Source organism: Halorientalis regularis (assembly GCF_023698535.1).
GTDB lineage: Archaea > Halobacteriota > Halobacteria > Halobacteriales > Haloarculaceae > Halorientalis > Halorientalis regularis.
Genome location: NZ_JALJCL010000007.1, coordinates 1 through 110723, shown reverse-complemented (window position 1 = coordinate 110723; position 110723 = coordinate 1). Strand labels below are relative to the sequence as shown.

The 110723-nt window shown below is 65.7% G+C and carries 118 protein-coding genes, 2 tRNA genes, 2 rRNA genes and 2 pseudogenes (1 of these 124 running past the window's edge); 47 read left to right on the top strand and 77 right to left on the bottom strand.

Features of this window, described 5'->3' with window-relative positions:
- Window positions 1-732: the 3' portion of a glutamate-cysteine ligase family protein gene (locus MU521_RS10680; protein WP_092692366.1), read on the top strand. The gene continues 372 nt to the left of window position 1, outside the view; 732 of the gene's 1104 nt are visible here — the last part of the coding sequence; the start codon falls outside the window, past its left edge; its stop codon occupies window positions 730-732.
- A gap of 60 nt (window positions 733-792) precedes the next feature.
- The gene (locus MU521_RS10675; RefSeq protein WP_175452860.1) at window positions 793-948 is read left to right on the top strand and encodes a DUF8014 family protein; all 156 of its coding nucleotides are present in this window, start codon (window positions 793-795) and stop codon (window positions 946-948) included.
- On the opposite strand, the gene MU521_RS10670 is transcribed toward MU521_RS10675, so the two are convergent.
- Complete coding sequence (locus MU521_RS10670) at window positions 945-1679, bottom strand: GNAT family N-acetyltransferase (protein WP_092692368.1); 735 nt, start codon at window positions 1677-1679, stop codon at window positions 945-947. The two genes, MU521_RS10675 and MU521_RS10670, sit on opposite strands and share 4 nt — an antisense overlap.
- 166 nt (window positions 1680-1845) lie before the next feature.
- Between MU521_RS10670 and MU521_RS10665 the strand changes: the two genes are divergently transcribed.
- Entirely contained in the window at window positions 1846-3732 is a 1887-nt protein-coding gene (locus tag MU521_RS10665; RefSeq protein WP_092692370.1) for a PAS domain S-box protein, read from the top strand.
- A 30-nt stretch (window positions 3733-3762) separates the two neighbouring features.
- On the opposite strand, the gene MU521_RS10660 is transcribed toward MU521_RS10665, so the two are convergent.
- From MU521_RS10660 to MU521_RS10600, 13 genes are all read right to left on the bottom strand, one after another.
- Window positions 3763-4167 (bottom strand): DoxX family protein, encoded by a 405-nt coding sequence (locus MU521_RS10660; protein ID WP_092692372.1) that lies wholly within the window; start codon window positions 4165-4167, stop codon window positions 3763-3765.
- A gap of 86 nt (window positions 4168-4253) precedes the next feature.
- Entirely contained in the window at window positions 4254-4640 is a 387-nt protein-coding gene (locus tag MU521_RS10655) for a DUF8055 family protein (protein ID WP_092692375.1), read from the bottom strand.
- A gap of 21 nt (window positions 4641-4661) precedes the next feature.
- Window positions 4662-6329, bottom strand: coding sequence for an FAD-dependent monooxygenase (locus MU521_RS10650; RefSeq protein WP_092692377.1), 1668 nt, complete (start codon window positions 6327-6329; stop codon window positions 4662-4664).
- On the bottom strand, window positions 6322-7983 hold the full coding sequence (locus MU521_RS10645) for an electron transfer flavoprotein subunit alpha/FixB family protein (RefSeq protein WP_092692379.1): 1662 nt from the start codon (window positions 7981-7983) through the stop codon (window positions 6322-6324). Before MU521_RS10645 ends, MU521_RS10650 begins: the two co-directional genes overlap by 8 nt.
- Before the next feature lie 2 nt (window positions 7984-7985).
- Window positions 7986-8840: an electron transfer flavoprotein subunit beta/FixA family protein gene (locus tag MU521_RS10640; protein ID WP_092692381.1), complete on the bottom strand. Its 855-nt coding sequence runs from the start codon at window positions 8838-8840 to the stop codon at window positions 7986-7988.
- A gap of 171 nt (window positions 8841-9011) precedes the next feature.
- Window positions 9012-9341, bottom strand: coding sequence for a 4Fe-4S dicluster domain-containing protein (locus tag MU521_RS10635; protein WP_092692384.1), 330 nt, complete (start codon window positions 9339-9341; stop codon window positions 9012-9014).
- A gap of 52 nt (window positions 9342-9393) precedes the next feature.
- Window positions 9394-11109, bottom strand: a complete 1716-nt coding sequence (locus MU521_RS10630) for a glutamate--tRNA ligase (protein ID WP_092692386.1) — start codon at window positions 11107-11109, stop codon at window positions 9394-9396.
- 51 nt (window positions 11110-11160) lie between these two features.
- A complete protein-coding gene (locus tag MU521_RS10625) occupies window positions 11161-11886 on the bottom strand; it encodes an MBL fold metallo-hydrolase (RefSeq protein WP_092692389.1) in 726 nt (241 codons plus the stop codon).
- A 42-nt stretch (window positions 11887-11928) separates the two neighbouring features.
- Window positions 11929-12456, bottom strand: a complete 528-nt coding sequence (locus MU521_RS10620; protein ID WP_217630150.1) for a DUF8173 domain-containing protein — start codon at window positions 12454-12456, stop codon at window positions 11929-11931.
- Window positions 12457-12524: 68 nt separating this feature from the next.
- Window positions 12525-13796: a hypothetical protein gene (locus tag MU521_RS10615; RefSeq protein WP_092692392.1), complete on the bottom strand. Its 1272-nt coding sequence runs from the start codon at window positions 13794-13796 to the stop codon at window positions 12525-12527.
- 59 nt (window positions 13797-13855) lie between these two features.
- On the bottom strand, window positions 13856-14899 hold the full coding sequence (gene idsA3, locus MU521_RS10610; protein ID WP_092692394.1) for a geranylfarnesyl diphosphate synthase: 1044 nt from the start codon (window positions 14897-14899) through the stop codon (window positions 13856-13858).
- The gene (locus MU521_RS10605; RefSeq protein WP_092692397.1) at window positions 14896-16245 is read right to left on the bottom strand and encodes a ribonuclease J; all 1350 of its coding nucleotides are present in this window, start codon (window positions 16243-16245) and stop codon (window positions 14896-14898) included. Before MU521_RS10605 ends, idsA3 begins: the two co-directional genes overlap by 4 nt.
- Before the next feature lie 305 nt (window positions 16246-16550).
- Window positions 16551-17360 (bottom strand): SDR family oxidoreductase, encoded by an 810-nt coding sequence (locus MU521_RS10600; RefSeq protein ID WP_092692399.1) that lies wholly within the window; start codon window positions 17358-17360, stop codon window positions 16551-16553.
- Between the two features lie 141 nt (window positions 17361-17501).
- On the opposite strand from MU521_RS10600, the gene MU521_RS10595 reads away from it, so the two are divergent.
- Complete coding sequence (locus tag MU521_RS10595) at window positions 17502-18635, top strand: acyl-CoA dehydrogenase family protein (protein WP_092692675.1); 1134 nt, start codon at window positions 17502-17504, stop codon at window positions 18633-18635.
- Here MU521_RS10595 and MU521_RS10590 read toward each other — a convergent pair.
- From MU521_RS10590 to MU521_RS10510, 17 genes are all read right to left on the bottom strand, one after another.
- Window positions 18632-19876, bottom strand: a complete 1245-nt coding sequence (locus tag MU521_RS10590) for a hypothetical protein (RefSeq protein WP_092692402.1) — start codon at window positions 19874-19876, stop codon at window positions 18632-18634. The two genes, MU521_RS10595 and MU521_RS10590, sit on opposite strands and share 4 nt — an antisense overlap.
- A gap of 130 nt (window positions 19877-20006) precedes the next feature.
- Window positions 20007-20756: an isopentenyl phosphate kinase gene (locus MU521_RS10585; protein ID WP_092692404.1), complete on the bottom strand. Its 750-nt coding sequence runs from the start codon at window positions 20754-20756 to the stop codon at window positions 20007-20009.
- Entirely contained in the window at window positions 20753-21745 is a 993-nt protein-coding gene (gene mvk / locus MU521_RS10580; RefSeq protein WP_092692406.1) for a mevalonate kinase, read from the bottom strand. Before mvk ends, MU521_RS10585 begins: the two co-directional genes overlap by 4 nt.
- Window positions 21746-21784: 39 nt before the next feature.
- Entirely contained in the window at window positions 21785-22147 is a 363-nt protein-coding gene (locus MU521_RS10575) for a DUF5518 domain-containing protein (protein ID WP_092692677.1), read from the bottom strand.
- Between the two features lie 77 nt (window positions 22148-22224).
- On the bottom strand, window positions 22225-23037 hold the full coding sequence (rpsB, locus tag MU521_RS10570) for a 30S ribosomal protein S2 (protein WP_092692408.1): 813 nt from the start codon (window positions 23035-23037) through the stop codon (window positions 22225-22227).
- A complete protein-coding gene (gene eno, locus MU521_RS10565; protein WP_092692410.1) occupies window positions 23034-24284 on the bottom strand; it encodes a phosphopyruvate hydratase in 1251 nt (416 codons plus the stop codon). Before eno ends, rpsB begins: the two co-directional genes overlap by 4 nt.
- Window positions 24281-24457, bottom strand: a complete 177-nt coding sequence (locus MU521_RS10560; protein WP_092658968.1) for a DNA-directed RNA polymerase subunit K — start codon at window positions 24455-24457, stop codon at window positions 24281-24283. Before MU521_RS10560 ends, eno begins: the two co-directional genes overlap by 4 nt.
- A gap of 3 nt (window positions 24458-24460) precedes the next feature.
- Window positions 24461-24652: a DNA-directed RNA polymerase subunit N gene (locus MU521_RS10555; protein WP_092692413.1), complete on the bottom strand. Its 192-nt coding sequence runs from the start codon at window positions 24650-24652 to the stop codon at window positions 24461-24463.
- A gap of 12 nt (window positions 24653-24664) precedes the next feature.
- Window positions 24665-25063, bottom strand: coding sequence for a 30S ribosomal protein S9 (locus MU521_RS10550; protein ID WP_092692415.1), 399 nt, complete (start codon window positions 25061-25063; stop codon window positions 24665-24667).
- Window positions 25057-25494: a 50S ribosomal protein L13 gene (locus tag MU521_RS10545; protein ID WP_092692418.1), complete on the bottom strand. Its 438-nt coding sequence runs from the start codon at window positions 25492-25494 to the stop codon at window positions 25057-25059. Before MU521_RS10545 ends, MU521_RS10550 begins: the two co-directional genes overlap by 7 nt.
- A complete protein-coding gene (locus tag MU521_RS10540; protein ID WP_092658964.1) occupies window positions 25491-25841 on the bottom strand; it encodes a 50S ribosomal protein L18e in 351 nt (116 codons plus the stop codon). Before MU521_RS10540 ends, MU521_RS10545 begins: the two co-directional genes overlap by 4 nt.
- Before the next feature lie 167 nt (window positions 25842-26008).
- Window positions 26009-26093: transfer RNA gene (locus MU521_RS10535), tRNA-Leu, on the bottom strand.
- Between the two features lie 117 nt (window positions 26094-26210).
- A complete protein-coding gene (locus tag MU521_RS10530; RefSeq protein ID WP_092692419.1) occupies window positions 26211-26972 on the bottom strand; it encodes a DNA-directed RNA polymerase subunit D in 762 nt (253 codons plus the stop codon).
- A 3-nt stretch (window positions 26973-26975) separates the two neighbouring features.
- Window positions 26976-27368, bottom strand: a complete 393-nt coding sequence (locus tag MU521_RS10525; RefSeq protein ID WP_092692422.1) for a 30S ribosomal protein S11 — start codon at window positions 27366-27368, stop codon at window positions 26976-26978.
- Between the two features lies 1 nt (window position 27369).
- Window positions 27370-27888: a 30S ribosomal protein S4 gene (locus MU521_RS10520; RefSeq protein ID WP_092692425.1), complete on the bottom strand. Its 519-nt coding sequence runs from the start codon at window positions 27886-27888 to the stop codon at window positions 27370-27372.
- Window positions 27888-28421 carry a 30S ribosomal protein S13 gene (locus MU521_RS10515; protein WP_092692429.1) on the bottom strand — a complete coding sequence of 178 codons (534 nt, stop codon included), beginning with the start codon at window positions 28419-28421 and terminating at the stop codon, window positions 27888-27890. Before MU521_RS10515 ends, MU521_RS10520 begins: the two co-directional genes overlap by 1 nt.
- Before the next feature lie 20 nt (window positions 28422-28441).
- Window positions 28442-28526: transfer RNA gene (locus tag MU521_RS10510), tRNA-Ser, on the bottom strand.
- A gap of 282 nt (window positions 28527-28808) precedes the next feature.
- Here MU521_RS10510 and MU521_RS10505 point away from each other — a divergent pair.
- Window positions 28809-29624 carry a hypothetical protein gene (locus tag MU521_RS10505; RefSeq protein ID WP_092692432.1) on the top strand — a complete coding sequence of 272 codons (816 nt, stop codon included), beginning with the start codon at window positions 28809-28811 and terminating at the stop codon, window positions 29622-29624.
- Here MU521_RS10505 and moaA read toward each other — a convergent pair whose 3' ends face one another.
- On the bottom strand, window positions 29625-30653 hold the full coding sequence (moaA, locus tag MU521_RS10500; protein WP_092692435.1) for a GTP 3',8-cyclase MoaA: 1029 nt from the start codon (window positions 30651-30653) through the stop codon (window positions 29625-29627).
- Window positions 30654-30790: 137 nt separating this feature from the next.
- Between moaA and MU521_RS10495 the strand changes: the two genes are divergently transcribed.
- Window positions 30791-31891 carry an Mrp/NBP35 family ATP-binding protein gene (locus MU521_RS10495; protein ID WP_092692437.1) on the top strand — a complete coding sequence of 367 codons (1101 nt, stop codon included), beginning with the start codon at window positions 30791-30793 and terminating at the stop codon, window positions 31889-31891.
- 49 nt (window positions 31892-31940) lie between these two features.
- On the top strand, window positions 31941-32342 hold the full coding sequence (locus MU521_RS10490; RefSeq protein WP_092692439.1) for a hypothetical protein: 402 nt from the start codon (window positions 31941-31943) through the stop codon (window positions 32340-32342).
- On the opposite strand, the gene MU521_RS10485 is transcribed toward MU521_RS10490, so the two are convergent.
- Window positions 32339-32794, bottom strand: coding sequence for a DUF7960 family protein (locus tag MU521_RS10485; RefSeq protein WP_092692442.1), 456 nt, complete (start codon window positions 32792-32794; stop codon window positions 32339-32341). The genes MU521_RS10490 and MU521_RS10485 overlap by 4 nt on opposite strands.
- A 104-nt stretch (window positions 32795-32898) precedes the next feature.
- On the opposite strand from MU521_RS10485, the gene MU521_RS10480 reads away from it, so the two are divergent.
- Window positions 32899-33930, top strand: a complete 1032-nt coding sequence (locus tag MU521_RS10480) for a tyrosine--tRNA ligase (protein WP_092692445.1) — start codon at window positions 32899-32901, stop codon at window positions 33928-33930.
- Window positions 33931-33946: 16 nt separating this feature from the next.
- Here MU521_RS10480 and MU521_RS10475 read toward each other — a convergent pair whose 3' ends face one another.
- A complete protein-coding gene (locus MU521_RS10475; protein ID WP_092692448.1) occupies window positions 33947-34315 on the bottom strand; it encodes a P-II family nitrogen regulator in 369 nt (122 codons plus the stop codon).
- A 4-nt stretch (window positions 34316-34319) separates the two neighbouring features.
- Window positions 34320-34673, bottom strand: coding sequence for a winged helix-turn-helix transcriptional regulator (locus MU521_RS10470; protein ID WP_092692449.1), 354 nt, complete (start codon window positions 34671-34673; stop codon window positions 34320-34322).
- A gap of 139 nt (window positions 34674-34812) precedes the next feature.
- Here MU521_RS10470 and MU521_RS10465 point away from each other — a divergent pair, with 139 nt between their 5' ends.
- A complete protein-coding gene (locus MU521_RS10465) occupies window positions 34813-35232 on the top strand; it encodes a DoxX family protein (protein ID WP_092692452.1) in 420 nt (139 codons plus the stop codon).
- Window positions 35233-35283: 51 nt separating this feature from the next.
- Complete coding sequence (locus MU521_RS10460) at window positions 35284-35874, top strand: flavin reductase family protein (RefSeq protein WP_092692455.1); 591 nt, start codon at window positions 35284-35286, stop codon at window positions 35872-35874.
- Between the two features lie 7 nt (window positions 35875-35881).
- Here the strand turns inward: MU521_RS10460 and MU521_RS10455 are convergent, their stop codons facing one another.
- On the bottom strand, window positions 35882-36958 hold the full coding sequence (locus MU521_RS10455) for a phosphotransferase family protein (RefSeq protein ID WP_092692457.1): 1077 nt from the start codon (window positions 36956-36958) through the stop codon (window positions 35882-35884).
- Window positions 36959-37145: 187 nt separating this feature from the next.
- On the opposite strand from MU521_RS10455, the gene MU521_RS10450 reads away from it, so the two are divergent.
- On the top strand, window positions 37146-38366 hold the full coding sequence (locus tag MU521_RS10450) for an acyl-CoA dehydrogenase family protein (RefSeq protein ID WP_092692460.1): 1221 nt from the start codon (window positions 37146-37148) through the stop codon (window positions 38364-38366).
- Between the two features lie 42 nt (window positions 38367-38408).
- Entirely contained in the window at window positions 38409-40088 is a 1680-nt protein-coding gene (locus MU521_RS10445) for a rhomboid family intramembrane serine protease (RefSeq protein WP_092692462.1), read from the top strand.
- On the opposite strand, the gene MU521_RS10440 is transcribed toward MU521_RS10445, so the two are convergent.
- Entirely contained in the window at window positions 40085-40708 is a 624-nt protein-coding gene (locus tag MU521_RS10440; RefSeq protein WP_092692465.1) for an METTL5 family protein, read from the bottom strand. The two genes, MU521_RS10445 and MU521_RS10440, sit on opposite strands and share 4 nt — an antisense overlap.
- 217 nt (window positions 40709-40925) lie before the next feature.
- Here MU521_RS10440 and MU521_RS10435 point away from each other — a divergent pair, with 217 nt between their 5' ends.
- The gene (locus MU521_RS10435) at window positions 40926-41867 is read left to right on the top strand and encodes an alpha/beta hydrolase (protein ID WP_092692468.1); all 942 of its coding nucleotides are present in this window, start codon (window positions 40926-40928) and stop codon (window positions 41865-41867) included.
- A 165-nt stretch (window positions 41868-42032) separates the two neighbouring features.
- Here the strand turns inward: MU521_RS10435 and dph2 are convergent, their stop codons facing one another.
- Window positions 42033-43088, bottom strand: a complete 1056-nt coding sequence (dph2, locus tag MU521_RS10430) for a diphthamide biosynthesis enzyme Dph2 (protein WP_092692470.1) — start codon at window positions 43086-43088, stop codon at window positions 42033-42035.
- A 69-nt stretch (window positions 43089-43157) separates the two neighbouring features.
- Window positions 43158-44525 carry a hypothetical protein gene (locus MU521_RS10425; protein WP_092692473.1) on the bottom strand — a complete coding sequence of 456 codons (1368 nt, stop codon included), beginning with the start codon at window positions 44523-44525 and terminating at the stop codon, window positions 43158-43160.
- A gap of 240 nt (window positions 44526-44765) precedes the next feature.
- Here MU521_RS10425 and MU521_RS10420 point away from each other — a divergent pair, with 240 nt between their 5' ends.
- The 4 genes from MU521_RS10420 (at window position 44766) to MU521_RS10405 (ending at window position 48416) form a co-directional block, all read left to right on the top strand.
- Entirely contained in the window at window positions 44766-45161 is a 396-nt protein-coding gene (locus MU521_RS10420; protein ID WP_092692475.1) for a YlbF/YmcA family competence regulator, read from the top strand.
- A gap of 93 nt (window positions 45162-45254) precedes the next feature.
- Window positions 45255-46085: an MBL fold metallo-hydrolase gene (locus MU521_RS10415; protein WP_092692478.1), complete on the top strand. Its 831-nt coding sequence runs from the start codon at window positions 45255-45257 to the stop codon at window positions 46083-46085.
- A 111-nt stretch (window positions 46086-46196) separates the two neighbouring features.
- Window positions 46197-47477 (top strand): coiled-coil domain-containing protein, encoded by a 1281-nt coding sequence (locus tag MU521_RS10410; protein WP_092692481.1) that lies wholly within the window; start codon window positions 46197-46199, stop codon window positions 47475-47477.
- A 42-nt stretch (window positions 47478-47519) separates the two neighbouring features.
- Window positions 47520-48416, top strand: a complete 897-nt coding sequence (locus MU521_RS10405; RefSeq protein ID WP_092692484.1) for a phosphoribosyltransferase HisG-related protein — start codon at window positions 47520-47522, stop codon at window positions 48414-48416.
- Window positions 48417-48446: 30 nt separating this feature from the next.
- Here MU521_RS10405 and MU521_RS10400 read toward each other — a convergent pair whose 3' ends face one another.
- Window positions 48447-49097 (bottom strand): helix-turn-helix domain-containing protein, encoded by a 651-nt coding sequence (locus tag MU521_RS10400; RefSeq protein WP_175452861.1) that lies wholly within the window; start codon window positions 49095-49097, stop codon window positions 48447-48449.
- 361 nt (window positions 49098-49458) lie between these two features.
- Here MU521_RS10400 and MU521_RS10395 point away from each other — a divergent pair, with 361 nt between their 5' ends.
- Window positions 49459-50349, top strand: a complete 891-nt coding sequence (locus MU521_RS10395; protein WP_092692485.1) for a universal stress protein — start codon at window positions 49459-49461, stop codon at window positions 50347-50349.
- A 4-nt stretch (window positions 50350-50353) separates the two neighbouring features.
- Here MU521_RS10395 and MU521_RS10390 read toward each other — a convergent pair whose 3' ends face one another.
- Both MU521_RS10390 and MU521_RS10385 read right to left on the bottom strand, forming a co-directional pair.
- Window positions 50354-51640 (bottom strand): M20 family metallopeptidase, encoded by a 1287-nt coding sequence (locus MU521_RS10390; RefSeq protein ID WP_394327225.1) that lies wholly within the window; start codon window positions 51638-51640, stop codon window positions 50354-50356.
- Complete coding sequence (locus MU521_RS10385; RefSeq protein WP_092692491.1) at window positions 51637-51858, bottom strand: YgaP family membrane protein; 222 nt, start codon at window positions 51856-51858, stop codon at window positions 51637-51639. The genes MU521_RS10390 and MU521_RS10385 overlap by 4 nt, the downstream gene beginning before the upstream one ends.
- Before the next feature lie 190 nt (window positions 51859-52048).
- Between MU521_RS10385 and trxA the strand changes: the two genes are divergently transcribed.
- Window positions 52049-52453 (top strand): thioredoxin, encoded by a 405-nt coding sequence (trxA, locus tag MU521_RS10380; protein WP_092692494.1) that lies wholly within the window; start codon window positions 52049-52051, stop codon window positions 52451-52453.
- Window positions 52454-52555: 102 nt separating this feature from the next.
- On the opposite strand, the gene MU521_RS10375 is transcribed toward trxA, so the two are convergent.
- From MU521_RS10375 to MU521_RS10365, 3 genes are all read right to left on the bottom strand, one after another.
- The gene (locus tag MU521_RS10375) at window positions 52556-52960 is read right to left on the bottom strand and encodes a helix-turn-helix domain-containing protein (protein WP_092692497.1); all 405 of its coding nucleotides are present in this window, start codon (window positions 52958-52960) and stop codon (window positions 52556-52558) included.
- 101 nt (window positions 52961-53061) lie between these two features.
- Window positions 53062-53661 carry a DsrE/DsrF/DrsH-like family protein gene (locus tag MU521_RS10370; RefSeq protein ID WP_092692500.1) on the bottom strand — a complete coding sequence of 200 codons (600 nt, stop codon included), beginning with the start codon at window positions 53659-53661 and terminating at the stop codon, window positions 53062-53064.
- Window positions 53658-53915 (bottom strand): sulfurtransferase TusA family protein, encoded by a 258-nt coding sequence (locus MU521_RS10365; RefSeq protein ID WP_092692504.1) that lies wholly within the window; start codon window positions 53913-53915, stop codon window positions 53658-53660. The genes MU521_RS10370 and MU521_RS10365 overlap by 4 nt, the downstream gene beginning before the upstream one ends.
- Before the next feature lie 246 nt (window positions 53916-54161).
- Here MU521_RS10365 and MU521_RS10360 point away from each other — a divergent pair, with 246 nt between their 5' ends.
- The 6 genes from MU521_RS10360 (at window position 54162) to MU521_RS10340 (ending at window position 58232) form a co-directional block, all read left to right on the top strand.
- Window positions 54162-54635 carry a YeeE/YedE family protein gene (locus MU521_RS10360; protein WP_092692683.1) on the top strand — a complete coding sequence of 158 codons (474 nt, stop codon included), beginning with the start codon at window positions 54162-54164 and terminating at the stop codon, window positions 54633-54635.
- Window positions 54632-55090, top strand: a complete 459-nt coding sequence (locus tag MU521_RS10355) for a DUF6691 family protein (protein ID WP_092692506.1) — start codon at window positions 54632-54634, stop codon at window positions 55088-55090. Before MU521_RS10360 ends, MU521_RS10355 begins: the two co-directional genes overlap by 4 nt.
- A gap of 243 nt (window positions 55091-55333) precedes the next feature.
- A complete protein-coding gene (locus tag MU521_RS21820) occupies window positions 55334-55546 on the top strand; it encodes a DUF7512 family protein (RefSeq protein WP_432613033.1) in 213 nt (70 codons plus the stop codon).
- On the top strand, window positions 55543-56061 hold the full coding sequence (locus MU521_RS10350; RefSeq protein ID WP_092692509.1) for a TSUP family transporter: 519 nt from the start codon (window positions 55543-55545) through the stop codon (window positions 56059-56061). Before MU521_RS21820 ends, MU521_RS10350 begins: the two co-directional genes overlap by 4 nt.
- 170 nt (window positions 56062-56231) lie before the next feature.
- Window positions 56232-57425, top strand: a complete 1194-nt coding sequence (locus MU521_RS10345; RefSeq protein WP_092692512.1) for an MBL fold metallo-hydrolase — start codon at window positions 56232-56234, stop codon at window positions 57423-57425.
- A gap of 78 nt (window positions 57426-57503) precedes the next feature.
- Window positions 57504-58232: a DUF2270 domain-containing protein gene (locus MU521_RS10340; RefSeq protein ID WP_092692515.1), complete on the top strand. Its 729-nt coding sequence runs from the start codon at window positions 57504-57506 to the stop codon at window positions 58230-58232.
- 33 nt (window positions 58233-58265) lie between these two features.
- Here the strand turns inward: MU521_RS10340 and MU521_RS10335 are convergent, their stop codons facing one another.
- The 8 genes and pseudogenes from MU521_RS10335 to MU521_RS10305 form a co-directional block, all read right to left on the bottom strand.
- Window positions 58266-58658: a winged helix-turn-helix domain-containing protein gene (locus MU521_RS10335; protein WP_092692517.1), complete on the bottom strand. Its 393-nt coding sequence runs from the start codon at window positions 58656-58658 to the stop codon at window positions 58266-58268.
- Between the two features lie 103 nt (window positions 58659-58761).
- The gene (locus MU521_RS10330) at window positions 58762-59397 is read right to left on the bottom strand and encodes a helix-turn-helix domain-containing protein (RefSeq protein WP_092692520.1); all 636 of its coding nucleotides are present in this window, start codon (window positions 59395-59397) and stop codon (window positions 58762-58764) included.
- A gap of 41 nt (window positions 59398-59438) precedes the next feature.
- Window positions 59439-59795, bottom strand: coding sequence for a group I truncated hemoglobin (locus tag MU521_RS10325; protein WP_092692523.1), 357 nt, complete (start codon window positions 59793-59795; stop codon window positions 59439-59441).
- Window positions 59796-59878: 83 nt separating this feature from the next.
- Window positions 59879-61447: an ABC1 kinase family protein gene (locus tag MU521_RS10320; protein ID WP_092692526.1), complete on the bottom strand. Its 1569-nt coding sequence runs from the start codon at window positions 61445-61447 to the stop codon at window positions 59879-59881.
- A 136-nt stretch (window positions 61448-61583) separates the two neighbouring features.
- Window positions 61584-61811, bottom strand: coding sequence for a DUF7511 domain-containing protein (locus MU521_RS10315; RefSeq protein WP_092692529.1), 228 nt, complete (start codon window positions 61809-61811; stop codon window positions 61584-61586).
- Window positions 61812-61920: 109 nt separating this feature from the next.
- On the bottom strand, window positions 61921-62382 hold the full coding sequence (locus MU521_RS10310; RefSeq protein ID WP_092692532.1) for a pyridoxamine 5'-phosphate oxidase family protein: 462 nt from the start codon (window positions 62380-62382) through the stop codon (window positions 61921-61923).
- A gap of 119 nt (window positions 62383-62501) precedes the next feature.
- Window positions 62502-62573: pseudogene (locus MU521_RS21815) on the bottom strand (DUF7560 family zinc ribbon protein); the annotation flags it as partial.
- Window positions 62574-62729: 156 nt separating this feature from the next.
- Complete coding sequence (locus tag MU521_RS10305) at window positions 62730-63146, bottom strand: universal stress protein (protein ID WP_092692535.1); 417 nt, start codon at window positions 63144-63146, stop codon at window positions 62730-62732.
- Window positions 63147-63301: 155 nt separating this feature from the next.
- Between MU521_RS10305 and MU521_RS10300 the strand changes: the two genes are divergently transcribed.
- From MU521_RS10300 to rdfA, 4 genes are all read left to right on the top strand, one after another.
- Window positions 63302-63454, top strand: coding sequence for a DUF7560 family zinc ribbon protein (locus tag MU521_RS10300; protein ID WP_175452862.1), 153 nt, complete (start codon window positions 63302-63304; stop codon window positions 63452-63454).
- A gap of 509 nt (window positions 63455-63963) precedes the next feature.
- Window positions 63964-64347: a DUF5805 domain-containing protein gene (locus tag MU521_RS10295; RefSeq protein ID WP_092692538.1), complete on the top strand. Its 384-nt coding sequence runs from the start codon at window positions 63964-63966 to the stop codon at window positions 64345-64347.
- Window positions 64344-65381: a tyrosine-type recombinase/integrase gene (locus MU521_RS10290; RefSeq protein WP_092692541.1), complete on the top strand. Its 1038-nt coding sequence runs from the start codon at window positions 64344-64346 to the stop codon at window positions 65379-65381. Before MU521_RS10295 ends, MU521_RS10290 begins: the two co-directional genes overlap by 4 nt.
- Before the next feature lie 214 nt (window positions 65382-65595).
- A complete protein-coding gene (gene rdfA / locus MU521_RS10285; protein ID WP_349356959.1) occupies window positions 65596-66213 on the top strand; it encodes a rod-determining factor RdfA in 618 nt (205 codons plus the stop codon).
- Between the two features lie 175 nt (window positions 66214-66388).
- Here the strand turns inward: rdfA and MU521_RS10280 are convergent, their stop codons facing one another.
- The 3 genes from MU521_RS10280 to MU521_RS10270 form a co-directional block, all read right to left on the bottom strand.
- Window positions 66389-67558 carry an acyl-CoA dehydrogenase family protein gene (locus MU521_RS10280; protein ID WP_092692546.1) on the bottom strand — a complete coding sequence of 390 codons (1170 nt, stop codon included), beginning with the start codon at window positions 67556-67558 and terminating at the stop codon, window positions 66389-66391.
- Between the two features lie 63 nt (window positions 67559-67621).
- Complete coding sequence (locus tag MU521_RS10275; RefSeq protein ID WP_092692549.1) at window positions 67622-68635, bottom strand: alcohol dehydrogenase catalytic domain-containing protein; 1014 nt, start codon at window positions 68633-68635, stop codon at window positions 67622-67624.
- A gap of 111 nt (window positions 68636-68746) precedes the next feature.
- Window positions 68747-69991, bottom strand: a complete 1245-nt coding sequence (locus MU521_RS10270) for an MFS transporter (protein ID WP_092692686.1) — start codon at window positions 69989-69991, stop codon at window positions 68747-68749.
- 338 nt (window positions 69992-70329) lie between these two features.
- Here MU521_RS10270 and MU521_RS10265 point away from each other — a divergent pair, with 338 nt between their 5' ends.
- Together MU521_RS10265 and MU521_RS10260 are read left to right on the top strand one after the other, a co-directional pair.
- Entirely contained in the window at window positions 70330-71496 is a 1167-nt protein-coding gene (locus MU521_RS10265) for an MFS transporter (protein WP_175452864.1), read from the top strand.
- A gap of 25 nt (window positions 71497-71521) precedes the next feature.
- Complete coding sequence (locus MU521_RS10260) at window positions 71522-72262, top strand: SDR family NAD(P)-dependent oxidoreductase (protein ID WP_092692554.1); 741 nt, start codon at window positions 71522-71524, stop codon at window positions 72260-72262.
- A gap of 2 nt (window positions 72263-72264) precedes the next feature.
- Here MU521_RS10260 and MU521_RS10255 read toward each other — a convergent pair whose 3' ends face one another.
- Together MU521_RS10255 and MU521_RS10250 are read right to left on the bottom strand one after the other, a co-directional pair.
- A complete protein-coding gene (locus MU521_RS10255; protein ID WP_092692556.1) occupies window positions 72265-73992 on the bottom strand; it encodes an AMP-binding protein in 1728 nt (575 codons plus the stop codon).
- Window positions 73989-74645: an enoyl-CoA hydratase/isomerase family protein gene (locus tag MU521_RS10250; protein ID WP_092692558.1), complete on the bottom strand. Its 657-nt coding sequence runs from the start codon at window positions 74643-74645 to the stop codon at window positions 73989-73991. The genes MU521_RS10255 and MU521_RS10250 overlap by 4 nt, the downstream gene beginning before the upstream one ends.
- A gap of 118 nt (window positions 74646-74763) precedes the next feature.
- Here MU521_RS10250 and MU521_RS10245 point away from each other — a divergent pair.
- From MU521_RS10245 to MU521_RS10225, 5 genes and pseudogenes are all read left to right on the top strand, one after another.
- A pseudogene (locus MU521_RS10245) lies at window positions 74764-75933 on the top strand (3-hydroxyacyl-CoA dehydrogenase); the annotation flags it as partial.
- A 49-nt stretch (window positions 75934-75982) separates the two neighbouring features.
- Window positions 75983-76756, top strand: a complete 774-nt coding sequence (locus MU521_RS10240) for an SDR family NAD(P)-dependent oxidoreductase (protein ID WP_092692564.1) — start codon at window positions 75983-75985, stop codon at window positions 76754-76756.
- Between the two features lie 116 nt (window positions 76757-76872).
- Window positions 76873-78090, top strand: coding sequence for a CaiB/BaiF CoA transferase family protein (locus MU521_RS10235; protein ID WP_092692566.1), 1218 nt, complete (start codon window positions 76873-76875; stop codon window positions 78088-78090).
- A 62-nt stretch (window positions 78091-78152) separates the two neighbouring features.
- Window positions 78153-79337 (top strand): CaiB/BaiF CoA transferase family protein, encoded by a 1185-nt coding sequence (locus MU521_RS10230; protein WP_092692568.1) that lies wholly within the window; start codon window positions 78153-78155, stop codon window positions 79335-79337.
- A gap of 64 nt (window positions 79338-79401) precedes the next feature.
- Complete coding sequence (locus MU521_RS10225; RefSeq protein ID WP_092692570.1) at window positions 79402-80130, top strand: cyclase family protein; 729 nt, start codon at window positions 79402-79404, stop codon at window positions 80128-80130.
- Window positions 80131-80156: 26 nt separating this feature from the next.
- Here the strand turns inward: MU521_RS10225 and MU521_RS10220 are convergent, their stop codons facing one another.
- Entirely contained in the window at window positions 80157-82160 is a 2004-nt protein-coding gene (locus MU521_RS10220; protein WP_175452865.1) for a TRAP transporter permease, read from the bottom strand.
- Between the two features lie 137 nt (window positions 82161-82297).
- Here MU521_RS10220 and MU521_RS10215 point away from each other — a divergent pair, with 137 nt between their 5' ends.
- From MU521_RS10215 to MU521_RS10205, 3 genes are all read left to right on the top strand, one after another.
- Complete coding sequence (locus MU521_RS10215; protein WP_092692574.1) at window positions 82298-83326, top strand: TAXI family TRAP transporter solute-binding subunit; 1029 nt, start codon at window positions 82298-82300, stop codon at window positions 83324-83326.
- Between the two features lie 4 nt (window positions 83327-83330).
- Window positions 83331-84314 carry a cyclase family protein gene (locus MU521_RS10210; RefSeq protein WP_092692577.1) on the top strand — a complete coding sequence of 328 codons (984 nt, stop codon included), beginning with the start codon at window positions 83331-83333 and terminating at the stop codon, window positions 84312-84314.
- 61 nt (window positions 84315-84375) lie between these two features.
- Window positions 84376-84681, top strand: a complete 306-nt coding sequence (locus MU521_RS10205; RefSeq protein ID WP_092692579.1) for a hypothetical protein — start codon at window positions 84376-84378, stop codon at window positions 84679-84681.
- Between the two features lie 19 nt (window positions 84682-84700).
- Here MU521_RS10205 and MU521_RS10200 read toward each other — a convergent pair whose 3' ends face one another.
- Entirely contained in the window at window positions 84701-85726 is a 1026-nt protein-coding gene (locus MU521_RS10200; RefSeq protein ID WP_092692582.1) for an FAS1-like dehydratase domain-containing protein, read from the bottom strand.
- Window positions 85727-85835: 109 nt separating this feature from the next.
- Window positions 85836-86129 (bottom strand): winged helix-turn-helix domain-containing protein, encoded by a 294-nt coding sequence (locus MU521_RS10195; protein ID WP_092692584.1) that lies wholly within the window; start codon window positions 86127-86129, stop codon window positions 85836-85838.
- A 102-nt stretch (window positions 86130-86231) separates the two neighbouring features.
- On the opposite strand from MU521_RS10195, the gene MU521_RS10190 reads away from it, so the two are divergent.
- Entirely contained in the window at window positions 86232-87089 is an 858-nt protein-coding gene (locus tag MU521_RS10190) for a 3-hydroxyacyl-CoA dehydrogenase family protein (protein WP_092692587.1), read from the top strand.
- Entirely contained in the window at window positions 87086-87892 is an 807-nt protein-coding gene (locus tag MU521_RS10185; protein WP_092692589.1) for an enoyl-CoA hydratase/isomerase family protein, read from the top strand. Before MU521_RS10190 ends, MU521_RS10185 begins: the two co-directional genes overlap by 4 nt.
- A 357-nt stretch (window positions 87893-88249) precedes the next feature.
- Here MU521_RS10185 and MU521_RS10180 read toward each other — a convergent pair whose 3' ends face one another.
- Window positions 88250-89398 (bottom strand): acyl-CoA dehydrogenase family protein, encoded by a 1149-nt coding sequence (locus tag MU521_RS10180; RefSeq protein WP_217630151.1) that lies wholly within the window; start codon window positions 89396-89398, stop codon window positions 88250-88252.
- A 106-nt stretch (window positions 89399-89504) separates the two neighbouring features.
- On the opposite strand from MU521_RS10180, the gene MU521_RS10175 reads away from it, so the two are divergent.
- From MU521_RS10175 to MU521_RS10165, 3 genes are read left to right on the top strand one after another with little or no spacing between them, the layout of a single operon-like run.
- On the top strand, window positions 89505-91055 hold the full coding sequence (locus MU521_RS10175) for a class I adenylate-forming enzyme family protein (protein ID WP_092692595.1): 1551 nt from the start codon (window positions 89505-89507) through the stop codon (window positions 91053-91055).
- Window positions 91052-92059 carry an LLM class flavin-dependent oxidoreductase gene (locus MU521_RS10170; RefSeq protein ID WP_092692598.1) on the top strand — a complete coding sequence of 336 codons (1008 nt, stop codon included), beginning with the start codon at window positions 91052-91054 and terminating at the stop codon, window positions 92057-92059. The genes MU521_RS10175 and MU521_RS10170 overlap by 4 nt, the downstream gene beginning before the upstream one ends.
- A 31-nt stretch (window positions 92060-92090) precedes the next feature.
- Window positions 92091-93755: a class I adenylate-forming enzyme family protein gene (locus tag MU521_RS10165; protein WP_175452867.1), complete on the top strand. Its 1665-nt coding sequence runs from the start codon at window positions 92091-92093 to the stop codon at window positions 93753-93755.
- A 6-nt stretch (window positions 93756-93761) separates the two neighbouring features.
- On the opposite strand, the gene MU521_RS10160 is transcribed toward MU521_RS10165, so the two are convergent.
- The 7 genes from MU521_RS10160 to MU521_RS10130 form a co-directional block, all read right to left on the bottom strand.
- Window positions 93762-94475 carry an ABC transporter ATP-binding protein gene (locus MU521_RS10160; protein WP_092692604.1) on the bottom strand — a complete coding sequence of 238 codons (714 nt, stop codon included), beginning with the start codon at window positions 94473-94475 and terminating at the stop codon, window positions 93762-93764.
- Entirely contained in the window at window positions 94472-95221 is a 750-nt protein-coding gene (locus MU521_RS10155; RefSeq protein WP_092692610.1) for an ABC transporter ATP-binding protein, read from the bottom strand. The genes MU521_RS10160 and MU521_RS10155 overlap by 4 nt, the downstream gene beginning before the upstream one ends.
- Complete coding sequence (locus tag MU521_RS10150; RefSeq protein ID WP_092692616.1) at window positions 95214-96269, bottom strand: branched-chain amino acid ABC transporter permease; 1056 nt, start codon at window positions 96267-96269, stop codon at window positions 95214-95216. Before MU521_RS10150 ends, MU521_RS10155 begins: the two co-directional genes overlap by 8 nt.
- Entirely contained in the window at window positions 96266-97162 is an 897-nt protein-coding gene (locus MU521_RS10145) for a branched-chain amino acid ABC transporter permease (RefSeq protein ID WP_092692619.1), read from the bottom strand. The genes MU521_RS10150 and MU521_RS10145 overlap by 4 nt, the downstream gene beginning before the upstream one ends.
- A 64-nt stretch (window positions 97163-97226) precedes the next feature.
- The gene (locus MU521_RS10140; protein ID WP_175452868.1) at window positions 97227-98450 is read right to left on the bottom strand and encodes an ABC transporter substrate-binding protein; all 1224 of its coding nucleotides are present in this window, start codon (window positions 98448-98450) and stop codon (window positions 97227-97229) included.
- 160 nt (window positions 98451-98610) lie between these two features.
- Window positions 98611-99537 (bottom strand): TIGR03619 family F420-dependent LLM class oxidoreductase, encoded by a 927-nt coding sequence (locus MU521_RS10135; RefSeq protein WP_092692624.1) that lies wholly within the window; start codon window positions 99535-99537, stop codon window positions 98611-98613.
- A complete protein-coding gene (locus MU521_RS10130) occupies window positions 99527-100696 on the bottom strand; it encodes an acyl-CoA dehydrogenase family protein (RefSeq protein ID WP_092692627.1) in 1170 nt (389 codons plus the stop codon). Before MU521_RS10130 ends, MU521_RS10135 begins: the two co-directional genes overlap by 11 nt.
- A gap of 170 nt (window positions 100697-100866) precedes the next feature.
- On the opposite strand from MU521_RS10130, the gene MU521_RS10125 reads away from it, so the two are divergent.
- Entirely contained in the window at window positions 100867-102000 is a 1134-nt protein-coding gene (locus MU521_RS10125) for an acyl-CoA dehydrogenase family protein (protein ID WP_092692629.1), read from the top strand.
- Between the two features lie 21 nt (window positions 102001-102021).
- Here MU521_RS10125 and MU521_RS10120 read toward each other — a convergent pair whose 3' ends face one another.
- From MU521_RS10120 to MU521_RS10095, 6 genes are all read right to left on the bottom strand, one after another.
- Window positions 102022-102801 carry an enoyl-CoA hydratase/isomerase family protein gene (locus MU521_RS10120; protein WP_092692632.1) on the bottom strand — a complete coding sequence of 260 codons (780 nt, stop codon included), beginning with the start codon at window positions 102799-102801 and terminating at the stop codon, window positions 102022-102024.
- An 83-nt stretch (window positions 102802-102884) separates the two neighbouring features.
- Window positions 102885-104048 carry a thiolase family protein gene (locus MU521_RS10115; protein ID WP_092692634.1) on the bottom strand — a complete coding sequence of 388 codons (1164 nt, stop codon included), beginning with the start codon at window positions 104046-104048 and terminating at the stop codon, window positions 102885-102887.
- On the bottom strand, window positions 104045-104443 hold the full coding sequence (locus tag MU521_RS10110) for a Zn-ribbon domain-containing OB-fold protein (protein ID WP_092692638.1): 399 nt from the start codon (window positions 104441-104443) through the stop codon (window positions 104045-104047). The genes MU521_RS10115 and MU521_RS10110 overlap by 4 nt, the downstream gene beginning before the upstream one ends.
- A 6-nt stretch (window positions 104444-104449) precedes the next feature.
- A complete protein-coding gene (locus MU521_RS10105) occupies window positions 104450-105313 on the bottom strand; it encodes a hypothetical protein (RefSeq protein WP_092692641.1) in 864 nt (287 codons plus the stop codon).
- Between the two features lie 187 nt (window positions 105314-105500).
- Entirely contained in the window at window positions 105501-106292 is a 792-nt protein-coding gene (locus MU521_RS10100) for a CoA-transferase (protein ID WP_175452869.1), read from the bottom strand.
- The gene (locus MU521_RS10095) at window positions 106289-107161 is read right to left on the bottom strand and encodes a CoA transferase subunit A (protein ID WP_175452870.1); all 873 of its coding nucleotides are present in this window, start codon (window positions 107159-107161) and stop codon (window positions 106289-106291) included. The genes MU521_RS10100 and MU521_RS10095 overlap by 4 nt, the downstream gene beginning before the upstream one ends.
- A 485-nt stretch (window positions 107162-107646) precedes the next feature.
- Here MU521_RS10095 and MU521_RS10090 point away from each other — a divergent pair, with 485 nt between their 5' ends.
- Window positions 107647-108126 carry an Lrp/AsnC family transcriptional regulator gene (locus MU521_RS10090; protein WP_092692689.1) on the top strand — a complete coding sequence of 160 codons (480 nt, stop codon included), beginning with the start codon at window positions 107647-107649 and terminating at the stop codon, window positions 108124-108126.
- A 177-nt stretch (window positions 108127-108303) separates the two neighbouring features.
- Complete coding sequence (locus MU521_RS10085) at window positions 108304-110133, top strand: archaea-specific SMC-related protein (RefSeq protein ID WP_092692651.1); 1830 nt, start codon at window positions 108304-108306, stop codon at window positions 110131-110133.
- Window positions 110134-110252: 119 nt separating this feature from the next.
- On the opposite strand, the gene rrf is transcribed toward MU521_RS10085, so the two are convergent.
- Together rrf and MU521_RS10075 are read right to left on the bottom strand one after the other, a co-directional pair.
- A 5S ribosomal RNA gene (gene rrf / locus MU521_RS10080) occupies window positions 110253-110374 on the bottom strand.
- 174 nt (window positions 110375-110548) lie between these two features.
- Window positions 110549-110723, bottom strand: a 23S ribosomal RNA gene (locus MU521_RS10075); the annotation flags it as partial.

Below are 110723 nucleotides of genomic sequence, written 5' to 3'. Positions count from 1 at the left end.
GAGCAGTCGCCGGGTGACGAGATCGACCAGCTGAATACGCTGATCGCGCTCGATCCCGCGCTGGCGCTGGTCAACTCCTCGCCGTACTTTCGCGGTCGACAACTGGCCGCCGGCGCGCGGTCGAAGCTGTACCGCTGGCTGGCCTACGACGACCTCCCACACCAGGGACGACTGTGGCGCTATCTCGACGAGCGCGAGCAGTGGGCCCGCCGGCTCGAACGGCGCTACGAGGAGTTCGAACGGGCGGCCGACGAGGCGGGCGTCGACCGCCGCGCCGTCGCAGCGAACTTCGACCCCGAGAGCGCGGTCTGGACGCCCGTTCAGTTGCGGGACCGGTTCGGCACCGTCGAGTGGCGCTCACCCGACACCGCACTCCCCAGTCAGGTCGTCCGCCTCGCCGACTCGGTGGCCACCGTCGCGACGAACGCCGCGGACACGCCGGTCCGTATCGGGGACGACACCGGCCGCGTGACCGACGAGGAGATCGTCCTCCCGGCGTTCGAGACGGTGATCGAGCACGTGAACGCCGCCATCCGTGAGGGACTGGACTCGGGGTCAGTCCGGTCGTACCTGGAACGCATGGGGTTCGACATCGCGGCGTACGAACCGCTGGCACACGACATCGACGGCGAGGGGACGGTGACGCCCGAGCAGGCACGCTCGCTCCGCCTGGATCAGGCCGACCGACTCGAACGGGAACTGGGACGAACCCAGGTGGTCGGCGACGACTGAGCGAGCGGGCCGTCGGCCGTTATCGGGTGAACGATTAGGGAGGCCGACGTATCGCCATCTATGCCTACCTGTTCGGAGGCCGACTGTGAGGCGTCGGCCGCCGTGGAACTACACATCCCCTGGGACGAGAACCGACTGGTGTGTGCCGGCCACGCCCGAGTCTGGGCGCAGAAAGACGGTGTGGTCGCCGATCCGCTCGACGACGCGGACTTCTAGAGGTCGGTCTCCATCATCACTTCGTCGATGTAATCGCCGTTCATCTTGTAGTGATCGCGACGGCGCGCCTCTTCCTCCCAGCCGTGTGCTTTCAGGAACGCGATGGCGGTCTCGTTCGTCGAGGGCACGCTGTTGTAGATGCGCTCGTAGCCCTGCTGTGCGGCCCATTCGAGGCCGCGCTGGAGGAGGTGACTCCCGATACCGTGTTCCCGGTACTCGTCGAGGACGCCGACGGTGAGTTCCGCCGTGTGTGACAGCTTCTCCATCTCCGGGTGCTCGAGGTGAACCCAGCCGACCACGTCGTCCTCGACGCAGGCGACGAAGAACATCCGCGACTCCAGTTCGTTGTGCCGGAGCAGGACCTCCTCGTGGTCGATCATGTCGGCGACGCTCTCGGCGACGACGTAGGTGCCCGCGTCGATGGCCGACCGCATCACGCCGACGATCCCGGTCATGTCCGCCTGTCTGGCCTGGCGGATCGTGTACTCGATCTCGTCTTCCTCGTACTCCTCTTCGGCGGCTTCGTCGTACGCGATCTGGAGGTGGCCATCGTCGGTCTCCGTGAGAATCCCGTCCCGCTTCAGGATCGCTACGTGGTGGCCGAACTCCCGTGGCTCCATGTTCAGCGCGTCGCGCGCTTGCTCCTGGCCCACGTCGCCGTGACTCTCGACGTACTCGTACACGTCTCTGCGCCCGCGGTGGCCGAACTCTAACTGTTCTGTGAGTTCCATGCGATGCGTTACCACGCCACGACACTTAACTGTTTGTCAACTGGGGGGCTGTCCCGACGGCACTGCCGCCGGCGATTAATATCTCCGATACAGGGGCTGGATTTAATACGGATAGGATCCTGATGTAACACGATTTGCCGCCGGCATTCGACCGTGTGTATCCGTGATGGACGACCGACACCTCTCACCGAGTGGATTGGCCGCCCGACCGATCAGTGTCCTGCACGTCGACGACGACCCAGCGTTTCTGGACCTGGCAGGTGAGATGCTGGACCGGACCGACGAACCGCTGGACGTGACGACCGAGACGAACCCGCGGGCCGCCCTGGAGCAACTCGCGGCGTCGTCGTTCGACTGCGTCGTCAGCGACTACGATATGCCACAGATGGACGGGCTGGAGTTCCTCCGGCGCGTCCGCGAGGACCACCCGCAACTCCCGTTCGTCCTCTTTACCGGCAAAGGGAGCGAGGAGATCGCCAGCGAAGCGATCTCCGCGGGCGTGACCGACTACCTCCAGAAGGGACCCCGCGAAGACCAGTACGCACTGCTGGCGAACCGGATCGTCAACTCGGTCGAACACCACGTCGCGGAGCGCGAGGTCGACGAGACGCGGACTCGCTTCTCCAAGCTCCTCGAACACTCCGCCGACTACATCTTCATCATCGACGCGGCGGGGACCCTGACCTACGTCACCCCGTCGGTCGAGCGGATTCTCGGCTACGAGCCCGAGGACCTGACGGGTGAAAACGCGTTCGAGTACCTCCACCCCGACGACGTGGACCGGATTCGGTCTGAACTGGCCGACGTGCTGGACGCGCCGAACGCGGAGAAGACGGTGGAACTCCGGACGAAACACCGGGACGGCTCCTGGCGCTGGGTCGAGATCAGGGCCCGGAACCTGCTCGACGACCCGGGCATCGAAGGGATCGTCGGCAACGTCCGGGACGTGACCGCCCGCAAGGAGAGCGAAGCCGAGCTCGACTGGCATCGCTCGGTCATCCAAAGCATGGACGAGGGCGTCTACGTCCTCGACCGGGACTATCGGTTCCAGTTCATCAACTTCCGTGCCTCACAGACCGTCGACCTCTCGGCGCAGGCGTGGATCGGGGAGCACGTCTCCCATCTCGACGAACTCGGCATCTTCTCCGAGTCGGCGGTCGCGGACGTTCGGGCGGCGGTCGACGACATCGCCGCCGGGGACCGTGACGAGGTCACACTCGTTCTCGAACCGAACGTGCCTCCGGACACGGAGTTTCTCGAACTGCGGATCCGACCCTTGGTGACCGACGACGACAACGATCTCATCCTCGCGACGACACGGGACATCACCGAGCGGAAACGCAACGAAATCGACCTGGAACGCAAGAACGAACGGCTGGAAGCGTTCGCCTCGGTCATCAGCCACGACCTCCGCAACCCGCTGGAAACCGTCTCGACATCGCTCGACCTGCTCGACGCCGACGTCGACAGCGACCACCTCGACCGGGGCCACCGCGCCGTCGACCGCATGGAGCGGTTGATCGACGAGGTCCTCACACTGGCCCGCGAGGGCAGAACCATCGACGACCCGTCGCCAGTCTCACTCGCCACCGTCGCCCGCGACCGCTGGGCGTCGATCCCGACCGGCGACGCGACCCTCACCGTCGACACGGACGCGCACATCCTCGCCGACGTGGGCCGTCTCGAACAACTCCTCGAGAACCTCTTTCGCAACAGCGTCGAGCACGCCGACGAAGCGGTCACCGTCCGACTCGGGCCGATCGACTCGGAGACCGGTCCCGACGGTGCCGAGTCGGACGCCGAACCCGGCTTCCTCGTCGAGGACGACGGTCCCGGAATCCCGCCCGAGCACCGAGACCGCATCTTCGAGATGGGCTTCTCTACGGCCGACGACAGCCCGGGGCTGGGACTCACCATCGTCGACGACATCGCCCAGGCCCACGACTGGTCGGTCACGGTGACCGAACGCGACGCGAACGTGGGGAAGGAACACGGTGACTCGTCGACTGCCGGCGGTGTCCGCTTCGAGTTCACCGGCGTCGAGACGCTCTGAGAAAGCCAGTCGCGGTCGGCACGGTATCGACTACTCGTACGTGTACCACAGCGCCCAGGCGATCAGGACCCCCTGGAACGGGAGCCGAACCCAGCGTCCGAGTCCCGGCTCGGCGATGGCCGCCGGCGCGCCCTGGATCACGACGCCGGACGTGGCCATGTAAACGTTCGCGGGAAAGACCGACAGCAACAGCGCGATCAGCCCCCAGGCCGCGATCCGACGCGTCCGGGGTATCATCACGCCGATCCCCAGGCCGATCTCGGCGATCCCCGAGAGGTAGACGAGCGCCGTGGCCGCCGGCAGTTGCGGCGGAACGATCTGGGCGAACAGGTCCGGCACGACGACGTGGAACACGCCGGCGACCACGTAGATGGTCCCCATCACGTAGACGAGCGCCGGCTTCACCTGCGACAAGTCGTAGCTCCGGGTGGACATATCACCGCTCGTGGCTGTCGGGGCTTTGATCCTTCGCATCTCGTCTGCGTTCCGACGGTCCGACTCGACACCGCCGCCTCGTGCCGTCAGTCGTCGACGGTCCCGCGCTCCGGAACGCCGGTCAGCATCGCCGCCACGTCCCGGATGTTGTGGGTGTCGAGCAGGAGTTCGGCGGCCTCGCGCACCGTCGCATCGGGCTCTGTCTCGACACCGTAACAGGCCGTGTACAGCGAGAGGTAGCCGTTCACCGCCTCGTGCAACAGGTCGAACTCCCGTTCGGAGAACCGCACCCCCCAGTCGTTGGCCCGGGCGTCGACGTAGATCATCACCGTCGGCCCGAGCCCCTCCCGGCAGTAGGCCATCGCCCGGTCCGGTGCCGGCGGATCATCCGGCGGGTCGAACGCGTCCCGGTCAGCCCGGTAGCGCTCCACGGCGGACTCGATCCGGTCGTGGTACGATTCGGTGTCCGTCATCGAGCGTGAGTGCCGCGGTCCTCAGCCCTGCTTGAACTCCACGCCCTTGCCGCCGGCAGGGTGTTCCCACTCCGTGTCGGCGACGATGGCACAGGTGCCACACTCGACGCAGGGCTGGGTGTCCAGGCTTACGAGGTGTTCCTCGTGGCCGTTGGTCTTGACCGTCTCGTCGCGGTAACAGCCGCCGCCGAAGTCCTTCGCGCTGACCGGACAGGCTGCCACGGCGGCCCCGCTGGCCTCGTAGGAGTTGTCCTGTAACTCGATGTGCGGGTCGCCCACGTCGTAGGTCAGGTCGCCGATGCGGTCGGCCAGGTCCGGCGGCTCCACGTCGTTTTCCGCCCGGACGGGCGTCCCGAGCGCCTCCGCGATGGCCGTCGGCGCGGTCACGTACGGCGTCCGCGTGTCGGGCATGACCGACATCACGAACGGAGAGTTGAACGACCGCCCGAGCAGGCCCAGCCGGTCGGCCGCTTTGATGCCCAGCTTCCCGAGCGACGAGTCGACGAGCGAGTCAGTCATCGATGCTACGGCATCGTTCTCGCCGACGGCGCTCGCGATCTTGTAAGGGGTGGGACGGAGTTTCTTCATCACGCCCTCGTCGCGGAGTTTCGTCTCGTAGCGCTGGCCCGCCTCCGCGGGCCGATCCCGGGTCTGGGCCTCGCTGAAGGCTTCGGCGGCCAGCGCGCCCGCCGAGACGGCGTGGTTCATCCCCTTGATGATCGGCCCCTGGGCCTGCATCTGCCCGGCGGCGTCCCCGACGAGCATGAGCCGGCCCCGGTGGGGCGAGGGATGGGCGGCCTTCTTCGAGTCCGGGACGAGTTTCGCTCCGTACTCCAGTTCCTCGTACTCGCCCTGGAGCCACTGGTCCAGCAGTGGATGAGTGAGCAGGGCGTCCAGGAGTTCGTGGGGCTCGGCCTCCTCCGCGACCAGCGAGTCCAGATGGAAGACGGTCCCGATGGACAGCGAGTCGTCGTTGGTGTACAGGAAGCCCCCACCCCGGACCCCCTCGAAGAGGTCGCCCGAGAACAGGTGGGCCACGCCCTCGTCGTCGGCCACGCCGAACCGCTCGGCGACGGCTCCCTCGGGCATGTCGACGATGGCCTTGACCCCCTGGAACCACTCCTCGGGGTCCTCCCAGTCCATCAGCCCCGCGTCCCTGGCCAGCTCGGAGTTGACGCCGTCGGCCGCGATGATCGCGTCGGCCTTGATCGGGTCCAGTTCCTCGCAGGTGACCCCGACGATCTCGCCGGCCTCCCGGAGCAGGCCGTCGACGCGGACCCCCGTCAGGAGGCCGCCGCCGGTCTCGCGGGTCACCTCGTGGACCCGATCTTCGAGCCACGAGTCCATGTGTCGCCGCAGGACGGCGTCGGACCACATCGTGTCGTGTTCGTGGAGATCGGTCAGGTCGATTGTCTTGACCTTCCGACCGGCCACGTTGTGGAGATAGTACTCCGTGACGGGTCGCTCGCTCGCTTCCGTCCGGAAGTTCGGGAACAGGCCGTCGATGGTGTACGGTGCCGATTCCTCGGCGTAGATGAGTCCGCCCGAGACGTTCTTCGAGCCGGACTCGACGCCCCGTTCGAGGACGAGTGTCTCCACACCGTTCTGTGCCAACGTCGCCGCCGCGGCCGCGCCGCCGGGACCGGCCCCCACGACGACGGCTTCGTAGTGTTCGTAATCGTCAGTCATCGGATGCACCTCCTGCCAGCGCCTGGATGTCCAGTTCGCCGTTCTCCAGGGAGTCGGTCAGTTCCGGCAGAATCTCGAACAGATCGCCCTGGATAAAGTAGTCCGAGAAGTCCACGATATCGGCGTCGGCGTCGGTGTTGATCGCGATGATCGTGTCCGACTCGTCCATGCCGACCTTGTGCTGAACGGCCCCGGAGATACCCGCCGCGATGTACACGGCGGGTTCGACCTCCTGCCCGGACTCGCCGATCTGGCGTTCCTCGGTCACGTACTGCTCGACGTGGCCCGCGAACTGGTAGGAGGCCGTGATGACCCCCCGTGACAGCCCGAGGTCGGCCTCCTCGAACTGGTCGACCAGATCGAGCCCGAGTTCGATCCCCTCGGTCGGGTCCGACCCGATACCTCGCCCCAGCGCGACGACGACCTCGTTGCCGGTGAGGTCGACACCGCCCTCTAGCTGGTCGTAGTCGGTGACTTCGACCTTGAACCAGTCGTCGTCGAGGGGCATCTCGTGTTCGATCACCTCGCCCTCGCGCTCGGGGTCGGGGTCCGGCACGTCGAAGCTACCCGGAATCACCGAGGCCCCCTGCGGGTGGAACTCCCGACCGGGTTTGTCCAGACAGAGGATCGTCGAGTACTCGAACCCGGAGAAGTCCGGGCGCTTCATGTGTAACACGCGCTGGAACTCGACGGTCTCGCCGGGTTTGCCCGTCTTCGCCGGGTTGGAGATGTCCGCGGGTTCGATGAACAGGTCCGAGCAGTCCGAGGCCAGCCCGGAGTCGAATTCGGCCTGGGCCAGCGCCGAGAGGTCCCGGCCGTTGTTCGTCGCCGGGAAGACGGTGTAGCGCGGTTCGTCGTAGTCGCGCCAGTCGTCCTCGGCCCGGTCCTCGCGGCCGAAGGGATGGCCGCCGTTGCGCGCCATGTCACAGAATATCCGGGTGTACGGCGTGTGTCGGAACCGGTCGAGGCGTTCGTCTTCGAGGTAGATCACGCGGTCGGCCCCGTAGGCGATGCACTCCTCGGCCAGCTCGCCGACGCCGTCGCCGATCAGCACGGCGATGACTGACTCGCTCTCTCCATATTCGTCGTTGTACCCGTCCATCAACTCGCGGGCCTTCCCGAGCATCTCCCTGGACACGTCGATCAACTGGCCCTGCTGGGTCTCACAGTAGACCCACATGTCCCGGTAGTCGCCGTCTTCGAGCGCCCGGACGTGTTTCTTGTCGGCCGTCGGGTGATCGAGGTCCGGGTACTTCTCTTCGGGATCCTCGATGACCACTTCCTCGTCCTCGTCGTCGTCACTGTCCCGGAGCGTGTCGATGCGACCCTCGATCTGACTCTTGGCGGTCTTGCGGTCCTGGCCCGCTTTCTCTCGCTCCAGTAGGTCTTCGAGGACCGCGATGTCCTCGACGTCCCGCACCATGTTCGCCACGTCGGCGACGGTCATGTCGTCCAGGTCGGCGTCGCCGGGATCGACCTCTTCGTCCTCGCCCTCGACCGTTTCGAGGCGGTCCTCGATGAGCGTCTTCACTGGCACCCGGTCCTCTCCGTCTTCCTCGGCCGCCAGCATCTCGCGCAACTCGTCGGCGTCGTCGACGTCTTTGATCTTCGGTCCGAGGTCGGCGATCTCGTGTTCGGTGGGATCGATCTCCATCGTCAGTCAGCCTCCGCGTACGGTTCGAGTTCTTCGAACACCGATGCCATCCCCGCCTCGTCGCCCGGGTCGACCATCGTCGCCTCCCGTTCGGAGGGTGCTTTCGGGATCGGATCGACGCCAGCCACGATGGTCGGCGACCCGTCGAGGCCGATGAAGTCCGGATCGAGGTTCAACTCTTCCTGATCGTACACTTCGAGGTGGTCCTCGAAGTTCTCGGCTCGCTCCTGGGTCTCGGCCCGGAGGTCCTTGTGCCGGAGCCGGTGGTCGGCCTTCCGGTAGGTGGGTTCGAACTCCGGATCGGCGACGACGAAACACGGCAGCGGTGCCTCGACGGTCTCGATCTCCTCCACGTCCCCCTCGACGAGCCGTTTGGCCCGCAGTGTGCGTTCCTCCTCGTCGATGTCCAGTGCGACGACGTGGGTGACGATGGGCCAGTCCTGACACCAGCAGGTCTGTGGGCCGGTGTGGCCCGTCTCTCCGTCGGCGGTCTTGAAGCCTGCGAACACGATGTCGGGCTCGTCGTCGAGGTGGTCGATCCCCGTCGAGAGTGTAATCGACGTGGCCCACGTGTCGGCCGCGCCCATCTCACGATCAGAGAGGAGATAGAGGTCGTCGGCGTAGACGTCTGCCATCCCCTCCTGCAGGACCTCCTTGTACCCCGGCGGGCCCATGCTCATCAGCGATACGGTGCCGCCGTGACGAACCTTCGTCTGGAGTGCCGCCTCCAGCGCGTGCTTGTCGTTGGGGTTCATCACGGTCGGTGTCTTCCCGCGCTCGAGGTGTCCGTCCTCGTCGAACGACACCTGTCCCTCCCTGAAGTCCGGAACGCCTTTCGTAAGTACCAGTGTGTGCATAGGTATCACGCCATTTGGGTGAACATCACTACCACTGTCGTCCTGGTATTTTGCTATTGTGCTTTTTCCAAGAGCTTACAGGTAACTGGAGCGGTAACGGTCACTATCGGGAGGGCGAAAATTCGGCGTCGTCGGCACTCGGCAGTCGTCAGCGGCCGGGTGGCGGGTCGATCAGATACGGCCCGCGCGGCCGGGGTCCACGTCGATGGCGTCGACCGGACAGACGTCGACACAGAGCATGCAGTCGATGCACTGCTCCTCTTTGGCCGGGTCGGCCTTGATCTCGCTCTCGGGATGGTCGGGCGTGTCGACCCACTCGAACACGTCGACCGGACAGTCCTCCAGACACGCACCGTCGGCGATACAGATATCGAAGTCGACGGCCACGTGTGTCCCGTGGATACCCAACTCCTCGGGTTCGTCGACCGGCCCCCACACGGCGTGCCCGTCGTGGTCCTCTACCTTCTCGCGGTTCTGCTCGAACTCCGGGTCTATGGCCATTGGTAGCTATCCTCACCTCCGCCGGGGAAGTACTTAAAGCTTGGACCGAACGCTACTGGTGTGCGTAGTACGCCACGGTCTCGTCGTCCTCGTGTCGGTCGATCCGCGCGAACCCGATCCGCTCGAACTGGACCATCGCGTCAGGGTCGTAGTCGGTGATGCCGGGTTCCGCGTGTCCCGACACGTCGCCGTCCATCGTCCGCAGGCGGAGGGGCTGGCTCTCGTCGGCGGGCACCCAGTGGATCACGTCCACGTCGCCGTCCCGCACCACGTCGATGTCGTCGTCGGTGAATTCGAGTGCGTCACCCTCGCGACGGACCGGCCCGTAGCCCTTCAACCAGACACGTTCGCCGTCGGCCGGCGCGTCGTCGGGTTCCAGCAGGACCGCCTCGTCCACGGGAATGTCGCGCTCGCCGCGGTCCTCGTGGTTGGGGTGGACCGGCGGATGGCCCGCGTCCGGACCGCCCTCGACGACGAACCGCTCGCCGTCCCGAACGAGGAACGCACGGTCGGTGTCCTCGTCGATCATGTCGCGGTTGTTCGCGTAGATCGACGACATCGCCAGGTCGACGTTCGAGGTCGAGGTCCCGAGTCCGACCATCGCGTCGACGATGGCCTGCCCCCGGATGCCCCGTCGCCGGAGACTTGCCAGTGTCGGTGCCCGCGGGTCGTCCCAGCCGTCGAGTTCGCCGGCTTCGATCTGCTCTTTGATCGTCGACGTGCTCATCGACACGTCGTAGGCGTCGACCTGCACGTGGCCCCAGTGGATCACTTCGGGGTACTCCCAGTCGAAGTAGTCGTAGACGAACCGCTGGCGCTTGGCCGAGTCCTGCAGGTCGATCCCGCGGATGATGTGGCTGATGCCGGTGAGGTGGTCGTCGATCCCGCTCTGGAAGTCCAGCATCGGCCAGCACCGGTACTCGCTGGCTTCCTCGCGCGGATGTGGGGTGTCGATCATCCGGAAGGCCACCCAGTCCCGGAGCGCGGGGTTCTTGTGTTCGATGTCGGTTTTCACCCGCAGGACCTTCTCGCCCGCCGAGTACTCGCCGTCCATCATGGCCTCGAACTCCTCGCGAGTGGTCTCGGGGTCTTTGTCCCGGTGCGGGCAGGCCTCGCCGGAATTTTTCATGTCGGAGAACTCGCCCTGGGGACAGGAACAGGTGTAGGCACCCCCGAGATCGATCAACTCCCTGGCGTGGTCGTAGTAGGTCTCCAGTCGGTCGCTGGCCCGGATCACCTCGTCTGGCTCGAAGCCGAGATACTCGATGGCGTCGAGGATCTCGTCGTAGGCGTCCAGATCGGGCCGCTTCGTCTCGGGGTCCGTGTCGTCGAACCGGACGACGAAGGCCCCGTCGTAGCGCTCCTTGTACGTGCCGATGACGGAGGGCATGCGGGCGTGGCCCAGGTGCCAGGGACCGTTCGGGTTCGGAGCGGCCCGGAGCCTGATATCGTCGTAGTCGTCGGCGTTCGGGAGGTCCGGCAGGTCGTGTTCGTCCGCCTCGTCCTCGGCGTCGAGTTCGGCCACGAGGTCCGGATCGAGTTCTTCGAGGCGGTCGCGGCGCTCCGCGGTCGACATACTCCCGATCTGGCCGACCACCGGTCCGATCACCTCGGGGATCTCGTCGCCGTGCTCGCGGAACTCGGGGTTCTCGCCCATCAGCGGCCCCATGATCGCACCGACCTGCGGGTCGCTGTCGTGTTTCAGGGCATTGAAGAGGGCGTTTTTCTCTGCCTCCTCTTTCACTCGCTCGCGTACCTCGTCGTCCATTTTGTCGTGACTCCGGCGCGCCGCCTCAAAACTCCGCCGTTCCGTCTCCGCTCACAGCTCGATCCGTTCGCCATCGTCCGGGATCGCAACCCCGTCGACCGCCGCCGCCAGGTCCGCCCGCGTCGCGAGACAGTGGTTGATCGCCTCCATGTGGTCCGCGATCACCGGTACGTCGTCGGCGACCGTCTCCCGGACCGAACCGACCTCTTCCGGTGTCATCGTGATCGGCTCGCCCTCGACGAACTGTGCCGCCCCGGCGTTGACGATTACCGCGTCCGGGTCGTGGGCGTCGACGGTCTCGGATACGGCCTCGTACCACACCGTATCGCCCGCGAGGTAGATCGTCTGCGAGCCGTCGAGGATGTAGCCCGACGACGGCCCCATCTGCTCGGCCAGCTCCCCGTGGCCGTGCCGGGCGGGCGTCCGTGTCACGTCGGTGCCCTCGAAGGCGATTGTACTCTCGACCGCTCGCACGTCCGTGAATCCGTCTTCACGAAATTCTTCGGCCTCCTCGGGCTGACAGAGGATCGGAACGTCGGCGGGGAGCTGGTCGGCCGCCGCGTCGTCGAAGTGGTCGCGGTGGCGGTGGGTGACGAGGACGGCGTCGTACGTCAGGTCCACGTCGGGCAAATCGACGCGCGGATTCTCGCGGTCGTTTGGCGAGTTCGGGATCGGCGGAATCCCGCCGGGTTCGCTCAGCATCGGGTCCACGAGGAACGTCGTGTCGTCGAGGTCGAACAGGAGCGTGGCGTGTCGGAGAAGCTGTATCGCGGCCATACCTCTCTGGCGGGCGGAACCGGCATAACTCTCGGGGTGGTCTCAGAGACAGTCCCGGAGGATCGCGCCGAAACCCGCAGCGCCGATGCAGAAGGCCACCAGGCCGCCGATCCCGGTCAGCGTCAGGCCACCGTTCAGTGCGCCCGCGACCAGCAGTGGTTTCAGCCAGCCGTCGTCGGCCTCGATCAGCCGCGTCGCGATGGTGAGGAAGGCGATGGCCGAACCGACGCCCCACACCAGGAGCAAAGCGAAGAACAACACGATGGCAACGGGAATCCCGATCAGCGAGAACAACAGCGCGACGAACAGGATCACCGAGAGTACGAGCATGAGCACGCCATAAACGAACGACCCGACCGGTTCATCGCCGAGGGTGTCCATCTTGGATTCCGTGTACTTCGGTGCGATAGCGACCATGATCGCCCCGACGACGACCGTCAGGACGAACGCGCCGAGCGCGCTGGAGGCCACCCCGGCCGCCGGGTCGACGTTCACGTTCACACCCGGTCCACTGCCCACGTCTCCGAACTGGAGGAGTACCCACCCCACCACCGATACGATGTCGATCATACGACTCCCAACGTCGGGCGTGGGTGAAGAGTTGCCGTCGACCTGTCATCATGGCGCGCGCTCCTGGCTCAGCCCTGCCAGACGCTGAGTCCGCGGTCCGTGCCAGTGCCGACGGCAATCCGTCCGTCGGCGAGCGTGACGCCCGCGAGGTTCGCGGTGAGCGGTGCGTCGAGGGACTGCGTCCAGTCGGTCACGGCCCCAGTGTCAGTCCGCTCCAGGCCGAGGAGCACGTCCTGCCCGACGATGGGCACGAGCAGTTCGACCGTGCCGTCGTCGTCGAAGTCCCCGGCCAGGGCCTGGTCTGTATTGTACGAGCCGTAGGTGTGTGTCTGCACGTTGGGGTAGTCCGCGACCACGGAGAGTGAGTCGTCCTCCAGTCGGTAGAACTCGACGACGTGATCGACGTGTGGCTTCCGTGTGACCGCCAGTTCGAGCCGGCCGCCGCCGAAGGGCGCGACCGCAAGTTGATGTCGCCAACCGGGACCGTAGATCGGCCCGGTGGCACGTCGGCGACCGTCCTGTCCGTACACCGCGATCCGCGCCCCGTCGTCGCCGTTGGCGACGGTCACGAGCAACTCGCGTTGCCCGTCACCGTCGAGGTCGGCCGCGATCGGTGCGAGCCCCTCGATCACGTCCGGCGGACCGACGGATGTCCGGACCGTGACTTCAGGGCCCGACGCGTCGAAGAGGACGAGACTGCCGCCTTCGCGCCGGTTGCCGAGGGCCGCGTGCCCGTACCGGGTCGTCACGTCGCCCAACAGGGCGTACGTGCTCCCGGTAACGTGGACGATACGGCCGTCCCGGAGGGCGTCGACCGAAAACCGTCGCGTCTCCGATTCTCGCCGCAAGACGAGGTCCCCATCGTCAGCGATTGACAGCACGCCCTTGTCCGTCGGCACGGGATGGGTCCGAGTCGCTGTTACGCCGCCCCGCACCAGCGATGGTCCCCCGTCGACCGAGTACGAGAGCGGCGGCGAACCCGCGGCCAACGCACGGTGGGACTGCAGCTCGGTCGCCTCGCCGTCCGCGACCCGGTAGGTCGTGGCGTCACCGCCGTCGCCGACGACGGTCCAGAGACTGCCGGCTTCGCCGGGGAGGGCGACGATCCACCGCGGGCGAACGACCGTGTCGACGGTGACTGGATCGGTCTCCCAGACCGACCCGGCCCCGTCGAGGACACGGTTGCCGGAGGGCTGAACGTGTGTGTATCCGAACTGTCGATCCGGCGAGAGTGACGCCGACGTCGGCGTCGGTGTGCCCTCGAAGGGATTACCCGAACAGCCGGTGAGACCGACGGTCACTCCGAGTCCGGCGAGAAACCGTCGCCGCGACGTATTCATGCGTGGTCCTGGATCGGTCGGACAATAAGACTATCCCGGCCCGGAACCGGTTCGGCGGCTCAGTACTCCCGTTCGATCAGGTAGTCGGCGATGCCGCCCAGCAGGTCCCGACTGTGGTTGTCCGGAAGGACTGCCAGATTGGCCTTGCCGCTGGCGATGAGGGCGTGAGCGGCCTCGCGTGCGTACTCGATGCTGCCAGCGTCGCGTAACTCGCCGACAGCGGCCTCGATCTCGGCCTCGTCGACCGCTTCCACGGTGTCCGCGTCGACCAGACTGTCCACGTCCACGCCGTGTTCGCGGGCGTGGAGCGTCACCAGTGTCTTCTTGTTCTCGATCAGGTCGCTGCCGCGTTGCTTGCCGAGTTTCTCGCTCGGCGTCGTCAGGTCCAGCAGGTCGTCCTGGATCTGGAACGCGCGGCCGATGTCCAGCCCGTAGCCGTAGAGCGCGTCGACCGCGTCGTCGTCGCCCAGCAACATGGCCGGGACGCTCGCGGCCGCGGCGTACAGCACCGCGGTCTTGAGCTCCACCATGTCCAGATACTCGTCGGGTTCGACGGCGCTGCGGGACTCGAAGTCGATGTCGAAAGCCTGGCCCTCACAGATCTTCGTGCAGGTCGTCGCCAGTTCCGAGAGCGCCCGGACCGACCGCTCTGCGGGCGCGCCGGTTTCGAGCATGACCTCGAAGGCCTTCGAGTAGAGCGTGTCGCCGGCGAGGATCGCGGTTTCGAGGTCGTACTCGCGGTGGACCGCGGGCACGCCACGACGCATGTCGTCGTCGTCCATGATGTCGTCGTGGATGAGGGTGAACGACTGGATGATCTCGATACTGACCGCCGCCGACATCACGTCGACAGGGCCGTCCGGAGCGGGGAAGGCGTGGTAGTCCTCGCCGAGCGGGTCGGCGTCGGCGATGGCCTCCGCGGCCAGGAGGAGGATGGTCGGACGCAGGCGCTTGCCGCCCGCGTCCAGCAGGTACCGGGACGCCTCGTAGAGGCGCTCGGGGCGGATGATCGGCAACTGCTCGGGGATGGCGTCGTTGACCAGATCGCGACGGGTGACGATCGCCTCCTCGACGGCCGCCTGATCCGCGCGTGGGGTCGTCATTCGTCGACGAGCGTGATCAGATTCCCGTTGCGCGTGACGTGCAGGTCACGCCCGAGGTTGTACCCCATGTTCTCCGCGAGGTCGACGTACGGCGCGAACCCTTCCATGTCCTGGTGAGCCGGGATGACGTGCTGGGGCTGGAGCGTATCGAGCATCTCGTAGTGACCTTCCTGCCGGAGGTGGCCCGAGACGTGGATGTCGTCGTAGATACGCGCACCCTGCATGCCCAGCAGTTTCTCGCTCTGGTAGCGCTGGCCCTCGTTGGTCGGTTCCGGGATGACCCGCGCCGAGAACAGCACCTTGTCGCCGTCCTCCAGTTCGTAGGGCGTCTCGCCGCGGCCCATCCGGGTGAGCATCGCGCGGGGCTCGCCCTGGTGGCCCGTGACGATGGGCAGGAACTTCTCCTTGCCCTCGTTCATGATTCGCTTGAACGTCCGGTCGACGGACTTGCGGTGGCCGTACATCCCGAGGTCGTCCGGGAAGTCCACGAAGTCCAGCCGTTCTGCGGTCCCGGAGTACTTCTCCATCGACCGACCCAGCAGCACCGGCTGGCGACCGATGTCCTCGGCGAACTCGACGAGCGAACTCACACGGGCGATGTGCGAGGAGAAGGTGGTCGCGACGATGCCGCCGTCGTAGTCCTCGATGCTGTACATCACGTCTTTGAGGTGGCGACGGGCGACCGATTCGGAGGGCGTGCGGCCCTTCCGGCCGGCGTTGGTACAGTCCTCGATGTAACAGAGGACACCGCCGTCCTCGCGGGCGATCTCCCGGAATCGCTTCATGTCGATGGGGTCGCCGATGACCGGCGTGTGGTCCATCCGCTTGTCCAGCCCGTAGACGATGGAGCCTTCCGGCGTGTGGAGGACCGGGTTGATCGCGTCGATGATCGAGTGAGTCACGTTGACGAACTCGAGTTCGTTGCGTTCCCCGATCTGCATCGTCTCGCCGGCCTCCATCTTCTGGAGGTCGTTCTCGACGCCGAACTTCTCCTCGCCTTTGATCTGCTGTTTGACGAGTTCGATGGTGAACGGCGAGGCGACGATTGGGGCGTTGTACCGGTGAGCCAGCTTCGAGATGGCGCCGATGTGGTCGAGGTGGCCGTGGGTCGGCACGATGGCCTTCACGTCACCTTCCAGATCGGACATGACCCGGTCGTCCGGGATCGCGCCCATGTCGATCAGATCGAGACTGTGCATCCGTTCGGTTTCGACGTTGTCGTGGATCAGGACCTTCGAGAGGTTCAGACCCATGTCGAAGACCACGACGTCGTCGCCCGCTCGCACCGCAGTCATCTGCCGGCCGACTTCCTCGTAACCGCCGATTGTCGCAATTTCGATTTCCATGGTTGTGTCGCCGAGACGGGCCCCGCGGAGACGGACGACTCGCGGTGACCGGCAATCAGGCGATTCTGGTCCGAAAGCTAGCGACTCCCGACCGCCGACGGATTCCGTGCGGCCACGAGCCAGAATCTGGCCCGCGCCGCGCGTCGACGGACGGGAGTCGGTCCCGTTCCGGACACACCGAACCGCTCGATGTGTTGCCGGCCGCCGCGTCCGAGTCCGGGCGGCCGTGCGCTCGGTTATCCAGCCCTTCGGCACCCGCTATTAAAACTGTTGGGTTTGGACGCCCCCCGTCACGTTCGACCGCGTCACCCCATTGGCGACTGGTGAAGCAGGTGGCCGCCGTCCACGACGTAGTAACTCCCGGTGACGTAGTTCGCGGCCGGACTCGCCAGGAAGAGGACGAGGGGCACGCAGTCCGCGGGGTCGCCGAACCGGTCCGCGGCCAGGTCCTCCAGCAGTTGCTCGGGCAACGACCCGCCGACCGCGCTGGCGATGCCCTCCGTCTCGATGATGCCCGGTGCGACCGTGTTCGCTCGGATGCCGAACTTGGCCCACTCGCTGGCCAGCGACTGCATCAGGTTGTGGACGCCCGCTTTGCCCGCCCCGGAGTGGGCGTGGTAGGGCGCGCCGAATTCGGAGTTCGTCGCGCCCATCGAGATGATAGACCCACCGCCGTTCTCGATCATGTGTTCGCCGACCGAAAACGAACAGTATGCCGTCCCGTCGAGGATCGTCCCCACCACCGACCGCCAGCCGTTGGCCGACAGTTCCTCGGTCGGCGTGATGAAGTTCGCCCCCGCGTTGTTGACCAGGATCGTAACCGCCCCCAGCTCGTCGATCACCGTCTCGGTCATCGCGTCCACCTCGTCCTCGTCGCGCACGTCGACGGTCGTCGCGCAGGCGTTCTGGCCCCTCTCCTCGACCGCCTCGGCCACCGGCTCCAGGTGGTCCATGTTCCGGCTCGCGACCGCCACGTCCGCCCCGTGATCGGCCATCGCCAGTGCGATCTCCTCCCCGATTCCCGTCCCACCGCCGGTGATCAGCGCCGTCTCGCCCGCTAACAAGTCCGCCGCGAACACGTCCGTACTCGGCGGCGTCGGATCGAACCCTGTCATCCCCTACATGCCCGACCAGACACGGTAAATGCGTTTCTAATTCCTTGTGATACGTTTTCACGGCGCAGGAAACGATAAACTCGCGGCCGGTTCTCGTCGTTCGGAAATAGTTAACACACTACTCGTCGTCGCTGGCCTATGATCGATTTCTCCCTCACGGAGGAACAACGGGCCGTCCGACAGACAGCGCGGGAGTTCGCCGAGAACGAGATCGAGCCCGTGGCGCGTGAACACGAGGAGAGCGGCGAGTGGCCCCGCGAGGTCTGGGAGACGGCCGTCGACGCCGGACTCATCGGCGTCTCGATCCCCGAGGAGTACGGCGGCGCGGGGATGGGCCAGATAGAGGCCTCGATCTTCGCCGAGGAGATCGCCCGCGCCGACGCCGGGATGCTCGCGGCTATCGGCACCGAGTTCGGCACCCGGATGATCGCCGAGTACGGCACCGAGGCACAGAAAGAGTGGATTCTGACGGGCATCACCTCGGGTGAACTGATCGGCGCGCTGGGCAACACCGAACCCGACCACGGGAGCGACGCCGCGAGCATCGAGACGACCGCTGAAAAAGATGGAGACGAGTACGTCATCGACGGCGTGAAGACGTTCATTACGCACGGCTCCATCGCGGATTACGTCCTCACGATGTGTCGAACTGGCGTCGAAGGCCACGCCGGTATCTCCGCAATCGTCGTCGAGACCGACCGCGACGGCTTCGAGGTCGAGTCGAACATTCACAAGATGGGGTGGAACGCCTCGGACACTGCTCAGTTGCGCTACGACGGTGTCAGAGTACCAGAGGAGAACCTCGTCGGCTACGAGGACGCTGGCTTTTATCAGCTCATGGAGTTCTTCGAGGAAGAACGGGTCGGCATCGCCGCCCAGGCCCTCGGCATCGCCCAGCGCTGTCTCGACGAGGCTGTCGAATACGTCGGCGAGCGCACGCAGTTCGACCGGAAGCTCGAGGAGTTCCAGGCCGTCCAGCACACCCTCGCTGACATGGCGGTGAAAGTCGAGAACGCCCGTCGGCTCACCTACGACGCCGCTGCACGCATCGACCGCGACGAGAAGCCCACGAAACTCGCCAGCATGGCGAAACTCTACGCCTCCGAGGTGGCCGAGGAAGTCGCCAGCGACGCCATGCAACTCCACGGCGGCAACGGCTACACCCGCGACTACCCGGTCGAACGACAGTACCGCCACGCGAAACTCTACCAGATCGGCGAAGGAGCGAGCGCGATCCAGCGCAACATCATCGCGAAAGAGCTACTGGACCTCTAGTCTTTCATGTCACTCTCGTCGAGCGGTTCCCAGTCGCCCGGTTCGTCGGTGGTGTCCTCGACTTCGCCCTCGTCGATGGCGTCGTCGATGATCGTGTGCGCGTCGTCGTCGAGGTCATCTTTTTCCTCCTGCTCGAACGCCTGGTCGATTACGTCCGCTTTCTCCATCTCCGAGGGTGCTGGGTCGTCATCGTCGTCGGATCCGTTTTCCGGCTCGGTGAACACGTCGTCGGGGCTGGAATCTTCGCTGTCGGTCTCGCCGCCGGCCGCTACCGGCTCGGCATGGTCCTCCCCGTCGTCGGCTTCCGCCGCCGTGTCTGCCTGCTCCTCACCCAGGCCGCTTTCTGTGGCCTCGCTGACCGCCCGGTCGATGTCCTCCGGCATCGCCCGTTCGCGGTCCTCTGGGGCCGGTTCGTCCCCGGCGACCTCGTCGTCGACACTCCTGTCCGGATCGGGAGCCGATTCGATCAGGTCGTCACCGTCGTCCGGTTCTGCAACCGGGTCGACGACTTCCTCACTGTCGACAGGTTCGTCGTCGACGGGTCCCGCCTCACCACTACTCTCCCGGGGCGTCGTGGCTGTCGGGCCCCCGTCGTCGCTCGCTTCCCTCGGTTCCGGCTCCGGAGTCGGATCGGCCACGCTGTCACCGGCGGCGTCCGCCGTCTGCTCGACCGACGACGGGTCCTGACCCGGCTTCTGCGTCGGTTCGTCGACCAGATCGACCGACTCCGGTTCGACCTTCTCGGTGGCCGGTTCGGTCGTTTCGGCCGTCGATTCGGGCTTCTCAGCCTCGGAGTCGGTCGCCGATGCCGAGTCGGCCGTGATGGGATCGTCGTCCGACGGTCGATCCTCCCGGTCGAAGACCGTCTCCGCCTCGGATTCGGACGCGGGTTCGCTGGCCGCCGGCCCAGCGCCCTCGATGGCCTCGTCCGCCGAAGCCGGCGTCCCGACCGTCGCCGCCGCGTTCTCGACGCCGGCCGTGACGCTGTCCGCGATCAGCTTGTGGACCAGCCCCACGGTGCCCGCATAGAGGACCACGACGCCAGCCAGACCGAAGAACCCGCCGGCGGCCAGCATCGCTGGCTGGCCGAGCGCCAGAAGGGACCGTAACGTTAGCTTGCCGCCGGTCGCCAGCAGGCCCCCGAGCGCGAACAGGACACCGCTGACCACCAACAGCCCGAAGACGAGACCGACTATCTTGAAGCCGTATCTGGCCCCGTCCACGATTCTCACAGTTGTCATGTTGCCGTTATTGGTAACAATCCCCAATAAGAGTACGCCACGTTTCGGGCAGCACGAGACTTCGCCGTGGTCAGGTTTCCCGCACGCCACAGTTCGACAGCCTATCACGGACGAGAGAGGTTCTCGTTCGCTAGGACTCGTCGTCGCCGCCAGCCACCAGCGTCCCCGGGCGTTCTCCCTCGAAGAACGAGCGCAGGTCCGCCAGCGCGAAGATCGACGCCGGGGTATCCAGATCCAGCAGCGTCCGGACTTTCGCAGCCATCCCGCCGGTCACGTCCGCGGCGTCGCTCCCGCCGAGCACCGCGGCCACGTCCTCGAACGCGTCGATCCGGTCGATCACGTCGTCGTCGGCATCGAGGACGCCCGGCACCGCCGAGCAGAGTCCCACTCTGTCGGCGTCGACGCCCGTCGCCAGCGCCACGACGAGTTCGTCGCCGCTGACGATGGTCGCGCCCGCCCCCACATGGGCGACCACGTCGCCGTGCAACACCGGGACGAATCCCTCGCCCAGCATCGTCCGGACCTGGCCAGTCGGCAGGTCCAGTTGCCCCTCCCCGTCCCGAGCACCGGCCGACAGCGGGTGAACGGGAACCGCTGTGACGCCCGCGTCGGCGAGCGCCTCGACCATCGCGTCGTTCAGTCGTTTCATCGCGCCGTGGATCTCCCGGACCGCCAGCGCGTCCGCCGTCCCGTCGGTCCGGGAGACGCCGTGGCGGGTCGCGTAGTGGTGCCCGAAGCTCCCGCCGCCGTGAACGACGACGACCTCCTCGTCGGCGCTCGCGACTGCCCTCGCCGCGCGCTCGATAGCCGCTTCGTCGAGCGTCTCGGGCTCGTCTTTCTCCGTGACGACGCTCCCGCCGAGCTTGACGACGACCGTCATCGCTCCTCCACCCGCACACCGTCTGTGTCCAGTTCCGCCCGGAACGTCTCCTCGCATCCGGGGGTGTACGACAGCGCGGTCCGCGCCTCCTCGGTCTCGTCCAGCACGACGATACAACCCCCGCCGCCCGCGCCGGTCAGTTTCGCGCCGAGCGCGTCGGACTCCCGGGCCGCCCACACCATCTCGTCGAGCGACCGCGAGGAGACGCCCAGTGCCTCCAGCAGTCCGTGATTGAAGTTCATCAACCGCCCGAGTTCTTCGAGGTCGCCCGCTTCGAGCGCACGTTCGCCCTGCCGCACGAGGTCGCCGATGCTCTCGACGGTGTCGGCCGCGAACGGATACTCCTCTTTGAGTCGGCGAACGCCCGCGACGAGCTCGCCCGTGTCTCCGGCCCCACCGTCGTAGCCGATGACGAACGGTAGATTCGGCACGTCCCGGATGGGCTGGCAGTCGTCGCCCTCGACCCGGACCGCGCCGCCGACCGCGGAACAGAACGTGTCCGCCCGTGAGGCCTGTCCGTCCTGCACTTCGTACTCGACCCGATAGGCCCGGTCGGCGATCTCCCTGGCGGACAACTGGACACCCAGTTCGCGCGTCGCCGCGTCGATGCCCGCCACGACGACCGCCGCCGAGGAGCCCAGTCCCGCGCCGAGCGGAAGCTCGCTCTCGATGGTGATGTCGAAGCCCGCGTCGGGTCGATCGGCCGCGTCACGGGCCTGAGCGGCCGCCGCGTCGACGTAGCCCACGGCCGCCTCGACCAGTGCCTCGGGCACGTCCACGTCCGCCGAGGCGTCCGCCGCGCCGTCGTACTCCACGGTGAACCCGTCGAGCGTGAGGTCGGTGGAGTGGACCCGTAGCGCGCCGTCGTCACGTTCCTCGACGGTGACGCGCGCCCGTCGCTCTATCGCGCACGGCACCGCCGGTTCCCCGTACACCACCGCGTGCTCCCCGAAGAGATAGACCTTCCCCGGTGCGCTGGAAACGACCATATCCGCCCATTCCACTCTCGGGTAATGGAACTACCGGGTTCAGAGCACGTCCTCGTCGTACAGGTACTCCCCGATATACCCGCCCAGCGCCGATAGCCCGACGATGAACACGGCGAAGAAGACGAACGCGAACAGCATGAAAAACAGCCCCACGCCGCCGGCCATCATCCCGCCACGCCCACCGAACATCGCGAACAATCCGATGAAACCGCCGAGGAAGAACATCCCGAGCACCATCGGCACGAGCGCGACCAGTCCCGACAGGATGCCGACGCGCACGCCGTCGCGCTGATTCAGGTACCCGGCGACCGCCCCGCCCAGGATGGGCGAGAAGCCGGTAAAGGAGAGCACTATCGTCACGACACCACCGATCAGGGCGTTCATCGTCGAATCGTCGGCCATACGCCCGGCGTCGACCGGGAGCAACTAAGCTCTTGAGGGAGTCGAGCGTCAAAAAGGCGAAACAGTCGGGGCGAAATCTACAGTTCGCTCTCGAAGTCCTCGAGCGCGTAGGCGGGTTCGGCTCCGCGCCGATCCAGCGTCTCGTTGGCCAGCAGCCAGTAGACGACCGACAGGGCCTTGCGACCCTTGTTGTTCGTCGGGACCACGAGGTCGACGTTGCTCGTCTGGTTGTTGGAGTCACACATCGCGATGACCGGGATGCCCACCGTGATGGCCTCCTTGACGGCCTGGGAGTCACCGATGGGGTCGGTCACGACCACGACGTCGGGCTCGATGTAGCCCTCGTAGTCGGGGTTGGTGAGGGTCCCGGGGATGAACCGACCGGTGCGTGCGCGAGCGCCGATGGCGTCCGCGAACTGTTCCGCGGGGAAGCGACCGTACTGGCGCGAGGAGGCCACGAGGATCTGCTCGGGGTCGTAATCGCCCAGGAAGTCCGCGGCGGTGCGGATGCGCTGGTCGGTCATCGAGACGTCCAGCACGTACAGGCCGTCGGTCCGGACGCGGTGGATGAACCGCTCCATGTCCTTGGTCTTCTGCTGGGTCCCGATGTGGACACCGGCCGCGAGGTAGTCCTCGACCGGGATGAGGAGGTCCGCCTCGTCGTCGGGCATGACGTCCTCGTCCAGTCGTGGCTCCTCTTCGGCTTCTTCGGCGGCCTCCTCGGCCGCCTCTGTGTCACCCGACTCGGCGTCGGGGGTCTGTTCCTCGTCGTCGGCCTCGGCGACGTCCGTGTCGGGATCGGGCTCCGGCTCCGCACCGGACTCGCCGGTCGGCTCCGGGTCGACCTCCGACTCGGCGGCGTCGAGACCCTCTTCTTCGTTTCCACTCATGCGTTGTCCTCGATTCTGATCAGTTCGTTCAGCTTCGCTGTGCGCTCGCCGCCGACCGCGCCCGTCTTGATGAACGGCGCGTCGGTCGCCACGGCGAGGTGTGCAATCGTCGCGTCCTCGGTCTCTCCGCTCCGGTGGGAGACGACCGGCTCGTACCCGTTCTCGACCGCCAGCTCGATGGCGTCGAAGGCGTCGGTCAGCGTGCCGATCTGGTTGGGCTTGATCAGGATGCTGTTGGCCGCACCCCGCTCGATACCCTCGGCGAGCCGGTCCGTGTTGGTCACGAACAGGTCGTCGCCACAGATCAGCGTCCGGTCTCGCGGCTTCGCCGCTCGACTTCCTGAGGCGCTACGCGCCTCGCTCTCCCCCACGCGGTCCGTGAGTTCCGCGAACGCCTCGTAGTCGTCCTCGTCGAGCGGGTCCTCCACGTAGACGAGGTCGTACTCGTCGACGAGGCCCGCGACGTAGTCGATCTGTTCGGCCGTGTCGCGGGTCTTCTCGCCGTAGCTGTAGACGCCCTCGTCGGCGTCGTACAGTTCGGCACCGGCCACGTCCAGACCCATCCGGACCTCGAAGCCGAACTCCTCGGTGACGCGCTCGGTCGCCTGGGCGACGATCTCGAACGCCTCGGCGTCGTCCACCGACGGTGCCCACGCGCCCTCGTCACCCTTCCCGGCCGCGATACCGCGCTCGGCCAGGATGTCGTGGACTTCCTGGTGAACCGCCGCGTTGGCGAACACCGCGTCCGCGACGCTGGGCGCGCCGACGGGCGCGGCCAGGAACTCCTGGATGTGGGTCGCGTCCGCGGCGTGTTCGCCGCCGCCGACGACGTTGCCCAGCGGCACCGGGAAGTTCCGTCCCCGGAACGCACCGCCGAGGTGCTGGTAGAGAGGGATCCCCTGCGTGTCGGCACCGGCCTTGGCCGCGGCCATGCTGATCGCGACCGCGCTGTTGGCCCCGATCTTCGAGAAGTCGTTCGTGCCGTCCGCGCCGTGGAGCGCCTGGTCGACCCCGCGCTGGTCGCCGGCGAACACCTCGCCGACGAGTCGCGGCACCGCCAGTTCGCGAGCCTTCGCGATAGCCTCGTTTGGCTCCAGTTCGATGGCCTCGTACTCGCCCGTGGACGCGCCGCTCGGTGCGGCCGCACGGCCGAATCCGCCGTTGTCCGTGGTCACCTCAGCCTCGACCGTTCCGTTACCGCGGGAGTCGAGGGTCCGTCGGAGGGACACGTCGGCGATCAGCGTCACTGTTCACCCCGCCTGACGGTGAACGGCAGGACCTCAGCGTCGTACTCCTCGGCCGCGATGAGGATCGGCTGGGTCTGCTCGGTGTCGATGAGCACCGGTGCGCCGTAGGCCACCTGCAGCGCTCTCGCGCCGATGATGCGTGCCTTCTCGTATCTGTTGTCCTGTCCTGCCATGTGTCACTGATACGGTGCCACGATGTCGACGAGGTCCTTGTGTGAGACGAGCATCCGGCGACAGCAGTGTCGCTCCACGCCCAGCTCGTCGAGGACCATCTCGGGGTCCTCGCCGTCCTGGGTGCGGGCCTTGAACTCCTCCCAGTGTTCGCCGACGACGTTACCACAGGTGAAACACCGGACCGGTACCATCATACTTGAATCACCTCAGCGGTAGGACTTCTGGTAGCGCGCCCGAGCGCCCGGGCCGCCCCACTTCTTGGGTTCGGTCTGGCGCACGTCGTTGACCAGCAGCGACCGGTCGAACTCCATGTAGGCGTCCCGCAGTTCCGCGTCGTTGTGGAACTGGACGAGCCCGCGCGAGATGGCGGTTCGGACCGCGTCCGCCTGCCCGGAGACCCCGCCGCCCTCGACCTGCACGTCGATGTCGACTTCCTCGCGCAGGTCGTCGTCGGCGATCCGGAACGGTTCCAGCATCTTCAGCCGCGACAGCTCCGGCTCGACGAGTTCGACGGGCTGGGAGTTCACCCGAACCCGACCCTCGCCGTCGGTGACCGTCGCGCGTGCGATGGCCGTCTTCTTCTTGCCTGACGTGTTAGTTACCATGTGACGTTCGCTCCAAGTTCTTCGCTGACCTCGCCCAGCTGGACGAAGTTGATGTTCGAGAGTCGATCCAGCGACGTTCCCTCGACGACCTCCGCGTCCTCGTCGTGGGGGTTGCCGATGTAGACACGGACGCTCTCGAAGGCCTCGCGCCCACGATCCGTCTTGTACGGCAGCATGCCGCGGATCGCGCGCTTGAAGATGCGGTCGGGCTGTTTCGGGTAGTACGGCCCCCGGTCCGAGCCCAGATCGCGGCGCGTCCGGTACGTCTCCATCGTGTCCTCGGCGTTGCCCGTGATGACCGCCTGCTCGGCGTTGATCACGGCCACGCGCTCGCCGTCGAGCGCGCGCTGGGCCACCTCGCTGGCGACCCGGCCCATGATGCAGTCACGTGCCTCGACGACGACATCCGCGTCGAATTCTGCGATACTCATCGAATCACCCGTACGTTGCCGCCGTCGGGGTTGCGTTCGAGTGCCTGTTCTAGCGTGATGCTCTCGCCTACCTGGTCGATCTTGGTCTCGGCCGTGCCGGAAAAGTCGACGGCGGCGACCGTGACGTCCTTCTGCAGGACGCCGCTGCCCAGGACTTTCCCGGGCACGATCACTGTCTCGTCTTCCTGGGCGTACCGCTCGATGCGGCCCAGGTTGACTTCGGCGTGCGTGCTTCGCGGCTTCTCCAGCCGATCGGCCACGTCGCCCCAGACCTCGCCGCCCGAGTTCCGGGCGGTCGACTTCAGGTCGGCGATGAGACTACTGAGTCTCGGGTTCGTCTTACTCATATCCTACCTCCGAAGAAGTGTGTCTGCTCGCTTTTACGACTCGTCGGTCGTGACGAGCCGAACAATGCAGGGAGCAGGATTTGAACCACCGGCAGACCGTCGGCCTCCCGAGGCCCAAACCTGCTCTGCTCGCTTTCACGGCTCGCCGGTTCTGGCGAGCCGAAGAATGCAGGGAGCAGGATTTGAACCTGCGGACCCCTACGGGACAGCGCCCTGAACGCTGCGCCGTTGGCCTGACTTGGCTATCCCTGCTTGCACGTGTCAGTTCCGACTGCCCCTTCAAACCGCTTTCGATTGCCCACCGGTCGGCCCGGCCGCTCTTCAGGGGGCGGGAGGCGTCATGTCGGTGTGCAGGGGCAGTGTCGATCATTATAGCTGTACCGCGTCTTTGAGTTCGCCCGCCCGGCCGTGGACCGTGTCCACCGCCTGGATCACCAGGTCGTCGACCGACATCGAACCGTCGGTCTCGACGTGGAACACGAAGGCGTTGGGCACGTCGTGGACTTCGACTTCCTTCCCCGGATACCGCTGGGTCAGGTCGTGGTCGAACGCCTCGGTCGGTATCAACTCGCCGTCCTCCTCGATGACCCCGCGCAGGATGTGGGGGTCGTCGTCGCCGTACTCGTCGGCGTCACCGACGACCTCCACAGTTTGGAGATGACGGTAGCCGACCGCCACGCCGCCCTGGTGTTTGGCGTGTTCACGGCCAACGTCGTGGACGGCGTCGGCCTCGACCTCCAGGCGCTGGGGGGTCTCCGACCCCTCCGGGTCCTTGAGGTCGATGATCGGGACGTTCTTGTCGGCCGGCTCGACGCGGTCGTCGGTACTGACCAGGTCGCCCGAGTAGGCGGTGCCCGGTCCCTCGACGTCCAGCGCGAGCGTGACCGTCTCCCCGATCTCGTAGTCCTCGGGCGTGGTCAGCGGGACCAGCCCGAGCCGGAGCGCGATCTGCTCATCGAACATCACCGACGAGTTCTCGATGACCCGCACCTCGTCGATGGAGAGTGTGGGCACGTCGGCGATCATCGCACGCCGGATCCCGTTCGCGAACGCGGGGCTCGCGTCGCGTACGAGGAATCGTGCTTCGCGGTCGCCCCGGTCGATGAACTCCACGTCGTAGTCCGGTGCCATGTGTTAGAACCCGCTGTTCTTTGGGCCGCGAGTGCCGTCGTGTGGGATTGGTGTCACGTCCTCGATACGACCGATCTCCAGGCCGGCTCGCGCCAGCGCCCGGATCGTCGCCTGGGCACCCGGGCCGGGATTCTTCTGCTGGTTCCCGCCGGGACCGCGCACGCGAACGTGGACGCCCTCGACGCCCTTTGCCTTGACTTCCTCGGCGACGGTCTCGGCCATCTGCATGGCGGCGTAGGGCGAGGCTTCGTCGCGGTTCTGTTTGACGACCGTCCCACCCGAAGACTTCGCGAGCGTCTCCGCGCCGGTCTGGTCGGTGATCGTGATAATCGTGTTGTTGAACGATGCGTGCACGTGGGCGATGCCCCAGATGTCGTCAGGTCCTTCCTCAGCCATGTTACTGTTCCTCCGCGCGTTCGGGGTGGAGTTCGTCCGTTAGCGGACTCGTGCTGTCGAACTCGACGGCGTCGCCTTCCGCGACGGCGACCTTCCGCGAGGGCTCGGTGACGCGGCTCCCGTCGACCGTGACGTGTCCGTGGACGATGAACTGGCGGGCCTGCTTGGCCGTGTTGGCCAGGCCCTTGCGGTAGACGACGGTCTGGAGACGGCGCTCCAGCACGTCGGTCACGTCCAGCGACAGGATGGCGTCCAGGCTGTCCTCCTCGTTGAGGATGCCGAGCTTCTTCAGCCGGGCCAGGAACTCCTGACTCTCGGCCGCTTCGGCGTCGCCCTGGGTAGCACCGAGCAACTGGCGAGCCTCGCGCCGGTAGGAACGCAGTTCCGACTGGGCACGCCAGAGTTCCTCTTTGTTCTTGAGTCCGTAGCGAGCGACGAGGTCGTGCTCGTCGGCGATTCGTTCACCCTGGAAGGGGTGGTTCGGCGTCTCGTAGAGTTTGGTCTTGGTTCCGAGTGGCATTATTCCTCACCGCCCTCTTCGGCGGCCTCCTCGGCCTGCTCTTCCTTGATCGCCTCGACGTTGACGCCGATGGTCCCCTCGGTACGACCGGTGGACTTCGTGCGCTGACCACGAACTTTCTGCCCGCGCTTGTGACGGACGCCCCGATAGGAGTCGATCATCTTCATCCGGTTGATGTCCTGCCGGCGGGTCATGTTGAGGTCGTTGCCGATCTCGTGGGTCGTCTCCCCCGAGAAGAAGTCCGACTGATGATTGGTCATCCACTCGGGCACCTCGTCGGCGAAGCCCTCGACGAGCGAGACGATCTCTTCGATCTCCTCGTCTTCGAGCTTACCGAAGGTGTCCCGACGGTCGATGTCCGTCTTGTCGGTGATGATCCGGGCGGCCCGGTGTCCGATACCGTTCATGTCTGTCAGTGCTCGCTCGACGGATTTCGTCCCGTCGAGGTCTGTCTGTCCGATACGGACGAAATAGCGGATGTCCTCCTCCTCTTCCTCCGCGTTTTCGTCCTCGGGTGGGTCTTCTGCACTCATGTGTAACCGTTGTCGGTGAGCGTCGTGGCGGGGATTCGAACCCCGGAGGCTTGACGCCACAGAGTTAGCAACCCTGCGCCTTGGGCCAGACTTGGCTACCACGACCCGCTTGGCTGTTGTATTTCCGCCCGCGAGACACGCCGTCTCTCTCGGACTCGGGGCCCGACGCCCCTACACGATCTGTACACTGAGCTATTGCCAGGGTCTATTTAAACGCAACGGAAGCGTCCCGCTCCTCCCCGGCGGCGCACCCTCGAACCCCCGGTGGCCGAACCTGTCTTTTGAGGGAGGAGTATTTTGTAGGCTCGACTGAAACGAACGTACGATGAAGGGGGCTCGACTGGAGCGATCGACAGCGCCGGCGACCGTACTCGCCGTCCGGAGTCGATGACGACTCCTCGCTCGGAGCGAGGGCGCGGGTGGGTCGGGACCGTCGTCTCGTCGCTCCCGACACCGGTCGGGCACACGCTCTCGCTCCAGGTGCGGTCGGTCAGGTTCCTGCGTGATCTGCCGTCGCTCGCGGCGCTGTATCTGGCGGTCGGCGTCCTCGCGTCGGTCGCGCCCACCTATCTCACGTCGCTGGAACTGCTCGCCGCCAAGTTCGTCGTCTCCTGTCCGGTGCTCGCGGTGACCTACCTCGCCGTGGCCGACTGGACCGGCGTCGATCCCCAGACACCGATCTCGTTCGTGCAGGGAACCGTCGTCGGGTCGGCCGTGGTGGCGGTTCCGCTCTTGCCCATCTCGCTCGCCACGCTCGCACTGCTCGCGCTGCTGGGCGGTGACGTGGCGAGTGTCGTCCCCGGCGTCTGGACCACCGGGATGCTCGAACTCTATCTGGCCCCGCTCTATCCCCTGTTGCTCTACCTGCTGGTGTCCTCGTCGCTGATCGTTCCCGCGGCGATAATCGACCGCGCCCGGCCGACGTTCGCGGGGAGTCTCGGCTGGAAGGCGGTCAGACACGCCCGCTGGACCGTCGTCGGCGCGTTGCTCGCGACCGGACTGGTCGCGGGGGCGTTCCTCGCAGGGTTCGTCGGCCTGGTCACCGCCCTGCAGTGGCTCTCGACCGGGACCGCCCCGACGCTCGACTTCGCGTTCGCCCGCCGCGTCGTCTACGAGGTCGGGAAGTGGCTATTCGTCGTCACGCTCGGGATGCTGTACGTCGACCAACGACCGCGAGAACGGGACGGCGCGGGCTACCGATAATCAGACGCCGATGTACTCCTCGTTGATCGTCCACTCCCCGTCGTCGTCTTTGATCATGTACTCCCCGTAGTAGGGCACCCGTTCGTGGACCGTCTCGCGGAACGCGTCCCGGATCTCCGGCCTGGTCATCTCGCCCATCGACCGCAGGTCGTCGTTCCGGTTGAGACAGCCCTTGAGATATCCTTCGTGCGTGACGCGCACGCGGTGGCAGTTCGCACAGAAGTCCGCGTTCCCGACGGGGTCGACGATCTCGACCATGCCACCGGTATCGTCCGTGGGATCACCGTCGGACGAGTCCGACGAGTTCCCACCCGACTCACTCGCGGGACTCCCGCCCACCCAGTAGCGCCGGCGGTCGTGCATCTCCCGCTGTTCGACGTGCTCGGCCTGCTCTTCGAGCCAGTCGTGGACGCGCTGGATGTCGACGGCCCACTCCGGCCGCCCCGCGAGTTCGGGCATGTACTCGATGAGCTGGAGCTGGAGCCCGTCGTTCTCGGCCACGTGATCGACCATCTCGGGGACGTAGCCCGCAGTCTGCTCGAACACGACCATGTTCAGCTTCACCGGCTGGAGACCGGCGTCGAGTGCCGCCTCGACCCCCTCGATGACCGCCTCGTACTCGCCGCTCTGAGTGACCTCGGCGAACGCCTCCTGGTCGAGGGCGTCCTGGGAGACGTTCACCCGGTCGAGACCAGCGTCGACCAGACCCGGGGCGCGGCCGGGGAGGTAGGTGCCGTTGGTCGTCAGCGAAGTCTCCATCCCGTCGGGCGTGCGCCGGACGATCTCCTCGAGGTCGTCCCGGAGCATCGGCTCGCCGCCCGTGAACTTCACCGCCTCCACGTCGAACTCCCGGGCGACCTCCAGGAACCGAACCACGTCGTCGGTACTCATCTCGTCGTCCTGCGGTTCCATCGGCCCGCGAGTGTCGCCCAGTCCCTCGTTGTGGCAGTAGACGCAGTCGAAGTTACACCGGTCCGTCAGCGAGACACGGACCCCCGACACCTCGCGCCCGAACTGGTCGACCAACATATCCGGTTCTGTGGTGGCCGCGTGCTTAAATCCGCTGACGAACGCGGGGCTCGTGTAATCGATTGTGGTTACACTTTCGGTGTCATCGGTTCCCCAGTTCACAATCCTTATCGCCGCGCCGGCCCCTCAGTGGCGGTATGAACGAAGCCGACATCCGGGACCGGCTCCGGAACGTGACCGACCCCGACCTGGGCGACGATCTCGTCTCACTCGGGCTGGTCAACGACATCACCGTCGACGGCGAGACGGTTCACATCTCGCTGGCGCTCGGGGCACCCTACTCCCCGGCGGAGACGGCGATTGCGAACGACGTACGCGGGGCACTGGCCGACACGGGGCTGGAGATCGATCTCTCGGCGGCGGTCGACAGCGGGATCGACGCCGAGGAACAGGTCCTCCCCAACGTCGAGAACATCATCGCCGTCGCCTCCGGGAAAGGCGGAGTGGGGAAGAGCACCGTCGCCGTCAATCTCGCAGCGGGGCTCTCCCAGATGGGTGCCCGGGTCGGCCTGTTCGATGCCGACGTGTACGGCCCCAACGTCCCGCGGATGGTCGCCGCCGAAGAGCGCCCAAAGGCCACCAAAGACGAGCAGCTTGTCCCGGTCGAGAAGTTCGGAATGAAACTGATGAGCATGGACTTCCTCGTCGGCGAGGACGACCCGGTCATCTGGCGCGGCCCGATGGTCCACAAAGTCCTCACCCAACTCTGGGAGGACGTGGAGTGGGGCGCGCTCGACTACATGGTGATCGACCTCCCGCCGGGAACCGGCGACACCCAGCTCACCATGCTCCAGAGTGTCCCCGTCACCGGCGCGGTCATCGTCACGACCCCACAGGACGTGGCCGTCGACGACGCCCGCAAAGGTCTGGAGATGTTTGGCAAGCACGACACGCCCGTCCTCGGCATCGTCGAGAACATGGCTTCCTTCCAGTGTCCCGACTGTGGCTCCGAGCATCACATCTTCGGCGAGGACGGCGGCCGCGAGTTCGCCGACGAGTCCGACATGCCGTTCCTCGGCTCGATCCCGCTCGACCCCCGCGTCCGTGAGGGTGGCGACGACGGCGAACCCACGGTACTGGACGACGAGTCCGAAACGGGGGCAGCCCTCCGCGAGTTCGCCGCCGAGGCCGCCGACATGCAGGGCATCGTCCACCGGCGCGGCCTCTCCGTCGAACGCTCGACGCCGGACCACGACCACGAACACGACCACGACCACGACCACGATCACGCGCACTGATCGCGGCGTCGACGCTGTGGCACAAACGCCTATTTGAGCCTTCTCAGGATTGACGGCCACTGCCGACGACGGCGACGCAATTGCCAGCGGTCCGGACCCAGTGATACGGTTCCGGTACGTCCGGAACCTGACCGATATCCCGGCTGCGGATCCGGACGTGGCACAGATGCCGCCGTACCCCGAGGTCAGTCCCACGACGGTGACCGATCACGGGAACGGCACGGTCACTGTCGAGTTGACGACCTGGAGTCGCGTCAACGGCGTCCTCACGAACTGGACGGTCAGAGTGGCTGACGGCGGAGACGTGGCCCGGGCCCTCGGTGTGGCGCAGGCGACGCGGGTCGGCGATTGTCGGCTCGTCTGGGAGGGGACTCCGACGCCCGCGCGGGGCGACGAGTACATCTCTCTGGGGCGGGCGGAGCTGTCAGTCGAGACGGGGCAGGCCGGTTAGTCGTCGGCCGCCACGGTGTCGTCGGCCAGGTCTTCGAGCGCCCAGGTGACGACGCGGGCCTCGACGAGGTCGCGGACCTCTACGTGGTCGTCCTCGTCGTACTCCTCGATCACGCGGCGGCTCTCCTCGCGCATCTCCCGTTCCAGCGGTCGCTGGTCGGGTTCGTCGCGCACGTCGTTGAGCAGCGCCTCGAAGTCCTCCCGGAGATCGAAGTCCGCGCGGGCGGCGTTACACCGCGAGAGCGGGCTCATCCCGGCGTCGAGGACCAGATCGACGACGGTCTCCCAGTCGCTCGCACAGAAGTAAATCGACACCTCGCCGACGATGTCCTGCCAGGCGATGGGCCCGCTGTTGTCCAGTTGCTGGACGGCGCGGGGCGGCAGGTCCAGCCGCGACTCGGTGTCGGGGTTCCCACACAGGCAACAGGGCTTCTCCGTCTTCCCCGTGTACATGATTGCCTCTAGGGAACCGACTGGCTTGTGTCTGTTCCATCCGGGTTCGAGTCGTGCCACCGCGACTGACAAGGTTTTAATCGCCGGCACCGGGACTCGGAGGTATGAACACGGCCGACCGGCTCGACCTCCTGACGCGCTACACCGAGGAGGTCGTCACCGAGGACGAACTGGAGGAACTGCTCGACGGGGAGCCGACCGCCTACATCGGCTACGCCCCCACCGGCGAGATGCACATCGGCCACTTCACGACGATCCGGAAACTCGCGGACTTCCAGCGGGCCGGCGTCGACGTCACGGTGTTGATCGCCGACCTGCACGCCCACCTCGACAGCGAGAAGAGCCCCTGGGACCTGCTCGACGCCCGCAGCGAGTACTACGAGGCGTCGATCCGCGCGATGCTCGATTCGGCCGGCGGCGACCCCGAATCCATCGACTTCGTGCGCGGTCAGGAGTTCCAGCTCGACGAGGAATACACGCTGGAGATGTACCGGATGGCCGCCGAAACCACGCTCTCGCGGGCCCAGCGCGCCGCGAGCGAGGTCGTCCGCCAGTCCGACAGCCCGGCGCTCGGCGGCCTCATCTACCCGCTGATGCAGAGCCTCGACGTGAAAGCACTGGACGCCGACATCGCCTACGGCGGGATCGATCAACGGGGCATCTACATGCTCGGCCGCGAGATCCTCCCCGACCACGGCGGCGAGTCCCCCGTCTGTCTGTTCGCCCCGCTGCTGTCGGGCCTCTCGGGCGGGAAGATGAGTGCCTCCGAGGCCGGCTCGAAGATCAACCTCACCGACGACCCCGAACAGGTCGACGAGAAGATAAACGGCGCGTACTGTCCGCAGGGCGAGGTCGAGGACAACGGCGTGCTGGAGTACGTGCGCTTCCTGATCTTCCCGATCCTCGAAGAACGCGAGGCGGACTTCGTCGTCGAACGCCCCGAGGAGTACGGCGGCGACCTCGTCTTCGAGGATTACGACGACCTCGAAGCGACCTACGTCGACGGCGAACTTCACCCGCAGGACCTCAAGAACGCGGCGGCCGGCTACATCGACGAGGCTATCGCACCGATCCGGGAGCGCCTGACCGACCAGCCGGAACTGCTGGCCGACGCCTACCCGGAGCATTACGAGTAGTCCGCCCTCGTCCCTATCAGACCGCGTCGGGGCCGCGCTCGCCCGTCCGGATCTGGTAGGCCTCGGCCACGTCGAGGACGAACACCTTGCCGTCGCCGGCCTCGCCGGTGTAGGCGGCGTCACAGATCGCTTCCGCCACTTCCGATCCCGGTACGTCCGCGACGACACATTCGAGTTTGACCTTCTCGTGGAGGTCGACGGTGTACTCCTCGCCGCGCCACTGCTCTTTCTTCGCGGGCTGGCTTCCGCGTCCGCGCACGTTCGACACCGTCAACGATGGCGCGCCGACTTCAGCGAGCCCTTCCTTGACCGCGTCGAGTCGGCTCGGTCGGATGTACGCCACGACCATCTCGATGTCGCGGTCGTCGTTCGTGTCGTCAGTCATCCGATCAGTCCGCGGTTGCCGGTTCGGCTTCGGGTTCGGTTTCGGGGGCTAGCCACTCGTCGGCCCAGGTCTCGATCTCGTCGAAGACGGGACAGAGCGACTCGCCCTTGTCGGTCAGCGTGTAGAAGGTCGCGACCGGTGCGTCCTCTTCGAGTCGGCGGGAGACGAAACCCATCTCCTGGAGGTCGTCGAGGACTCGCGAGAGCGTCCGGGAACTCGCCCCGGTCGACCGCTTGAGTTCGTTGAACCGCTTCTCCTCCTCCCGGAGGTCGTGCAAGACGACGAGTCGCCACTGTGATCCGATCTGCTCGATGGACCGCACGATGGGGCAGGCGTCGGGATTGTCTTCCGCTGTCATCGATGTCACCTACTAACTATAGTGTCCGGGAACGACTATATAGGTTCGCATTGTAACCAGGTATTGCGATGAAATCAGATAACAAAGTGAAACTGGGTATCGAAACGGAACTACCTGCGGTCGCGGAGGTGCTGGTCTGATGGTGTTCGACACCGCCGGAGCCGGCGTCGCGTTCCTTCTGGGCCGCGTTCTGTTCGGCGCTGTGTTGGCGTTCATGGGTCTCAACCACTTCCTGAACGGCGAGGAGATGGTCCCCTACGCCCAGTTCAAGGGCATTCCGTTCCCGGGACTCGCCGTCCCGTTCAGTGGCGGGATGCTACTGTTCGGTGGCCTCGCCATCGCGCTCGGGGCCTACCCGGTCCTCGGCGCGGGTGCGCTCGCGCTGTTCCTGCTCGTGGCGACGCCGACGATGCACGACTTCTGGGCGGCCGCCGAGGACGACCAGCAAGACGAGATGATCAACTTCCTCAAGAACGTGGGCCTGCTGGGCGGCGCGCTCGTCTTCCTCGCGCTGGGCAGTGTCAACTGGCCCGACGCCGTCGGCGTGAGCCTGTTCTGAAGCGGCAGGATTAGAGGGGTCCGGGCCTTCGACACGGACGTTCCACCCCCCATGCAGATCGACCCCGAAACGTACGACCGGTCGCTGTATCGCACGATGACGGGCGCGGTCGTCCCCCGTCCCATCGGCTGGATCTCGACGACGAGCGAGGGCGGCGTCGACAACCTCGCCCCCTACAGCTACTTCAACGTGGTCAGCGTCGACCCGCCGGTCGTGATGTTCTCGCCCGCCGACAAGGGGCCGGACGAACTGAAGGATTCGGCCCGCAACGTCGTCGATACCGGCGAGTTCGTCCACAACGTCGTCACCCGACCCCTGGCCGAGTCGATGAACGAGACCAGCGCGACGCTCCCGTCCGAGGAGAGTGAGTTCGACCACACTGGTCTGGAGCGCGTCGAGAGCGAGACGGTCACGCCGCCCCGCGTGGCCGCAGCCGACATCGCCTTCGAGTGTGAACTGTACGACGTGGTCGACGTGGGTGTCGGGACGATGATCCTCGGCGAGATCGTCCTCGTCCACGTCGACGACGACGTGACGACCGACGGGAAAGTCGACGTGCGCAAGATCGACGCGGTCGGTCGGCTGGCGGGCAACTACTACGCGAGTACCGACGACCGGTTCCGGATCGAGCGGCCGGACTGAGAACGTTCTACAGCGGTTCCTCGCCGTCGATGATCCGCTGGGCGCGGTCGGCCAGCGCGGGGACGCCATCGCGCATCTTCGGGTACATCGGATCGTCGCTGTTGCCTTCGAGGAACCGGCGGAAGAACATCTCGCCGAGCGCGGCGAGTTTGTAGACCGCCAGCGCGCGGTAGAACCGTTCGTGCTCGAACTCGAAGCCGGTCGCGTCCTCGTAGCGGGCGACAAGTTCCTGGCGGGTCACGTAGTCGTCGTTCGCCATGAACGTCGTCGACAGCGAGTCGGTCGACTCGGGTGGCTCGGGGTCCTTCGCGTCCCACCAGTACGACAGCATCCAGCCCAGGTCGGTGAGCGGGTCGCCCAGCGTGGACATCTCCCAGTCGAAGATGCTCGCGATCTCGGGGTCGTCCGCGGGCGCGTACATCACGTTGTCGAGCTTGTAGTCGCCGTGGACGAGGGTCTCTGGGTGGTCCTCGGGGGCGTTTTCCTTCAGCCACTCCATCACGTCGTGGACGACGGGGACCTCCCGCTCCTCGGTCGTGACCTGAAAGGCCCACTCGAACTGCTCGCTCCACCGCTTCACCTGGCGCTGGGTGAACCCTTCGGGGTAGCCGAACTCGCCGAGGCCCACAGCTTCGAAGTCGACCTGGTGGATCTCGGCGAGTCGGTCGACCAGTTCCACACCGATCTGTCGGCGCGCGTCGGGGTTCCGGAACCGTTCGGGTTCCTCGTCCCGGAAGACGGTTCCCTTCTCGCGCTCCATGACGTAGAAGTCCGAGCCGATGATATCGTGGTCGTCGGTGGCCGCCACCGTCGTCGGCACCCGAACGTCGGTCTCCTGCAACGCGTCGACCACTTTGTACTCGCGGAGTACGTCGTGGGCCTTGTCTGCGGTCTCGCCCGGTGGTGGCCGCCGGATGACCAGTTCCTGCCCGCCCCAGGTGACGAACAGCGTCTCGTTGGAGTGGCCCTCCTGGTGGTGGGCCACGTCGTACTCCTCGACGGGGCCGAGTTCGGCTTCCAGGTAGTCGGCCAGTTTCTCCGTATCGACGATCCGGTCGAAGTACGCCTCGCTCTCGTCGGTCACGGGACTGTCACCCCGGACGCGATACCAGTGTCCGCTAACATTGTTAGGTAGATTACGGCCCACGTATGAATAAGTGGGGGTTGCCCGGGCCGGCGCGGTCCGGAGCCGGAGATGAATCGCGGTGGTCCGTGGACCGTGCCGTCACGGGTAGGGGATGTTTTACAATGTTGTGTTCGTAAGGGGTGGTATGGTAGTCGACTACGAGGATTCCGAGACGGCAATGGAGCTACGGGAGAAGGCAAACGAGTTCGTCCAGAACGAGGTCATTCCGGTCGAGCGCGAGTACCTGGGGGACGGTCCCGTTCCGCAGGACGAGATCGACGACCTGCGGGCGGTTGCGCGTGAGCGCGGGATCTACTGTCCCCAGATCGACGAGGAGTTCGGCGGCGGCGGGTACGACTTCCGGGACGTGCTCCCGCTGTTCGAGGAGGCGGGCAAGAGCCTGCTCGGGCAGGCGGCGATGCGCGTGGACGCCCCCGACGAGGGGAACATGCACACCCTGGAGATGTTCGGTACCGACGAGCAACAGGAGGAGTGGCTGAAACCGCTCGTGGCCGGTGAGATCAACTCCGGCTTCTCGATGACCGAGCCGATGCAGGGCGCGGGGTCGGACCCGAAGATGATGCAGACCACGGCGGAGAAAGACGGCGACGAGTGGGTCATCAACGGTCACAAGTGGTGGACCACGCAGGGCGACCAGGCCGACCTCCTGCTCGTGATGGCCCGCACGGACATGGACGCCCACCCCTACTCGGGCACGTCGATCATCCTCGTGCCGGCCGACGCCGACGGCGTCGAGATCGTCGAACCGACGCCTCATCTGGGGCCGAACGTGGTCCACGAGAGCCACGCCGAGATCCGGTACGACGACGTCAGAGTTCCGGAAGAGAACCTGCTGGGCCCGGAGAACGAGGGCTTCGCCATCGCCCAGGAGCGGCTCGGTCCGGCCCGGCTGACCCACTGTATGCGTTTCTCGGGGATGGCCGAGCGCGCGCTGGGTATCGCCAAGGAGTACATGCAGGAGCGGTCGGCCTTCGGCGACCAGCTCTCGGAGAAGCAGGCCCAGCGGTTCGCCATCGCCGAGCAGGAGACCCAGCTACACGCCGCGCGGACGATGACGCGTCACGCCGCCGAAAAGATCCGGCGGGGCCAGCAGGCCCGCATCGAGGTCGCCATGAGCAAGTACTACACCGCCAACGTCGTCCAGGAGACCATCGACCTGGCACTGCAGGCCTGTGGCGGCGCGGGGATCTCCCGGCACCTCCCGCTGGCGGACTTCTACGAGTCGGTGCGGGCGTTCCGCATCATCGACGGTGCCGACGAGGTCCACAAGCGGTCCATCGCGCGCGAGGCATTCGAGGACGAGAACGTGCCCGACGGTGAGCTGACCAACCTGCCGCGGTTCTGACTGGTCCGGTAGGTTGAATGGAACCGGGGCCGAGGCACCGGTATGGGAGCCGGCGTGTTACAGATCGCGTTGTTGCGGGCGATTCCCTGGTGGGTCTGGGCCGGCGTGGTGCTGGTGTCGGTGTTGCTCTCGCTGGGCGTCACACTCCGGTTCGAACGGCCCCGGGGGCGCTGGGGCCACGCGCTCCGTCGGCGGTTCGTCCTCGGCATCCCGTGGGGCACGCTGCTGACGGTGGCCGGCGTGGCCGCGTTCTATCTCGTCGTCCAGGCCGGGTACGAACACCCGCGAAAGCCGCTGATGATTCCCTTCGTCAGCTGGTCGTACTTCTACCCGTTCGGGGTCCTCACGTCGCCGTTCGCCCACTCCGGGCTCAACCACGTCACGTCCAACCTCGTCGGGACGCTGACGTTCATGCCCGTCGCCGAGTACGCGTGGGGACACTTCCCCCAGTCACGGGGCAGTCAGTCGTTCGCCCGGCTCCGGGACAATCCGTTCGTCAGAATTCTCGCGGTTCCGGCCGCCGCGGTCGGCGTCGGACTGCTCTCGGGCGTGTTCTCGTTCGGACCGACCATCGGGTTCTCCGGCGTCGTGTTCGCCATCGCGGGCTTCGCACTCGCGTCCTATCCGATCACGTCGATCCTCGTCTTTCTCGGGGCGCGCATCGTCGACCTCGTGATCCGGGCGACGACCGACCCCTTCTCCGTCTCGCGCGCGAGCGAGGTGTTCGTCACGCCGGGCTGGGCCAACATCGCGATCCAGGGGCATCTCTACGGCTTCCTCCTCGGGCTCGCGCTCGGTGGGTATCTGGCAGTGCGCCGGGATCGGTTACCCGGTCCGGGCCGACTGTGGTTCGCGACGCTGCTGTTCGCCGTCCTCCAGGGTCTCTGGCAACTCTACACGCCAATTTCCGGCGGTCGATTCGTGCTCTATCGGGCCGTGGGCGTGGCCGTGATCTTCCTGCTCGCCGCGTTGATCGTCGGCGGAATGGGGGGCTACGGCGACCGGATGTTCCTGTCGCGTCTCGATCTTCCGTTGACCGACCGGTCGCTGACGGCGGACCTGCGGACCAGGGAGTTGGCCGGAATCGTCTTCGGGGCTCTCCTCGTCGCGCTCTCGCTGACGGCCGTCTGGACGGGGCTGTTCGTCCTCGACGACGGCGTGGACGGCGAGATCAGCGTCGACGGCTACGAGGTCACCTACGCTGAGGGGATCACCGACCAGTACACCTCGACGTTCGCCGTCGGTCCCTTCGGCGGCGGCAAGGTCAACACCAGTGGCGTCATCGTCACCAGTGAGTCCCGGGAGATATTCTACACGTTCGCCGGGAAGCGAGAACTGGCTGCCAGAGGGTCGGTGACGCTGGCCCTGGGCAGTCCCGGCCGGTACGAGCGGGTCGTGGCGAACCGGACGGCCTGGAATCCCGTCGGCAACGACTCCGTCTACAAGGTCTACCTCTCCCACGATGAACGGCGACGGCTGGCGTTTACCTCGAATCCCTCGACGGTACAGCCGCGAATCGCCGGCCGTCGAATCGTCCTCGAACCTGCCGAGCAACGCTTCGGACTCGCCGTGGTCAGTCGTAACGAGACGCTCGGCCGGACAGAAGTGCCGACCGTGGGCAACAACGTCACGGCCGGCGGATTGGCGTTCAACCGGACGAAATCCGGGGGCCTGTTCGCGTTCACGAACGACACGCGGGTCCGGATCGCGGGCCGAGGCTAGCGCCACGCGACGCGGAACACTTCCGCGTCGATGGTGCTGGACTCCTCGGTGTGGTGGTCGAACTGGTTGGGCAACTCGAAGGTGGCCCGGAACGCGTGGGTGACCTCGCCGCCCTCGTCCGCGGCGAAGGCCTCGACGAACTCGTCGCTGTTCTCGTTGTGGATCGAGTAGGACACGTCGGCGATCTCGGCGGCGGTTTCGAGGAAGGCGCGGTCGGCGTGTTCGTTGCCGGCCTGCGCGCCGAACGGTGGGTTCATCACGGCCGTCGTCGGCCCGTCGGGACGGAGCGGGACCTTGGTCGCGTCCGCGCGGAGCCACTCGACGGCCGACGCGGAGGCCACCTTCCGCTCGTTCTCCGTCGCCGTCGCCAGGGGCGCGGGGTCAAGGTCGATCCCGACGACTCGCGTCGGGCCCCTGAGCGCAGCCCCAAGCGCCAGCATGCCGGTGCCACACCCGAGGTCGACGACGGTGCGATCCTCGATATCGCCCTGCAGATCGGCCGTGTGGACCAGATGGGCCGCCAGTTCCGGCGGTGTCCGGTACTGCTCCAGCGACGCTGACGGGTTCTCGAACCCGGCGACGATCGCCAGCCGCTGTGCGAGCCCGCTTTTCGTACTCATACGGAGCGCTCACCCCGACAGCCAGCCCGGAGAACACCTGTGCTCATCGCTACCCGAGGATACGCCGCATTCATTTAAAAATGTTTGCGTATGCATCTCAGTAATTTTACCCGTCCGCGTTCACGAGTAACAGTGGCGCGGCAAAACGCCGGGTTGGTTTACGTCGTTAGCTCAGCGTGGGATAGAATTAACACTGGCGCGGTCCGTGAGCCACGGTATGGCAGACCAACCACATCCACAGGTGCAAGCCGTATTGCAGATGATCGACGACCAGCCGATGCCGCCGACCTACGCCGTGTCGGTCGAGGAGGCCCGCGATCAGCTGGAGGCGATGGCCGCGATGCGCGGTGACGGAGAGGACGTGGCGAACGTCGAGAACTTCGAGATTCAGGGGCCCGGCGGGGCGCTCCCGGTCCGCCTCTACCAGCCCGACGGCGACGGGCCCCATCCCGTGCTCGTGTACTTCCACGGCGGCGGCTTCGTCATCGGGAGTCTGGAGACACACGACGCGCTCTGCCGGTCGCTGACCAACGCCGCCGACTGTGCGGTGCTGTCGGTTGACTACCGGCTCGCACCCGAGGACCCCTTCCCGGCGGCCGTCGAGGACGCCTACGCGGCCGTCGAGTGGGTCGCCGAACACGGCGATCACATCGACGTGGATACCGACCGGATCGCAGTCGGCGGTGACTCGGCGGGGGCCAACCTCTCGGCCGCGACCACCCTCGCCGTGCAGGACCGTGACGGCCCGGACCTCGTCCACCAGGTGTTGATCTATCCGGCCGTGAGTTCGCCAGTCCTCGACGCGGACTTCGACTCTTACGAGGAGAACGCCGAGGGCTACTTCCTCGAAACCGAGAGCATGGAGTGGTTCGTCGACCAGTACGTTCAGGACGAGATCCACCTCCGCAACGAGTACTTCGCGCCGCTGCTGGCCGAGGACCTCTCGGGCGTCCCGTCGGCGACGCTTCTCACCGCCGAGTTCGATCCGCTCCGTGACGAAGGGACGGTCTACGCCGACCGCCTCGAAGCCGACGGCGTCGACGTGACCCGCGACCACTACGAGGACATGATCCACGGCTTCGCCAGCATGGTCGGCGTCGTCGACGCCGCCGACGAGGCCATCGAGAGCATCGCCGCCGACCTCGACGACGCGTTCTAGGTTACTACGGGCGGCCCAGGCCAGCGGCTCCAGGTGGCTGAATGACACTCTGCGATTCGATCCTCGCACCCCCACCGAATGGTTGCGGGATCGACATGCGAGAGTCGTGACTGACAGCCACGAGCGTGCGAGATCGGAACAGTGGTCACGGTGCTGGTGCGGGAGTCACCAGGTGCCGTGGAAGGTGTCGAAGGAGAGTTCGTCCAGCGGTTTCTCGCCGATGGCGATCTCGTACTCGCCGGGGGTGAGCATCGGCTTCTTGAACTGCGGGCCGTCGTCGGTCGTGATCCGCGGACAGCCCGTGTTGACGTAGCCGTCGAACCCGAAGTTCGTCAGCCGATCCGGCGTCACCTCGTCCATCGTGATCAGGTAGGCGTTGTCGTTGTCGTCGACGATTTCCTGGGCCTGATCCCAGCGGCCCTGCCCGATCTTGGTACAGAAGATGACGCCCCACTCCTCTGCGTCCATGGCCTTGTGGACGGCGGCGTAGCGCTGTTTCAGGAACTTCTCGGGATCGGCGACGGTGATGGCGTTGTTCACCGGATCGGCGATGACGACGTGTTTCTCGGGGTGCTCCATCGCCAGGCCGAGGGGGTGGAACTTCCCGCCGCCGACGTAGAGGATCTGATCGGCGTCCACGTCCGCGCTGGCGTAGTTACAGCCCAGCACCTGACCCTCGTGGGTCAGCCGGTCGTCGCCGCGGCGAGTGTGGACCTCGTAGCCCCGGTCTTCGAGCCACTCGCGCATCTCCTCGAACTTGTTCATGTGCTGGGCCGTCGTCACCAGGCCCACGTCGGGGTCGTCCTCGGGGTCGGCGAGTTCGTCCAGCGATTCGGCCATGATCGGCGTGACTTCGACGTTCGAGAACAGCGGCACGTAGATGATCTTCTCGGACTCCTTCATCGGGCTGTGGCCGAAGTGGACGAACACGTCCGTCCTGCGCATCATGTAGGTGTCCAGATCGCAGGCCCCGTAGCAGGGCTGGCCCGAGGTCATCACGGTCACGTCCTCGGGGAGTTCCGCACGGAGGTCGTCGGTGACGGCGCTGGCGCGCCGTTTCAGTCCCTCGGGGAACTGCAGTCCGACCGTCTCGGCGTCGCGCTCGGCGACGGCCTCGGTGATCCGGTCGAGTTCGTAATCCCATTCGCGGTCGTGTTTGAGGGACATCCCCGTCCCACGGAGGTCTCCCTCCGGGTAACTCTCCGACGAATCCTGACTCATTGCAGTCCACTAACTGCCGGGCGCGTAAAACGCCGACGCTTTCGGATACCGGGGGTCGCTAGCCAGAACTCAGACCGGCCTGCCGGATCGGTCCTCGCGGTCGTCCGGGTCGGTCCGGTCGAGATAGCGGTACAGCGGGACCGAGCCGACGCCGCTCAAGAAAAGGGAGAGGGCGAAAAACACGCCCCCGGTCCCCGCTCCGTTCACTACCTGCACGAGTGGCGCGAGCAACCCCTGCCGTTCAGGACCGCCCGGATAGAAACTCGAAACCGGTGCGGTCCCGTCGACGTAGCGGTCGAGCCAGCCGTCCATCCGGTGGCCGGCGACGGCGGCGACGGCGTCTTTGAAATCCCCGTACGTGACTGGCCCGTCGTGTTCGTTCAACCGCCGGAACACGTCCTCCAGCGAGCGCGCGCCGTCGGTCGAGAGCCTGACCTTTCGATCGACCAGTGCGAGAACGCGCGCGCCCTTCGTGTACGGGACCGTCGGGTCGTCCCAGGAGCCTGGCTCGGTCAGGGCAGCCGTCGTCGGGGCCCCGTCGATGTGAGCTTCCATCACGGCCCTGTCGATTCGTCCCTGTTCGTAGGCCAACCGTGCGGCGTAGTATTCGGCGCTGGCTTCCCGGAACCACCGCATATCCGCGGCGAGGACGAAGTCCTGCCGGGTGTGGACGTACTCGTGGAGCCACACGCTGTTGGGGTCGTCGAGCGGCGAGTCAGTGTTGATCCACGCCTCGTCGTGGACCGGGAACGACTCGCCGCCCCGACGGGCGGGACTCCCCAGCGCGAACAACACCACGTCGTCGCCACGGTCACCCACGTCCAACCGCTCGGCGGCGTCGCCGAGTGCCGGGAGGAGGTCGTCCTCGTCGGGACCGAGTTCGGTTCCCACGGGACTGACGATCCGGATTCCACCGTCGGCCGCGGTGACTGACACGGAACGCTGGTCGCCCACCAGTACGTACCGGTTGCTCACGGTGGCCCGGGCCGAGGAAGTGCGTCCGTCGGCGAACAGTCGGCGGCGCTCGACCCGTTCGCCTGCCGAGGCCCACCGGAGTTCCACCAGCGGCACCCGACCCAGCAACCACGACTCGGTCGCGAAGTACTCGCCGCCTTCGGTGGGACGGTCGGTCGCCGCGGTCGTCGTCCGGATACGGACGCTCGCCGTGGCGCTATCGCCAGCCCGCCGCACCCACGTCCGCCCGTCGCGGCGGGTGGTCGCCATCCCGTCGGCCTCGACGACCGTAGCGTCCCGCCCGACGACGAGTTTGACACGCTCGTACTCTGACAGTCCGGCGAGCGTGAGGTCGTATCGGAGCGTCCCGGACCCGCCCACTCGCTCGACGGTCGACGTGACTGCCGGCCCGTCCACCGTGGTCGCGTTCGGACTCCCCTCGGCGGGGGCTGCGGCCGCACTCCCAGCCGCGACGACCGTCAACCCAAGAATCAATAATATAAAAGCTGTGACGGTGCGGAGAGATACGACAGATAGCATCGAATTACGTCCGTTAAAGGATGATTCTCTTCGCCGACTAAAGCAGTGACTTTCAAAATATCGAAACTGATATTTTTAGCGCCCCGTCGAGTCGGGTGTGGCCTGCCGTGGTCCCGCTCCGGTGGGGCTGTGTGGGCCGACGGTTCGGCAGGTTGAAACCGCTGAAGCACGTAGCCAATGGCGATGAGCATCGAAACGGAATCCGGCGAGTCCGCCCAGTCGACAGTCGACCAGCTCAGCCGCGACCTCGGCGAGGCCATCGCCGATCTCCCGGCCTACCAGCGCTTCGAGGAGGCCAAAGAAGCCGTCGAGAACGACGAGGAGGCACAGGAGAAGATCCAGGAGTTCGAATCGTTCCGCGAGGAGTTCATGCTGGCCCGCCAGACAGGCGAGGCGACCCAGGAAGACCTCCGTGAACTGCAGTCCAAACAGGAGGCCCTCCACGACATCCCGGTGATGGCCGAATTCCTGCAGGCACAGAACGAACTCGAACTCCGTCTCCAGGAGATCAACGAGACTATCTCCGAGCCTCTGCGGATCGACTTCGGCCAGAAGGCCGGCGGCTGTTGCGAAGACTGAGTCTGGACTCCCAGTCCGTTTTCTTCCCGATGCCGTGGTCCCCAGCGCCGCCTGGGTCGAAATCCTCTTTGGCGGCCCGGCGGACCCACCGACATGGTGCACAGCGACTGGGGCGATTGGCTGCCCGCGGCCGTCGCCGACGCCGACCCCGACGGACTGTCGATCTGGTATCTCGGTTGCAACGGGTTCGTCCTGAAGGCCGACGACGGGACCACCCTCTTTATCGACCCGTACCTCGGCACCGGGGACCCGCCCCGGACCGTGCGGATGATTCCGGTCCCGTTCGAGCCGACCGACGTGCGCGAGGCCGACGCCGTCCTCGCGACTCACGAACACTCGGACCACGTCCACGGCCCGAGTCAGGCCCCGATCCTCGCCGGAACCGATGCCGACTACGTGGGCCCCGACGACTCCCTGGCCGTCGCCGAGTCCGAGGGCTGGACCGACGAGTGGGCCGTCGACGACGATCAGTTCCGCGAGGTGAGCGACGGCGACACCTTCGAGGTGGGTAGCCTCCGCATTCACGTCGAGCCCGCGAACGACCCCGACGCGACCCATCCTGTGTCCTACGTCTTCGATCACGACGCCGGGACTTTCTTCCACGGTGGCGACGCCCGTCCCGGCGAGGCGTTCGAACGCGTCGGCGCGGCCTACGACATCGACCTCGGAGTTCTCGCGTTCGGTTCGGATGGCCAAATTCCCGACAAGCAGACCCGGGAACCCAAGTACACCAAGTGGTATAGCGACGAGACCCAAATCTGCGAGGCCGCCCGCCAGCTCGAACTGAATCGGTTGCTCCCTACCCACTGGGACATGTGGAAGGGGCTCACTGCGGACCCGACGACATTACACGATCACGTCCGGAGTCACGAGTATCCGCGGCGGCTCGAAATCGTCGAGATCGGGGACCGAGTCGACCTGTAACCGGTCGTTATTGCGAGCCAACGGGCGAACGTCGAAGGCGGTTGTGAGTGCCTACCACGCGGTGAGAAACGGTACGTAGCTTTAATACCGTTGGTTACCCGAAGTGTAAGCATGAGCGAATCGCAAAATTACGAGGAGGTGACCGTCGCCTCGAACGGACTCACCGTGATCAAGACGTTCGAGGCCGACGCGTTTCCTGTCCCCGCGATCGCGTTTCGGATCAACTCGGACAGGACCGAAGCGGTGACGGTCAGGCTCGTCGACGACGTGCCGGAAAACGTCGCTGTGGAGGATCTGGGGTTCCATCCGGAGTACGGCAGCGAGTACTGGACCATCGAAGACGACGAAATTACCTTCGAGCGAGAGATCGAAGCCGAAGAGCAGTACACGACGGTCTACGGCATCCGGGCTACGGGGACGGACAACGTCGAACAGTTCCTCACCGAACCCGAGATCGCCGAGGTCGATCCGCCACTGGAGGGCGAAGACGGTGTCGTCGGGGGGAGCGGTAGCGACGTGGTGCGTGACGTTATCTCCGGGAACGCCGACTCCGTCCCCGGCCTTGAAGACGAGGAAGCAGAGGAGGAAGACATCGGCACGCTCGATCTCACCGATCCCAACGCGGAGGGAGCCGAAGCGGATCCGGACGAAGTAGACCTCCTGGGCGACGAAGACGAGACCGACGAGGAAGCGGAAGATGCGGCCGAGACCGAGGCCGAGGACGCCGACGAAGAGGAGTCGAAAGAACCCGACGAGCAGGAAGCAGACACCGGAGAGGAAACCGAAGCGGAGTCCGACGAGACCGAAGACACCGAGCCAGACACCGGCGGGTCGCTCGATGTCGAAAGCGTCGCGTCGGCGCTCGCCACCGAGATCGAGGAAGGCGAGGTCGACGACGACGATCTCGAAGTCCTTCGGTCCGAACTCGAAATCGAGAGCAGCGGTGGGACCGGCGGTGCCGTCGAGGCACGCATCGAGAAACTCCAGAGCGACGTGACGGAACTCGACGCATACGTGGACGCACTCGAAGAGTTCCTCGAGGAGAACGGAACTGGCCAGGACCTCATCGAGGGTCTGCAGGAAGACGTGTCGAACCTCGAAGACCAGCTCGGGGGGCTGGAAGACGACATCGAGGACAACACCCAGCAGGTGTCCGCACTGGAAGACAGCGTCGAGGGCATCCAGGGTGACCTGCAGTCGCTGAAAGGTGACGTGAAAGACGTGGACGACGATATCGACTCGATCCAGGGCGCTATCGACGATCTCGAAGATGAACTGGACGACATCGACGAGGTCGACGACCGCGTCGACGACATCGAGGACGACATCGTGGAACTCAAAGAGTGGCGCGAACAGCTCAGCAACGTGCTGGGCGCGGCCGACAGCGACTAGAAACCGGCGGCGTTTTACTCTCGGCTCGCGACCTGTTCGATAATGACTACTGTCCGCGTCGCCGTCCCGCGCAAGGGACGGCCGCTGGAGGCCGTCTTCGAACGGCTCGCGGCCCGGACGGGCACGACCGATCTCGCCGACGACGTCATCTCGACGCTCCAGTACGAGAAAGCGATCACCAAGGGGAACCAGACCGCCGAGCGTGACGTGTACGACCGGCTTTCGGCCTACTCCGACACCGACGACCCATTGGCCCCGGAGTTCACGCTTCTGCGTGACGACCGCGCGGGGATGCCCCGCCGGATCGTCTTCGACAGTCTCACACTCGATCTCGACGGATACGACCTCCAGCTCGTCGGGCGCGAGGAACCGTTTCGCGCACTCAGGACCCACGAGTTTGCGCTCGGGTTCGACAGCGCCGACCTGGTACTGGAAGAAGTGGTCGGACTAGACCCCGAACCGCTGACGGGACTGGACGAGGTAAACGAACGGATCGATCCCCGCGACACGGACGTCCGGATCGTCTCCGGCCTCGGCGACACCGTCTGGCACACGCTTCTGGCGACACCGGAGACCCGACGGCAACTCGACACCGATCTGGACCGGTCGTTCGTCGACACCTACGAAGGAAACCTCTGTATCTCACCCCGATACGAACGCCTGGTGGAGGCAGTCCTCGGGACCGATGCCATCGAAGGCATCGAATTCACTTATCCCGACGAAGGGGCCGTCGAGGAGGCGGCCATCGCGGAGACGGGACTCGGCGTGTACCTGACCGTCACTGGATCGACGGCCCACGACTACGGCCTGGAACTCGGCGAGCGGTTGTTCCCGAGCGAGACGGTGCTGCTCGAAAATACCGCGGAGACCACGGACGCGACCGAACGGGCGACCGACCTGTTCGTCGGTGCAGACCTGGAGACCAAGCTCGCGAGTTAACCGGGCTGCGACCCAGTCCGACCCGTCCGATCACTGTGGCGCGATGGCAGTGAGGATCCTCGCCTCGATTTTCCGGAGATGTTCGCCGACGGTGCCGTCCGAACGGTCGAGGTAGTCGGCAACGTCGCGCTGTGTCGCCTCTCGCGGCGTCCGATAGTACCCGACCTCGAGTGCCGCCAGAAGTGTCTCCTGCTGGCGCTCGGTGAGTTGCGCGTAGAGCCGTTCGGACTCCGGTTCGTACTCGCCGAGCTGTCGCAGTTCCACGTCGATGGTCCCGGGGACGTTCGCCAGCGCCGCCTGGAACGTGTCGGCCTGTCCGATCACCAGTGCGCGGACGCGTCCGTCGTCAGTGTACTCGATGGGCATGTCGAGGATGAGTCCGCTCGTCCGGACGAATTCGAGCAGTTCGGTCAGTTCCTCGCTCGGTTCGAAGTGTGCGTAGACGGTGATCCGGTCCGTCCCGGCCGAGATCTGGTAGTCGATGAGCGCGTCGTCGGCCGCCGTGATCTCCCTGACGCGGTCGACGTTCCCGGACATCTCGTAGAGTGTCGTCGCCGTCCCGTCGTCGAGCAGGTCGAGGTGGTGGAGTTGCTCGCGGCTGATGTCGTCGGCCGCCGCCAGCGCCGCCTCGGTCGGCGACGTCGGCTCCAGCAGCGTGAGGACGAGCTGCGCGTATCGCATGGTGACAAGTGAGAAGTCGAACACATAAACGCACCCGTCGGTCATGCAGTGAGCGTCCCGTCCAGGCGACGAGGGCGACCGTGGGCAGTGGCGATCAGACGCGATTTCCTCAGGTCCTCCGGAGGAAGTTGCGGACGAGAATCCGCTGTTTCGATATAGCAGTATAAAGTTTACAAGTGCTGTCTCAAACGCCCGGCTGTCGATAAATACTTCGAATCTGAGTAAATAATTCGGGCCTGGCCTCGAAATGTGTGCCAGCAGGGGTATGGTTCGGGCAACGACGAGCGGCGACTCGTACTTCCGTCTGATGAGAACGGCACCCCCGCTTTTTGTACTCCCGAGACGTACCCTCGAAGAACGGATGTACGAGCGTATTCTCATACCGACTGACGGAAGCGATCACGCGATACGCGCGGCCGAACACGCGATGGCGCTCGCACGGGCGTTCGACGCGACAGTACGCGTGATCGGCGTCGTCGATATACAGGGAGCGGCGGGGCCGTTCGATGCGGGCGGCGTCGACGATGCGTTCGTCGAGAACCAGAAATCACAGGCCCGTGAAGCTATCGAGGCGGTCGAAGCCCTTACCGATCAGCGTGTGGATGCGGCCGTCCTCGAGGGGACGCCCGCGACCGCTATCGTCGACGACGCTGCAGAGTTCGACGCGGACCTGATCGTGATGGGGACCCACGGCCGCACGGGGGTGCATCGCTACGTGGTCGGGAGCGTCACCGAGCGCGTCGTCCGGCTCGCCGACGCACCCGTGCTGACGGCCCGAGCGGGTGTCGAACTCGGCCCCGCTGGCGACTGTGACGACGTGTTGATCCCCACTGACGGGAGCGACTTGGCCACCGTGGCCGTCGACCACGGGATCGCGATCGCCGAACAGTTCGACGCCCGGGTTCACGCGGTCTCCATCGTCGACGTGGGCGACCTCGCAGCACGGGTGGAGTACACGCCACCGGCCGAGGCGCTCGAACGGGTGCGCGACGAACGGACCGATGCGACAGAAGCAATCGCCGACCGCGCACGTGCAACTGGCCTCGACGCACGAACCGAGGTCCGGGAGGGGTTCCCGGCGGAGGATCTGATCGAGTACGCGGGCGAGGAGGGAATCGATCTACTCGCGATGGGGACACACGGCCGGACCGGGCTGAATCGGTTCCTGCTCGGGAGTACCACCGAACGGATCATCCGCCACGCCGAGGCACCGGTCCTCGCCGTGAACGCCGGAGAAGACGCCGACGAGTAGGGAGCTAGTCCCTCGAGCCACCGGGCTGTTCGGCGTCGAGATGGTACGGAAGCGTCGCGTAGACGAGCGCGTTGTCCTGGAGCGCGTCGACGGTGGTGTACTCGTCGACGGCGTGGACGGTGTCGGTGCCGATCCCGAACTCGACGGTCGGGATCCCGGCGTTGCGGAGTTTCTTCGCGTCGCCACCACCGGTCGCGCTTCGGCGGTAGATCCGGTCCTCGGTCACGGCTGTTGCCGATTCTGTCACGGCACCGACCAGCGGGCTTTCGAGTGATTCGTGGGTCCCGACGCTCCAGGAAACGTCGTCGATCCGGATCCCGTCACAGTCGGCCGCACAATCACGGATGCGCCGGAGAACGTCTCGGGTCTGGATACCCGCCGTCAGCCGGATGTCGAGTCGTGCCGTCGCGGACGCCGGGACGCTGTTGACGCTGTCGCCACCCTCGATGGTTCCGAGGTTGATCGTCGGATACTCGAACAGTTCGCGTGCGACCGTTTCTCCCATAATCGGGGCGTAGTACTCGACGGATTCGGCGACGAGCGGCTCGATCTCCGGATCCAACTCCAGCCGCTGGGTGCCGAACTCCCGACGGATCCGTTCGACGGCCTCGTAGAGGCGGTCGATGGCGTTTTCTCCCAACACGGGTCGAGACCCGTGGGCGGCGGTGCCGTCGGCCGCCAACGTCAGCCACACGCTGCCCTTGTCCGCGACGGTCACGGAGTGGCGGTCGCCGTCGCAGGTCGTTTCCCCGAGCACGCACCAGTCGGCGTCGAGCCGGTCGCTGTCGAGTAGCGTCGGGATCCCCGGCTCACCGGCGACCTCTTCGTCGCTCACGAACGCGAACTGTAGCGTCACCGGCGGCGTCGTCCCGGTCTCGACGTAGGCCGTGGCGACCCCCAGCATCGCCGCGAGCGCGCCCTTCATATCCGTCGCCCCGCGGCCGTAGATCCGGTCTCCGACACGTTCACCGAGGGGGTCGTGGCTCCATCTCGCCGCGTCGTAGGGGACCGTATCGAAGTGCCCGTTGTACAGCAGCGTGCGGTCCGACTCGCCAGGCATCGTCGCCAAGAGGTTCGGCTTGGCGGGATCGGCGACGACTCGCTCGGTCTCGATCCCGAGCGACTCGAACTGCGACTCCACGGCGTCCGCCAGGCGAGCGGTCTCCCCCGGCGGATTGGCCGTGTCGAACGAAAGCAGGTCCAGTACCCGTTCCACGGTAGCCTCGACCCCGTCCACTACGGCATCCGTCAGCCTCGCCGGTGGTCGGTCGCCTGCCATCCCGGCGGTCAGCCCTCCGCCTCGCACGTATCGATTCCCGCGCCCGCGTAAATGGGACAACGCTGTGTCGTCCCGGTGACTACCAGTACCGCGCCGATGGCAACGATCAAGGCACCGACGGCGGCGCCAGCCGTCCAGTAGCCGCCGATGGCCGCGGCTCCCGCGATCGCGACGACCACACCGAACGCGATCCGAACTGTTCTGTCGAGGTTGCCGACGTTTCGCTCCATATTCGTAACTACGTGCCCCAGGGTATTGTACATTGTGGGTACATCTCACAACACCGTCACGTCCAGAACTCCGGAAGACCCTGGATACGCCGTCATCTGATGAAAACGGACTCGAACTCTAGAACCTACCCAGTAGTATTGTGACAACTGTACAAAACAGATAAGTATGGTCGGCACGTAGCAGGGGGTGATGAGCGAGAACCGATCCATCGACGAGATCAAAGAAGAGAAGATCGAGAAACTGCGCGAATCGGCCGACGGGAGCGCCGCCGGGTCGCCGTCCGAGCCGGTCCACGTCGGCTCACCGGGCGACCTCTCGGAGACCGTTGACCGGAACGACGTTGTCCTCGTGGACTTCTACGCGGACTGGTGTGGGCCGTGTAAGATGCTCGAACCGACCGTCGAGGAGCTCGCGGCCGAGACCGAGGCGGCCGTCGCGAAGGTCGACGTCGACCGGAACCAGCAACTCGCCGGCCAGTACGGCGTGCAGGGTGTGCCCATGCTCCTCCTGTTCGCCGACGGGGAACCCGTCGAGAAGCTGGTCGGCGTCCAGAGCAAAGACGACCTCGCCGGGCTGATCGACGCGTACAGTTAACCGGTCCCGTTCCTGCTCGGATCGCCCTCTGAAGCCGCTGGAACGGGTGTCACGGTGCCCGGAGAATACCGACACTCGATTGGCGGGCCCTTGCGCGCAGTGTTACGACTCTGACGGTGTGGTCGGGGGCGCTTCGTCCTCGTACTTGATGCGAAACTCCTGGATCAGCTGGCCGATCTGGGCGTACCAGTCGTTGAGGAGTCGTTGCATGTCGTCAGTGACCTCCTCGGGGTCCGCTGGGTAGTAGACGTGGTAGTACCCGCCCTGCTCGTAGTTGATCTGTTCTTTCTGGACGAGGCCGGTCTGGAGCAGACGCTGGATCGAGCGGTAGGCCGTCGAGCGTTCCCGCTCGACGCGGTCGGCGATCTCGTCGACGGTCAATCGCTCGTCGCTCGCCGCGAGCGTCTCGAAACACTCCCTGTCCAGGTCTTTGAGGCCGTGGAGACACTCCAGAAGACCCTCACACTCCATATCCTGGCGCAACATTTCCGCCATCGAGTCTGGCATGTGTGTACGTAGTCGACCTGACGCTAAAAGAGTTATGTACGTTCCATACAACACTCCGCCGAGCGTGCGAGCGGCGGTGTGGCCGCGAAACAGTAGGTGGGTCAGACCAGCAGCTGGATGTCGGCGTCGGCCATCTGGTCCAGGGCCGTGGCGGCACCGACGCCGACGGTAACGTCGTCGTAGAACTCGTCCTCGTCGTAGTCCATCAACTCGACGGTCATCTGGCAGGCCTGCATCTCGACGCCCATGTCGAAACAGGTCTCCAGTAGCTCCTCGATGCTGGCCGTCTCGTTGTCGGCGATGCGCTTGCGCATCAGCTTCGTCGTCACGCGATCCATTCCCGGGAGCGAGGCGATGGCGTTCGGGACGGGCATGTTCGGGTTCCCGACCGAACTCATCTGGAGGTCCGTGGAGCGGTCCTCGTGGAGGATGTCGAGTCCCCAGAACGTGTGGAAGACGGTCACGTCCCAACCGAACGCGGCGGCCGTCGACGCGAGGATCAACGGCGGGTAGGCCATGTCCAGCGTCCCCTTGGTCGCGATGATGACCATCGACTTCTGGCCGTCGTCGACTTCGGTCTCGATGGCCGCCAGCTGGTCTTCGAGTTCCTCGACGCGGGTGCGGAGCGCCTCCAGTTCGGCCTCGTCCGCGTCCGGTTCCGGCCCGTCGGCGTCGGCACTGTCGTCCGTCTCGGTACTCATTCCTCCACCTGCACGTAGTGCACGTAGACGGTCTCGTCGCCGTCCTCGCGTTCCGCCTGGTCGAGCAGGGCGACACCGTCTGTCCCGCCGGCCCAGCCGTCGATGTCGCTCACGCTCCCGGAGTCGGTCGCGACGACCTCCAGCACGTCGCCACCGCCGAGGTCGTCGACCGCCTGCTTCGTCTTCACGACCGGCATCGGGCACGAGAGTCCTTTCACGTCCAGCGTCTCGGTGACGGCTGCTTCGTAGCTCATGTTGTGTCCTCGATGTACAATACTGTGCCCGACCTTGATAATTGTGTCGTTCGTATACACAACCAAATGGAGAAAGAATCGTATCGGGGATTCGAGGCGCTTCTGGAGTGGTATGTGTGGCAGTAGTATTGTACAACAAATGGTTTACTATGCAAATCCTTTTGCCGGAGCAGGTGATACGGACGGGTGAGACATGCCCAGAAATCGACCCGGTTCGGCGGTTCGCTCGGGCGGGGTGACCCGGCGATGATCGGCGCCGAGCTGTTCCCGAACGGCATCGCGCGGTACCTGATCGGCGGTCTGCTCATCGGTGGCGGTGCGGCGGTGATCTACCTCGCGACCGGTATCATCGCGGGCGCGAGTACCTTCCTCGAATCGACGCTCTCGTACGTGTCGGGCGTCCCGCGGTTCAACCGATTGCCCCACGTCACGTCTCGTGACTGGCGCGTCGTGTTCACGCTCGGGATCGTCCTCGGGGCCGGCGTCTACGCACTGCTCTGGCAGGGCGGTGCCTGGACCACCGAGGTCCAGTGGTGGCGACTGCTCGGCGGTGGCATCCTCGTCGGTGTCGGGACCCGCCTCGGAAAGGGCTGTACGTCCGGCCACGGCGTCTGTGGCGTCGGCTCGCTGTCCCAGACCTCCATCGTCAACGTCGCGACGTTCATGGCCATCGCCATCGGGACCGCCCAGCTGGTGCAGGCCGTAGGGGTGTCGCCATGAGCGACCGCGGCCCCGCGTTCTACCTGGCCATCCTCGTCGGCGGGCTGATCTTCGGCTTCGGGCTCGCCTACAGCCACATGGCCCGCCCCGAGGTCGTCCTCGCTTTCCTCCAGTTCGAGGACCTCGGCCTGCTGTTCGTGATGGGCGGAGCGGCCGTGGTGACGGGCATCGTCTTCACTCTCGCGACGAACACCCTCGACCACGCGCCGATCACGGGCAAGGAGTACGTCCGCCGTGTGAAGTCGTTCGACCGTAACGTCGTCGTCGGCGGCGTCGTCTTCGGCGCTGGCTGGGGACTCTCCGGGATCTGTCCCGGTGCCGCCTACGCCAGCGTCGGCATCGGCAACTGGCCCATCCTCTGGGCCGTCGCCGGCATGTTCCTCGGCGCGTACGCGCAAGGCCGACTACGCTCGCGCATGGCCGATTCGAGCGCCGGCCCCGCCACGGCCGACTGAGTCGCCTTCCCCCGTCCCGCTCTCGCGCGCGAGGGTGTTCGATCCCGTCACGTATCTCCACCGACCCTCCGCGAGCGCTCTGCCGACCGCCCGTAGCTACGCGTAACTTGTCCGTCGGTATCGGTCGGTTATGACGGTATAGTATTGTAGGGAAAAACAAAACCGTAATTTACCAGCTCCGACTGGGGATTCGCGTGCAGAATTTCAACTTTGTCGCAAGACTAACGGTACAAGTGAGTACCGATTTTCGGAATTGAGACGCTCACCGGGAATGCGCAGGCGGCCGTCCCGGTCGGCATCGTTCTCGTCGAGGACCCGTTCCTGGACGTCGGCAACGGCGGGCTAGTGACGGCACTGGGGCCGCGGTACAGACGCGTTCTCGAAGGACAGTGCGCGGTGCTGGACGCGATCCTGATGGGGTGTCAGGCACCGGAGAACGGAGGTGTCGAGAGATGATGGAGCTGTTCGGCGTGAGCGCGGCGTTGCTCGCGAGGTTCACGAGCTTCGGTCTGCTCATCGGTACGCTGTTTGGCTTCTTCGGGATGGGTGGGTCCTTCCTCGTCACGCCGGCCCTGCTGGTCATGGGCTACGAACCCAACGTCGCGGCCGGGGCCGACCTGTTGGAGATCGTCTTCTCCGGCGGGATGGGCTCTTTCCTCTACGCCCAGTCCGGTGCGGTCGACCTGAGCATCGTGGTCCCCCTGCTGGCCGGGAGCGCGCTCGGCGCTCGACTCGGTGCGGCGGCGACGAGCCTGGTCGAGGAGGATATCAAAGTCTACTTCGGTATCATGCTCCTGCTGGGCGCTGTCGCCGTCGCCGTCCGGCAGTTCGGTGGCGTGCTGGAACTGCCGATCCTCGACGAAACGAGCCTTGCGATCACCCTCGGAGCCGCACTGCTGGTCAGCGCCGCCGTCTCCTACAGTGCCGTCCGCGAACTGCGCCGCGAGGCTGGCAAAAGAATCGTCGCGTAAGACACCTGTCACTATCCGAACTTCTTCTGCATTGCCCATTGTTTGCAATACAATTTGCCCCATCTCTTCGTCACTACGACTACGTTAGCCGCAGACGCGGCGGCACGAATTATAATATTGCACAATTTGCACAAGGTATATGAGCATCGGACGTGTACCGGTGAGTGTACATGGACCCAGACGACTTTCCGACGCCGGATGTCGAGGTCGACGCAATCGAACCGAACGAGCTGAAGCGACGGATCGACGACGGTGAGTCGGTGACGATTCTCGACGCCCGGATGGAGAGCGACTTCGAGGAATGGCACGTCGACGGGGATTCCGTCGAGATCGCTAACGTGCCGTACTTTCACTTCCTCGACGAGGCGGTCGACGAGGATCTGCTCGATCGGGTGCCCGAGGGTGATCCGCTGGTCGTCCTCTGTGCGAAGGGCGGCGCGAGCGAGTACGTCGCCGGTCGGCTAGCCGAAGCCGGCCGTGACGTGGTCCACCTCGAGGAAGGAATGAACGGCTGGGCTCGGATCTACGAGCGCGAGCCGGTCTCGCGTTACGACGGGCCCGGCGACCTCTATCAGTACCAGCGCCCCTCCAGTGGCTGTCTGGGCTACCTGCTAGTCTCCGATGGCGAAGCGGCCGTCGTGGACCCGCTGCGAACGTTCACGGACCGCTACCTCGACGACGCGGCCGATCTCGGCGCCGACCTGACCTACGCCTTCGACACGCACATCCACGCCGATCACATCAGCGGCGTGCGCGCGCTCGACGAGCGCGGCGTCACAGGCGTGATCCCTGGGGCGGCCCGTCAGCGCGACGTGACCTACACCGACGACCTCGAAACGACCGCGGACGGTGACGCCTACGCGGTCGGTGCGGCCACAGTCGAGACGATCCACACCCCGGGTCACACGAGCGGGATGACCTCATACCTGTTCGGGGAGAGCCTGCTGGCCACCGGCGACGGCCTGTTCGTCGAGAGCGTCGCCCGACCGGACCTCGAAGAGGGTGACGAAGGCGCGCCAGACGCCGCGCGCCAGCTCTACGAGACCCTCCAGACGAGGGTCCTCACGCTGGACGACGACGTGCTGATCGGCGGCGCACACTTCAGCGACGCCGCCGAATCGGCCGAAGACGGCACCTACACCGCACCCATCGGCCAGCTTGAAGCCGAGATGGACGCGCTCACGATGGACGAGAACGAGTTCGTCGACCTGATACTCTCGGACATGCCGCCCCGTCCTGCTAACTACGAGGACATCATCGCGACGAACCTCGGCCAGCGGACGGCCGACGACGAGGAAGCCTTCGAACTCGAACTCGGACCGAACAACTGTGCGGCCAGCCAGGACGCCCTCACCGGCGACTGATCGCGCCACCACAGCCCACAGTTTTGATACAAGTGGACAGTATTCACGTGACTATGCGACAACGCGCGAGGGATCGGCATGACTGACCACTCGTCGGACGAGCGGGCGGGCGAGGAGACGCTCGACGACGACCACCGGCGGCTCGACCCGCGTGTCGGTGCGGGGCTGCTCGACCGTGAGATGGGCCCGAGTTCGGCCATGGCGCACCTCTACCGTGGCGAGATCCACCGGATGAAGCTGTGGCGCGAGCGGCTGGACCGAACGACCAACTGGGCGGTCCTGCTGATCGCGGCCGTGTTGACGTGGGCGTTCTCCAGCGAGGCCAACCCCCACTACGTAATCCTCGTCGGCCACGCTGCGGTCGTGATGTTCCTGTTCATCGAGGCCCGGCGCTACCGGGCCTACGACGTGTGGCGCTCCCGCGTGCGAAAGCTGCAGGAACACGTATGGGCCGTCGGGCTCGATCCGAACCAAGACCTCGAAGATAGCGACTGGCGCGAGGAACTCGCCGAGGACTACCGCACACCCCGGCTACAGATCTCCACGGAAGAGGCCATCGCCCACCGGCTCCGGCGGGTCTACTTCCCGATCTTCACCGTGCTGAACGGCGCGTGGCTGCTTCGGGTGACCGCCTTCGCCGGCACCGACTGGCCCGCGAGCGCGGCTGTCGGGACGATTCCCGGGACCGTCGTCACTGCCATCGTCGCGATGTCGTACGTCGGTGCGCTCGTGATCTGTTGCCGCCCCCGGACCTGGCACACCCGCGGTGAGCTCCTCGACGAGGACCTCAGACAGAACGGAGAGTGATCGGCGACGGGACCGCACGGGACCGCAGTCGATTCAGCGGTCGCCGGGTGACCGTGCACGCTGGGTCACTTCGAGCCCCATCTCACCGCTGGCACCCAGCGACACGACCACGTCCTCGACTGTGCGGACGTACTCGCTGCTGTGTTTCCCGGTCGTGCAGAGGCGGGTGCGCTCCGCGAGCAGTCCGGCGTCTGTCAGGAGTTCGAGTTTGCGGTAGGTCGTCGAGAGCGGCAGGTCGCAGGTGTCCGAGACCTCGTTCGCCGAGAGTGCGTCCTCGCTGGTCGCCTCCAGAATGGCGCGGCAGTCCGCGTCGTCGAGCGCGTCGAGGACGTGCTGGACGTTCTCGGCACTGTCGACGGTGGTCACGTCGTTCGAGGTGGTCTCGGCGAACTTTACGGCCGAAACTGCGGACGGTGACTGACTCATACTAGTGACAATACCGTCGAGGGTGAGGAACTGACAGCCCAAGTATCCGGGATGGTTTATACGTGAGGCGAAGTCGTTCGGTTCTGGTTCAGGTTGGCCGTCGTCAGAGCAGGTCACCGAGCAGTTTCGTCTCGGCGGCCGAGAGGTGTTCGCGAAAGGTCGAGGGGTTGATGTCGAGTTCCGCGGCCACCTCCGTCGCGTTGGCCCGTCGCGGGTTCTCGAAGTAGCCCATCTCGTGTGCCGTCTCCAGCACTTCCAGTTGGCGGTCGGTGAGTTTGCTCCGGTCGACGAGGACGGAGTCCTCGGCGGTCTCGCCGGCCGGGGCCCGGACGAAGCGCTTGATGTTGATCTCCGGGAACCGCTCACGGAGTTCCCCGACGACGGTCTGGAGTTCGTCGTAATCGGCTGCGTGGAAAACGACCGTCAGTCGCCCCTCACGAGCGACGTACCGGGTGACGGGACAGCCGAATTGGCCGAGACACTCACAGGGACAGGTCACACCCTCGCCGTGAGCGATCCGGTATCGCGTGGTAGATCCGTGGGAGAACACCGGTTTGAGATCGCCCTCGGGTTCGTACTCCGCGTCGATCGAGAACTCCGTGGCACACTGAACGTCCGTCGAGGGACGGACACTGGTCGCTACCGAATCGACCGTCGTCTCCGCTTCGGTGGCGTGTTCCACGACCGGACAGATATCGGGCGTGGAAAACTCGACCGTCGCTCGTATCCCGGACGACATCGGTACCGAACGTTTTCCGGCAAGTCACTTCAGTGTACAGGTCACCCCGGGAGGCTGTCGAGCAATTCTTCCTCGTACGCGGCGACGGCCTCGACGACCGCCTCGGCGTCGTCCTCGGGCACGTCGAAGGCGGCGAGGCCCTCTCGCAGCAACCCGACCGCCCGCTCGATGTCCGCCGGTTCGAAGGGAACGTGCAGGTGTGCCTCCCGTACCGGCTCCGCATCGTACGTCTCCGGCCCACCGGCGGCCTCACAGAGGAAGTCCGTCTGCGTCCGGCGTAATCGCTCCACGTCCGCGGCCTCGAAGAACGGCCCCAGCCGCTCGTCGGCGACGAGTCGGTCGTAGAAGTCGTCGACGACAGCTCGAATGCCGTCTCTGCCGCCCAGCCGTTCGTACAGTGTCGTCTCGGACGTGTTCGGGGTCTTGGGATACCACGAAGAAAAACGACGCCGATCTTCTCACGCCCTGGAAACACCCCCTGTCAGGTAACTCGCCGAGCAACCAGATACGTCAGCGAGACGACGGCAGCCAGGACACCCGTGACGACCGCGTACGGACCGCTCTGGAACGTCAGGATCGACGCCGCGATGATGAGTGCGCCCGCCAGGACGGCGTACCCCAGGTGTCGATCCTCCGGCGACCGGCCGTCGGCCGGTTCGGTCCGGACGACCAGCTCGCCGCGCTCCAGCTGGTCCAGCGTCCGGTCGAGTCTCGCGGGGAGGCGCGTGAGCGCTGGCAGTGACCGCTGGGCGTCGGACCAGGCTTCCTCGACCATCCCTTCGAGTTCCCGTTCGATGAACCCCTGTTCGACGAGGAATCGGCGGATGACAACCAGAAAGTCGAACTCTGGGTCGAGCTGGCGACAGACTCCCTCGCCGACGGTGCCGACACGGACGAGCAACATCACGTCGGGCGGAATCCGGAATGGAAAGTCCTGCAACATCGTCGTCAACTCGGTGATGATCGCCCGCCAGGTAATCTCCGACCGGCCTTCGAGGTTCTCGATGACCAGTTCCAGCACGCGACCGACCTCGGCGCGGTCGACGTCGGGGTCGAGTACGTCCAGTGCGATCAGCGCGTCGACCAGTTCGTGAACGTCCCGCCTCACGAGCGCCCGGTAGAGGTCGACGATGTCCCCGCGTACGCGTTCGGGGAGCCGTTCGCTCATGCCGAAATCGTAGATCAACAGCTCCCCGCTCTCCGTGACTGAGAGGTTTCCGGGGTGTGGATCCGCGTGGAACACGCCGTCGACCAGCCCCATCTCCAGATACACCGTCGCGATCCGTTCGGCCATCTCGTGGGGGGTCACGTCCAGTCCGTCGAAGGCGTTCTCGTCGGTGATCTTGCGGCCTGTCAGGTAGTCCATCGCCAGGATACGCTCGGAGGACAGTTCCTCGTAGGCCGTCGGAACGACGACGCGCTCGTCGTCGGCGACGTTCGCACGCACGTCGGCCATGATCCGACGCTCCCGGTCGAAGTCGAGTTCGTCGAGGATGATCTCCTCGAAGTCGTCGGCGGCGTTGCGAATGGAGTACTCCTGACGTTCGTCGACGAAGACGCTGATCACCGGCACCAGCGCCCGGACCACCCGGAGGTCCCGCTCGATGATCGGCTTCAATCCCGGACGACGGACCTTCAGCGCGATCCGGTCGCCCTCGTACGCGACCGTATAGACGTACGCGAGCGAGCCGCCGGCGACGGTCTCCAGCGTCGAGAGGTCGAGGTCGTCCGCGAGTGCAGCCTCGACGACTGTACGCGGATTGCCACCTGCGTCTTCGGGGATTTCGTCCTGGAGTGTGGCGAACACGTCCGCATAGACGGGTGGGACGATATCGGGACGCGTCGAGAGCACTTGACCGACCTTGACGAACGCCGGACCGAGTTCGAGCATCGTGTCCCGCATCCGTTCGGCACGACGGCGGTGATCAGCCTCGTCGAGTCGTCTCGGTCCACCGAACAAGAGGAACCGACGCCGGTCCCTGAGGACGGCGACGGCGAACGGCAGAAACCGAATCACAACGACCAGATACCGGCGAAGGAACCCGATCATCGCCTCTGAGAACCCGTCTCGTCTCTGTGTCGACAGTTCATGGTTTCACGTTCCAGTGATCTACGCATATCTGTGGGGGCTCCGTCTCTCGGGGCTTCCGGGGCCTTCTGGGGCCCCGCTGGCCGTCCGAACCGCGTTACCGCATCCGTTCGAGGCTCACGAACGATCCCTCCCGGGCGGTGATCCAGGAAGTCATCAGTTCCATCCCGCTCGCATCGGCCGGGTAGAGAGTACACTCGGCCGGATGGTCGCGGGAGACGACGATTTCGGCCGCGAGCGACACGGCGTCCGCCGCGTCATCTGCGGGGATCGGGAGCGGTGCCGCGTCTCGAACGTCGTCGTCGTCGGTCGCGTGTGTACTCATCGTGATTACCCTCGGGCCGCGTGGCTCGTTCGACCGGACGGCCGACTGGCGGATAATCCCCCAGTAACGTTCCCACGGATCGAGAAGTCGTCGGAGTGCAGCCGTTCCATCAGGACGATTCGAGTGCCTCGTCCACGTCGACGTGTCGTCCGCTCAGCTCGTCGGGATCGAGCTGGTAGAGCTGGATGTCGAGATCCTCCTTGGACTCGCCCCAGATCTCGAACAGCGGGCGTTTGGCCTCGCCGTACTGCTCGATGTGTTCGACGGTCAGCTCCGACCGCGGTATCTCTTCGAGTCTGCCGACTGCGACGACACTTCGGTAGACGCCGTGTTCGTTCTCGTAGACGACGAGACGCACCCGCGGCGTTGAACTCAAAAACTGCCGTTTCTCACTGCCGGGCGTCGAGACGAGACGAAGATAGAACCGTCGTTCGTCGCTGTCGTATCCGTACGAGATCGGGATCGCGTACGGCTCGTCGTCACGCGCCAGCGAGAGGACCCCCGTTTCGTGGCGGGCGAGGACCGTATCGGTCTCGTCCTCCGACAGCGATGTCTGCTGATCCAGAGCCATTTGTTCGCACCCCCACTACAGCAGTGTCCAATTAATACTTGTCCGTCCCACGGCGAGACTGTCGCGCAAGGCTGGCGCTTCCCCGCTCGCGACCGACGACGAGAACGCGCTTTCGACACGCTCGCCCCACAGACCACGCAGCCGTTTTCCACGAGTGGGTTCCGTACCGACCAGTTCACCGGGATCGACTCGCCACACTCCGGTCAGGCGAAGGTCCAGTTCGGTACAGCGGCCATAATAGCTCGTCCTACGCCGTCACCTGATAACGGCGATTCGCTTCCGCCGACGCAGTGGGAACAGCCGACTCGAAAAACGTCGACGAGCCGGTTTCCGACGGCCCGTTCGACTCAGGCGAGCTGTACCGGTCGGTCACACCGGTCGACGACCCTGTTTGCGACGCTCCCGATGTGGTGGCCGGTCTGTGACTGCCCCTGTTTGCCGAGCAATGTCAGGTCGGCGTCGACCTCGTCGGCGTACGCGACGATTTCCTCGTGGGGTTCGCCGTGGCAAGTCTTCGTAACGATATCTACGTCCATCGCATCCGCTCGCTCGGCGACCTCGTCCAGATGTTCGCGCGCGCGGTCCTCGAGCTCTTCGAGGACCAGTTCCGTGCTGGACAGCGCCGGCTCGCCGTACCGGCCCGTATCGACGACCGAGATGACGTGGACGACGGCGTCGTCCCTGGACCCGAGACTCAATGCGTGTTCGATTCCCCGGTTCGCCGGTGCGCTTCCGTCAGTCGCAGCGAGTATTACGTCGTACATTGTTCCCCACGAGTGATCGTACAACGCGGTTCGCGATAAGCGCTCCAGTGATTCTTACGAGCTGAGAAACCCAGTCCCCGGCCAGCGAGCCCAATTCCCGCTCGGCTGGAAACAGAGGGCTTCATTTATCCCTTGGACGCATACACCCCGTACGGATGGTCGAAAACGGGGCCGCGGAGTATCGGTTCGTTTGCGACGAGTGCGGTGAGTCGCTGGAGGTCAACGACGCGATGCGTGAGACCCTCATCGAGAAAGGCTGTGTGATCTGCAGTGCCACCGTGACCAGTGCCGAGTTTTCAACCGAGTGATCGCCCCGCGCCGGGCCCATGGAACGTGACGGTATCCTAACCACTCTCTCCCTCGTAACGAGCATCGTCTTGCTTATAGCCAGATACGGTTTACACGACTAACCTGCGACGACCGCTGGCGGCAGCCTTTCGAGACTTCGTGTCCTCTGTCGTGGTCGGAGGTCCGTCACTGATGCCGACTGCTCGGATCACATATCGCGCAGAGAGTCGATTCCTCACGAGTGGCGCGGCGAGTGAAAGTGGGATTCACTGCAGGGCGAACTTCGGGCCATCGACCCTGGGGGTCAGGTCGATAGATGCCCTATCCCGCCCGTCCGGTGGTCGTCCGTACTCGTCGAGGGAACCAAAATAATATCCTGGCCTCTGGCACTACTGATGATCCACTGTAGTACTAAAGAGACAAATAATCAAAACTTGACGCCGGATAGAGAGTGCTACAGAACCAAATAAGGTCATTTATTCGCAGTAGTGGGAACAAGCTTTAGTCACCGGCGGTCGAGTAATCGAATATGTCTGCTGACGGTGATGTCGACACATCTCGGGCCAGCGTTCGGACGTACGTCCCGGCGTATCAAAAAGAGGAGTGGGACCGACAGGCCGACCGGATGGACATGAGTCTCAGCGAGTTCGTTCGGTCGATGGTTCAGGCCGGTCGTCGGGGCTTCGAGGGCGGCATCGATGGAGACACGTCCACAAATCCATCGGCCGAGAGCGATCAGGGTCTGGAGGCGCAGATCGTCGCTGAACTGCGCGAGCGGGGCTGTTGCTCCTGGGACGACCTCGTGACCGCCGTGACCGACGACATCGAATCGGAGCTAGAGCGGACTCTCCAGGAGAGCCAGCGCATTCAGCACAGCCCACGACAGGGCGGCTACGTTCTGGAGGATCGATGAGCCAGGCACAGTCCGCGGAAAATCCGGACGATCCAGTGGCGTACTTCCTCCAGGACATCGAATTCCAGGGCAAATCGGCCCGGACACGGAATTCCTACGACCGGGTTCTCCGGGAGTTCGAGACGTATCTCGACGCGAACGGGCTAGGAACTCTCGAGGAAGCGTCCTATCGGGACTGTATGTCCTGGATTCACACGCTCCGTGGCTCGCACGCGGAGAGTTCCATCGCGACCTACGCCTCCTACCTCCACCGGTTTTACTCGTACATGGTGCAGGTCGGCGTGTTCGACGCGAATCCGATGACCGTCGTCATCGAGGAGATGGACGAGTCGATCCACACCGATCCGACCAGGCGCGACCTCTCCGTGGAAGAGATGCGGGGATTCGTCGAGACGATCCAGCATCCGCTGGCCGACGCTATCGTGACGACGCTGCTCAAGACGGGGATGCGATCCGGCGAACTGTGCAATCTCGACGCTCGTGACCTCAACCTGGACGGCGTGGCCCTGTCGGACGACGGGATCGACGAGGTTCGACCCCAGTTACAGGGCCGTCCGGACTCCATCTACGTCGACGACGCACCCGCACGCGGTGAGCGAATCAACGGTGAGCGCCGCGACGCGTCGAACAAACGCAAACGTGCGACGGTCGTCCCCGTCGACGCGGAGCTGAAAGCGACACTGGAGCAGTGGCTCGCCGTCCGACCGGACCCCGTCTCCCCGGCCGAACCGGTATTCGTCAGCACGAGCCGTAACTGGGGCGAACGCGTCACTATCGACGCCGTCCACCACATCGTCGCCACGAACGCCGAACGCATGGGCTGGTACCGGACCGGCGGCGGGGCCGACGAGAACGTCACACCACACTACTTCCGACACTTCTTCACGACGCACCTCCGTGACCGGACGGGGGACCGTGGTATCGTCAAGTACCTCCGTGGCGACGTGGCGTCGGACGTAATCGACACATACACCCACAACTGGGGCAGTCGCGTCCGGGAAACCTACGAGACTCACATCTACTCACTGGTCTGAGCCGGGTTCCGCCAGTATATGTAAGAAGATATTTATTTTTACCTTGTCTAGTCGTGTCCACACCCGAACGCATAAACCCAATATCGCTATATACAATCACCTGTACCAGATCGTAGTCGAGCCAACCGAATATCAGTACAAGAACGGACGACGCTGGAAACGGTCCGGATGGTACTGGTTGCCGGGACCAGTGGAGCCAGTCACGCCAAAACCTATGTCTTCCGCCGGCATACGCCCGATCATGAGCGAATACGGGTGTAAGGTGTGTCGTGTGTTGGACGAGCGGGATATGGAGCAATACGAGGACCGGTTGGTCGACCAGTGGCAGGCCGACAAACCCCAGCGGAAGGGATACCGACAACTCGCGGAGTGGCTGAACACGATGATGCTGAGGCGCGAGATGGACCGCGCGGGGCTGTCGACGCTGGGCAACGAACCCGAATCGAAGTACGAACGGCTTCAGGATGACGACGAGACGGTCGCCGCCGAGGTCCGGACCGACCTTCGCAACGAAGGGATCGACGTGGAGAGCCTCCTCGTGGATTTCGTCTCCTACGGCGTCGTCCGCACCCACTTCAAGGAGTGTCTGGGTCTCGAACGCGACGTGGAACCGACCGACTGGGAAAAGGACGCGATCGAGTACACGCGTGACCACGCCACGAAAAAACTCGAAGACGCCGTTCGGTCGCTCGTCGGCAAGGGAAAACTGTCGGCCTGCGGTGACATCGACGTCCACGTCACGCTCGAAGTCGAGTGCGAGGGCTGTCACTCGCGCGTTCCGATCAGTCGCGCACTCCGTCGGGGATACGTCTCCCAGCAAGCGGAGGAGTAGCGGGTCGGTGATCTCGAAAACGGGAGGTGAGAGGGTCGAGACGTGGCCGATGCCGCAGGGACAACGCCACCATGGTTACCGATGGGCTGGACTGGGCACCGCGCCACCCGTTCATACTGGACCGAGACGTATCAATCAGTTCAGGACGTGCCACCTTTGCCGCTTTCCCAAGCCATCAGTACGACCGCGGCAGGTCGAGGACGTGCTGGCCGATGTAGTTTTTCACCATCTCGTTGGAGATGGGCGCGATGACGTTGATCATCGTCTCGCGCCAGTACCGCTCGACGTCGTACTCCTGTGCGTAGCCCATCCCGCCGTGGACGCGCATCGCCCGCTCACAGGCTTCGAGGGCGTCCTCGCTGGCCCGTAGCTTCGCCGCGTTGGCCGCGGCTCCGGCGTCCTCGTCGTTGTCGTAGAGCCACGCGGCCTTTCGGACCGCCAGCTCGTCGAGTTCGAGTTTGCTCCAGGCGTCGGCCAGCGGGTGCTGGATCGCCTGGTACGAGCCGATGGCACTGTCGAATACCTCCCGTTCCCGGGCGTAATCGGATGCTTTCTCGACGGCGGCCTGCCCGATGCCGACCGCGTTCGCGGCGATACTGATCCGCTCGGAGTTGGCGAACGAGAGCAGGTAACTGAATCCGTCACCTTCCTCGCCGATGCGGTCCGCCGCGGGGACGCGCACGTCGTCGAACCAGACCTCGTTGGAGTCGGCCGCACCGCGGCCGGCCTTGGGAATTTCGCTGACTTCGACGCCGTCCATGTCCCGGTCGAACTCGGTGAAAAACAGGGACAGTCCGCCGAACCGGTCGCTCTCCTCGCGGGGCGCGGTGCGGGCGAGCAACATGATCACGTCGGCTTCCTGGGCCTTGGACGTCCAGATCTTCTGCCCGTTGACGACGTACTCGTCGCCGTCGCGCTCGGCGAACGTCTCGATCCGCGAGGTGTCGGTGCCCGCGTTCGGTTCGGTCACGCCAGTACAGACCATCACGTCGCCGTCCGCTATCTTCGGCAGGTACCGTCGCTTGTGTTCCTCGTCGCCGAACTCGACGAGCGGGGCCGTACTGAAGACGTGATGAGAGGTGATCGAGGTGCCGGCCATCGCCGCCCCTGAGCGGGCGATCTCCTGCTGGACCAGTGCGGCCTCCTGCACGCCGTACCCCTGCCCGCCGTACTCCTGTGGGATGGTGATGCCACACCAACCGTCGTCGGCGAAGGTGTCGAAAAACTCCCAGGCGAACTCGTGGTTCCGATTCTTCTCCCGCCAGTAGTCGTCGCCGAAGTCAGCACAGAGTTCCCGAATTTGCTCGCGAATCAGCCGTCGTTCCTGGCCCAGCTCGAAATTCATGGGTCGATATCACACACTCTGCCCGCATAAACCTGTGTGACGAGGAACGGTCTGGATCGCCGCTCACGTCTGTGGCGTAACGACAGCCTTCCCGAACAGATCCCGGCGGGTCATGTCGAGAAACGCCGCCGCGGTCTCGGCCAGCGGGTAGGTCTCGGCGACGACTGCCTCGATGGCGTCGTCGGCGAGAAACGAGAGGACGCGTTCGAGGTCGGGTTGTGTCCCCAGCGTGCTGCCTCGTACCGTCTTCTGATTCCAGTAGGTGTCCCAGAGGTCCAGTTCCGTGGTGTCGCCGGCCGTCCGGCCACAGACCACCTGTGTTCCGCCCCGACGGAGGACTTCCATGCCAGCGCGACCGTACGGGCCCCCGAGATGGTTGATCGTCACGTCCACGGGGCCGATATCCTCGACGCGGTCGACCATCTCGTCGGGGTCGTCGGTCTCCATCGTAACGTCGCATCCCAGTTCCCGGAGGCGTTCGAGTTTCCGCGCCGACGTGGACGTGCCGACGGTCTCGGCACCACGCAGCCCGGCCAGCTGGACTGTCGCGACGCCGACGCCACCCGTGGCACCGGGGACGAACACACGGTCGCCGGCGGTCACGGACGCCCGTTCGAGCATCCGCCAGGCGGTCATGTAAGCGATAGGGAGCGTCGCCGCGTCCACGAAGTCGACGCCGTCCGGGAGCGCGACCAGGCGGTCGGCCTCGACGGCCGCTCGTTCGGCGAACCCGCCGTCGTAGCTGTCGTACTCGGCACACAGGTTCTCGGGGCCCTCCCGACAGTACCGACAGGTCCCGCAGGTCAGGACCGGACACAGCAGGACGCGATCGCCGGATTCGACCGACGGCCCCCGACGGCCCGGTTCGACCCGTTCGACGACGCCGGCGACGTCGGCACCACCGACGAATCCGTCGCCGGTTTCGCGAGTCCCACGGAGTTTCCAGAGGTCGCGATGGTTGACCGAACACGCCTCGACGCGAACGATGGCCTGTCCCGGATCGGGGTCCGGGTCCGGGACGGTCTCGACGGTGAGGTCTGCGGGATTGCCGGAGTCGGGGTAGACAGCAGCACGCATACCAGCGTCTGTGATGGCACGAATCATATAGTTGTGGGGGCAGGAAGACTACGAGGCGGTACGGGACGGCGTTGCGAGCGGTAGAGGCGATGCGGAGCCGCAACCGGGGCGTTATCCGCTGGTGGGTTCGACGGCGGGTGACCACCGAGCGACCAGGAGACAGGCCGTCCCGCCGATGCCACAGAGCAGGGCCGCGGCAACGACGGTGCTACGGACGGCGGCATCGAACCCGATCAGCGGTTCGGTGGACGCGACGGCGACACCCATGACGATGGGGGCGACGGTGGCACCGACCCGGCCGAGCGCGGACCCGGCGCTGACGACGCTGCCACGGAGCGACTCGACGGTGAATCCGGTGATGACGCTCCGGTACAGCGACAGCGACGTTCCGAACCCGAGGCCAACGCCCGCACTCCCGATGAGTGCGACCGGGAGCGACCCCGCGAGACCGACGACCGCGAAGCCCGCACCCATCGACAGGTTCGCCCCCAGTAGCGGGTAGAGCCGGCTGTCGAACAGCGCGGTGATGCGGCCGGCCTGCGTCGCGGAGGCTGTATGGAAGACGCTGGCGGCCGTAATCAACAGCCCTGCCTCGCCCGGGCTCCCGCCGATGAGCTGGACGACCACGAAGGAATTGTACGTGAGGAAGGCAGTGTAGAGGAAGTTCGGGATGGCGCGACCGACCAGCACCGAGGCCACCCGGGGCCTGGAGACGAACTCCAGAAGGTCGCCGAGGTCGGTGTCGGCGCTCCCCTGGCGTGTGTCCTCGCTGGTCGGCTCCTCGAAAAACAGCGCGATCAACACGGCAGTCGGGAACGTGAGCGCGTAGAGAAAGAACGGGTACTGCCATGCGATGGCGGCGAGCGTGCCACCCAGCAGAGGGAACGTCATCAGCGTGAACCCCGAGGTGGCAAAGCGGACGCCCTGGGCCGTCGCCTCGGCACCGCCGCGGTAGAGGTCGCCGATGCTCGTGACGATGATCGGCGTCAGGCCGGCGAAACCGATCCCCTGCAGTAACCGGAGCGCGAGCGCCACCTGGAAGTCGGTCGTGAACGCGATGGCGACCCCACCGATCCCGAAACACAGCAGGCCCCCGATCATGACGAGTTTCCGTCCGACCCGGTCGGCCAGCACGCCCACCAGTGGGATCAGGACGATACTCGGCGCGGTGAACGCAGTCATCAACAGCCCGATCTCGGTCTCGCTCACCGCAAACGGCCCGACGAGCGTGTCCAGCAGGGGCGAGATCAGCGCACTCCCCAGCGGCGGACTGAAGTTCGCGAGCAACAGCAACTGGAAACTGCGGTCCCTGATGATCGTCGAGTCCTCTCCGAGCAGTGTCGCGGCTGAGATCACTGACCGGACGTTCTCACCGCCCCGCATTAGCTGCACCGACTGCGGCAGGTCGGAGCCGAACCGTCGAGCCCGTACTTCCGGGCACCGTCGATCGTCCCGACCAACCACGGGAAATCATCACAATCGGGTCTGTGAAACACAGACACATTCCGAACAGACGCCAATATAATAACGTACTTAGACCGTTATTTTAGTGCTGAAAGTTGCGTTTTCCAGACCGGTGTCTGCCGTATGGTAACAACCACCACAAGGTAAGATTGAAATCGAAGGGTCAGGAACGAACAACTGTGTTTCCGGATCCGACGAGAGCCAGGCGATCACTTCGAGCCTCGCCGCTGGTGGACGAGCGGCTGACCGTGCTCGTGGCCGTCGGGTTCGGCTGGTTCCTCCTGCTGGGCGTGCGGCTGACCGTCCCGGCGCTGTTCCCGAGCATCCGCGCGGAGTTCGCCTTCTCGAACACGATTGCCGGGTCCGTCTATACGATCCTCCTGAGTATCGCCGCGTTGTTGCAGTTGCCCGGCGGGGTCGTCGCCGACCGCGTGGGCGGTCGATCCGTGCTGACGCTCGGGTTCGGCGCCGGCCTGGCGGGGACGACACTGCTCGCTGTCGCGCCCGGTGTCCCGGTGTTTCTCCTCGGCATCCTCCTGTTCGGAGTCGGGACCGGCGTGTACGGCACGCCGCGTGTGACCGTCCTCTCGGCGGTGTATCCGGATCGAGATGGCACCGCCATCGGCATCTGCTCGGCCGCAGGCAACGTCGGGACGACGATCCTGCCGGTCGTCGCCGGCGTCCTCGCCGCCGTGGTCGGCTGGCAGTACGGGTTCGCCTTCGCAGTTCCGTTGTTCGCCCTCGGGACGCTCCTCGCCTGGCGAGTCGTCCCGGCGGACGCGGGGAAAGCTGACGACACCGGGTCCTTTCTCGAAGACCTGCCCGGCCTCGTCGCCGGACTGTGGAACCGTGAAGTCATGCTCGCGACGGCGATCATGCTGGTGATGTTTTTCGTCTACCAGGGGTTGACGGCGTTTCTCACGACGTATCTGGTGACGGCGAAGGGGCTGTCGACCCAGTTGGCGGCCACGCTGTTCGGCGTGTTCTTCGCCGGCGGTGTCGTCGCGCAGATCGTCGGTGGGAACCTCGGTGACCGGTTCGGCAAGCGACGGACGATGACGCTGCTCCTGCTCGCCAGCGCCGCGACGCTGTTCGCGCTCCCGTTCGTCTCCGGGTTCGCCACGCTCGTCCCGGCGGTCCTCGCGCTGAGTGTCCAGCTCGGCAACTGGCCCATCGTCTTCTCCTACACCGTCGCGGCGCTGCCCGACGATGGGCAGGCGAGCGGCCTGGGTCTGCTCAGGACGTTCTACCTGCTGGTGGGGTCGCTGGGCTCGACCGCCGTCGGCGTCATGGCCGACGTGAACCTGTTCGACGAGGCGTTTTTCGCACTCGCCGGGCTGACGCTGCTCGCCGCACTGTTCTGTCTGGTCTCGCCGGTGCCGGTCGGGAAAGATTAGTACGTGTCCCCCGCGATGGGTGAGTATGCCTGTCGCCCTGGTAACCGGCTCGTCCCGAGGAATCGGACGGGCTATCGCCCGCCAGTACGCCGCGGACGGCTGTGACGTCGTCCTGAACTACAACACGAGCGAGCGCACAGCCGAGGCAGCGGTCGACGAGGTCGAGGCCGCAACCGACAGCGAGGTCGTCGCGATCCAGGCCAACGTCGGCGACCCCGTCGCGGCGACCGACCTCGTCGACGAGGCCGTCGACGCGTTCGGCGGCCTCGATCACGTCGTGAACAACGCGGCGATCAACGAGCACGTCTACACCCCGGACCTCTCACCGGACGCGTTCGCGAACGTGTTGAACGTCAACGTCACCGGCGCGTTCACCGTCACCAAGGCGGCACTCCCCCACCTCCAAGACTCCGCGGCGACGCCCGGGCCGTCGGTCGTCAACGTCGCCTCGCGGCTGGCGTTCGACGGTGCCGCCTACGAGTGCCACTACGCCGCCTCGAAGGCCGCCGTCGTGGGACTCACGAGGAGTCACGCACGGGAGTTCGCCCCGGAGATCCGCGTCAACTGCGTCGCGCCCGGCTACGTCGAGACGGACATGACCGACGCCACGAACGACGCGGAAGACAAACGCGAGCGGCGGGAACTGATTCCGGTCGGACGGCTCGGCCAGCCCGAGGACGTGGCGGAGGCGGCGGCCTACCTCCGGGACGCCGGCTACGTCACCGGCGAGACCCTGCAGGTCAACGGCGGCCAGTTGATGCGCTGACCTCACTCGTCGGCCAATCGGTCGAGGTACGCCGCCCGGTCGACCTTCCCCACGTCCGTCCGCGGGAACGACGCCCGGCGGACCACGGCGACCGGCCGCTTGAACTCCGCGAGGGCGGACGCGGCGTAATCGAGTACCGCCGCTTCGAGCGCGTCCGGGTCGTCGGAGGCCGCCTCGCTCGGGACGACGTGAGCTTCCGGCACGGTTCCCCGCGTCTCGTGGGGGACACCGACGACGACGGCGTCCGCGACCGCCTCGTGGTCCGCGAGCGTCACCTCGACCTCCCGGGGAGAGACGGTGTGACCCGACACTTTCAGCGTGTCTTTCTCCCTTCCGAGGAAGTACAGCGAGCCGTCCTCGGTCAACCGACCTACGTCGCCGGTGTGGAGGAACCCGTCCGGTTCGAGGACCGCGTCGGTCGCCTCGGGTCGGTCGAGATACGCCGCCATCGTCGCGGGCGAGCGGACGGCGATCTCGCCCTGCTCGCCCGGATCGAGGGCGTCGCCGGTCTCGAAGTCGCGGATCTCGATCTCGACGCCGTAACAGGGCTGTCCGACGAACCCCGGTTCGATCCGGAAGTCGCCGTACGTGTGCGTGTCTGTGGTGTGTGTCTCGGTCAGCCCGTACCCCGACTCCTGGAGCCGGGCACCGGTCAGGGACGCCCAGTCGTCGCTCACCTGCCGGGTGAGGTTCGTCCCGAAGCTCGAACAGTTGGTGAACTCGCGGCGCGCGGACAGCGACGAGAGGTCGTACTCGTCGCTGTCGGGGTGATCGACGATCTCCTGGGCGGCCGGGACCGACAACCAGGTCGAGGTCACGTCGTGTGCGTCGACGGCCGCCATCACCGCCTCCGGGGTGTACCGGGCCAGCAACACGGCGTGTGCGCCCGTCGCCGCGAGCGCGTCGCAGTAGCGTTGCTTGCCGGCGACGTGGAACAGCGGCATCACCCCGAGCAGAGTGTCCTCGGGGCCGTACCGGCGGACCTGTGCCGTCGTCCGCGCCTTGTAGAGGACGTTCCAGTGGGTGTGGATACACCCCTCCGGCAGCCCCGTGGTCCCGCCGGTGTACTGGATCAGCGCGTGGTCCGCGACCGCGGGCTCGGCGTCGGGGTCGGCGTCCGACCCAGCGCCCTCGTCCAGCACGTCCGTCAGCGTCGTGTCGACGACGGGCCCCTCGACCGCGGTCGCGTCCAGCGACGGCTCGTCGGCCACGTCCGGGTGTACCGGGACTGGCGACTCCGCGGCGGTGAACGAGCCGTACGCCGTCCGGACGAGCGTGGAGACGGCCGTGTCATCGAGCACGGGACGAGCGGTCTCGACCAGCCCGGTGTGTGTGACCAGAACGTCGGCTCCGCTGTCGTCGAGCTGGCGGGCCACCGCGGGCGACTCGAACTGCGGGTTCAGCGGCGTGACCGTCATCCCTGCACGGTGTGCGCCGTGATAGGCGATCAGGAACTGCGGCGAGTTCTGGAGGCAGAGCGCGCACACGTCGCCGGCGTGGTCGCGCTCTGTCATCGCGGCCGCGAACGCGTCGACGGCGGCGTCGAACTCGCGCCAGGATATCGTCCGGCCGTAGAAGGTCACCGCGGGTGCGTCCGGGCGCTCCCGGGCGTGCCGGCAGACATACTCGTGGAGCGGCCGCCGCCCGTGCGGGAACGCGAGCGTCCGGGGCAGGTCGTCGGGCCAGCTCTCCCGTTCGACCGCGAACTCGCCGTCGTGGGCGTCGCTCACGGGTCAGCCCCCAGCAGGTCGACGATCTCGGCCACCGTCCCGGCGTCGTGTTCGCCGACGGTCTCGAGCAGGTCGCGGGCGCGTTCTTCGACGGCCGACTCCGGGACGACGGCGTTGGCCAGTCCGAGGGTCTCGGCCCGACCGGGGTCCAGCGCCTCGCCGGTGAGCAACATCTCGGCGGCGACGCGCCGACCGACGAGTTCTGGGAGCAGGGCGGCCGAGCGCGCCGAGGCGATCCCGTAGCTCACTTCCGGGGCGGCGAAGGTAGTCTCCGCGCCGAGGACGAGAAACTCACAGGACAGCGACAGCACCGCGCCAGCTCCGACCAGCGCCCCACGGCCCGCCATCGCGACGGGGCCCGGGTGGTCGGCGATCTGCCCGTAGAGGCGCTGGAGCGTCGCGTCGAGGTCGGCGTGCTCGGCCTCGTAGTCGCCGGAGACGATCTCCGTGTCCATCCCGGCACAGGTCACATCGCCGCGGCCGGTGAGGAGGACGCCCCGTCCGGTGTCGTCGGCGAGGTCGGCGAACACTGCCGACAGTGCCTCGACCATCTCGGGGAGCAGGGCGTTCAGTTTCTCCGGGCGCGCCAGTTCGACCGTGACGATTTCGGCTTCCGCGTCGACGTCGACGTAGTTCGTGTCGACAGTTACCATGCCCACCCATCACGAGGGTCCGACATACGTCTACTGGTGGCGGCGACGGTGGGCGTGGGTGAACGGGGGCCTTGCCGCCCGCGGTGGCGTTAAGGTGACCGCGCCGACAGCGGACAGTATGACACTCGACGGTATCGACCGCGTCGCGGTGCTGGGCGCAGGGAACATGGGGCACGGAATCAGCGAAGTGGCCGCGCTCGCGGGCTACGACGTGACGATGCGGGATGTCGAGGCCGAGATCGTCGACGAGGGATACGACGAGATCGTCTGGTCGGTCGAGAAACTCGCCGAGTCAGGCCAGATCGAGGACGCGCCCGGCGACGTACTGGCCCGGATCGATACGACCACAGATCTGGCGGCGGCGGTCGCCGACGCCGACGTGGTGATCGAGGTCGTCCCCGAGGACATGGCGATCAAACGGGAGGTGTTCGCGGAGATCGACGAGCACGCACCGGCCGACGCCATCCTGGCGTCGAACACGTCGTCGCTGTCGGTGAGCGACATCGCGGCGGCGACCGACCGCCCCGAGCGCGTCGTCGGGACCCACTTCTTCAATCCGCCGGTGAAGATGGACCTGGTCGAGGTGATCTACGGGGCGGAGACGACCGACGAGACGGCCGAGACCGCCTACGCGTTCTGTGAGTCACTGGGGAAGACGCCGATCTACGTCGAGAAGGACGTTCACCGGTTCGTCGTCAACAACGTCCTCGGCCCGTTCATCGACGAGCCCAACTGGATGGTCTCGAAGGGCGAGGCGACGATTCGGGAAGCCGACGCCGCGATGGTCCACCGCCGGGGCTACCCGATGGGCCCCTTCGAGTTGCTCGACATGACCGGCATCGAAATCTCCCACCACATCCGGGAGGCGGGCGGCATCGAGATTCCGCCGCTCATGGCCGAGAAAGTAGCGGCGGGCGACTACGGTCAGAAGACGGGCAAGGGCTACTACGACTACGAGAACGGTGACGGCGTGGACTACGAGGCGGGCGACGGCGAGGGGTTCGACGCCTTCCGGGTCGAGGCGACGATCATCAACGAGGCGGCCCACCTGATCGGTGACGGGGTCGCCACGGCCGACGCCGTCGACACCGGGATGACCCTCGGCACGGGCTGGCCCGACGGCCCCTGCGAACGCGGGGACGACATCGGACTGGACACCGTTCTGGAAAAGCTCCGCGACCTCCACGACGAGTACGGGGCCGAACGGTACGAGCCAGCACCCTACCTCGTGGAACTCGTCGAGGACGGACGGACCAGTCACGCGGCCGGCGCGGGTTTTCACGAGTATTGAGTGCGGTGGGGCGAACTTCTAAGGGGACCAGCGACGAGTAGTGGGTATGCTCGACGGACAGACCGCGCTGGTCACCGGAGCGAGTCAGGGTATCGGCCGATCTATCGCCATCGTGCTGGCGAACCACGGGGCTGACGTGGCCCTCGGCGCGCGTGGCGACGGCATCTACGAGACGGCGGAGCTGATCGGCGACGACGCCGAGACACTCCCCGTGGAACTGGACGTGACCGACGAGGCGTCGGTTCGCGACGCGGTCGAGGCGACCGTCGACGCGTTCGGCGCGCTCGACGTACTCGTGAACAACGCCGGGATCGGCGGCCCGACCGCGCCCATCGAGGAGGTGACCGTCGAGGAGTGGGATCGGACCCAAGACGTGAACCTCCGGGGGGCGTTCCTGATGTGCAAGCACGCTGCCCCGCACCTGCGCGAGAGCGACCAGGGGAGCGTGATCAACATCTCCTCCATCGCGGGCAAGGACCCGTATCCGACGCGAACGCCCTACTCGGCGTCGAAGGCCGGGATGATCGGGTTCGGTCGCAGCCTGGCGTACGAACTCGGCGACGACGACGTGACGGTGAACACGATCTGTCCGGGCGCGGTCGAAGGCGACCGGATCGAGCGGATGATCGAGCGCCAGGCCGATGAGCGCGGGGTCTCCTTCGAGGAGGCGATGGCCGAACGGGTGACCGACCGGCTGCCACTGGACAGCATCGTCGCACCCGAGGACGTGGGCGAACTCGTCGCGTACCTCGCCAGCGACCACGCCCGCAACCTCACCGCACAGGACATCAACCTGGACTCCGGGGCGCGCCAGGACTGAGCGGCGCGGCAGAGCCGGGCATCGGGGGTTGCGGTGCGGTTGGGTCGCTCCCCGGCGACCCGCCGCGGCACTGCCATCGGGGCTACGCTTAAGGGACGGCGCGTGCAGGCTTGGGTATGCCTCTCTCAGACGTGCGAGTCGTCGACTGTGGGCAGGCCATCGCCGGCCCGCTGTGTGCGACGTACCTGGGCGACCTCGGGGCCGACGTCATCAAGATCGAGCGCCCGAGCGGCGAGGTCTACCGCACCGACAGGCGCGAGAAGGACGGCGAGCCGTTCAACCCCGGGTTCGAGCAGTTCAACCGCAACAAGCGGTCGTTGTGTCTCGACATGAAGACCCCGGACGGGATGGCGACGCTGTACGACCTGGTCGCCGAGTCCGACGTGTTCGTCCAGAACTGGCCGCCGGGCGTCGCGGAGCGACTGGACGTGGACTACGAGACGCTGCGGGAGATCAACGAGGACCTGATCTACGTCCACGTCACGGGCTACGGCGAGACGGGGCCGATGGCGAACAAACCCGCGATGGACACCATCGTCCAGCACGTCTCCGGGCTGTCGAGTCTGCTGGGCTACGACGACGGGAAGCCGCCGATCCGCGCCCAGTCGTCGGTCGCGGACTTCTACGCGGGCTGTCACGCCGCGATCAGCGCGCTCGCGGCGCTGCGCCACCGTGACGCCCACGACGCGGCCGGGCAGAAGATCGACGTGTCGCTGCTGGAGTCGCTGATGCACAACATGGACGGAGCCTTCGGGTACTACCACAACTCCGGCGAGATTCCGCGCAATGGCGGCCGGAACGCATTCTTCAACGACGAGATGCTCTACGGGGCCGCGGCGGCCGCCGACGGCTGGGTGTGCGTGGCGCTGTTGCTCTACTCCGATCCGATGTGGGAGGCCTGCTGTGAGCTCATCGGTCGCGAGGACCTGCTGGAGGACCCGAAGTACCAGACGGACGCGGGCCGGATGGACGACGCAGCCGAACTCACCGCGCTCTTCGAGGAGTGGCTGGCCGAGCAACCGGCCGACGAGGCGGTCGACCGGCTCAACGACGCCGGCATCCCGGCGGCACACCACCGGACCATCGACGAGGCGGCGAACCTCGATCACGTCCGGGAGCGCGACGTGTTCCGCGAGGTCGAGCACCCCCGATTGGATCGGCTCACCTTGACCGACACGCCGCTGTCGCTGTCGGAGACGCCGGTCCAGGATCCACGGCACGCGCCTGTACTGGGCGAACACAATCGCGAAATTCTGGACGAACTCGGCTACGACGACGACGAGATCGACGCCCTCGCCGCCGACGGCGTCATCGACGCCCGCGCCGACCGGTAATCGCCCGGGACGGCGCTTTCCGCGAGGGATGGAATTTTAATCACCCGTCCACACATCGGGGTATGCGACCGTTCGAAGACATCGACGTGCTGGACCTCACCCAGTCGATCGCCGGGCCCGTCTCGACGCAGTTTCTCGGACTGCTCGGCGCGAACGTGGTCAAGGTAGAGCCCCCGGGCGGGGACGCGTTCCGTGGCCTGCTCGACGGCGCGATGTTCGCCTCGGTCAACCTCTCGGACAAACGGAGCGTCTGTCTCGACCTGAAGACCGAGGACGGACAGCAGGCAGCCCAGGACCTCGCCACGGAGGCCGACGTGGTCGTCGAGAGCTTCCGCCCGGGTGTGCTGGCGAAGTTCGGCCTGGACTACGAGACCGTCTCGGAGAGCAACGACGACGTCGTCTACCTGTCCCTGACCGGCTTCGGTCAGGACGGCCCCTACAGTGAGTGGCCGGCGTACGACCCCGTGATCCAGGCGATGAGTGGGCTGATGTCGACGATCGGCTACGAAGACAGGCCGCCAGTCCGGATCGGGGCGAGCGTCATCGACTGGGGGACCGGCACCCTGGCCGCGTTCCTCGTCGCGTCGGCGCTCCACGAGCGCCAGCAGACGGGCGAGGGCGACCACATCGACGTGAATCTCTTCGAGGTGGCCGTCGCCTGGATGGGGTACTGGATCGCTCACTACACGGGCACCGGCGAGGTGGCCGAGCGTCAGGGCCAGGGCTTCGCGGGCCTCGCCCCCAACGAGGTGTTCCACGCGGCCGACGACGAGCCGTTCTACCTCTGTGTCGTCAACAACGATCTGTACGAGCGACTCTGTACGGCCATCGACCGAGAGGACCTCCTCGAGGACGACCGCTACGAGACCAACGAGAAACGCTGGGAGCACAAAGACGCCCTCGTCGCCGACCTCGAAGCGGAGTTCGGCGAGTACGACCGCGCGGACCTCTGTGAACTGCTCGCGGAGGCGGGCGTCCCGGCCGGGCCGGTCCGGACCGTCGACGAACTCGTCGAGGACGACCCCCACGTCGCCGCCCGCGAGTTCCTGACCGAATCGCACAACATCTACCGGGACACGCCGGTCAAGACGGCGGCCGCGCCCTTCCGGACCGGGGACGGGCGGCCGGAACTCGACGACCGGCCGCCGGAACGCGGCGAACACACGCGGACCGTTCTCGAAGGCCTCGGCTACGAGGGTGACCAGATCGAACGGATGCTGGCCGCGGCCGACCTCGACGGGGAGTGAGCCGCTGGCGCGGCGCGGTCGCCGCGGGGACAAGTCTTATTGAGCGATTCGCCGAAGTTCGCCCATGGTCGAACTGGTAGACCTGACTGCGACGATCCACGAGGACATGGCGAACCACCCGGCTCACGGCCGGAGCCCGGTCTTTCTCACCGGGACGCGGATGAACCACGACGAGACAGAAGACACCTGGCGCGGCAAGGGTGTCGACGACATGTCCGTCATGAACGGGTTCGTCCTGTTCGCCGAACACAACGGGACACACGTCGACGCGCCCGTCCACATCCACCCCGACGGCGAGGACATCGACGAGGTCCCCCTGGAGGAGTGTTACGGCTCGGCCGTGTGGCTAGATCTCTCCGAGGCCGGTCCGCGCGAGGCCATCGATCCCGACGCCCTCGACGCGGCGGCAACCGCCGCGGGTGTCGAGGTCGAAGCCGGCGACACGGTCTTGCTCCACACGGACTGGGACCGCCACCTGCCCGACGATCAGGACACCTATCTCGACGACCATCCCGGCCTCTCGGAGGCCGGTGCCCAGTGGCTCCACGACCGGGACGTGAGTCTCGTCGGGATCGACTGTGGGAACGTCGACGTGGCCGGAGCCACGTCGCTGCCGGCCCACCAGGTCTTCCTCCGGCGCGACGTGCCCGAGAAACACACGCTCGTCGCGGAGAACCTCCGGGGGATCGACCGGATCCCGGCCCACCGCTTCACCTTCAGCGCGACGCCGTTGCCCCTCGAGGGCGCGACGGCCAGCCCGGTCCGGGCGGTCGCGATCGTCGAAGACGACTAAAAACCAGCTCCGCTACTTTTCGGTCGTTACTGCGTCGCGGTCTCGGGTGTCGCCAGCCTGCGCGTTCTGAAGACCAGGACGCCCAGCCAGACGGCACCGACGACGGCGAGACCGAGCTGGACGGTGTACATCGGGACGAAGAAGATGGCGGCCGCCAGCCCGAGGTAGAGCGGACGCTGCCAGATCGGGACGTCTTCGGTGAGGTCGTAGCCGACGAGCGCGATGCTCATCATCAGCAGGCCGATGCTGATCGCGCCGAAGGTCGTGAACGTCTGGAGCCCCTCCCAGTAGATGAGTTCCTGGTTCATCGCGAACGTGAAGGGGATGACGAAGGCGAACAGCCCGAGCCGCATGGTCGCTTTGGCCACGTCCCAGAAGCGCGCCTCGGCGATGCCCGCGCCGACGGCACAGGAGAGTGCGACGGGCGGCGTGATCGTCGAGAGCAGCGCGAAGTAGAACACGAACATGTGAGCCGTGATGGGCTGGATGCCCAGTCGCACCAGGCCGGGCGCGGTCAGGATGGCGACGACGACGTAGGCGGCCGGCGTCGGCATCCCCATGCCAAAGAGGATGCTCGCCAGCATCGCGAGCAACAGGACGAGGACGAACACGCCGCCCGCCAGCGCGATCATCTGCAGCGAGAACCGCTGGGTGAACCCGGACTGGGTGATGACGGCGATGACCATCCCGAGCGAGGCGAGGACGGCCGTCAGCGGTGCCATGTTCTCGGCACCGATCTTGCAACCCTCGATGGTGCGGCGAGTCCAGGCTTTCACCGTCTGGAAGTCCCCGCCGTCGAGCAGGAGGTCACGGGCGATCCCGCCCAGGAGGACAGCCAGAATCCCGTACATCCCTGCGGACATCGGGTCGTACCGGAGGACCACGAGCGTGTAGATGAGGACCGCGAGCGGACCGGTGTAGGGGAGCGTGTCGACCAGCGTTTCCAGGATCGAAGAGTCCTCGCTCTCCTCGTCGACGAGATCCTCCGTTCCGGAGGTCCAGCCGTTCTGGATCGCGGCGATGTGGACGACGAACGCGACGGTGATGTAGAACAGTAGTGCCGGCAGGATCGCCGACTGGAGGATGCTGAAAAAGGAGACGCCGAGGATGTCGGCCATGAGGAAGGCGGCCGATCCCATCACCGGCGGGAGGATCTGGCCCCCGGTACTGGCGATGGATTCGATCGCGCCCGCGTATTTCCCCTCGACGCCCTCCTCGCGCATCAGTGGGATCGTGAAGGAGCCGGTGGTCGCGACGTTGGCGGCGGAACTCCCAGTGATCGATCCCATCAGCATGCTGGAGACGACCGCCACCTGAACGACGCCGGACCGGAGCCGGCTCCCGACGTTGCGCCCGACCCTGGTGACGTAGTCCAGTCCGCCGTATCCCTCGATGATCCCGGCAAAGAGGATGAACACTGCCACCCAGGTCGCGCCGACGCCGAGGATGAACCCGTAGACACCCCCGATGGCGACCGAGTTCATGTACACCAGCCGTTCGAGGCCGAATCCGCCGTGGAACAGGATGCTGGGGAACAGCGGTCCGGCCCACCCGTAGAACAGGCCGGCGATGACGACGAGCCCGAGGAGGCGTCCGTAGGCGCGCCACGTGGCGTGGATGGTGACGAGCATTATCGCGGCCCCGACGAACAGGTCGACGTTCGTGTAGATGAGATTCTGCCGTGCCTCGTTCAGCCAGCGCCAGAAGTTGAAGTGGACGTAGATCGTCCCCGCAGAGATCACACCGAGCAGGACCACCGAGATCCCGTTGTTCAGATGATCGCGCCACCCGTCGGGGTCGAAATCGAGCGTCGTCAGGTAGAACACGGACAGCAACAGCCCGAGGTGGATGTTGGCGTGTTGCTGGCGGGGCATCGTTCCCTGGAAGGCGTAGTAAAGATGCCATCCGACCGTGATGACGCCGAGAATGTACACGAGCAATCTGACGACCCGCTTGGCCGTCAGGTCGTCCCGACTCCGTGGAACGATCTGTGGGAGCGCCTCTGTCGCTGATTCGCGACGGGTTGACATATGGTCTACAACTGCTATCGATGAACAAAAAGTTTCCCCAGGCGGCAGCACGAAACGAATAGTAGCTGAGATTGAATTATACATATTCCAACTTCTTTCGCCGGTAGTTATTTGTAATGAAGAATGTATGAGGAACTATGGCACGCAGAATCAACCGTCGTAAAGCTCTCGCAACCATGGGTACCGTCGGCGCGCTCGGACTGGCAGGGTGTACAGGGCCGCTTGGTGGTGGCAGCGGTGGGAGATCGGCACTGACGATGATGACGTCGACGGAGGACACGGCGGCGTACCAGATGTCACAGGGTCTCGCGGCGGTGGTGAACGAGAACAGCGATTCGATCCAGATCTCGGCCCGTCCGGGCGACGGGGCCAAACAGAGCATGCGACTGCTCGACAGCGGCGAGGCCGACCTCGCGTACACCGACACGCTCAACGCGTACCGGATCACGAACGACAAGGGCGCGTACGGAGACAAGCCGTTCGATAACGACATCCAGCAAGTGTGGCACTACTACGACATTCAGGGCGGCCTGGTGACGAGGGAGAGCACGGACATCCGGACAGTGAACGATTTGGCCGGCGCGGCCGTCTCGCCCAACCCCGTTGGGACGGCGATGCGGGACGTGATGCTCGAACACCTCTCACACGCCGATTTCAACCTCGACGACATGCAGGAACTGGCGCTGGGGTACGGCGAGGAGGCGTCCGCGCTCGCGGAGGGGCGTGCGGACGCGGTCACCGACATCCGCATCAACGCCGAACTCACGCCGAGCTACGTCCAGGAACAGTACAGTATCGTCGAGGACGCGTGGCTGATCGGCTGGCCGGACTCGACGGTCTCCTCGATCCAGGACGACGACACCATCAACGGCAGCTACTACGACGCGAGCACGATGGAGGGTCCCAACTACGGGGACCGCACCGAGGAGTGGTGGACCGACACGGTGTACGTGACTTTCGTTCGGTCGGAGATGGACCAGGAGGTCCTCAGCGAGATCCTGACCATTATGTGGGACAACGTCGAGAGCCTCACGGAGTATCACTCACTGGCCAGCGCGTGGCAGAAAAAGTCGTTCCTCTCGGGCAAGCTGAGTCCCGCCATTCCGATCCACCCGGCCGCGAAGAACTTCTTCGACGACATCGGCGCGGACTACCCGTCCTCGTAACCGGATGGCACGGCCACGCATCGAGGACGTCCTCGACGACGCCCCCGACAACTGGGGGCGCTGGGGCGACGACGACGAACTCGGCGCGGTGAACCTGCTCGACGCCGAACGCGTCCTCCGGGCCGTCGAGACCGTCGAGTCCGGCGAGCGATACACGCTCGGCGTCCCGCTGAACGCCCACGGTGGCGATCCCGTGTGGCCGACGCGGGACGGCATCGACCACCGGATGGTCCGGGACAAGAGCCACATCGACGCCGGAGAGGCCGACCGCGAGCCGTTCGGCGGGATGGAGTCCTCCGACGACGCCGTCGACATGTTCACCCACGGGACGACCCACCACGACGCGCTCGGCCACAGCTGGTACGACGATCAGCTCTACAACGGCTTCGACGCCGAGACCACCGTCGGCGGTCTCTCCCGGTGCGGTGCCGAACACCTCGGCGAGCAGGGAATCGTCGGACGCGCCGTCCTGCTGGACGTGGCCCGTCACCGCGGCGTGGACCGCCTCGACCGTGGCGACCGAATCACGCCCGCGGAACTGGACGCCTGCGCCGACGAGCAGGGCGTGTCACTGGAAGCCGGCGACATCGTCCTGGTCCGGACCGGTGCGCTGTCGCTGTTCTACGACGAGGGGCCCGAGGCGTTCTACGCGGCGTACTCGCCGCCGGAGGACCCGGACACTCTCGACGAACCGGGGCCGACCTACACCGACGAGACCGCGGCGTGGTTCGCCGACAACGACGTGGCCGTCTACGGGACGGACACGCTCACGGCCGAACAGACCCACTCCCGGGAGACGGACACGCTCATCCCGCTCCATCCGGCGCTGTTGCGGGATCTCGGCGTCGTGATCACCGAGCTGCTCGCCCTGGAGGACCTGGCCGCCGCCTGCGCCGACGACGGTCGCTACGACTGTCTGTTCGTCAGCGGACCGCTCCCCCTCGTCGGCGGCACGGGTGCGCCCGCGAACCCGGTCGTGATCCGCTGATCGTCGGTTGCCGCCCGCGAAAGGTCTTTTTTGTCTCTCGCGAGATATGTGGTGTCACACCATGGCATCGAACTGTCGCGGTTCGCCAGCCACGGGCCACGGACGGCCCACCCGGCTGCACGAACTCACACCCAGCGCGAAGCTCACCTATCTGGTCGTCGACCGGGCGGCACCACAGCGGCTCACCGTGACGCAACTACGCGAGCGGACGCGGCTCGCGGACCGGACGCTACGGCGGGCGATCGCGGACCTCGACGAGGCCGAGTTGATCGTTCGTCGCTGGCGCGTCGCGGATGGTGAGGGGCCGCGACGCGAGATCGTGCTGGCCGACGCCGAGCAATCGCGACAGGACACTGCAGGAGAATAGGCAGGCTCGCCGTCCTGATTCACTCGGCCGGCAGGTCAGCCTCGGCCTCACCGGTGAGGAGTACGTCGCCAGTTCGGGTGGTCGCCTCGAACGACGCGACGACGGTCGCACCCGGTCCGGTCCGGGTCACGTCGTCGACCTCGCCGGTGACCACGACGCTCTCGCCCGGGAACAACTGTGACTGAAACCGAGTCCGGAACCGGGTGACGGTCGCGAGACCGAACCAGTCCGCGACGGCCCGCGCCGCGTATCCGGCGGTGAGCATCCCCTGTGCGAAGACCGCGTCATGGCCCGCTTCCCTGACGTACGGTTCGTCGTAGTGGATCGGCGTGAAGTCCCCGCTCGCACCCGCGTACTTCACGAAGTCCTTCCGTTCGAGGCCCTCGACGACGAGCGGCGGGGCAGTGTCACCGACCGAGACCGTCGCTGCCGTCGCCGTGGGGCGCGGCGGTCGCTCGGTGGTCGCCTCGAACCCAGCGCCGTTCGCCGCGGGTGGGTCGTCGCCGCCGGCGTCGTCACTGCGGTCGGGTTCGTCGCTGGCGTCGTCCCCGTCGTCGATGACCCCGCCGGTCTCGATGGCCGTCGACCGGGCTGTGACGACGAGGTCGTCGTCCCGGTCGCGAAACGCCGTCTCCCTGACCGCGAAGGTCATGGTCCCGCCGCGGCGGCCGTCGCGCTGGAACACGTCGACCAGCGTCGTCTCCCCGGTGAGGACATCGCCGACGACCAGCGGGCGCTCGTACTCGTAGGCCTGCTCGCCGTGGACGGTGTAGGCCTGTCGGAAGCCGAGATCGAAGCCCAGCATCTCGTCGACGCCGTCGGGCCGGTACCGCGGGAAGTACGCCGTCCGGGTGAAGGTCAGCGGCGCGGGGAGCGCGTCGAATCCGCGGTCGGCCGCGGCGGCCTCGTCGTGATGGATGGGGTTCTCGTCCCGGAGCGCGGTCGCGAACTCCGCGACCTTGCCGGCCTCGACGCGGAGGCCATCGACGGTCCGTCGCGAGTCACCGACGCGGGCTTTCAGCTCCGAGAGCGGTCGCTCGGGCATCGTCAGCGTCCTCCCCGGCGGATCGCGGGTACAGTTCGGTGGGGTGGCCAGCGCGGTCTGGACGGCGGCTCGGCTACGGGTCCGCGGACCCCCTGCGTGTTCCGGGGCACTATCGGTCGAGGAGGTCGGCGATCTGCTGGTCGTCGGGCGTCAGGATGTACTTGCGAGTCTGTGGGTCCGAGAGCAGATACCGGGACTCGATGATGCCCATCTCGTCGAGTTGGGTCAGCGCGTATCGGATCGTCCGCTCGGCGAGGTCGGCCTCCGCCGCGAGCTCGCTGGTCGTCTGCCCGTCTGTCCGGTGCAGCGATTGCAGTACCAGTTTCGCGCTCGGGGGGAGACTCTCGATGTCCTCCGCGGACGGTCCACGCTGCTGTGGCTTGTCCACTGTGTGCGTACTCATGCCAAGCTAGGAATTGTAGCCACCGGTCAAATAGATTTCCCCGGCGGCAGCCCGGATACCGCCGTCGAAAAGTCTATTGTCGGTCCAGCGGGACTCAGTTGTATGGCAGAGCAAGCCATCGGTGTCATCGGCGCCGGAACGATGGGGAGCGGTATCGCACAGTTAGCCGCGCAGAGCGGCTACGACGTAATCATCCGGGACGTCGAGCAGGAACTCGTGGACGAGGGCCTGGACCGGATCAAGGAGAACCTGGCGGAGGCCGAAGACCGCGAGATCATCGACGACGCCGGGGCGACGTTCGCACGCGTCTCCGGGACGACGGATATCGGCGTGGTGACCGACGAGCCGACGTTCATCATCGAGGCGGTGCCCGAAGACATGGACCTGAAGAAAAACGTGTTCGAAGAACTGGACGAACACGCGGGCCCGAACACGGTGCTTGGCTCGAACACGTCGTCGTTACCGGTGACGGAGATCGCCAGCGCGGCCGACTCGCCGGAACGGGTCATCGGGACGCACTTCTTCAATCCGCCGGTGAAGATGGAACTGCTGGAACTGATCACGGGCCACCACACGAACGACGAAACCGTCGACCGCGCCGAGGAACTGGCCGAGGGACTCGGCCGGACGAGCATCCTCGTCGACGACTTCCCGGGCTTCGCCACGTCTCGTCTCGGCGTCATCCTGGGGATGGAAGCTGCACGGATGGTCGAGCAGGGCGTCGCCTCGCCCGAGGACATCGACACGGGCATGGAGAAGGGGTACAACTTCCCCATGGGACCGCTGAAACTGGGCGATTACAACGGCTGGGACGTGCGGGTGGAGATCGGCGAGTCGCTGGCCGAGGAACTCGGTCGCGACGTGTTCAAGCCGCCGACTATCGTCAAGCAGATGGTGCGAGCGGGTGACCTCGGCGTGAAGACCGGGCAGGGCTTCTACAACTGGGAGGACGAGCAATGACGACCTACCCACCCGCCGACCCCGCCGACCTCGAAACCGTCGCCGTCGACGTCGAAGACCGGGTCGCGACCGTCACCATCGACCGCCGGGAGAAGCGCAACTCGCTGACCCAGCAGGTCAAAGACGACCTCCGGGCCGGGCTCGGCCACGTCAAGGAGAACACGGACGCACGCGCGATCATCCTCACTGGTGCCGGCGACAAGTCCTTCGTCTCCGGGGCCAACATCGACGACTTCGAGGGTCGCTCGGTCCACGAGCAACGCGAGGTCCTGTCGATCCCCGCCATCTACGAGGACGTCGAGCGGTTCCCGCTGCCCGTGATCGCCGCGATCAACGGGTTCGCCCTCGGCGGCGGCTGTGAGATGGCGATGGCTTGCGACGTGCGGGTGTCCGCCGAGAGCGCGAAGTTCGGCCAGCCCGAGATCAACCTCGGCATCATTCCCGGCGGGGGCGGCACGCAGCGCCTCCGCCGACTCGTCGGCGAGGGAATGACGATGGATCTCGTCCTCACCGGCCGCGTCATCGGTGCCGAGGAAGCCGACGAGATCGGCCTCGTCGACCACGTCGTCCCCGACGACGACCTCTACGAGAAAGCCGAGGACCTGGCGGGACAGATGGCCGAGAAAAGCCCCATCGCGCTCCAGTACGCCAAGGAAGCCGTGCTGGCGTCGAGTCGTCAGGGACTCGACGAGGGACGGCGGACCGAGGTCGAACTCATCAGCGCCCTCTTCGACACCGACGATCAGACCGAGGGCGTCCGTGCGTTCCTCGAAGACCGCGACCCCGAGTTCACCGGACAGTAGCCGGCCCATCCGTTCCCACACGCTTTCTCCCCTGCATTTCCGACCGGTTCGTCACACCCCCTTCGGCCCACGGCCGGTCCGTCGGATCAAGAAAACCATCATGGTTTTTTGTTATATTTTGCGCAAAAGTTGCCAGAGCAAAACGCTCGACTCTGGAAATAACACTCTGAGTTCGTTATTTCCAGCCGTGGCTGGGGGCCGAACTTTGATTTGCGAAAAACTCTTTGCGGGTTTCTCGGCCGAATTTCGGGGAGAAACTGGATGGCGGGGTGGCTCGGGTCCGAACCATCGGTGAAAACGAGGGAGTTGCGTGGGTCGGCGGTCGATCGACGGTCGACTGCCTGGTTCGCGGCCGGGTTACTCGTACAGGGAGTTGCTGATGACGATGCGGTTGACCTCGTTGGTTCCCTCGTAGATCTGCATCCCTTTGGCGACACGCATGTAGCGCTCGACGGGGTAGTCTTTCGAGTACCCGCGGGAGCCGTGGATCTGGACGGCCTCGACACCGGCGTCCATCGCCACGTCGGTCGCCTTGGTCTTCGCCATGGCGGCCTCCTTGGTGACTCGCTCGCCGCGGTCGCGCTCGTTGGCGGCGTGGAGCGTCAGCATGCGGGCCGACTCGACTTCCATCGCCATGTCGGCGACCTTGAACGAGACGCCCTGGTTCTCCCGGATGGGCTCGCCGAACTGCTCGCGCTCGTCGGCGAAGTCACGGCTCGCCTCGAAGGCGGCCTGCGCGACGCCGACGCCCTGTGCGGCCGTGCCGATCCGGCCGATGTCTAGCCCTTCCATGATGTACCGAAAGCCCTTGCCCTCCTCGCCGATCAGGTTGTCCGCCGGCACTCTGAGCCCGTCGTACTCGATCTCGCTCTCGACGGCGGCCTCGCCCTCCATGCAGGGGATGTCCCGGACGACCTCGAACCCGTCACGCTCGGTGGGGTTCGGGATTCCGATGAGGCTGATGTCGTCGTGAGTCCCGGTATCGCCGGTCCGGGCGGCCACGACGACGAGGTCCGCGACGGCTCCGTTCGTGGTCCACACCTTGTGGCCGTCGATGACGTACTCGTCGCCGTCCCGCTCGGCGGTCGTCTCCATCGCCGCGGCGTCGCTGCCGGCCTCGGGTTCGGTCATCGACAGCGCGCCGACGATCGCTCCCGTCGCCAGCCCGCGGAGCCACTCGTCTTTCTGCCACTCGTCGCCGAACTCGGCGATGGGGTAGCCGACGAGACAGCTCGCGCCCGAGACGGTGCCGGCGAGTAGTTTCCAGCACCGGGCCAGTTCTTCGACCGTGATCGCGAAGGAGCGGTAGTCCCTGCCGGCACCGCCGTACTCCTCGGGGTAGGGGACGCCGTGGAAGCCGGCTTCGCCGACGGCTTCGACGATTTCGCGGGGGAATTCGCCGCTGCGCTCGTACTCCTCGACGTGGGGGGCGACTTCCGACTCGCAGAATTCCCGGACCGCGTCGCGTTGCGCTCTGTGCCGATCTTCGAGCTTGAAGTGTGTCATCATGGTTGGCTGTCGAGCCTCGTCCGTACCAGCGGTGCGAGTACCATAATACCTGCCCATACCGCAGCGACAAGGACTATTAGGTGAGAGATAGAAGTCGATTCGTATGTCACACCCGACTGTGAGGGACCTCCTCTCACAGGCTGCTGCAAGTCGGCCCGAGCAGGTCGGGCTCGTCGACCCGGCAGCCGACGAAACACTGCGGTTCCGAGAGTGGGACGAGCGCGTCACACGGACGGCCAACGGGCTGTTAGACGCCGGGTTCGAGCCCGGCGACCACGTCTCGGTGATGGTGAAAGACTCCGTCGAACTACTGGTGTTGCTCTTCGGTGGCCTCGAGATCGGGCTCGTCGTCACGCCGGTCAGCTACCGCGCGCCGCCGGGCCGGCTCTCCTACGTCCTCGAACACTCCGAGGCAGACGGCATCGCCGTCGACGAGGCCTGTATCGAGACCGTCCGGGAACTGGACGCCGAGTCGCTCCCGGACAGCCGAATCGGCGTGGGTGACGTCGACCTCCCCGACGAAATCCCCTACGAGTCCGTCACCGACGGCTCCGATCGGCCGCCGGGGATCAGCGTCGCCGAGGACGACCGCGCGCTGCTGTTGTACACCTCCGGTACGACGGGCGATCCGAAAGGGGTCACGCACAGCCACCGCAACGTGGTCGAGGCGAATCTGATGTCGGTCCCGTACAACCGCCTCCGGCCGGGCGACACGAGCGTCGCGCTGGGGCCGCTGTACCACGTCGGCCCACTGCTGGCGAACTTCATGCCGGCACTACAGGTCGGTGCGACGAACCTGATCCAGCGGGACTTCGACCCGACGGTGACGCTCGACTACATCGAGAACGAGGGCGTGACCGCCCTGTGGGGCGTCCCGACACACTTCAACGAGGTACTCGACGAGGGCACCATCGCGGAACGGGACACCGAGGACGTGCGGATGATCCAGTACTCGGGCTCGGCGATGCCCGAGGAAGTGGTCAGGCGCTGTCGCGAGCAGTTCCCCGACGTGGACTTCGTCAACGCCTACGGCACCACCGAGATCATCTTCGGCGCGTTCCTCTATCCGGAGGACCACGACGACCACCTCGGCAGCATCGGACACGCGGTCCCGAAAGCGCGGGTCCGCCTCGTCGACCCCGACGACCCGATGCCCGGAAACACGGTCGAACGCGGCCAAGAGGGCGAGATACTCGTCGAGACGCCGACCTGCATGACCGGCTACTGGAAAGCCCCCGAGAAGACCGACGAGGCCATCGTCGACGGCTGGTACCGGACCGGCGACCTCGGCCGCCGCGACGAGGACGGCTTCCTCTACTTCGTCGACCGGAAGGACAACATGATCATCAGCGGCGGCGAGAACATCTACCCCGCCGAGGTCGAAAACGTCCTCCACGACCACCCGGACGTTCGCACCGCGGCCGTGATCGGCGCACCCGACTCCGAGTGGGGCCAGGTCGTCACCGCCTTCGTCGTCCCGGGGACCGACGACCTCTCGGGCGAGGACCTCGACGAGTACTTCAAGGCGTCGGCCAGCATCGAGGACTTCAAGCGACCGCGCCGGTACGAGATCCGGTCGTCGCTGCCACAGACCAACAGCGGGAAGATATCGAGACAGGACCTCCGCAAGGCGGTCAAGGAGACCAATTCATGAGTTCAGACACGACGTTCGACTATCCGCGCACAGGTATCGTACTGCCGGAGTACGCCGACCGGTCGGGAGACTGGTTGGTCGACTACGCCGAAGACGCCGCCGCGAGCGGGTTCGACTCCGTGTGGGTCGGCGAAGGGTGGGGGTACAACCCCTTCTCTCTGCTGGCCCGGATCGCCGAGCGAACGGACTGCGCGCTGGGCACCTGCATCGCCAACGCCTTCGCACGCAGTCCGGCCGCCCTCGCGGCGAACGCGCTCACGATCAACGAGGCCACCGATGGCCGGTTCCTGCTCGGCCTCGGGTCGAGTACGCCGCAGGTCGTCGAGGGCTACCACGGCCAGTCGTTCGAGCGACCACTGCGACGCATCCGTGAGACGATCGAGATCCTCGACCTCGCGCTGTCCGGCGACCGGATCGACTACGACGGCGAAATCTTCGAACTCGGTGGGTTCGCGCTCAACCACGCCGACGGTCAGTCGGTCCCGGTTCTGAACGCGGCCCTCGGGACGACCAACATCGCGATGTCCATCGACTTCGCCGACGGCCTGCTCCCGCACCTGATGCCGCTGCCGGCCGTCGAGGACGCCATCGAGGAGGCGCGCGAACGGGCCAATCGGGACCGTGACCTCCACGTCTCGCCGTCGATCCCGACGGCGGTCAGCGACGATCCCGAAGAGGCCCGGGAAGTCCTCTCGCGACACGTCGCCTACTACGTGGGGTCGACGGACTTCTACAACGGCGTCGTCGCTGACCACGGCTACCCCGAGGAGGCCGAAGCGATCCAGGCGGCCTGGGAGGACGGCGACAAAGCCGCCGCGGCCGAAGCGGTCACGGCCGACCTCCAGGATGCCCTGGGTATCGCCGGCACGCCCGAACACGCCCGGGAACGCGTCACCGAGTTGCTCGACGGCGTCGTCGACACGGCACTCATCTCGTTCCCCCAGGGCGCGACCGACGAGATGTTCGCGGCGACGCTCGACGCGCTGCCGCCCGAACCGAACTGAGCGCCATGGACACGACACACCACTGCCACCGATGAAACAGGGCTACGACACCGACACGATCACCCGAACCGACGGAATCGTCCACCACGACCCGGACGCCTTCGACCTCGAACGGACCGACCACGACGGCTGTCTCGCCTACCCCGACCGACCGGAGAGCGTGACGGCGCTGTTCGACGCGGCGGTCGACCGCGCGCCCGACACCGACGCGTTCGTCTACCCCGAGTACGACCGAACGGACACCTACGCAGAGATAGCCGACCGGGTCGACAGACTGGCCGCGGGGCTGGCCGCTGCCGGCGTGGCACCGGGTGACATCGTGAGCATGCTGCTCACGAACCGCCCCGCCTTCGTCGAGACGTACTTCGCCTGTATTCGCCTCGGTGCCGTCGCCGCGCCGATCAACACGCGCGTCTCCGGTCGGGAGCTGTCGCCGTTGCTCGAGGACGCCGATCCGAGCGTGCTGATCACCGAACCGGACCTGACCGCGGTCGTCGCGGACGCGGACTACGACCTCGATCCGGAATCGTACTACGTGGTCGGCGACGGGAGCGAGGGTCGCTCGTACGAGGGGCTTTTCGAGTCCGATGTGACCCCGCCGGCCGCCGACCGCGGGGAACACGACCCCGCTACCATCCTCTACACTTCCGGGACGACCGGCCAGCCGAAGGGCTGTGTCGTCTCGGCGTTCAACCTCGTCAACGGCGCGATCAACTACCGGCGATCCTTCGACACCGACGAGGGACTTCGGGTGCTGGTGAACGTGCCGCTGTTCCACGGTGCGGGACTCGTCTCGAACCTATTGCACGCCCTCGCCAACGCCGGGACGACCGTCGTCTACGACGGCACCGGGCCAAACGAGTTCCTCTCGGCCGTCGAGACACACGGGACCGAGTTCACGCTGACGGTGCCGACGACGTACGTCCTGGCGATGGAGCAGGGCGACCCCGAGCAGTACGACCTCTCGTCGCTGGAAACCGCTGCCTACGGCGGCGCACCGATGCCCGAGGAGAACGTGCGCCGACTCCGCGAGGTGTTCCCGGAGGCCGCGCTCAGCGACGCGTACGGGACGACGGAGACGACCGCGGGGCTGGTGACGATGTGCCCGGACGCGTACACCGACGACTACGCCGAGACGATCGGGCTCCCGGCACCCCCGATCGAACTCGCCGTGGTCGACGACGACCGCGACCCGCTCGGCCCGGGCGAGGTCGGGGAACTGGCGATCAGAGGTCCCATCGTCGTCGACGAGTACCGGAACAGACCGGCGGCGACCGCCGAGGCGTTCGCGGACGGCTGGCACTACACGGGCGACCTGGCGACCATCGACGAGGACGGGTTCGTGTCGCTCAAGGGGCGGAGCCGGGACAAGATCGTCCGTGGCGGCGAGAACGTCTACGTGCTCGACGTCGAGGAGGCGCTGACCAGCCACCGCAAAGTCCTCGAAGTGTCCGTTACCGGGTTCCCCGACGCGATACTCGGCGAGCGCGTCCTCGCCGCGGCCGTTCCAAAGCCCGGCGAGCGGCTCACGGAGGACGAACTCCGCGATCACGCACGCGAGCGCCTCGCGGACTACAAGATTCCCGAAGTGATCCGAATACTCGACGAGCTACCAAAGAACCCGGGCGGAAAGGTACTGAAAAGTGAACTGGTCCCCGAACCGTTACAGCACGGCATCCAGGCGGGCGGCGAGTAACGCCGCCTAGTCGACTTCGACGGCACCGACCGAGAGGTACTTCCCGATCACGTCGTCGCTCTCCTGGAGGGTTTCGATGTCGCCGCGCCAGGCCACGTCACCCTTGCTGAGGATGTAGGCACGTTCGGCCAGGTCGAACGCGAACTCGGTGTTTTGCTCGGTCAGGAGGACGGTGATCCCGGTGTCGAGCACGTCCGAGAGCAACGACTTCAGGTCCGCGACGATGTTCGGGGCCAGGCCTTCGCTCGGCTCGTCGAGCAGGAGCAGGTCTGGGTCGGTCACCAGCGCACGTGCGATGGTGAGCATCTGCTGTTGGCCGCCGCTGAGCTGGCCGCCGAGCTGATCCTGGTGCTCCCGGAGCGCCGGGAACACGTCGTAGACACGATCCTTGCTCCACTCGCCGTCGTCGTCCATCACCACATCGATGTTGTCGCCGACGGTAAGTTCGGGGAACACGCGCCGTTCTTCGGGCACGATCCCGATGCCGCGGCGAGCGATCTGATAGGGTTCCAGTCCGTCGATGGGTTCGCCTTTGAACGTGATTTCACCCTCGCGCGGGGGTGTCATCCCGAGGATGCTCCGGAGCGTCGTCGTCTTCCCGGCCCCGTTACGCCCGAGCAGGGCGACGCTCTCGCCCGATTCGATGTCCAGGGAGACGCCGTGGAGCACGTGGCTTTGCCCGTAGTACGTGTGGATGTCGTCGACGGTGAGAATGCTCATGCTTCACCTCCGAGGTAGGCGCTCTGGACGCGCTCGTTCTGTCGGATCTCCTCGGGCGTGCCGTCGGCGATGACCGCGCCGCGGTCGAGTACGAGGATGCGTGAGGCGATCGAGAAGATGATCTCGATGTCGTGTTCGGTCATAAAGAACGACTGCTCGGTCTCGGCGTCGAGGTTCTGGACGAGGTCGACCATTCGCTCGGTCTCGGTGGGATTCATGCCGGCCGTGGGTTCGTCCAGCAAGACGAGGTTCGGATCGGTCGCTAGCGAGACGCCGATCTCGACGCGGCGTTTATCGCCGTATGACAGCGCCGAACACTCCGTGTCCTCGATATCGCCCAGGCCGACGAGATCGAGCACGCGGTCGGTCTCGGACTCGATCTCCTCGGTCGTCGAACCCAGCAGGTTCCAGCGCTGTTTGGATCGGGCGATGATCGGCGCGCGAATGTTCCGGCGGACGCTCAGCCCCTCGAAGACGTTCGTCACTTGGTAGGAACGGCCCAGGCCGCGGTGGACCCGCTCGTGGGGTTCGAGGTCGGTCACGTCCTCACCCATGAACCGGACCGACCCGCTGGTCGGCGATAGCACACCGGTCATGAGGTTGTAGATGGTGGTCTTCCCGGCCCCGTTCGGGCCGATGAGCGCCGTCAGATCGTCCTCGTGTATCGACCGGGTCACGTCGTCGACCGCGGTCAATTCCCCGAAGCGTTTCGTCAGACCGTCGAGTTCCAGCAGGGGGTCACTCATGCGTGTCCTCCTTGCCAGTCGGTTCGTCGCCGACCAGACCGCTCAGGTAGTCGCGAACGTCCACGATACCGCCGCTGTCGCCCCGCAGAATCCCGACGAGACCATCGGGGAAAAAGAGGACGATGGGGACGATCAAGAGGCCCAGCCCGAACTGCCAGTACTCGGTGATGTTCGAGAGAAACTGTTCGAGACCGACGAACATCACTGCGCCGATAATCGGGCCGACGAAGGCGCTCGGCCCGCCCAGCAGCGTCATCATGACGGGTTCGGCGCTCATCGACCAGTGGAGCGTGTGTGGCGTCACGATGAACGTCCGGACGGCGAAGAGCGTCCCGGCGAGCCCGGCGAAGGTGCCGGCGATGACGAACGCCGACAGCTGGTAGCGTTTGACCGGGACGCCGATCATGGTGGCTCGTTCGGGGTTCTCCCGAATCGAGAGGAGTAACTCGCCGTACGGCGAGTTGATGAGCCGCCAGATGAACACGATCGAGACGACCAGTATCGCGAGTGTCAGGTAGTAGAACGTCCCAGTGTCGATCAGGTTCAGCGTCAGCCCGCCGAGCTCGATCGGTTCGGCGAGGACGGTGATTCCGTCCGAGCCACCGGTAAAGTCGTTCCAGGTGTAGATCGTCTCGTACAGCATCATGCTGAGTGCGAGCGTGAGGATAGCGAAGTAGATGTCCCCACGCTGGACACAGAGATATCCCAGGACCAGGGCCACGAGCGCCGCGACGACGACCGCGAGCAAGAGCGCCGGGAAGAACGACTCGAAGGCCGACGGCAGAAACCCGAGCTGTCCGTCGAGCGCCAGCGCGAGCGTGTACGCGCCGGTCCCGAAGTACGCGGCGTGCCCGAACGACAGCATGCCGGTGTAGCCAAACAGCAGGTTGAAACTCATCGCGAACAGCGCCAGGACCATCGCCGAGATGACCAGCCCGAGGTGGAACGTCGAGAGGATTCCGGTGAACGGGAGCACGAGCATGGCGAGAACGGCCCCCAGCGAGAGGACAGCAGTTCTCGAGTCGCGAAGTCGGTCGACCGCGGTCATGCGGCCACCTCCTTCCCGAACAGTCCCGCTGGTCTGGTCAACAGGACCACCGCGACCAGCAGGAACGGGATCACCGGCTGGAGCGACGGCAGGTACAGGAACGCCAGCGAGTTGACGACGCCGATGAGCAGCGCACCGGCGAACGCGCCGCCGAAGGAGCCGAGACCGCCGATGACGACGATGATGAACGACTCGATGATGATGCTCTCACCCATCGTCGGTTGGATCGACTGGTACGGTGCTGCCAGTGCGCCGCCCAGGCCCGCCAGCAAACTCCCGAGCAGGAAGGTTCCGGTGAACACGAGCGGGACGTTCACGCCCAGGGCGTTGGCCATGCCCCGATCCTGGGAAGACGCGCGGACGATCTTGCCGACGCGCGTCCGCTCGAACACGAGCCACATCGTCAGCGCGGCGAGCGCACCGACGATGATCAGGAAGACGTTGTAGAACGGGTACCCACTCCCGAGCAGGTTGATCTGGAAGTCGATCAGTCCCGGGGGACTCACCGACCGGAAGTCGGTGCCCCAGAGAATACGCGCGCCGTTGTCGATGACGAGGACGAGCCCGAAGGTCAGCAGGAGCTGGAACTCGTGGTCCTGATCGTACACCGGTCGGATGATGAACCGCTCCATCACGACGCCGACGAGCGCCACCAGCAATGGCGCAACCACGAGTGCCAGCCAGAAGCTCCCGGGGAGACTGGCGAGCAGTCCGCCGTCGCTGACCAGGAAGTACGTGAAGTACGCACCCAGCATGTACAGCGACCCGTGCGCGAAGTTCAACACGTCGAGGACGCCGAAGATGAGCGTCAGACCGACCGCTGCCAGGAACAGCAACATCCCGTTCGCGATGCCACTGACGATCGCTAATGCGATACTGTCGAGGGTTACCATGGTGTCTGTCTCTGTTTCATACTGAAATAGCTCGTTGGTGCCGGTAGCGCGTCCGTCGCCGGCGCTAGAGGTCGCAGTCAGGCTCGGGCGTCACGCTCGCGCCGTCGACGGGTAGCATCTCGGTGAACCCGTAGAAGTCGAGGTCGTCGACCGGACCGACCCGCCCCGTCCAGATGTTGTCGTCGATGGCCTGGTGGTCGGCAGCCCGCATGGTCTTGGTCCCCTCGGGAGCCTGCCACTCCAGACCCTCCAGGCCGCTGATTAGGTCGTCGGTGCTGGTGCCCCCGCTCGCGTTCGCGGCTTCGAGGACGCCGTAGACGCCGGCGTAGGTCTCCTGACCGACGTTGACCGGAATCTCGTCGTACTCGCTCTGCCAGGCGTCGACGAACTGCTGGTTGTTCTCGGTGTCGGGGTACTGGAAGAAGTACCGGTCGACGGCGATCATCTCCTGCATGTCCGAGCCGAGGCTCCGCGACACGTCGGTGATCGCACCACTGCCGGCGACGAAGTCCGGGATCTGCTCGAAGAAGTCGAACCCGTTGGCCTGCTGGATGAAGGTGATGAGGTCACCCGCCCACATCGAGGTGTAGACGATGTCGGGGTCGGCGTTGAGCGTCTCCTGAATCTCGTTCTGGTAGTCGCCCTGCCCGAACGAGGGGAACGTCTCGTTGACGACCTCGGCCCCCAGGTTCTCCATCTCGCGCTGGTAGACCTCCCAGGTCTGCTGCCCGAACGTGTAGTCGGGGAGGATGCCGGCGATGCGGGTCCCATCGGTCATCTCGTCTGTCGTCTGGGCCAGCGCGGTCGTGAGCTGGTCGAGGTTCGACGCCGTCCGGAAGGTGACGCGGTTGCAGCCGCTCGTCGTGATGTCCGGCGTCTGTGCGATGGTCGTCACCATCAGCGTGTCCTGCGTGTTGGCGAACTCCGAGACGGCCTTGGCGACCGAACTGCTACCGAATCCCATCAGCACGTCGATGTTCTCCTGCTGGACCAGTTCCCGCGCCTTCGTGACGCCCGTCTCGGGCGAACTCTCCGTGTCGGCGTGGGTGACGTCGATCTCGATGTCGCTGTCGGAGTTGTTGATCTGTTTCGCGGCGAGGTCGGCCCCGTCACGGGACGGGTTTCCGATCGTCGCGAACGGCCCCGAGAGCGCGGCCAGGTGCCCGACACTGATCGTGCCCGAACCACCGTTGCCCTGATTGCCGGCACATCCTGCGAGGCTGGTCATCGCACCGACACCGATAGCACCGGCTCCCTTCAGAACGTCTCTCCGTCTATGGGATGACATGCTATCCCGTATGTTCATGGACGATTTAAAATTATGTACTATGGCAACTGCCGGCGATAGAGAGGTTCTTCCCTGATATTTCGATCCTCCATCTCGATTTCGGGAGCGCAAAAGCCTCACCAGCTGGCCGAAAACAGCCGTTTCCCGCCCGTCTCGGCCGTCAGAACGCGTCGACGACGCCGTCGCCGAACCGCTCGACCTGCTCGATCTGCTCGTCGATGTCGGTCGTGTAGAAGTCGATGACGACGCGCGTGGTCCCGGCGTCGGCGTACGCCTCGATGTCTTCGACGATCTTCTCGGGTTCGCCGACGAGTGGCTTCTCGGGGTCGCGCTCGGTGTCGTCGCCGACCTCGGTGGCCCGGATGACGGCCACCTCGGGGTCGCCCTCGCGCTCGAAGTCGGTCCAGGCGTTCATGAGTCGCTCCCGGCCCGCCGCGATGGCGTCGGGGCGGTCCCAGAAGATCGTCCAGCCGTCGCCGAACTGTGCGGTCCGCCGGAACGCCGCCCCTGACTTCCCGCCCAGCCAGATCGTCGGCCCGTCGTCGTCGGGCGTCGGGTGGAAGCCGGTCTCCTGGAAGGAGTGGTGCGGGCCGTCGAAGGAGATCTGCCCCTCCTCGCAGGCCCGTGTGAACATCTCGAGGAACTCGTCGGTCCGGCTGCCCCGCTCCTCGAAGGGCACGTCGAGAACCTCGAACTCCGTCTCCATCCAGCCGGGGGCGACGCCGAAGTCGAACCGGCCGTCCGAGAGCGCTTCGACGGTGAGGGCGTTCCGCGCCAGCACCACCGGGTGCCGGTAGGGCACGATGCAGGTGTTCGTCCCGAGATCGACCGAGTCGGTGACCGCCGCCAGGTGTGAGAGGACGCCGAATACGTCGTAGGTGTCCTGCGAGACGTGGAACGGTGATTCGCCGCTGGGCGAGAAGGGGTATTCGTCGGGAATCTCGGCCGGGAGCGAGACGTGGTCGCCGGCCCACACCGAGTCGAACCCCGCGCCCTCGGCGGCCGTAGCGACGCGGCGGAACGCCTCGGGCGAGGCGTGGTCGCCGAACGTCGACAGCATGACGCCGAAGTCCATCTCAGAGCTCATCGAAGAGCACCTTCCCGATGGTGTTGCGCTGGATCTCGCTGGTCCCCTCGTAGATCGTGCCGGCCTTCACGTCGCGGTAGAAGTGTTCGACCTCCTCGTCGGTGCCGTAGCCGGCCCCGCCGAAGATCTGGACCGCTTCCTCGGCCACCTCGCAGGCGATCTCGGTGGCGTAGAGCTTGGCGATGCTGGCCTGCTCGATCAGGCTCTCCTCGACTTCGCCGCCGGCCTCGGCCTCGTCGATGGCCCTGGCGGCGCGATACACCTGTGAATTGGCCACTTCGATCTGTTTACGCATGTCCGCCAGTTTCCAGCGCATCCCCTGGTAGTCGCCGATACGCTGGCCGCCCTGTTCGCGGTCCTTGGCCCTGGCGAGCGCGCGGTCGAAGGCTCCCTCGGCCATCCCGAGGTGGGCGGCGGCGATGTCGACCCGGCCGTGTTCGAGCCAGTCCAGCGCCTGGTAGAACCCCTTTCCCTCCTCCTCGCCGAGCAGGTTCGCCTGGGGGACTCGCACGTCGTCGTAGGTCAGCCGGGCGTGTTCGGCGGCGTCGAGCCCGAGTTTCTCCCGTTCCTCGGCCTCGTACCCGTCGGCGTCCGTGGGGACGACGATGAGGCTCAGCCCGCGGTGGGGTTTGTCGGGGTCGGGGTCCGTGCGACAGAGCGTCGCCACCCAGTCGCCGCTGACGCCGTTGGCGATCCAGTCTTTCTCCCCGTTGATGACGTACTCGTCGCCGTCCTTCTCGGCGGTCGTCGTCGTCTCGGCCAGGGCCGACCCGGAGTCGGGTTCGGTCAGGCCGATGGCCGTCGTCATCTCGCCGCGGGTGACCGGTTCGAGCCAGCGCTCCTTCTGCCCGGGCGTGCCCAGCGAGGACATCGCGTGACAGCCCGTCATCGACCCGTGGAGGGCGATCCCGACCGAGGAGTCCGCGCGGCAGAACTCCTGGGCGACGAGCGACTGCTCGACCAGCGAGGCGTCCTGCCCGCCGTATTCCGCCTCGAAGGGCAGGCCGATGAGTCCCTCCTGGGCCGCCTTCTCGTAGATGTCCCAGGGCCACTCCCCGGACTCGACGTACTCCATCGCGTCGGGTTGGATGTGCTCGGTACCGAACTCGCGCGTTCGGTCACGCAGGGCCCGCTCCTCGTCGGTCAGATTGACCGTCATACCACAGACTGCGGCGGTGCGAAAATAAAAGTTCGTACCACGGCAGTAGCGGCTCCGCACCACCGCGCCCGTCCGACGACGTGGCCGAACCGTCCAGTTCGGAGAGAGATGTGACAGCGGCGGATTTCCGACCGGGGAAGGTTTACGGTTACGTACTCGCTATCCCGAGTATGCTCTCGCTCTCCGCAGAACAGGAGATGCTGGTGTCGTCACTCGTCGACCTCGCGGAATCGGAGTTCGAAGCCGACGCCTTCGAGTGGCAGGAAGCGCCGTGGCCGAACATCGAATTGCTCGCCGACCGTGGGTTCCTCGGGGTCAACATCGCCGAGGAGTACGGTGGCGGCGGCATGGGTGAACTCGAAGCCATGTTGACCATCGAGGCAGTCGGGAAAGTCTGTCCCGACACGGCGGAGTTCCTCTACAATCAGCAGATGGTCGCCCCACGGGCCATCGAGATGTTCGGAACCGACGAGGCCAAAGAACGCTACCTCCCGCCGGTGACAGCGGGCGAGGACGCCGTCGTGATCGCCATCTCCGAACCCGAATCCGGCTCGGACGCGAGCTCGATGCGGACCGAAGTCACTGAACAGGACGGCGATCTCGTGTTGAACGGCGAGAAAATCTGGGTCAGTCACGTCAAGTCGTCCAGCGCCGCCTTGGTCTGGACGAAGTTCCCGGAGGGACTCGGTTCGGTCGTGATCGAGTTCGACTGGGACGGCGTCGAGATCGAACAGCACTACACCAACATGGCCGACCACGAACAGACCCACTTCCGGATGGAAGACGTGGTCGTTCCCGAGGAGAACGTCGTGACCCGCGGCGAAGAGGGGTTCAAACAGCAGCTCAAGGCGCTCAACTGGGAGCGACTGGGCAGCGCGACCGTCGCGAACGCCTGGAGCCGGAACGCGCTCTCGAAGGCTATCGACTACGCACAGCAGCGCGAGCAGTTCGGCCAGCCCATCGGCGACTTCCAGGGCATCGAGTGGAAACTCGCCGACATGGCGAAACGGCTGGAGTCGGCGCGGGCGCTGACCTACCGTGCAGCGGTCAACGCCGAACAGCAGGGGCGTATTCCCGACCGGCTGGACGCGTCGCTGGCGAAACTGCTCGCCTCCGAGACCGTCGAGCACGTCACCAGCGAGTCGCTGCAGGTGTTCGGCGCGAACGGCTACCAGCAGGGCCACCCGCTGGAAAATCTCTACAAACGCGCCCGTGGTCGGCGGCTGGCGGCTGGCACCGACGAGATCCAGAAGAACCAGATCGCGGCCGAACTGAAGAAAAACGGGATTCCGGACCTGGTCTGACGGTCCGGATCCGCAGCCGTTCTAGCTGTAGTCGCGGTCGTACTCCGGGTCGCGGTTCTCGTTGAACGCCGCGACAGCCTCGTGGTGTTCCGGGTCGTTGACGCAGTCCCACTGGTACTCGATGGCTCGCTCGCAGTAGTCCTCGAATCCCTGTTCGGAGTCGACCAGGTCGTTCGTCCGCTGGACGGCGGTTGCGGGCAGGCCGAGCAACTCCTCGGCCAGGTCGTGGGCGGCCGCGAGCGGGTCCTCGGCCTCCTCGACGGCGAGCCCGAGGTCCACGGCGTCGTCCGGTTCGATGTCGCGGCCGGTGAGCAGGTACTGTTTGGCGGCGGACTCACCGATCAGCCGGGGGAGCAGCCACCCGCCGCCGTCGCCGGGGATCAGGCCGACGCGGACGAACCCCTCGCGGAAGAAGGCGTCGGGGCCGACCACGCGCATGTCACAGGCCAGCCCGAAGTCACAGCCGGCGCCGACGGCGGGGCCGGCGACGGCCGCGATGGATGGTTTCGAGGCCGCCCGGAGCTGGCGGACGACGTTCTGGACGCCCCAGAGGTAGCCCGCGTAATCCTCCTTGGCCTGTTCGTCCCAGGCGGGCATCTCGGTGGTGTCGGCCCCGGCACAGAACGCCCCGTCGGCACCGGTGAGCACGATGGTGTAGACGCCGTCGTCCTCGCGGGCGTCCCGAATCGCGGCGTTCAACTCCAGAATGGTCTGCTCACGGAAGGCATTGAGCACGTCCGGACGGTCGATGGTGATGGTCGCGATACCCTCGCTCGCCTCGTACTGCACGTCTTCGTACATCTCTTCTCGGACAAGGGCGCGCCATTACTTGAGTGTAGGTACCGCCGCAAGGGCCCGAGACGGCGGTCCCGGGCCGAACCGTCTCAGTCCCGTTCCGTCGAGACGACGGTGACGTTACTGACCGCGAGCGACCCGGCGAGGTTGTGCTGGAGGCCGGTCGTCGCGTCCGGGACCTGTCGCTCGCCGACCTCGTTCCGGAGTTGCCAGACGAGTTCGCAGATCTGTGCGACGCCGGTCGCGCCGATGGGGTGACCCTTCGCTTTGAGACCGCCCGACGGGTTGACCGGGAGGTCACCGTCCAGCCGGGTCGCGCCGCTCGCGACGAACTCGCCGCCCTCGCCTTTCTCACAGAAGCCCAGGTCCTCCATGTTGAGCAGTTCCGTGAAGGTGAAACAGTCGTGCTGTTCGACCACGTCCACGTCGTCGGGGCCGAGCCCGGCCATCTCGTAGGCCTGGCTCGCGGCCTCGATGGTCGGCTCGGCTTCGAGGTAGTCGTCCCGTTTGGTCATGTCGTAGGGCACCGTGCTGTTGCCGGTCCCGCGGACCCAGACGGGGTCGTCGGTGTAGGAGTCGGCCACGTCCTCGCTCGCCAGGACGAGACAGGCGGCCCCGTCGGTCTGTGGGGAACAGTCGTACAGCCCGAAGGGGTAGGAGACGCGCGGCGCGTCGAGGACGGACTCGGCGTCGACCTCGAAGTCGAAGTGTGAGTACTCGCACTTGGTCCCGTTCGCGTGGTTCTTGACGGCCACCTCGGCCATCTGTTCGCGAGTGGTGCCGTACTCCTGCATGTGCCGCTGGGCGTACATGGCGAAGAAGGCCGGCGCGGTCATCCCGCGGGTCGTCGGCCGGTTCGTCACCGTCTTCATGAACTCGTCGGTGGGCTTGTCCCGCATCTTCTCGGCCCCGACGACGACGGCCACGTCGGCCTGGCCGGCCTGGACCGCGGCGGCGGCGTTGCGCACTGCGTCGCTGCCGGTCGCGCAGGCGTTCTCGACGCGCGTGATGGGGATGCCCTTGAGGCCGGTCGCCCCGCTCAGGCGCGCCCCCGAGACGATCTCGGCGTCGTTCGAGAGGGTCCCGTAGGCGGTCCCGAGCCAGGCGGCGTCGACGTCGGAATCGTCGATGCCGTGGTCGACGTGGGACTTTGCCTCCTTGTAGGCCCGGCCGATCATGTCGTAGTAGCCCAGTTCGAACCGCTCGCCGAAGGGGATCATCCCCGCTCCGACGACGGCCACGTCGTCGCTCATGCCGACGACCCTCCGTCGAGGCGGAACTTCGGTTCGTAGAGGACCTGTCCGTCCTGCCGGTCGAACCGTTTCAGTTCGATGGTCACGGTGTCACCGATCGCCACCGAATGGGGTTCGTCGGCCTCCGTGAACATCCCGAGGACCTTCCCGCCCTCCGGCGTCTCGACGATGGCGATGGGGAGAGGTGTGTCGAACGTCTCCGGGAGGGCGTGCTGGACGACGTAGGTCTGCACCTCGCCCCGCGGCGAGAGGGTCACGTCCTCGAAGGCGTCTCCCCCGCAGTGGTAACACAGTTCGGCCGTCGGATCGTTCATCCGACCGCAGTCGGTACACTCGGCCCGGTCGAGGCCGAACTTCGCTGCCCGGTCGCGGAACTCCCGCATGGTGGTGTGCATCTGTTATCACTCCAGTTGATCGACGTGGTCGAGGTAGTCGACGTAGTCGAGGTCGGTCGATTCGTCGGCGACTGACGCCGCCGCGGGCGGTTCGGACACCTCGTAGGCCAGCGCGTCGGCCGTCCCGACGCCGTAGCCCGCGACGACGAGGCGGTCCCCTGCGGTGAGGTCGGCCAGTGCCAGCGACCCCAGCGCACTCGCCGCACGGAGGTTGCCGTACTCGCGACCGAACGCCGGCGTCGCCAGCACGTCGTCGCCGACGCCGACGGCACCGGCCAGCCGACCGGCGAACTTGCCGTTGGGGTGGGTCGCCACGAGCGCGTCGAGCGATTCGGCCGACCAGTCGGCGGCGTCGAGTGCCCGCTCGATAGCCTGCTGGCTCGTCTCGACGTACCCGATATTTCGCGCGAAGCGGTCGTCGGCGGTCGACAGCGTGTCGCTATCTGGGGCCTGCCACTCGTCGAGTAACGGGCGCGCACAGGTACCCGCGGCCACCCGCTCGAGGCCCTCGCCGTCGCTCTCGACGAGAGCGGCGCTGGCCCCCGCTCCAGCGACTTTCTCCCAGTCGCTTCGCGGTGCGGGGGACGGGGCTTCCGCGGCGACGACGAGGACCGTGTCGCTGTCGCCGTCGACGGCGTTCCCGGCTGCCCGGAGCGCGGCGGTGCCGGCTCGGGCCGACTCGCCGAACGTCTGGACGTGTGTGTCGTCGTCGAGTCCGAGCGAGTCGGCGAGAAACGGCGTCACCGACCCGTACTCGTAGACCGGGGTCGTCGTGGCGAAGAAGACGGCGTCCACGTCCGTCCGTCCGTCGAGCGCGGCGCGGCCCGCCCGTGTCGCCAGCGTCGTCGGATCGTCGTCTTTCGCCTGCACTGTTTTGTGCTGTACGCCACTCGCTCCGCCTCCCCACTGGTCGCGGATGGTACCCGTGGAGACCCGGTATCCGGGGAGGACCAACTCCCTGGTCGTTACATGTGCCATTGGCTCACACAAACGGTTCGACGGGGACTGTTAAAGATATCCCGGCTCCGGAAACCGAGCGGCGAGCAGTGTCCGCCGCTCAGGGACGAATCGCCGCGTAATTGCGGTCCGCCGCTTCTTCGAGGACCTCGCGGACGACAGCCAGTTCGTCTGCGTCCGGGGCGGGAAGGGCCTCGTGGTCCCCATCCTCGATGGGCCAGCCAGTCATTTCCCGGGCGTCCGCGACGGTAGCCCCGGGAACGAGCCGGTCGAGTCGTGTGCGCCCGGTCTCGTCGAAGCGGAACGTTCCGAGCGGGGTGATGAGCTTCGAGGGGCCGGTCCCCGGCTCGAAGCCGGCCGCCTCGCGGGAGCCGTCGCCGTCGATGTGACCAGGGCTCGACACGTAGGAAACCCGGTCCTGGTAGCGCTCCGGGTCGGCCGAGCCACAGATGAGCGTCAGGTCCTCGGCGTGCGTTGCGATATCGTTGGCACCGCCCGGACCAGGCAGGCGGACCGAAGGGTCGTCGTAGTCTCCGATGACCGTGGTGTTGACGTTGCCGAAGCGGTCGACGTTCGACACGTCGATGGCCGCGCGGTCGAGGTGGCCCGACTTGAGGAACGTGTGCAACGTGTCAATCGAGTTGCCGTACATGTCGGTATTTCCGTCGAAGGCATTTATTTCGGTCGTGCTCGTGGGTAGCGTCTCCGAGGTGCCCCGGTAGACGATGCCGGCCTCGAAGACGGAGGTGAGGTTCGGGGCGTGGAGTTTTCTCGCCACTCTGGCGGCGACGACGGGCCAGTGAAATCCGGTGAAGACGGTGCTCTCGTCACGGAATTCCTGGGCCGCCGTGTAGAGCAACTGTTCGCGCTGTGTCGGCTCAGGGTCGCTCACGGGGACACCTCCGCGAACCCACTGGCTCGAACAGCTTCGAGGTACTCCGCCCGGTCGCTGACGCCGTAGACCCACTCGTCGAGATACGCCTCGAAGTCGTCGAGCGAGCCAGTCACCTCGCCGTAGTGTTCCAGGTAGTCGATGTCCCGCCCGTAGCACCCGAGTACGCCGGAGGGATGGGCACCGCCGGGCGATTCGACGACGTGATCGACCATGAACCCGGGAACGACCGTCTCGTCCGGTGTGTCCTGGATCTGTTCCGAGGAGACTACCTCTTCAGTCGTGACCAGGAGCGTGTCGGCGGCCATCGCGCCGTGTTTGATCTCGGCGCGCGCGCCGGTCAACTGAGCGTTCCCCCGTTCGTCGGCACGGGGAACGTGGATGATACTGACGTCCGGATTCAGCGGTTCCATCACGTAGTGGCTATCGCCGTCGAAGGTAACTTCGCTGAACTTGCCCGAGAACGACTGGTTTTCGAACTGTCCCGTCGATTCGACGGGGCCGGCCGGGACGAACGGCAGTCGCCGTGCGCCAGCGAACAGTCGCAAGACGAGGTTTCCGAGTCCGTGTTCTTCGACCGTGATGGGCCGCGGGACACCGTCCTCGGCGGCCCGCCGGAACGCGCTCGTCGGTGTCGGCCCGACCGCGTTCCAGCAGTGTGCGATCGTCGTCTCCGAAACACAGCCGGCACCGACGAGCTGATCGAGCAAGACACCGCCGGACGATCGAATCACGTGTAAATCCGAGACGCCCTGTCGGATCAGTTCGTGAACTGCAGAGAACGGTTGGGCGAATCCGAATCCGCCTACGTACACGACATCGCCGCCGTCGACGGCTTCGATCGCCGTCGTCATCGTCGAAACAGCCATTGCTTCGATATTGCCACATCCGATTATTATTGTTGTGGGGGCGGAAACAGGACGTGTCCCGATCCCGAGCATATAGTGTTCAGAAAGCAGCATATAACGGATAAAGTCAAAGAAATTATAATCAGATCGCACCACGAGGACGGCGGATCCAGTTCTTGGTGTCCACCGCAGAAGTCGTCGATAGAGTGAGCTGTCAGGCCTAAATGCGGAAATTGACGATTGGGAGTCTCAAAAACCGGCACTGTTGGACGATATCGTGTTTCAGTCTCTCGAACACGGTTCTTACCCATTCAAACTACCGTTTATCCCAATTACGTACGGATCCCGAGCCTCGACAGGACAAAATAACATATGTACGAACACAACAGATATAGTAACTATATCTATAAATTATCATTCCGGTCGTATCGACGAACATAGGGGTGTCGACCACCGTTATGGGGTTTACCGAAAAGACGATGGTGGTAGATAGCACCTGTCTGGGTATGTCTCTCGAACCCGACGCCGACGAGGTGGACCGGATCATCCTCAAAGCTCTCGCGAACGGTCCGCGGACACCGTACTCGGACATCGCGGAACGACTGGCCAGCGAAGGACACGAGATGTCCAGTGAGGGAGTCCGGCACCGAGTGTCGAAGCTGCTCGACCGCACCTCGATTTTCTTTCTCCTCGAACCGGAAGAACACGAGTGGGAGATCGTCCGACTGGCGATCACGGTGACCGACGACGCCGACGCCAAGTCGACGGCCCTGGACCGGATTTCCGAGATGCCGTTCTGGCTGGTGACCCGCGGCGTCGGCACGTACGACATCTACGCCGTCGCGACGGCCGCCACGAACTCCCGGGTCGACGAACTCGTCAGCCAGGTTCGCGAACTCGGCGTCGTCGCCGACGTGGAGCAGTCGATCGAGACGAGCCGCGACACCAACGTCGACGATTATCTCTCGGCCGGGCAGCGGCAGTGACCCGCACGGCTCGAAATCCGGAGACACTGGGAAGCGGTTTCCGAGTCGGCGAACCGACGAATATTTGCTCGCTGCTGTGCAACCGCAATCAACAGATGGAACGGGTTTCGTCGAACACCGGTTGCGTCCCGTCGCCCGTCTGGGGACCGATCGCCGTCGAACCCACACAGGTAGACAATGAGTAAGATCGAACTCGACATCCAGAACATCGGTGGGATATCGGACGCATCGTTCAGTTTCGGGCCGGGAACGACACTCGTCGTCGGCCGCAACGCCTCGAACAAGACATCGCTCCTGCGCAGTGTCCAGTTCGCACTCGGTGCCGACGAGGTCCCCGTTCGCAGCGGGGCCGACCTGGCGAGCGTTCGGCTCAGTCTCGATGACACCGAGATACAGCGCCAGGCCCGGCGGAACGGGGCTGGATACGAGATCAGCGACGACAGCTGGCTGAGCGACCCGGACGACACCGACCTCGTCAACCAGTTCGCGTGCCTGCTCGGTACGAATCCACTCCGGAGCGCCGTCGAAAAGGGGGAGGACGTCGAGTCGCTGCTGAAAGAGCCGATCGACATCGAGGCACTCGAGTCCGAGCGGTCCGAGAAGATGTCACGGAAGCGCGACCTGCGTCGTGACGTCGAACGACTGGACGATATCGACGAGCGCCTGGCAGACCACACAGACGAACTCGCCGAGACACGGGAGCGAATCGAAACACTCGATTCGGAACTCGACGACCTCTACGCCGAGCAAAACGACACCGAAACCGACGACGAACGGCTCGAGGAACTCCGGGAGCAACGGACCGACCTGCGGACGGAACGGGAGAACTATCGGGACCAGATCGACGAACTGGAGGAGACAATCGACCGACTGACCGACCGTCGGTCGACGGTCGAATCCGATCTCGAAACGGCCCGTGAACACGCCGACTCCCACGACATCGAACGTCTCAAACAGGAGCGTGAGTCCGTTCGTGAAGAACTCACCGAGATTACCGAACGTATCGACATCCTTCAGTCGGTTCTGTCAGCGAACCGGGAACTCCTCGACTCGGAGTACGCCGGGAGCCTCGGCTACGAACCCGGACTCGTTGACGACGAGCTCTCCTGCTGGGCCTGCGGAAACCCTGCGCCCCGAAGTGACTTCGAGGACACCGTCGATGAGCTTCAGGAGGTCCTCAAACAGGACAAACAACGCAAGCGCGAACGGGAACCGGAGCTGTCCGACATAGAGAACGACATCGAGGCGGCCACGGACGCGCGCCGGCGCGTCCAGAAGCTGGAGAGCGACCTGACAGACATCGACCAGCAGCTCCAGCAGCGTCGCGACTCCCTCGAACAGAAGCGAACCGAACTGGAGCGTATCGAAGCCGAACTCGACGATATCGCCGACGAGATCGAAACCCACGAGAGCGAGCGTGCCGAGTCTCGGTCGGACCTGGCGACCGAAATCGAGGAGACTCGTCTCGAACTCCAGACGCTCCGGCGGGACGCCGAGCGACTGGAAGAAACCATCGAGGACCTGGAGTCGAAACGTGACGAGCGCGAGCGAAAGCGTGCGGAAATCGAACAACTGAGCGCGGATATCCGGTCGCTGACCGACCGAATCGAGAACCAGGAACAGGAGCTGCGAGACGTGTTCAACGAGACGATGGACGATCTGATCGATGCACTCGATTTCGAGCGCATCGAACGCGTTCGCCTCACCGGCAATTTCGACATCGTCATCGCGCGTGAGGTCGATGGCGTCGTGCGAGAAGATTCCATCGAACACCTTGCCGAGAGCGAACGGGCAGTCATCGGCCTCGTCCTCGGCCTGGCCGGTTTCCTCGTCTACGACGTCGACGAAGTCTCACCGCTCCTGTTGGTCGATTCACTCGGGGCGTTCGACGCGTCCCGGACGGAACGTCTCATCGAGTACTTCACCGATACCACCCGATTCCTCCTCGCGGCGGTTCACCCCGAGGTCGCTGCCAGGATGGATTACGAGACGGTATCGATGACCTGATCGGCCGAGTGCACCCCGGGAGCGACGCTGATTCTTCGACTCGGTGAGAGCAGTGAGACTGCTGGTCGTTCGAAATGAAAAGACCCGCACCAGCGCGATGCTGGTGCGGGTCGAATGAATGGAGGCGGCGAACCGGGTCTCCCAGAGGCTCGCGCACTCAAGTAGGCCCCGGAACGCTGGCGGGCTTAACTTCCGTGTTCGGGATGGGTACGGGTGTACCCCCGCCGCTGTGGCCGCCTTAACGCCGACTCGCGGAATCGAACCGCGATTCTCCAGTGTCGGTGTCTCGAACGCTTCTCGACGCTCGAGGCGTGAAAGGCTTGTCTTTCAGTGGGACGATGCGGACGACCGTATAGTACGTGCAATCCAGTTAACGCCTGGACCCGATTCATCGGGTCTGTGCGTCCATGCGGTATGATTGGTGGCTTCGATCAGTTAGTGCTCGCGGGCTAAACACCTCGTCACCTCGGTGCGTACACCCCGAGTCTATCGATCTCGTCTTCTACGAGTGATCTCGGCGGTATCTCTTTTCCAGGTGGGTTTCGAGCTTAGATGCGTTCAGCTCTTACCCCGTGTCGCGTGGCTGCCCG

Bases quoted from the DNA above. Each gene is read 5' to 3' on its own strand.
- MU521_RS10675 (WP_175452860.1), top strand. From the start codon at position 793: ATGCCTACCTGTTCGGAGGCCGACTGTGAGGCGTCGGCCGCCGTGGAA.
- MU521_RS10670 (WP_092692368.1), bottom strand. From the start codon at position 1,679: ATGGAACTCACAGAACAGTTAGAGTTCGGCCACCGCGGGCGCAGAGAC.
- MU521_RS10665 (WP_092692370.1), top strand. From the start codon at position 1,846: ATGGACGACCGACACCTCTCACCGAGTGGATTGGCCGCCCGACCGATC.
- MU521_RS10660 (WP_092692372.1), bottom strand. From the start codon at position 4,167: ATGTCCACCCGGAGCTACGACTTGTCGCAGGTGAAGCCGGCGCTCGTC.
- MU521_RS10655 (WP_092692375.1), bottom strand. From the start codon at position 4,640: ATGACGGACACCGAATCGTACCACGACCGGATCGAGTCCGCCGTGGAG.
- MU521_RS10650 (WP_092692377.1), bottom strand. From the start codon at position 6,329: ATGACTGACGATTACGAACACTACGAAGCCGTCGTCGTGGGGGCCGGT.
- MU521_RS10645 (WP_092692379.1), bottom strand. From the start codon at position 7,983: ATGGAGATCGATCCCACCGAACACGAGATCGCCGACCTCGGACCGAAG.
- MU521_RS10640 (WP_092692381.1), bottom strand. From the start codon at position 8,840: ATGCACACACTGGTACTTACGAAAGGCGTTCCGGACTTCAGGGAGGGA.
- MU521_RS10635 (WP_092692384.1), bottom strand. From the start codon at position 9,341: ATGGCCATAGACCCGGAGTTCGAGCAGAACCGCGAGAAGGTAGAGGAC.
- MU521_RS10630 (WP_092692386.1), bottom strand. From the start codon at position 11,109: ATGGACGACGAGGTACGCGAGCGAGTGAAAGAGGAGGCAGAGAAAAAC.
- MU521_RS10625 (WP_092692389.1), bottom strand. From the start codon at position 11,886: ATGGCCGCGATACAGCTTCTCCGACACGCCACGCTCCTGTTCGACCTC.
- MU521_RS10620 (WP_217630150.1), bottom strand. From the start codon at position 12,456: ATGATCGACATCGTATCGGTGGTGGGGTGGGTACTCCTCCAGTTCGGA.
- MU521_RS10615 (WP_092692392.1), bottom strand. From the start codon at position 13,796: ATGAATACGTCGCGGCGACGGTTTCTCGCCGGACTCGGAGTGACCGTC.
- idsA3 (WP_092692394.1), bottom strand. From the start codon at position 14,899: ATGACGACCCCACGCGCGGATCAGGCGGCCGTCGAGGAGGCGATCGTC.
- MU521_RS10605 (WP_092692397.1), bottom strand. From the start codon at position 16,245: ATGGAAATCGAAATTGCGACAATCGGCGGTTACGAGGAAGTCGGCCGG.
- MU521_RS10600 (WP_092692399.1), bottom strand. From the start codon at position 17,360: ATGACAGGGTTCGATCCGACGCCGCCGAGTACGGACGTGTTCGCGGCG.
- MU521_RS10590 (WP_092692402.1), bottom strand. From the start codon at position 19,876: ATGACAACTGTGAGAATCGTGGACGGGGCCAGATACGGCTTCAAGATA.
- MU521_RS10585 (WP_092692404.1), bottom strand. From the start codon at position 20,756: ATGACGGTCGTCGTCAAGCTCGGCGGGAGCGTCGTCACGGAGAAAGAC.
- mvk (WP_092692406.1), bottom strand. From the start codon at position 21,745: ATGGTCGTTTCCAGCGCACCGGGGAAGGTCTATCTCTTCGGGGAGCAC.
- MU521_RS10575 (WP_092692677.1), bottom strand. From the start codon at position 22,147: ATGGCCGACGATTCGACGATGAACGCCCTGATCGGTGGTGTCGTGACG.
- rpsB (WP_092692408.1), bottom strand. From the start codon at position 23,037: ATGAGTGGAAACGAAGAAGAGGGTCTCGACGCCGCCGAGTCGGAGGTC.
- MU521_RS10560 (WP_092658968.1), bottom strand. From the start codon at position 24,457: ATGGCAGGACAGGACAACAGATACGAGAAGGCACGCATCATCGGCGCG.
- MU521_RS10555 (WP_092692413.1), bottom strand. From the start codon at position 24,652: ATGATGGTACCGGTCCGGTGTTTCACCTGTGGTAACGTCGTCGGCGAA.
- MU521_RS10550 (WP_092692415.1), bottom strand. From the start codon at position 25,063: ATGGTAACTAACACGTCAGGCAAGAAGAAGACGGCCATCGCACGCGCG.
- MU521_RS10545 (WP_092692418.1), bottom strand. From the start codon at position 25,494: ATGAGTATCGCAGAATTCGACGCGGATGTCGTCGTCGAGGCACGTGAC.
- MU521_RS10540 (WP_092658964.1), bottom strand. From the start codon at position 25,841: ATGAGTAAGACGAACCCGAGACTCAGTAGTCTCATCGCCGACCTGAAG.
- MU521_RS10530 (WP_092692419.1), bottom strand. From the start codon at position 26,972: ATGGCACCGGACTACGACGTGGAGTTCATCGACCGGGGCGACCGCGAA.
- MU521_RS10525 (WP_092692422.1), bottom strand. From the start codon at position 27,368: ATGGCTGAGGAAGGACCTGACGACATCTGGGGCATCGCCCACGTGCAC.
- MU521_RS10520 (WP_092692425.1), bottom strand. From the start codon at position 27,888: ATGCCACTCGGAACCAAGACCAAACTCTACGAGACGCCGAACCACCCC.
- MU521_RS10515 (WP_092692429.1), bottom strand. From the start codon at position 28,421: ATGAGTGCAGAAGACCCACCCGAGGACGAAAACGCGGAGGAAGAGGAG.
- MU521_RS10505 (WP_092692432.1), top strand. From the start codon at position 28,809: ATGACGACTCCTCGCTCGGAGCGAGGGCGCGGGTGGGTCGGGACCGTC.
- moaA (WP_092692435.1), bottom strand. From the start codon at position 30,653: ATGTTGGTCGACCAGTTCGGGCGCGAGGTGTCGGGGGTCCGTGTCTCG.
- MU521_RS10495 (WP_092692437.1), top strand. From the start codon at position 30,791: ATGAACGAAGCCGACATCCGGGACCGGCTCCGGAACGTGACCGACCCC.
- MU521_RS10485 (WP_092692442.1), bottom strand. From the start codon at position 32,794: ATGTACACGGGGAAGACGGAGAAGCCCTGTTGCCTGTGTGGGAACCCC.
- MU521_RS10480 (WP_092692445.1), top strand. From the start codon at position 32,899: ATGAACACGGCCGACCGGCTCGACCTCCTGACGCGCTACACCGAGGAG.
- MU521_RS10475 (WP_092692448.1), bottom strand. From the start codon at position 34,315: ATGACTGACGACACGAACGACGACCGCGACATCGAGATGGTCGTGGCG.
- MU521_RS10470 (WP_092692449.1), bottom strand. From the start codon at position 34,673: ATGACAGCGGAAGACAATCCCGACGCCTGCCCCATCGTGCGGTCCATC.
- MU521_RS10465 (WP_092692452.1), top strand. From the start codon at position 34,813: ATGGTGTTCGACACCGCCGGAGCCGGCGTCGCGTTCCTTCTGGGCCGC.
- MU521_RS10460 (WP_092692455.1), top strand. From the start codon at position 35,284: ATGCAGATCGACCCCGAAACGTACGACCGGTCGCTGTATCGCACGATG.
- MU521_RS10450 (WP_092692460.1), top strand. From the start codon at position 37,146: ATGGTAGTCGACTACGAGGATTCCGAGACGGCAATGGAGCTACGGGAG.
- MU521_RS10445 (WP_092692462.1), top strand. From the start codon at position 38,409: ATGGGAGCCGGCGTGTTACAGATCGCGTTGTTGCGGGCGATTCCCTGG.
- MU521_RS10440 (WP_092692465.1), bottom strand. From the start codon at position 40,708: ATGAGTACGAAAAGCGGGCTCGCACAGCGGCTGGCGATCGTCGCCGGG.
- MU521_RS10435 (WP_092692468.1), top strand. From the start codon at position 40,926: ATGGCAGACCAACCACATCCACAGGTGCAAGCCGTATTGCAGATGATC.
- dph2 (WP_092692470.1), bottom strand. From the start codon at position 43,088: ATGAGTCAGGATTCGTCGGAGAGTTACCCGGAGGGAGACCTCCGTGGG.
- MU521_RS10420 (WP_092692475.1), top strand. From the start codon at position 44,766: ATGAGCATCGAAACGGAATCCGGCGAGTCCGCCCAGTCGACAGTCGAC.
- MU521_RS10415 (WP_092692478.1), top strand. From the start codon at position 45,255: ATGGTGCACAGCGACTGGGGCGATTGGCTGCCCGCGGCCGTCGCCGAC.
- MU521_RS10410 (WP_092692481.1), top strand. From the start codon at position 46,197: ATGAGCGAATCGCAAAATTACGAGGAGGTGACCGTCGCCTCGAACGGA.
- MU521_RS10405 (WP_092692484.1), top strand. From the start codon at position 47,520: ATGACTACTGTCCGCGTCGCCGTCCCGCGCAAGGGACGGCCGCTGGAG.
- MU521_RS10400 (WP_175452861.1), bottom strand. From the start codon at position 49,097: ATGCGATACGCGCAGCTCGTCCTCACGCTGCTGGAGCCGACGTCGCCG.
- MU521_RS10395 (WP_092692485.1), top strand. From the start codon at position 49,459: ATGTACGAGCGTATTCTCATACCGACTGACGGAAGCGATCACGCGATA.
- MU521_RS10385 (WP_092692491.1), bottom strand. From the start codon at position 51,858: ATGGAGCGAAACGTCGGCAACCTCGACAGAACAGTTCGGATCGCGTTC.
- trxA (WP_092692494.1), top strand. From the start codon at position 52,049: ATGAGCGAGAACCGATCCATCGACGAGATCAAAGAAGAGAAGATCGAG.
- MU521_RS10375 (WP_092692497.1), bottom strand. From the start codon at position 52,960: ATGCCAGACTCGATGGCGGAAATGTTGCGCCAGGATATGGAGTGTGAG.
- MU521_RS10370 (WP_092692500.1), bottom strand. From the start codon at position 53,661: ATGAGTACCGAGACGGACGACAGTGCCGACGCCGACGGGCCGGAACCG.
- MU521_RS10365 (WP_092692504.1), bottom strand. From the start codon at position 53,915: ATGAGCTACGAAGCAGCCGTCACCGAGACGCTGGACGTGAAAGGACTC.
- MU521_RS10360 (WP_092692683.1), top strand. From the start codon at position 54,162: ATGATCGGCGCCGAGCTGTTCCCGAACGGCATCGCGCGGTACCTGATC.
- MU521_RS10355 (WP_092692506.1), top strand. From the start codon at position 54,632: ATGAGCGACCGCGGCCCCGCGTTCTACCTGGCCATCCTCGTCGGCGGG.
- MU521_RS10350 (WP_092692509.1), top strand. From the start codon at position 55,543: ATGATGGAGCTGTTCGGCGTGAGCGCGGCGTTGCTCGCGAGGTTCACG.
- MU521_RS10345 (WP_092692512.1), top strand. From the start codon at position 56,232: ATGGACCCAGACGACTTTCCGACGCCGGATGTCGAGGTCGACGCAATC.
- MU521_RS10340 (WP_092692515.1), top strand. From the start codon at position 57,504: ATGACTGACCACTCGTCGGACGAGCGGGCGGGCGAGGAGACGCTCGAC.
- MU521_RS10335 (WP_092692517.1), bottom strand. From the start codon at position 58,658: ATGAGTCAGTCACCGTCCGCAGTTTCGGCCGTAAAGTTCGCCGAGACC.
- MU521_RS10330 (WP_092692520.1), bottom strand. From the start codon at position 59,397: ATGTCGTCCGGGATACGAGCGACGGTCGAGTTTTCCACGCCCGATATC.
- MU521_RS10320 (WP_092692526.1), bottom strand. From the start codon at position 61,447: ATGATCGGGTTCCTTCGCCGGTATCTGGTCGTTGTGATTCGGTTTCTG.
- MU521_RS10315 (WP_092692529.1), bottom strand. From the start codon at position 61,811: ATGAGTACACACGCGACCGACGACGACGACGTTCGAGACGCGGCACCG.
- MU521_RS10310 (WP_092692532.1), bottom strand. From the start codon at position 62,382: ATGGCTCTGGATCAGCAGACATCGCTGTCGGAGGACGAGACCGATACG.
- MU521_RS10305 (WP_092692535.1), bottom strand. From the start codon at position 63,146: ATGTACGACGTAATACTCGCTGCGACTGACGGAAGCGCACCGGCGAAC.
- MU521_RS10300 (WP_175452862.1), top strand. From the start codon at position 63,302: ATGGTCGAAAACGGGGCCGCGGAGTATCGGTTCGTTTGCGACGAGTGC.
- MU521_RS10295 (WP_092692538.1), top strand. From the start codon at position 63,964: ATGTCTGCTGACGGTGATGTCGACACATCTCGGGCCAGCGTTCGGACG.
- MU521_RS10290 (WP_092692541.1), top strand. From the start codon at position 64,344: ATGAGCCAGGCACAGTCCGCGGAAAATCCGGACGATCCAGTGGCGTAC.
- rdfA (WP_349356959.1), top strand. From the start codon at position 65,596: ATGTCTTCCGCCGGCATACGCCCGATCATGAGCGAATACGGGTGTAAG.
- MU521_RS10280 (WP_092692546.1), bottom strand. From the start codon at position 67,558: ATGAATTTCGAGCTGGGCCAGGAACGACGGCTGATTCGCGAGCAAATT.
- MU521_RS10275 (WP_092692549.1), bottom strand. From the start codon at position 68,635: ATGCGTGCTGCTGTCTACCCCGACTCCGGCAATCCCGCAGACCTCACC.
- MU521_RS10260 (WP_092692554.1), top strand. From the start codon at position 71,522: ATGCCTGTCGCCCTGGTAACCGGCTCGTCCCGAGGAATCGGACGGGCT.
- MU521_RS10250 (WP_092692558.1), bottom strand. From the start codon at position 74,645: ATGGTAACTGTCGACACGAACTACGTCGACGTCGACGCGGAAGCCGAA.
- MU521_RS10240 (WP_092692564.1), top strand. From the start codon at position 75,983: ATGCTCGACGGACAGACCGCGCTGGTCACCGGAGCGAGTCAGGGTATC.
- MU521_RS10235 (WP_092692566.1), top strand. From the start codon at position 76,873: ATGCCTCTCTCAGACGTGCGAGTCGTCGACTGTGGGCAGGCCATCGCC.
- MU521_RS10230 (WP_092692568.1), top strand. From the start codon at position 78,153: ATGCGACCGTTCGAAGACATCGACGTGCTGGACCTCACCCAGTCGATC.
- MU521_RS10225 (WP_092692570.1), top strand. From the start codon at position 79,402: ATGGTCGAACTGGTAGACCTGACTGCGACGATCCACGAGGACATGGCG.
- MU521_RS10220 (WP_175452865.1), bottom strand. From the start codon at position 82,160: ATGTCAACCCGTCGCGAATCAGCGACAGAGGCGCTCCCACAGATCGTT.
- MU521_RS10215 (WP_092692574.1), top strand. From the start codon at position 82,298: ATGGCACGCAGAATCAACCGTCGTAAAGCTCTCGCAACCATGGGTACC.
- MU521_RS10210 (WP_092692577.1), top strand. From the start codon at position 83,331: ATGGCACGGCCACGCATCGAGGACGTCCTCGACGACGCCCCCGACAAC.
- MU521_RS10205 (WP_092692579.1), top strand. From the start codon at position 84,376: ATGGCATCGAACTGTCGCGGTTCGCCAGCCACGGGCCACGGACGGCCC.
- MU521_RS10200 (WP_092692582.1), bottom strand. From the start codon at position 85,726: ATGCCCGAGCGACCGCTCTCGGAGCTGAAAGCCCGCGTCGGTGACTCG.
- MU521_RS10195 (WP_092692584.1), bottom strand. From the start codon at position 86,129: ATGAGTACGCACACAGTGGACAAGCCACAGCAGCGTGGACCGTCCGCG.
- MU521_RS10190 (WP_092692587.1), top strand. From the start codon at position 86,232: ATGGCAGAGCAAGCCATCGGTGTCATCGGCGCCGGAACGATGGGGAGC.
- MU521_RS10185 (WP_092692589.1), top strand. From the start codon at position 87,086: ATGACGACCTACCCACCCGCCGACCCCGCCGACCTCGAAACCGTCGCC.
- MU521_RS10180 (WP_217630151.1), bottom strand. From the start codon at position 89,398: ATGACACACTTCAAGCTCGAAGATCGGCACAGAGCGCAACGCGACGCG.
- MU521_RS10175 (WP_092692595.1), top strand. From the start codon at position 89,505: ATGTCACACCCGACTGTGAGGGACCTCCTCTCACAGGCTGCTGCAAGT.
- MU521_RS10170 (WP_092692598.1), top strand. From the start codon at position 91,052: ATGAGTTCAGACACGACGTTCGACTATCCGCGCACAGGTATCGTACTG.
- MU521_RS10165 (WP_175452867.1), top strand. From the start codon at position 92,091: ATGAAACAGGGCTACGACACCGACACGATCACCCGAACCGACGGAATC.
- MU521_RS10160 (WP_092692604.1), bottom strand. From the start codon at position 94,475: ATGAGCATTCTCACCGTCGACGACATCCACACGTACTACGGGCAAAGC.
- MU521_RS10155 (WP_092692610.1), bottom strand. From the start codon at position 95,221: ATGAGTGACCCCCTGCTGGAACTCGACGGTCTGACGAAACGCTTCGGG.
- MU521_RS10150 (WP_092692616.1), bottom strand. From the start codon at position 96,269: ATGACCGCGGTCGACCGACTTCGCGACTCGAGAACTGCTGTCCTCTCG.
- MU521_RS10145 (WP_092692619.1), bottom strand. From the start codon at position 97,162: ATGGTAACCCTCGACAGTATCGCATTAGCGATCGTCAGTGGCATCGCG.
- MU521_RS10140 (WP_175452868.1), bottom strand. From the start codon at position 98,450: ATGTCATCCCATAGACGGAGAGACGTTCTGAAGGGAGCCGGTGCTATC.
- MU521_RS10135 (WP_092692624.1), bottom strand. From the start codon at position 99,537: ATGAGCTCTGAGATGGACTTCGGCGTCATGCTGTCGACGTTCGGCGAC.
- MU521_RS10130 (WP_092692627.1), bottom strand. From the start codon at position 100,696: ATGACGGTCAATCTGACCGACGAGGAGCGGGCCCTGCGTGACCGAACG.
- MU521_RS10125 (WP_092692629.1), top strand. From the start codon at position 100,867: ATGCTCTCGCTCTCCGCAGAACAGGAGATGCTGGTGTCGTCACTCGTC.
- MU521_RS10120 (WP_092692632.1), bottom strand. From the start codon at position 102,801: ATGTACGAAGACGTGCAGTACGAGGCGAGCGAGGGTATCGCGACCATC.
- MU521_RS10115 (WP_092692634.1), bottom strand. From the start codon at position 104,048: ATGAGCGACGACGTGGCCGTCGTCGGAGCGGGGATGATCCCCTTCGGC.
- MU521_RS10110 (WP_092692638.1), bottom strand. From the start codon at position 104,443: ATGCACACCACCATGCGGGAGTTCCGCGACCGGGCAGCGAAGTTCGGC.
- MU521_RS10095 (WP_175452870.1), bottom strand. From the start codon at position 107,161: ATGGCTGTTTCGACGATGACGACGGCGATCGAAGCCGTCGACGGCGGC.
- MU521_RS10090 (WP_092692689.1), top strand. From the start codon at position 107,647: ATGTCTCTCGAACCCGACGCCGACGAGGTGGACCGGATCATCCTCAAA.
- MU521_RS10085 (WP_092692651.1), top strand. From the start codon at position 108,304: ATGAGTAAGATCGAACTCGACATCCAGAACATCGGTGGGATATCGGAC.